The 112,601-nt window shown below is 65.9% G+C and carries 78 protein-coding genes, 1 tRNA gene, 2 rRNA genes, 1 pseudogene and 1 riboswitch (2 of these 83 only partly in view); of the genes and pseudogenes, 31 read left to right on the top strand and 51 right to left on the bottom strand.

The window, feature by feature from the left end; all coding sequences use genetic code 11:
- The 4 genes from AB8808_RS19835 to AB8808_RS19820 form a co-directional block, all read left to right on the top strand.
- Positions 1-2,345, top strand: a 23S ribosomal RNA gene (locus AB8808_RS19835) (it extends 540 nt beyond the left edge of the window).
- Positions 2,346-2,469: 124 nt separating this feature from the next.
- A 5S ribosomal RNA gene (rrf, locus tag AB8808_RS19830) occupies positions 2,470-2,584 on the top strand.
- 617 nt (positions 2,585-3,201) lie between these two features.
- Positions 3,202-4,800 (top strand): ExeA family protein, encoded by a 1,599-nt coding sequence (locus AB8808_RS19825; RefSeq protein WP_369931231.1) that lies wholly within the window; start codon positions 3,202-3,204, stop codon positions 4,798-4,800.
- Between the two features lie 2 nt (positions 4,801-4,802).
- On the top strand, positions 4,803-5,486 hold the full coding sequence (locus AB8808_RS19820; protein ID WP_369931229.1) for a rhomboid family intramembrane serine protease: 684 nt from the start codon (positions 4,803-4,805) through the stop codon (positions 5,484-5,486).
- Here AB8808_RS19820 and AB8808_RS19815 read toward each other — a convergent pair.
- Positions 5,475-6,221, bottom strand: coding sequence for a glutamine amidotransferase (locus AB8808_RS19815; protein ID WP_369931228.1), 747 nt, complete (start codon positions 6,219-6,221; stop codon positions 5,475-5,477). The genes AB8808_RS19820 and AB8808_RS19815 overlap by 12 nt on opposite strands.
- Entirely contained in the window at positions 6,218-8,035 is a 1,818-nt protein-coding gene (gene tfpB / locus AB8808_RS19810; protein ID WP_369931227.1) for a type IV pilus assembly ATPase TfpB, read from the bottom strand. The genes AB8808_RS19815 and tfpB overlap by 4 nt, the downstream gene beginning before the upstream one ends.
- Before the next feature lie 66 nt (positions 8,036-8,101).
- Here tfpB and glyQ point away from each other — a divergent pair, with 66 nt between their 5' ends.
- Together glyQ and glyS are read left to right on the top strand one after the other, a co-directional pair.
- Positions 8,102-9,019, top strand: coding sequence for a glycine--tRNA ligase subunit alpha (glyQ, locus tag AB8808_RS19805; RefSeq protein ID WP_036139073.1), 918 nt, complete (start codon positions 8,102-8,104; stop codon positions 9,017-9,019).
- Positions 9,009-11,153, top strand: coding sequence for a glycine--tRNA ligase subunit beta (gene glyS, locus AB8808_RS19800; protein ID WP_369931226.1), 2,145 nt, complete (start codon positions 9,009-9,011; stop codon positions 11,151-11,153). The genes glyQ and glyS overlap by 11 nt, the downstream gene beginning before the upstream one ends.
- Positions 11,154-11,220: 67 nt before the next feature.
- Here glyS and AB8808_RS19795 read toward each other — a convergent pair whose 3' ends face one another.
- Positions 11,221-11,829 carry a helix-turn-helix domain-containing protein gene (locus AB8808_RS19795; RefSeq protein ID WP_369931224.1) on the bottom strand — a complete coding sequence of 203 codons (609 nt, stop codon included), beginning with the start codon at positions 11,827-11,829 and terminating at the stop codon, positions 11,221-11,223.
- A gap of 724 nt (positions 11,830-12,553) precedes the next feature.
- Here AB8808_RS19795 and AB8808_RS19790 point away from each other — a divergent pair.
- The 4 genes from AB8808_RS19790 to AB8808_RS19775 all read left to right on the top strand — a co-directional run bounded on the left by AB8808_RS19790 (position 12,554) and on the right by AB8808_RS19775 (position 21,053).
- Positions 12,554-15,601: a TonB-dependent receptor gene (locus tag AB8808_RS19790; RefSeq protein WP_369931223.1), complete on the top strand. Its 3,048-nt coding sequence runs from the start codon at positions 12,554-12,556 to the stop codon at positions 15,599-15,601.
- Positions 15,602-16,092: 491 nt separating this feature from the next.
- A complete protein-coding gene (locus tag AB8808_RS19785; RefSeq protein WP_369931222.1) occupies positions 16,093-19,155 on the top strand; it encodes a TonB-dependent receptor in 3,063 nt (1,020 codons plus the stop codon).
- Positions 19,156-19,475: 320 nt separating this feature from the next.
- The gene (locus tag AB8808_RS19780; protein WP_369931220.1) at positions 19,476-20,324 is read left to right on the top strand and encodes a DUF1481 domain-containing protein; all 849 of its coding nucleotides are present in this window, start codon (positions 19,476-19,478) and stop codon (positions 20,322-20,324) included.
- A 345-nt stretch (positions 20,325-20,669) separates the two neighbouring features.
- A complete protein-coding gene (locus AB8808_RS19775) occupies positions 20,670-21,053 on the top strand; it encodes a hypothetical protein (RefSeq protein WP_369931219.1) in 384 nt (127 codons plus the stop codon).
- Positions 21,054-21,127: 74 nt separating this feature from the next.
- Here the strand turns inward: AB8808_RS19775 and AB8808_RS19770 are convergent, their stop codons facing one another.
- From AB8808_RS19770 to pepN, 5 genes are all read right to left on the bottom strand, one after another.
- Positions 21,128-22,945, bottom strand: coding sequence for an autotransporter domain-containing protein (locus AB8808_RS19770; RefSeq protein ID WP_369931218.1), 1,818 nt, complete (start codon positions 22,943-22,945; stop codon positions 21,128-21,130).
- A 144-nt stretch (positions 22,946-23,089) separates the two neighbouring features.
- Positions 23,090-25,429 (bottom strand): Tex family protein, encoded by a 2,340-nt coding sequence (locus AB8808_RS19765; protein WP_369931217.1) that lies wholly within the window; start codon positions 25,427-25,429, stop codon positions 23,090-23,092.
- 104 nt (positions 25,430-25,533) lie between these two features.
- Positions 25,534-26,289, bottom strand: coding sequence for an RDD family protein (locus AB8808_RS19760; RefSeq protein WP_369931216.1), 756 nt, complete (start codon positions 26,287-26,289; stop codon positions 25,534-25,536).
- Between the two features lie 59 nt (positions 26,290-26,348).
- Positions 26,349-28,223, bottom strand: a complete 1,875-nt coding sequence (gene mnmG, locus AB8808_RS19755; protein WP_369931215.1) for a tRNA uridine-5-carboxymethylaminomethyl(34) synthesis enzyme MnmG — start codon at positions 28,221-28,223, stop codon at positions 26,349-26,351.
- 496 nt (positions 28,224-28,719) lie between these two features.
- Positions 28,720-31,368 carry an aminopeptidase N gene (gene pepN, locus AB8808_RS19750; protein ID WP_369931214.1) on the bottom strand — a complete coding sequence of 883 codons (2,649 nt, stop codon included), beginning with the start codon at positions 31,366-31,368 and terminating at the stop codon, positions 28,720-28,722.
- A gap of 73 nt (positions 31,369-31,441) precedes the next feature.
- On the opposite strand from pepN, the gene AB8808_RS19745 reads away from it, so the two are divergent.
- From AB8808_RS19745 to AB8808_RS19735, 3 genes are all read left to right on the top strand, one after another.
- Positions 31,442-32,446, top strand: a complete 1,005-nt coding sequence (locus AB8808_RS19745) for an aldose 1-epimerase (protein WP_369931212.1) — start codon at positions 31,442-31,444, stop codon at positions 32,444-32,446.
- Positions 32,443-33,387 carry a threonine ammonia-lyase gene (locus AB8808_RS19740; RefSeq protein WP_369931211.1) on the top strand — a complete coding sequence of 315 codons (945 nt, stop codon included), beginning with the start codon at positions 32,443-32,445 and terminating at the stop codon, positions 33,385-33,387. The genes AB8808_RS19745 and AB8808_RS19740 overlap by 4 nt, the downstream gene beginning before the upstream one ends.
- Positions 33,388-33,565: 178 nt before the next feature.
- Entirely contained in the window at positions 33,566-34,114 is a 549-nt protein-coding gene (locus tag AB8808_RS19735) for a DNA-3-methyladenine glycosylase I (RefSeq protein WP_369931210.1), read from the top strand.
- Between the two features lie 37 nt (positions 34,115-34,151).
- On the opposite strand, the gene bioC is transcribed toward AB8808_RS19735, so the two are convergent.
- Genes bioC through bioB form a run of 5 tightly spaced genes read right to left on the bottom strand, consistent with a single transcriptional unit; the run spans position 34,152 to position 38,797 of the window.
- Positions 34,152-35,039 (bottom strand): malonyl-ACP O-methyltransferase BioC, encoded by an 888-nt coding sequence (gene bioC / locus AB8808_RS19730; protein ID WP_369931209.1) that lies wholly within the window; start codon positions 35,037-35,039, stop codon positions 34,152-34,154.
- The gene (gene bioH, locus AB8808_RS19725) at positions 35,036-35,758 is read right to left on the bottom strand and encodes a pimeloyl-ACP methyl ester esterase BioH (RefSeq protein ID WP_506193279.1); all 723 of its coding nucleotides are present in this window, start codon (positions 35,756-35,758) and stop codon (positions 35,036-35,038) included. The genes bioC and bioH overlap by 4 nt, the downstream gene beginning before the upstream one ends.
- A 47-nt stretch (positions 35,759-35,805) precedes the next feature.
- Positions 35,806-36,549, bottom strand: a complete 744-nt coding sequence (locus AB8808_RS19720; RefSeq protein WP_369931207.1) for a sulfurtransferase — start codon at positions 36,547-36,549, stop codon at positions 35,806-35,808.
- A 23-nt stretch (positions 36,550-36,572) separates the two neighbouring features.
- Positions 36,573-37,793 (bottom strand): aminotransferase class I/II-fold pyridoxal phosphate-dependent enzyme, encoded by a 1,221-nt coding sequence (locus AB8808_RS19715; protein ID WP_369931206.1) that lies wholly within the window; start codon positions 37,791-37,793, stop codon positions 36,573-36,575.
- Positions 37,790-38,797 (bottom strand): biotin synthase BioB, encoded by a 1,008-nt coding sequence (bioB, locus tag AB8808_RS19710; RefSeq protein ID WP_369931205.1) that lies wholly within the window; start codon positions 38,795-38,797, stop codon positions 37,790-37,792. The genes AB8808_RS19715 and bioB overlap by 4 nt, the downstream gene beginning before the upstream one ends.
- 183 nt (positions 38,798-38,980) lie before the next feature.
- On the opposite strand from bioB, the gene AB8808_RS19705 reads away from it, so the two are divergent.
- Together AB8808_RS19705 and AB8808_RS19700 are read left to right on the top strand one after the other, a co-directional pair.
- A complete protein-coding gene (locus AB8808_RS19705; RefSeq protein WP_369931204.1) occupies positions 38,981-39,187 on the top strand; it encodes a hypothetical protein in 207 nt (68 codons plus the stop codon).
- 14 nt (positions 39,188-39,201) lie between these two features.
- Positions 39,202-39,915: a ComF family protein gene (locus AB8808_RS19700; RefSeq protein WP_369931203.1), complete on the top strand. Its 714-nt coding sequence runs from the start codon at positions 39,202-39,204 to the stop codon at positions 39,913-39,915.
- Here AB8808_RS19700 and ubiA read toward each other — a convergent pair.
- From ubiA to AB8808_RS19660, 8 genes are all read right to left on the bottom strand, one after another.
- Positions 39,904-40,800 carry a 4-hydroxybenzoate octaprenyltransferase gene (ubiA, locus tag AB8808_RS19695; protein ID WP_369931297.1) on the bottom strand — a complete coding sequence of 299 codons (897 nt, stop codon included), beginning with the start codon at positions 40,798-40,800 and terminating at the stop codon, positions 39,904-39,906. The two genes, AB8808_RS19700 and ubiA, sit on opposite strands and share 12 nt — an antisense overlap.
- Positions 40,801-40,979: 179 nt before the next feature.
- Positions 40,980-41,138 carry a hypothetical protein gene (locus tag AB8808_RS19690; RefSeq protein ID WP_369931202.1) on the bottom strand — a complete coding sequence of 53 codons (159 nt, stop codon included), beginning with the start codon at positions 41,136-41,138 and terminating at the stop codon, positions 40,980-40,982.
- A gap of 81 nt (positions 41,139-41,219) precedes the next feature.
- The gene (locus AB8808_RS19685) at positions 41,220-42,704 is read right to left on the bottom strand and encodes a mannitol dehydrogenase family protein (protein WP_369931201.1); all 1,485 of its coding nucleotides are present in this window, start codon (positions 42,702-42,704) and stop codon (positions 41,220-41,222) included.
- Positions 42,705-42,706: 2 nt separating this feature from the next.
- On the bottom strand, positions 42,707-43,783 hold the full coding sequence (locus AB8808_RS19680; protein ID WP_369931200.1) for an ABC transporter ATP-binding protein: 1,077 nt from the start codon (positions 43,781-43,783) through the stop codon (positions 42,707-42,709).
- 9 nt (positions 43,784-43,792) lie between these two features.
- Positions 43,793-44,623 carry a carbohydrate ABC transporter permease gene (locus AB8808_RS19675; protein ID WP_506193235.1) on the bottom strand — a complete coding sequence of 277 codons (831 nt, stop codon included), beginning with the start codon at positions 44,621-44,623 and terminating at the stop codon, positions 43,793-43,795.
- Between the two features lie 10 nt (positions 44,624-44,633).
- Entirely contained in the window at positions 44,634-45,512 is an 879-nt protein-coding gene (locus AB8808_RS19670) for a carbohydrate ABC transporter permease (RefSeq protein ID WP_036139125.1), read from the bottom strand.
- On the bottom strand, positions 45,512-46,870 hold the full coding sequence (locus AB8808_RS19665; RefSeq protein WP_369931198.1) for an ABC transporter substrate-binding protein: 1,359 nt from the start codon (positions 46,868-46,870) through the stop codon (positions 45,512-45,514). Before AB8808_RS19665 ends, AB8808_RS19670 begins: the two co-directional genes overlap by 1 nt.
- A gap of 284 nt (positions 46,871-47,154) precedes the next feature.
- On the bottom strand, positions 47,155-48,081 hold the full coding sequence (locus AB8808_RS19660; protein WP_369931197.1) for a helix-turn-helix domain-containing protein: 927 nt from the start codon (positions 48,079-48,081) through the stop codon (positions 47,155-47,157).
- A gap of 47 nt (positions 48,082-48,128) precedes the next feature.
- On the opposite strand from AB8808_RS19660, the gene AB8808_RS19655 reads away from it, so the two are divergent.
- Positions 48,129-48,728, top strand: coding sequence for a short chain dehydrogenase (locus AB8808_RS19655; RefSeq protein WP_369931196.1), 600 nt, complete (start codon positions 48,129-48,131; stop codon positions 48,726-48,728).
- Between the two features lie 5 nt (positions 48,729-48,733).
- Here the strand turns inward: AB8808_RS19655 and AB8808_RS19650 are convergent, their stop codons facing one another.
- From AB8808_RS19650 to AB8808_RS19605, 10 genes and pseudogenes are all read right to left on the bottom strand, one after another.
- The gene (locus tag AB8808_RS19650; RefSeq protein ID WP_369931195.1) at positions 48,734-49,978 is read right to left on the bottom strand and encodes an immunoglobulin-like domain-containing protein; all 1,245 of its coding nucleotides are present in this window, start codon (positions 49,976-49,978) and stop codon (positions 48,734-48,736) included.
- Positions 49,979-50,082: 104 nt separating this feature from the next.
- Entirely contained in the window at positions 50,083-50,562 is a 480-nt protein-coding gene (gene ilvN / locus AB8808_RS19645) for an acetolactate synthase small subunit (protein ID WP_369931194.1), read from the bottom strand.
- A gap of 2 nt (positions 50,563-50,564) precedes the next feature.
- Positions 50,565-52,358: a biosynthetic-type acetolactate synthase large subunit gene (gene ilvB / locus AB8808_RS19640; protein ID WP_369931295.1), complete on the bottom strand. Its 1,794-nt coding sequence runs from the start codon at positions 52,356-52,358 to the stop codon at positions 50,565-50,567.
- 334 nt (positions 52,359-52,692) lie between these two features.
- Positions 52,693-53,703 carry a ketol-acid reductoisomerase gene (gene ilvC / locus AB8808_RS19635; protein ID WP_081916364.1) on the bottom strand — a complete coding sequence of 337 codons (1,011 nt, stop codon included), beginning with the start codon at positions 53,701-53,703 and terminating at the stop codon, positions 52,693-52,695.
- 45 nt (positions 53,704-53,748) lie between these two features.
- Positions 53,749-55,482: a dihydroxy-acid dehydratase gene (gene ilvD / locus AB8808_RS19630; protein ID WP_369931294.1), complete on the bottom strand. Its 1,734-nt coding sequence runs from the start codon at positions 55,480-55,482 to the stop codon at positions 53,749-53,751.
- A gap of 26 nt (positions 55,483-55,508) precedes the next feature.
- Positions 55,509-56,573, bottom strand: a complete 1,065-nt coding sequence (gene leuB / locus AB8808_RS19625) for a 3-isopropylmalate dehydrogenase (protein WP_369931193.1) — start codon at positions 56,571-56,573, stop codon at positions 55,509-55,511.
- On the bottom strand, positions 56,570-57,166 hold the full coding sequence (leuD, locus tag AB8808_RS19620; protein WP_369931192.1) for a 3-isopropylmalate dehydratase small subunit: 597 nt from the start codon (positions 57,164-57,166) through the stop codon (positions 56,570-56,572). Before leuD ends, leuB begins: the two co-directional genes overlap by 4 nt.
- Complete coding sequence (leuC, locus tag AB8808_RS19615) at positions 57,163-58,578, bottom strand: 3-isopropylmalate dehydratase large subunit (RefSeq protein WP_369931191.1); 1,416 nt, start codon at positions 58,576-58,578, stop codon at positions 57,163-57,165. The genes leuD and leuC overlap by 4 nt, the downstream gene beginning before the upstream one ends.
- Positions 58,575-59,522, bottom strand: coding sequence for a branched-chain amino acid transaminase (locus AB8808_RS19610; RefSeq protein WP_369931190.1), 948 nt, complete (start codon positions 59,520-59,522; stop codon positions 58,575-58,577). Before AB8808_RS19610 ends, leuC begins: the two co-directional genes overlap by 4 nt.
- A 69-nt stretch (positions 59,523-59,591) precedes the next feature.
- Positions 59,592-60,767: pseudogene (locus AB8808_RS19605) on the bottom strand (2-isopropylmalate synthase); the annotation flags it as partial.
- Positions 60,768-61,289: 522 nt separating this feature from the next.
- Between AB8808_RS19605 and AB8808_RS19600 the strand changes: the two are divergent.
- A complete protein-coding gene (locus AB8808_RS19600; RefSeq protein ID WP_369931189.1) occupies positions 61,290-62,162 on the top strand; it encodes a hypothetical protein in 873 nt (290 codons plus the stop codon).
- A gap of 318 nt (positions 62,163-62,480) precedes the next feature.
- On the opposite strand, the gene thrC is transcribed toward AB8808_RS19600, so the two are convergent.
- The 5 genes from thrC to AB8808_RS19575 all read right to left on the bottom strand — a co-directional run bounded on the left by thrC (position 62,481) and on the right by AB8808_RS19575 (position 70,186).
- Entirely contained in the window at positions 62,481-63,767 is a 1,287-nt protein-coding gene (gene thrC / locus AB8808_RS19595) for a threonine synthase (protein WP_369931188.1), read from the bottom strand.
- Positions 63,768-63,769: 2 nt separating this feature from the next.
- Positions 63,770-64,720: a homoserine kinase gene (locus tag AB8808_RS19590; protein WP_369931187.1), complete on the bottom strand. Its 951-nt coding sequence runs from the start codon at positions 64,718-64,720 to the stop codon at positions 63,770-63,772.
- Positions 64,714-65,862, bottom strand: a complete 1,149-nt coding sequence (locus tag AB8808_RS19585; protein ID WP_369931186.1) for a homoserine dehydrogenase family protein — start codon at positions 65,860-65,862, stop codon at positions 64,714-64,716. Before AB8808_RS19585 ends, AB8808_RS19590 begins: the two co-directional genes overlap by 7 nt.
- 342 nt (positions 65,863-66,204) lie before the next feature.
- Positions 66,205-68,202 (bottom strand): bifunctional 2',3'-cyclic-nucleotide 2'-phosphodiesterase/3'-nucleotidase, encoded by a 1,998-nt coding sequence (locus AB8808_RS19580; RefSeq protein WP_369931185.1) that lies wholly within the window; start codon positions 68,200-68,202, stop codon positions 66,205-66,207.
- Between the two features lie 58 nt (positions 68,203-68,260).
- Positions 68,261-70,186 carry an alkaline phosphatase family protein gene (locus AB8808_RS19575; RefSeq protein WP_369931184.1) on the bottom strand — a complete coding sequence of 642 codons (1,926 nt, stop codon included), beginning with the start codon at positions 70,184-70,186 and terminating at the stop codon, positions 68,261-68,263.
- Between the two features lie 177 nt (positions 70,187-70,363).
- Here AB8808_RS19575 and AB8808_RS19570 point away from each other — a divergent pair, with 177 nt between their 5' ends.
- From AB8808_RS19570 to AB8808_RS19560, 3 genes are all read left to right on the top strand, one after another.
- Positions 70,364-72,655: a TonB-dependent receptor gene (locus AB8808_RS19570; RefSeq protein ID WP_369931183.1), complete on the top strand. Its 2,292-nt coding sequence runs from the start codon at positions 70,364-70,366 to the stop codon at positions 72,653-72,655.
- Positions 72,655-73,770, top strand: a complete 1,116-nt coding sequence (locus AB8808_RS19565) for a glycerophosphodiester phosphodiesterase (protein ID WP_369931181.1) — start codon at positions 72,655-72,657, stop codon at positions 73,768-73,770. The genes AB8808_RS19570 and AB8808_RS19565 overlap by 1 nt, the downstream gene beginning before the upstream one ends.
- Before the next feature lie 74 nt (positions 73,771-73,844).
- The gene (locus AB8808_RS19560) at positions 73,845-75,350 is read left to right on the top strand and encodes an amino acid permease (protein ID WP_369931180.1); all 1,506 of its coding nucleotides are present in this window, start codon (positions 73,845-73,847) and stop codon (positions 75,348-75,350) included.
- A gap of 92 nt (positions 75,351-75,442) precedes the next feature.
- Here AB8808_RS19560 and AB8808_RS19555 read toward each other — a convergent pair whose 3' ends face one another.
- Positions 75,443-78,484, bottom strand: coding sequence for a TonB-dependent receptor (locus AB8808_RS19555; RefSeq protein ID WP_369931179.1), 3,042 nt, complete (start codon positions 78,482-78,484; stop codon positions 75,443-75,445).
- 351 nt (positions 78,485-78,835) lie between these two features.
- A complete protein-coding gene (locus AB8808_RS19550; protein ID WP_369931178.1) occupies positions 78,836-79,492 on the bottom strand; it encodes an outer membrane beta-barrel protein in 657 nt (218 codons plus the stop codon).
- Positions 79,493-79,905: 413 nt separating this feature from the next.
- On the opposite strand from AB8808_RS19550, the gene AB8808_RS19545 reads away from it, so the two are divergent.
- The 4 genes from AB8808_RS19545 to AB8808_RS19530 all read left to right on the top strand — a co-directional run bounded on the left by AB8808_RS19545 (position 79,906) and on the right by AB8808_RS19530 (position 87,192).
- A complete protein-coding gene (locus AB8808_RS19545) occupies positions 79,906-83,202 on the top strand; it encodes a TonB-dependent receptor (protein WP_369931177.1) in 3,297 nt (1,098 codons plus the stop codon).
- 82 nt (positions 83,203-83,284) lie between these two features.
- Positions 83,285-83,992, top strand: a complete 708-nt coding sequence (locus tag AB8808_RS19540) for a glutathione S-transferase N-terminal domain-containing protein (protein ID WP_369931176.1) — start codon at positions 83,285-83,287, stop codon at positions 83,990-83,992.
- Between the two features lie 124 nt (positions 83,993-84,116).
- A complete protein-coding gene (locus AB8808_RS19535; protein ID WP_369931175.1) occupies positions 84,117-86,012 on the top strand; it encodes a M61 family metallopeptidase in 1,896 nt (631 codons plus the stop codon).
- 223 nt (positions 86,013-86,235) lie between these two features.
- Complete coding sequence (locus AB8808_RS19530; RefSeq protein WP_369931174.1) at positions 86,236-87,192, top strand: hypothetical protein; 957 nt, start codon at positions 86,236-86,238, stop codon at positions 87,190-87,192.
- Here the strand turns inward: AB8808_RS19530 and AB8808_RS19525 are convergent.
- Positions 87,180-88,394 (bottom strand): acyltransferase family protein, encoded by a 1,215-nt coding sequence (locus AB8808_RS19525; RefSeq protein WP_369931173.1) that lies wholly within the window; start codon positions 88,392-88,394, stop codon positions 87,180-87,182. The two genes, AB8808_RS19530 and AB8808_RS19525, sit on opposite strands and share 13 nt — an antisense overlap.
- A 167-nt stretch (positions 88,395-88,561) precedes the next feature.
- On the opposite strand from AB8808_RS19525, the gene AB8808_RS19520 reads away from it, so the two are divergent.
- Positions 88,562-89,479 (top strand): LytTR family DNA-binding domain-containing protein, encoded by a 918-nt coding sequence (locus AB8808_RS19520; protein WP_369931172.1) that lies wholly within the window; start codon positions 88,562-88,564, stop codon positions 89,477-89,479.
- 43 nt (positions 89,480-89,522) lie between these two features.
- A tRNA-Arg gene (locus tag AB8808_RS19515) sits at positions 89,523-89,599 on the top strand.
- A 7-nt stretch (positions 89,600-89,606) separates the two neighbouring features.
- Here the strand turns inward: AB8808_RS19515 and AB8808_RS19510 are convergent.
- The 6 genes from AB8808_RS19510 to AB8808_RS19485 all read right to left on the bottom strand — a co-directional run bounded on the left by AB8808_RS19510 (position 89,607) and on the right by AB8808_RS19485 (position 93,650).
- Complete coding sequence (locus AB8808_RS19510) at positions 89,607-90,104, bottom strand: DUF4142 domain-containing protein (RefSeq protein WP_369931171.1); 498 nt, start codon at positions 90,102-90,104, stop codon at positions 89,607-89,609.
- A 106-nt stretch (positions 90,105-90,210) separates the two neighbouring features.
- A complete protein-coding gene (locus AB8808_RS19505; protein ID WP_036139180.1) occupies positions 90,211-90,384 on the bottom strand; it encodes a DUF1328 domain-containing protein in 174 nt (57 codons plus the stop codon).
- A 213-nt stretch (positions 90,385-90,597) separates the two neighbouring features.
- On the bottom strand, positions 90,598-91,188 hold the full coding sequence (locus AB8808_RS19500) for a hypothetical protein (protein WP_369931170.1): 591 nt from the start codon (positions 91,186-91,188) through the stop codon (positions 90,598-90,600).
- A gap of 131 nt (positions 91,189-91,319) precedes the next feature.
- Positions 91,320-92,150, bottom strand: coding sequence for an NADPH-dependent 7-cyano-7-deazaguanine reductase QueF (gene queF / locus AB8808_RS19495; RefSeq protein WP_369931169.1), 831 nt, complete (start codon positions 92,148-92,150; stop codon positions 91,320-91,322).
- Between the two features lie 85 nt (positions 92,151-92,235).
- A complete protein-coding gene (locus tag AB8808_RS19490) occupies positions 92,236-93,228 on the bottom strand; it encodes an aldo/keto reductase (protein WP_369931168.1) in 993 nt (330 codons plus the stop codon).
- Positions 93,225-93,650: a MerR family transcriptional regulator gene (locus AB8808_RS19485; protein WP_369931167.1), complete on the bottom strand. Its 426-nt coding sequence runs from the start codon at positions 93,648-93,650 to the stop codon at positions 93,225-93,227. The genes AB8808_RS19490 and AB8808_RS19485 overlap by 4 nt, the downstream gene beginning before the upstream one ends.
- A 228-nt stretch (positions 93,651-93,878) precedes the next feature.
- Between AB8808_RS19485 and AB8808_RS19480 the strand changes: the two genes are divergently transcribed.
- The gene (locus AB8808_RS19480) at positions 93,879-96,854 is read left to right on the top strand and encodes a TonB-dependent receptor plug domain-containing protein (protein WP_369931166.1); all 2,976 of its coding nucleotides are present in this window, start codon (positions 93,879-93,881) and stop codon (positions 96,852-96,854) included.
- A gap of 54 nt (positions 96,855-96,908) precedes the next feature.
- On the opposite strand, the gene AB8808_RS19475 is transcribed toward AB8808_RS19480, so the two are convergent.
- From AB8808_RS19475 to AB8808_RS19465, 3 genes are all read right to left on the bottom strand, one after another.
- Positions 96,909-97,313, bottom strand: a complete 405-nt coding sequence (locus AB8808_RS19475; RefSeq protein ID WP_369931165.1) for an acyl-CoA thioesterase — start codon at positions 97,311-97,313, stop codon at positions 96,909-96,911.
- Between the two features lie 333 nt (positions 97,314-97,646).
- Positions 97,647-98,675: a ribonucleotide-diphosphate reductase subunit beta gene (locus AB8808_RS19470; protein WP_369931164.1), complete on the bottom strand. Its 1,029-nt coding sequence runs from the start codon at positions 98,673-98,675 to the stop codon at positions 97,647-97,649.
- 177 nt (positions 98,676-98,852) lie between these two features.
- Positions 98,853-101,372 (bottom strand): ribonucleoside-diphosphate reductase subunit alpha, encoded by a 2,520-nt coding sequence (locus AB8808_RS19465; protein ID WP_369931163.1) that lies wholly within the window; start codon positions 101,370-101,372, stop codon positions 98,853-98,855.
- Positions 101,373-101,531: 159 nt separating this feature from the next.
- A riboswitch (cobalamin riboswitch) is annotated at positions 101,532-101,749 on the bottom strand.
- A 195-nt stretch (positions 101,750-101,944) separates the two neighbouring features.
- Between AB8808_RS19465 and AB8808_RS19460 the strand changes: the two genes are divergently transcribed.
- The gene (locus AB8808_RS19460; protein ID WP_369931162.1) at positions 101,945-104,779 is read left to right on the top strand and encodes a hybrid sensor histidine kinase/response regulator; all 2,835 of its coding nucleotides are present in this window, start codon (positions 101,945-101,947) and stop codon (positions 104,777-104,779) included.
- Positions 104,780-104,845: 66 nt separating this feature from the next.
- Here AB8808_RS19460 and AB8808_RS19455 read toward each other — a convergent pair whose 3' ends face one another.
- Positions 104,846-105,751, bottom strand: coding sequence for an SDR family oxidoreductase (locus AB8808_RS19455; RefSeq protein ID WP_369931160.1), 906 nt, complete (start codon positions 105,749-105,751; stop codon positions 104,846-104,848).
- A 202-nt stretch (positions 105,752-105,953) separates the two neighbouring features.
- Here AB8808_RS19455 and AB8808_RS19450 point away from each other — a divergent pair, with 202 nt between their 5' ends.
- Together AB8808_RS19450 and AB8808_RS19445 are read left to right on the top strand one after the other, a co-directional pair.
- Complete coding sequence (locus tag AB8808_RS19450) at positions 105,954-107,627, top strand: AMP-binding protein (protein ID WP_369931159.1); 1,674 nt, start codon at positions 105,954-105,956, stop codon at positions 107,625-107,627.
- A gap of 100 nt (positions 107,628-107,727) precedes the next feature.
- The gene (locus AB8808_RS19445) at positions 107,728-110,187 is read left to right on the top strand and encodes a membrane-bound PQQ-dependent dehydrogenase, glucose/quinate/shikimate family (protein WP_369931157.1); all 2,460 of its coding nucleotides are present in this window, start codon (positions 107,728-107,730) and stop codon (positions 110,185-110,187) included.
- Between the two features lie 53 nt (positions 110,188-110,240).
- Here the strand turns inward: AB8808_RS19445 and AB8808_RS19440 are convergent, their stop codons facing one another.
- Positions 110,241-111,461, bottom strand: a complete 1,221-nt coding sequence (locus AB8808_RS19440) for an MFS transporter (protein WP_369931156.1) — start codon at positions 111,459-111,461, stop codon at positions 110,241-110,243.
- A 70-nt stretch (positions 111,462-111,531) separates the two neighbouring features.
- Here AB8808_RS19440 and AB8808_RS19435 point away from each other — a divergent pair, with 70 nt between their 5' ends.
- The gene (locus AB8808_RS19435; RefSeq protein ID WP_369931155.1) at positions 111,532-112,320 is read left to right on the top strand and encodes an AraC family transcriptional regulator; all 789 of its coding nucleotides are present in this window, start codon (positions 111,532-111,534) and stop codon (positions 112,318-112,320) included.
- A gap of 13 nt (positions 112,321-112,333) precedes the next feature.
- Here AB8808_RS19435 and AB8808_RS19430 read toward each other — a convergent pair whose 3' ends face one another.
- On the bottom strand, positions 112,334-112,601 hold the 3' portion of the coding sequence (locus AB8808_RS19430; RefSeq protein WP_369931154.1) for a gluconokinase. The gene runs 248 nt beyond the window's last position; the window shows 268 of its 516 coding nt (coding positions 249-516); the start codon falls outside the window, past its right edge — the gene reads right to left on this strand; its stop codon occupies positions 112,334-112,336.

The raw sequence follows: 112,601 nt of genomic DNA, 5'->3' as shown, positions 1-112,601 counted from the left end.
GCGTACCTTTTGTATAATGGGTCAGCGACTTACTGTCAGTGGCAAGCTTAACCGTATAGGGGAGGCGAAGGGAAACCGAGTCTGAATAGGGCGAATAGTCTCTGGCAGTAGACCCGAAACCGAGTGATCTATCCTTGACCAGGTTGAAGGTGCGGTAACACGCACTGGAGGACCGAACCCACATCTGTTGCAATAGATGGGGATGAGTTGAGGATCGGAGTGAAAGGCTAAACAAACTCGGAGATAGCTGGTTCTCCTCGAAAGCTATTTAGGTAGCGCCTCGTGCGAACACTGTTGGGGGTAGAGCACTGTTATGGCTAGGGGGTCATTGAGACTTACCAAACCATGGCAAACTCCGAATACCAACACGTGATACACGGGAGACACACGGCGGGTGCTAACGTCCGTCGTGAAAAGGGAAACAACCCAGACCCGCAGCTAAGGTCCCAAAGTCATAGCTAAGTGGAAAACGATGTGGAAAGGCATAGACAGCCAGGAGGTTGGCTTAGAAGCAGCCATCCTTTAAAGAAAGCGTAATAGCTCACTGGTCGAGTCGGTCTGCGCGGAAGATTTAACGGGGCTAAGCTATGCACCGAAGCTCGGGGTGTACAGATTTTGATCTGTACGCGGTAGAGGAGCGTTCCGTAGGCCTGTGAAGGTGAGTCGTAAGGCTTGCTGGAGGTATCGGAAGTGCGAATGCTGACATGAGTAACGATAAGGGGGGTGAAAAGCCTCCCCGCCGAAAGCCCAAGGTTTCCTCGCGCAACGTTCATCGGCGCAGGGTGAGTCGGCCCCTAAGGCGAGGCAGAAATGCGTAGTCGATGGGAAGCAGGTTAATATTCCTGCACTTTTCTACAGTGCGATGTGGGGACGGAGAAGGTTAGGTCTACCAGGCGTTGGTTGTCCTGGGGAAAGGCGGTAGGCATGATTCTTAGGCAAATCCGGGAATCTTTATGCCGAGCACCGAGACGAGTCCTATGAGGACGAAGTGACTGACACCACGCTTCCAGGAAAAGCCACTAAGCTTCAGCTGTAGAAAAACCGTACCGCAAACCGACACAGGTAGGCAGGGTGAGAATCCCAAGGCGCTTGAGAGAACTCGGGTGAAGGAACTAGGCAAAATGGCACCGTAACTTCGGGAGAAGGTGCGCCCCTTGGTGTGGTCACGTGCGTGACTGAGCATCGAGGGGTCGCAGTAACCTGGCCGCTGCGACTGTTTATCAAAAACACAGCACTCTGCAAACACGAAAGTGGACGTATAGGGTGTGACGCCTGCCCGGTGCTGGAAGGTTAATTGATGGGGTCAGCCGCAAGGCGAAGCTCTTGATCGAAGCCCCAGTAAACGGCGGCCGTAACTATAACGGTCCTAAGGTAGCGAAATTCCTTGTCGGGTAAGTTCCGACCTGCACGAATGGCGTAACGACAGCGGCGCTGTCTCCACCCGAGACTCAGTGAAATTGAAATCGCTGTGAAGATGCAGCGTTCCCGCGGCAAGACGGAAAGACCCCGTGAACCTTTACTATAGCTTTACATTGAACGTTGAGTTCTTCTGTGTAGGATAGGTGGGAGGCTATGAAACCGAGACGCTAGTTTCGGTGGAGCCATCCTTGAAATACCACCCTGAAGTGCTTGACGTTCTAACCTAGGTCCGTAATCCGGATCGGGGACCATGTATGGTGGGTAGTTTGACTGGGGCGGTCTCCTCCCAAAGAGTAACGGAGGAGCACGAAGGTACGCTCAGCGCGGTCGGACATCGCGCACTGTGTGCAAAGGCATAAGCGTGCTTGACTGCGAGATCGACGGATCAAGCAGGTACGAAAGTAGGTCTTAGTGATCCGGTGGTTCTGTATGGAAGGGCCATCGCTCAACGGATAAAAGGTACTCCGGGGATAACAGGCTGATACCGCCCAAGAGTTCATATCGACGGCGGTGTTTGGCACCTCGATGTCGGCTCATCACATCCTGGGGCTGTAGCCGGTCCCAAGGGTATGGCTGTTCGCCATTTAAAGTGGTACGCGAGCTGGGTTCAGAACGTCGTGAGACAGTTCGGTCCCTATCTGTCGTGGGCGTTGGAGATTTGAGGGGGGCTGCTCCTAGTACGAGAGGACCGGAGTGGACGTTCCGCTGGTGTTCGGGTTGTCATGCCCATGGCATTGCCCGGTAGCTACGAACGGAAGTGATAACCGCTGAAAGCATCTAAGCGGGAAGCACGCCCCAAGATGAGATCTCCCGAGAGCTAGACTCTCCTTAAGGCACCATCAAGACTAGGTGGTTGATAGGCACGGTGTGGAAGTGCAGCAATGCATTGAGCTTACGTGTACTAATGAGCCGTGAGGCTTGACCATATAACCCCAAGACGCTTCACCGTCTTAATCTCTTAACTCGCTGTTCGATTACAACCCGGACGCTTGTCACTCGTTTACACCCTCTGTGGAGCCGGCGCTCGAAAAGCGCTGCTCCCACCCCTTCCCTGGCGGCCATAGCGGCGTGGTACCACCTGATCCCTTCCCGAACTCAGAAGTGAAACGCGCATGCGCCGATGGTAGTGTGGCTCAAGCCATGCAAGAGTAGGTCACCGCCAGGGGCTTTATCTAGAAGGCCTCCCCATTGGGGAGGCCTTCGTCTTTGTCGAACCGTTGCTGGTGTGCCCAAGGGGCACGACCCGCAACAGGTCACCGCCAGGGGCTTTATCTAGAAGGCCTCCCCATTGGGGAGGCCTTCGTCTTTGTCGAACCGTTGCTGGTGTGCCCAAGGGGCACGACCCGCAACAGGTCACCGCCAGGGGCTTTATCTAGAAGGCCTCCCCATTGGGGAGGCCTTCGTCTTTGTCGAACCGCTGCTGGTGTGCCCAAGGGGCACGACCCGCAACAGGTCACCGCCAGGGGCTTTATCTAGAAGGCCTCCCCATTGGGGAGGCCTTCGTCTTTGTCGAACCGCTGCTGGTGTGCCCAAGGGGCACGACCCGCAACAGGTCACCGCCAGGGGCTTTATCTAGAAGGCCTCCCCATTGGGGAGGCCTTCGTCTTTGTCGAACCGTTGCTGGTGTGCCCAAGGGGCACGACCCGCAACAGGTCACCGCCAGGGGCTTTATCCTAAAAACCCAGTCTCATTTGAGGCTGGGTTTTTTCTTGCTTAATTTCCTTTGAAATCATGTCTGATGACCCGATCACCCATGCCGGGCGATCGGCTACATTAGGCACCATGTATCTACAAACCTTCGGGCTGCGTGAGCCTCCGTTCGGCGATGCACCGGATGCGCGTTTTGCGTGTCTGTTTGCGCGCGAACGCGATGCCCTCGCGCATGTCGAATACCAGCTGGTTTCCACGGACACCAGCATTACCCTCATTACCGGGGACGCCGGCGTCGGCAAGAGCCTTCTTTGCGTGCTCATCGAAGCCGATGCGCCCAACCACGGCGTGAAGGCCGTTCGCCATGGTGCCGACGACTACGCGCTGGGCACGATCGCCTGGCTTCGCTCCATGTATGCGGGATTCGGGCTGCCGCTTCCGCTCAGCGCCGAGGCCAACACCGAAGCTCATCTGGTCGACGGACTGGCCGCTGGCCTGGGTCGCTTGCTGCAACATGTCAGCCGGCGCTTCCTGCTGATCCTGGACGACATCCATCGCATGCCGGACGGCATGCTCGCCGCGGTAGAGCACCTGCATGCCGCTTGCGAACAGGCTGGCACGCCCTTCCACCTGGTGTTGGTGGGACTGCCCGGCGCCGACGAACGGCGTGCCGGTCCGCAGGTTGCCGCCCTCATGGCCCGGGTGACCAGCCGCCTGACGCTGGTGCCGTTGACGGCCGAGGAAAGCGAGCGGTATGTACGTCATCGCCTGCACGTAGCGGGTGCTTCCAACATGCCGTTCAGCCGGCTGGGCCTGCGCAGCTTGCGCGACGACGGGAAAGGCAATCCCCGGCGGCTCAGTGCCCTGGCTCAGCGTGCTCTGGAGCGGGCTGCCGAGCGTGGCGAACGTTCGATCGGCGAGCGAGCGCTCGGTTTCGTCTCGCGAGAGGTCCTTCCACAGCACGCGCGTTACTGGCTGCGCCGTTACCGGAAAGCCATCCTCGTGGCCGGTGCGATCCTCGCCGTCGTGTTCGTGGGCGGTGTCGCTACCTGGTTCCTGTCAGGCCGCAGCCCGTCTCGTCCGAAGAACCTGGTAACCGCCACGCCGGAACAGGCGCTGGAGAAGTTCCGTGATGCCTTGCCTCCGGCGGACGTCGGAAAGCTGCGTGTATGGAGCGAGCTGCTTGCGCGTTGGCAGGTCACCTCGAAAGAAACGTCGGTCGCGACGGCCATGGCCTGCGATGCCGTGATCTTCCCTGGGTTCGCCTGTGTCAGCGGGCGTGGTTCGCTGGATCAACTTCGCCGTTTCGATCGCCCGCTACTGCTCGAGCTGGACGAAGCACACGGGCGGCAGGAAGTGCTTCTCGTCGGCGCCGGCGATGAGGACGTACGCCTGTATCTTGGAGGCAAATACGTCGAACTGACGCGAGACGTCTTCGAACGCGTGTGGAACGGTCGCTTCTACGCCGTGTTCCGCACGGATCCGTCCATGCCGGCAAAGCTTGCTCGGGGTGACACCGGGCCGGGCGTCGGCTGGCTGTTGAGCCACCTGCCCGCGGAGGGGGCGGGTGCGGTGGCGCCCACCACATTCGATCGCGGTGTCCAGGCACGGGTGCTTGGCGTGCAACAGCGCTTCGGCATCGCCGCCGATGGTGTCGTCGGTCCGGAGACCATGTTCGCCCTGTCGTCGCTCGAAGCCGAAGGTCCGCATCTCGCCCGCGGCATTCCTTGACCATGTTCGTCCACGTGGACACACGTCGGCGGTCGCGCCTGTGCTGGGCGACCATGCTGATCGTGGTGGTCTGCGTCGTCAGCTTCGTGGGCCTGGCACTGGCCGGTCGGGACGAGCGCACGCTGATCATGCGGCACTGGGGGACAGTGCCGGCGCACCTGTTCGGGACCGGTTTGCCGCTGTGGCAGCAGGTCAGCGATCCCGCGCTGCTGCGGTTGTTCACGGCCACATTCATCCACGGAGGCTGGCTGCACCTGGTCAGCAACCTGCTGTTCCTGGTGATCTTCAGCCTGCCGGCCGAGCGTAGCCTCGGTTCGCCGCGCTTCCTGCTGTTGTTCCTGCTCGGGGGCGTGGTCGCGAACCTGATCGGCGCCATCTCGCTCACCGGTGCACGCGTGGCGATCATCGGCTGCAGCGGTGCGGTGTCGGCCGTGGTTGGCGCCTACGTCACGCTGTTCCCTCGCGCCAAGCTCGGGCTGGTGCTGCCGCTGGGGCTGTTCCTGGAGTTCGTCCGGGTGCCCGCCTTCCTGCTGATCGGCATCTGGGCGCTGGTGCAGTTGCTTTTCAGCTATGCCGGCGCCAGCTACGGCGCCGTGGTCTGGTGGACCCACATCGGTGGGTTCCTCTTCGGCATCGTGTTCGCATTCGTCTCGCGCGGCGCCATCGTTCGTCGCCTACGTAACTGAGGGGGCCTCTTCCGGTCGCGATGCATGCAGGTGTTCGCGTACGAAGCCGCGCAGCAGTCGCGTCGCATGCGGCGTAGGTACCACGGCCGCCAGCATCTGCACCGGTGCCAGGCCTTCCCGGTCGAGCACGTCGTGGCGTCGCCGGATATAGGCGCGCATGACTTCGGCGGAAAACTCCGGGTGGAACTGCGTGCTGGTGGCGTGCCTGCCATAGCGGACGAGGTGGTGCGGATCGCGTTGCGATCCCGCCAGCGAGACGGCGCCGCGCGGCAGCTCCAGCACGCTCTGTTCGTGGGTTGCATGGGCCGCGAAGGTCTGGGGCAGCGCCGCGGCGAGCGGGTCGCCTTGCACCTCGCCCCGCAGGGTGACGGGGATCGTGCCCATCTCCCGCCCGCCGGGCAGGTAGTCGACGCGCCCACCCAGCGCATGCGACATCAGCTGGTGCCCGTAACAGACACCCAGCAGCGGCAATTCCACGTCCATGGCATTGCGAATCCAGCCGGCCGTGCGCTCACTCCACGGCAGCTTCTCCGTCACCATCGATGCGGAACCGGTCAGCACCGCACCGGCGATGTCGCGAGGGTCCGGCAAGGCATCGCCGTTTTCCGCATCGACGATGCGGATATGGGGAGAGCGCAGGCGCAGCCCCAACTGGAACCAGCGGGGGAAATCACCATGGCGCGCGCTGATGACGTCGGGCGCGCGGCCGGTGCGGACGATGATCAAGGGCTTCATGAGTTGGACGTATCTTCGATGTCGCTGGGGGGGAGGACGTTGAGCACTTCCCGCACGGTCGTGATGCCGGCGGCCACCTGTGCCGCGGCGGAGATGCGCAGTGGCTTCATGCCCTCGCGCAAGGCGGCCGCGCCGAACCGGCCCAGGTCGAGCTCCGCGGAAATCAGGCTGCGAAGGCGTCCCGTCATCGGCATCATCTCGTAGACGCCGGTGCGGCCCAGGAACCCCGTCTTGCGGCATTCCAGGCAACCCACGGGCGCGAACACGCGCTCCGGCAGCGGGATGTCCCAGCCACGCGTGACGACGCGCCATTCGTCCGGATCCTGGGCGGCCGGCTGCTTGCAATGCGGGCACAGGGTGCGGACCAGTCGCTGTGCCACTACGCCGCTGAGCGTGGACTGGATCAGGTAATGCGGCACGCCCAGGTCGAGCAGGCGGGTGACCGCGCTGGGTGAGTCGTTGGTGTGCAGCGTGGACAGCACCAGGTGGCCGGTCAGCGAGGCCTGGACGGCCATCTGCGCGGTTTCCAGGTCGCGGATTTCGCCCACCATGATGATGTCCGGATCCTGGCGCAGCAAGGTGCGCACGCCCGCCGCGAAATCCAGGTCGATCGAGGCCTGCACCTGCATCTGGTTGAGGTCGGGCGAGACCATTTCGATGGGGTCTTCCACCGTACAGACGTTGAGCTCCGGCTTGGCCAGGTGCTTCAGCGTGGAATACAGGGTGGTGGTCTTGCCCGAGCCCGTAGGGCCGGTGACCAGCACGATCCCGTGAGGGCGCTCCACCATGCCGCGCCACACCCGGTCTTCCTCCGCCGAAAAGCCGAGCTGCGAGAAATCCTTCATGACCAGGTCGGGATCGAAGATACGCATCACGACTTTTTCGCCGAAGGCCGTCGGCATGGTCGATATACGCAGTTCCACCTCACGGCCGCCGGCGGAACGCGTCTTGATGCGACCGTCCTGCGGGCGGCGCTTTTCGGCGACGTCCATGCGCGAGAGGATCTTGACGCGTGCGGTGACCGCCGTCATGACCGGTGGCGGCAACTCGAACACCTTCTGCATCACGCCGTCGATGCGGAAGCGCATCTGGCCGGCCTCGCGGCGTGGCTCGAGGTGGATGTCGGAGGCGCGTTGCTCGAAGGCGTATTGCAGCAGCCAGTCGACGATATGCACGACGTGGCGATCGTCCGCGCCCAGTTCGCCGCCCTTGCCCAGTTCCACCAACTGCTCGAAGTTGATGATCTTCGAGGTGGAGTCCTGGCCCTTCGCGTCGACCGCCAGCTGGATCGAGCGTTGCACGCCGTAGAACTCGAGCAGGTAGCGGTTGATGTCGATCGGGTTGGCGACCACGCGGCGGATGTCGCGCCGGAGCATCTGGCCGAGATCGTCGGCCCAGCTGGTATCGAAGGGCTCTGCGGTGGCGAAGGTCACTTCATTGGCGGTGGCCGCTACCGGCAGGATCCGGTGGCGCTGCGCGTAGGCGTTGCTGACCACCTGCGTGACCTGCGCCACGTTGACCTTCATCGGATCGATCTTCAGGTAGGGCAGGTCCGCCTTGCCGGCCAGCCACTCGACCAGGACCTCCAGGCTCAACGGACGACCGGGGTCGCGACCATTGTCCAGCTTCGCGCTGGAGACCACGACCAGGGGATGCAGTTCGATGGCCGACCGGCCGCTGCGGGAGCCGGTGCGCACGCGCTTGGCATCGTCGGCGCCGACATAGCCGTCCACCATGAGCGCGGCGAGCACCTCTTCGAGTTCCAGCCGGCCACGGCGACCCAGGAGGGCGGCGTGCTGCGGATTGACTGCCATCAGGTCCAACCCCGTGTTCAATACTACGCCGCTATACTAGCCCGCTTTCTCAAGGACTCGGGAACCATGTCCGCGCCCACTTTCCAAGACGTGATCCAGACCCTCAACCGCTATTGGGCGGACCAGGGCTGTGTGCTGGTGCAGCCGCTCGACACCGAAGTCGGCGCGGGCACCTTCCACCCGATGACCTTCCTTCGCTCGCTCGGACCGGAGCCCTGGGCCGCCGCCTACGTGCAGCCCTGCCGACGGCCCACGGACGGTCGCTACGGCGACAACCCGAATCGCTTGCAGCATTACTACCAGTACCAGGTAATGCTGAAGCCGAACCCCGACAACATCCTCGACCTGTACATCGGCTCGCTGAAGGCGCTGGGCATCGATCCGCTGGTGCACGACCTGCGCTTCGTCGAGGACAACTGGGAGTCGCCGACGCTGGGTGCCTGGGGTCTTGGCTGGGAGGTCTGGCTCAATGGCATGGAAGTCACCCAGTTCACCTATTTCCAGCAGGCCGGTGGCCTGGAATGCCGGCCCGTCACGGGCGAGATCACCTACGGGCTCGAGCGCCTGGTGATGTACCTGCAGAACGTCGACAGCATCTACGACATCGTCTGGGCGAATGCCCCGCACGGCGTGGTCACCTACGGCGATGTGTTCCACCAGAACGAGGTGGAGCAGAGCACCTACAACTTCGAGCACGCCAACGTGGCGGAACTGTTCCATTGGTTCGACGTGTGCGAGGGCGAAGCCGCCAAGCTGATCGAGGCGGGCCTGCCGTTGCCGGCCTACGAGCAGGTCTGCAAGGCCAGCCATGCCTTCAACCTCCTCGACGCGCGCCGTGCCATCAGCGTCACCGAACGCCAGCGCTACATCCTGCGCGTGCGTACGCTGGCCCGCAGTGTGGCCGAGGCCTACGTCGCCCAGCGCGAAAAACTCGGGTTTCCCGGCTTGAAGAAGAATGACAAGGAGGCCGTCCATGGCCGATAAGCGCCTGCCCCTCCTGATCGAACTGGGCACCGAAGAGCTGCCGCCCAAGGCCCTCGACGACCTTGCCGGCGCCTTTGCGCAGGGCATCGTCGAAGGCCTGCGCAAGCGCGGCGTAGCCGCCGGCTACGAGGCCGCGAAAACCTACGCTTCGCCGCGCCGCCTTGCCGTCTACCTTCCCGATGTGGCCGTGGCCCAGCCGGAGCAGACCGTGGAACGCCGTGGGCCGGCCGTGGCCGCCAGTCTCGCTGCGGACGGTACGCCGAGCAAGGCGCTGGTCGGTTTCGCGCAGTCCTGCGGTGTGGACGTGGCGGCACTGGAAAAGCTGGAAACGGACAAGGGCGCCTGGTTCGTCTTCCGCGCGGTGAAGCCGGGCCAGCCCACCGCCGCGTTGCTGCCGGAAGTGGTCGCCGAATCGCTCAAGGCGCTGCCGATTCCCAAGGCCATGCGCTGGGGTAACCGCGAGGACAGCTTCGTCCGCCCGGTCCACACGTTGCTGATGCTGCACGGCGCCGATGTGGTCGATGGCCAGGCCCTCGGGCTGTCCAGCGGGCGGCTGAGCAGCGGTCATCGCTTCCACCATCCCGAACCCGTGTCGGTGGCCGATGCCGACAGCTGGCTGGATACGTTGCGCCAGGCGCACGTGATCGCCGATCCGGCCGAGCGCCGCCAGCGCGTGGTCGACGAGGTGGCCCAGGTGGCCACCGGCGGCATGCCGCGACTGGGCGAGGGCCTGCTGGCCGAGATCGCCAACCTCACCGAATGGCCGGTAGCGATCGCCTGCACGTTCGAGCGTGAGTTCCTGGACGTGCCGCCCGAGGCGCTGGTCACCACCATGGAGACCAACCAGAAGTTCGTGCCGGTGTTTGCCGAGGACGGCCGCCTCACCGAGCATTTCATCGGTGTCGCCAATATCGAAAGCCGCGATCCCTCGGAGATCCGCAAGGGTTTCGAACGCGTCATCCGCCCGCGCTTCGCCGACGCCAAGTTCTTCTGGGACGCCGATCTTAAAACCCCGCTGGCCGACCACCAGGAAGGCCTCAAGTCGGTCACCTACCAGCAGTCGCTGGGTAGCCTGTGGGACAAGACGGTGCGCGTGGCCGAACTGGCCCGCGTGATCGCCAACCGCGTCGGCGTCGACGCGGGGCAGGCCACGCAGGCGGCCGCGCTGGCCAAGTGCGACCTGCTGACCCGCATGGTCGGCGAGTTCCCCGAATTGCAGGGCGTGATGGGCCGCTACTACGCCACGCGCCAGGGCCTGCCGGCGGATGTCGCCGACGCGCTGGACAGCTTCTACCAGCCGCGCTTCGGTGGCGATGCCATCGCCGCCGGCAAGGTCGGCCAGGTGCTGGCCGTGGCCGAACGCCTGGATACCCTGGCCGGTATCTTCGCCGTGGGTCTCAAGCCCAGCGGCAACAAGGACCCCTTCGCCCTGCGCCGCGCGGCGCTCGGGCTCGCACGCACGCTGATCGAGGCCGGCCTCGACATCGATCTGCGCGCCGCCCTCAGCGAAGCCTTCGAGCTGGTTCCCGAAGCGGCCCTGGTGGCCGGCGTGAAGCCCGGCAAGGACGGCAAGCCGCCCGCTGTCGACATCGGTGCCCGACGTCGCGAGCTGGGCGACGAGGTGCAGGCCTTCGTGCTGGAGCGCCTGCGTGGCTATTACGCCGACCAGGGCTTCTCGGCCGACCAGTTCGAAGCGGTGATCGCGGTGTCCCCGGCCACGTTGCCGGACTTCGATCGCCGCTTGCGCGCGGTGGGCGCGTTCGCGCGACGTCCCGAAGCGGCCAGCCTGGCAGCGGCCAACAAGCGCGTGGCCAACATCCTGCGCAAGCAGGCGGAAGAGGCCGGTGCCTCGCCTGTGCCCGCTACGGTGGATCCGGCGCATTTCGAGCTCGACGCCGAGCGCGCACTGCACGCCGCGCTGGACGCGGCGCGCGCCGAGACGAAGGGCATGCTGGCATCGGGCGATTACACGGGCACGCTGGCGCGCCTGGCGGCGTTGCAGGGTCCGGTGGATACCTTCTTCGACGACGTGCTGGTCAATGCCGACAACGCCGCGGTGCGCGGCAATCGTCTCGCGCTGCTGGCGCAGCTCAAGGCCACCTTCGGCGCCATCGCGGACATCTCGCGGCTGTAAGCCATACCAGCCCGCACAGGCCCCCGTCGCCGCTGGCGGCGGGGCCCTACTTATCGCTTATCGCCGATCAGGCGGCGGCCGTGGCCTGGTCGTCCGCCACGCGCGACATCAGCGTATGACGGAAGGCAATCATGCGATCCGCATAATCCGCTTCGCCCGACCGACCGAGGATGGAATACATCTCGGCCACCAGGTCGGCATGGCGCACGGGGGAGAACCGGCTGCCGGTCATCTCGATATCGGACTGCAGGAGCTTCATCGCCGCCGCGAGGCGGGAGGCATCCAGCGTGGCGGGCACCGGGCCCGACGCTTCGCGCCCGTCACGGCCGCGTATGGCTTCCGTGGTGTCGCTACGGACCAGCGCATCCTCGCCCGAGCCGTCCAGCATCATCGGGCCTTCGCCGGCGGCGAGCCAGACGAGGGAAAGGCCCAGTGTCTTGGCCATCGTGACGCAGCGCCCGCGCGATGGATCGGTGTTGCCGTCGCGCCAGCTGCGCACGACGCCTTCGGAAAAGCCGCAGCGTCGGGCGATTTCGCTGACGCTGCCGGACATCTTGATCACTGCCCGCACGCGGGTGGCGAACGACGACGCGACCGGCGTGACGTCGATACGTGCGGACTCTACGTTTTCACCGGCCGCATCGGCCATGACGGAGCCCCTTGAGTTGTAATTCATGCGCTTGGAACCTCGTGTCTGAGTGGATCGGCCCCCGGCCTTCCGCGATCCAACGCGCGGACCGTGTATTCGGTGTACAGCAACTTCCCTTCGAAAGCCTTTCTGCTGAGAAGTTTCTTAGGTAACACCATCCGCTGCCACTGGACTCGCCAGTGCGATCGCTGCGGCGCCTAACCGTCTGTTCCTTCTTGGGATGTTTGCCTGCCGGTACGAGGGCACGGGTGAGTGCGCGTCGATCCCCGGAACGTTGCAATCGGTATTTCATGCGTTATAGGGCGAATCGGCTCAGTCGGACTCGTCGCGGGGGGTGTCGAATGCGCAAAACCCTGCGTGGACACCCGTCAAATCCGGACTTTTCTCTAGGAATGATTCCTAGGAAAAAGGTGGGGTTTTCTTGCAAGGCCCAAAGGTCACACATGTAACTGATTGTAACGGCGCAGTTTTTTGCGTTGCCTATCACTTGCTATGGGAATAGCTGTCTAGCTACGTAAATTTTCCGTGAGATTTTCGTATTGCGTAGCGATGACAGCTTTGGATATACCTAATGCCAAGCCACGACAGTGGCGCTTCGGGGTGCAGGGTCCTTAGTAGGGGGCTCTGCTGTTGAAAGGGGATTTTTTCAGCCTCCGATCTCTCAGAAGCCTGGCGCAAGCCGGGCCGGGGTCGGCTTGCCGCTCGACGCGACCTATCGCGCTGACGGAATTTTTAATCGGGGAGATGCAAGATGAATTCGCGCCACAACCGCGCCGCCATGATGGGACGTCGCACCGCACTGGCCCTCGCCATCGGCCTGGGTACCGTGTCCGGTGCCGCTTTCGCACAGTCCACCACGGGTTCCATCTTCGGCCAGGTGCCGGCAGGTGCGGGCCAGACCGTGACCGCCACCAACGAGACGGGTGTCACCCGCACCGTCGCCGTGGATGCCGCCGGTCGCTACACCATCACGTCGCTGCCGCTGGGTAGCTACAAGGTGACGCTGAACAAGGACGGTGCCGCCGTCGATTCGCGTTCCAACGTCTCCCTGCGCGTCGGCGCCGGTACCGAAGTGGCCTTCGACGCCGCCGCCGCTTCCGGCACCTCGGCTTCGACCAGCCTGGAAGGCGTGACCGTCTCGGCCAACGCCCTGCCGTCGATCGACGTCAGCGCGGTCGACTCGCGCACCGTCATCACTTCCGAGCAGCTGAACAAGCTGCCGCTGGCGCGTACCGCCGAAGCCATCGCGCTGCTGGCGCCGGGCGCCGTGAGCGGCAGCTCGTTCTTCGTCGGCCCGACCGGTAACCCGCTGGTCTCGATCGCCGGCAGTGCCGTCACCGAGAACGCGTACTACATCAACGGTTTCAACACCACCGACCCGCTCAGCGGCTTCGGCGGTATCACCCTGCCGTACGGCGCCATCGACCAGCAGGAAATCCTCGCCGGCGGTTACGGCGCGGCGTATGGTCGTTCGTCCGGCGGCGTGATCAGCCAGGTCGGCAAGCGCGGCACCAACGAATGGCACTTCGGTGGCCAGGTGCTCTGGGAGCCGAAGGGCACCAAGGCCGACCAGATCAACTACTACCGCCAGGTCGGTGCGCAGGCCGGCGCGCTGTACGACGACAACCGCAACGACAAGAACTGGCGCACGACGTACTCCGCGTACGCCGGTGGCCCGCTGATCAAGGACAAGCTGTACATCTTCCTTGCCGCCGAGCAGGAGCGTCGCCAGGGCAGCCAGACCACGAGCATCGCTTCCCCGTTCGTGTACCAGCAGTCCTACCGTAACCCGAAGATCTACGGCAAGGTCGACTGGAACATCAACGACAGCAACATCCTCGAAGTGACCGGTGCGTCCAACAAGCAGGATTACGACGCGTCGATCTACAGCTACAGCTACGCGACCCAGCAGAAGGGTGCATACACCGGCAAGGACACCGCCGGCGCGCCGCTGAACAAGTCGGGTGCGAATCTGTACACGGCCAAGTTCACCAGCTACATCACCGACGACCTGACCCTGACCGCGCTGTACGGCAAGATGAAGGGCACGTACTACACCGCTGAGGGTGGCGATCAGTCCCTGCCGTCGATCATTACGGCGACCAACCAGGATCCGCTGATCACCGGCGGTGCCGCGATCAGCAACGCCAACCCGGCGGCGCAGACCAACAATCCGAACCATACCTCGACCAACACGAACTTCCGTGTCGACCTGAGCTATCACATCGGCGACCACACCATCGTGGCCGGTCTCGATAACCAGAAAGTGGCCGATAACGATGACGGCCAGAGCACGACGGGTCCGGGTTACGCCTGGGAGTACCTGAACACCGACGCGGGCACGCCCATCATCGGCACGCTGCCGACCGACGCCGCCTATGTCGCCCCCCCGGGTGGCCGTGGTTACTATGTCGCGCGTTATGTCTACAGCACCGCCGCGTCGGTTCGCACCACGCAGCGTGCGCAGTACATCGAGGACACCTGGCAGGTCAACGACCGCTGGATGCTGAAGCTGGGCCTGCGTAACGACCAGTTCACCAACTACAACCAGGACGGCCAGCCGTACCTGCGCCTGACCACGCCGCAGTGGGCCCCGCGTCTGGGCGCCACCTGGGACGTCAATGGCGATTCCAGCCTGAAGATCTACGCCAACGCGGGTCGCTACTACCTCGCGCTGCCGGCGACCGTCGCGCTGCGTTCCGCCGGTGCCTCGCTCTACACCCGCGAGTATTTCAACTACACCGCCATCGACGCCAACGGCATCCCGTCGGGCCTGACGCCGATCGCCAGCAGCACGGGCGGCCCGATCTCGGCCAACCGCGAGTACGGCATCCCGCGTGACCCGGCTACCGCCGCCGCGACCAACATCAAGTCGCAGTACCAGGACGAGTTCATCCTCGGCTTCGACGCCGCGCTGACGGACAAGTGGACCTACGGTGCCAAGGCCACCGTGCGCAAGCTGCGTAACTCGATCGACGATGTCGGCGACAGCGGCGCGATCGAGGCCAAGATGATCCGTTCGGGTATCGATCCGAACACCATCGGCGCCATCCAGGGCAGCTACCTGTTCAACCCGGGCCGTGCCAACACGTTCCTCGTGCCGAACACCAATGGCGGCTTCTACAGCGTCGACATGAACAACCAGGACTTCGGCTTCCCGCACAACAAGCGCAGCTACTACGGTCTCGAGATGTACCTGGACCACGCCTGGGACGGCAAGTACCAGGTCCGCTTCGACTACGTCTACTCCAAGAGCTACGGCAACTCGGAAGGCCAGGTCCGTTCGGACATCCGTCAGGACACGGTCTCGGCGACGGTCGATTGGGACTACGCCGAAGTCATGCAGTACGCCAACGGCGAACTGGCCAACAGCCGCAAGCACCAGTTCAAGGCCTACGGTTCGTACCAGCTGGCGCCGGAATGGCTGGTTGCCGCAAACATCAACATCGCCTCGGGCGCACCGAAGAGCTGCCTCGGCTTCTACGGCCCGAACCAGACGAACCCGAACCTCGGCTACGGCTCCTACTACCACTGGTGCGACGGTCAGCCGTCGCCCCCGGGTGAAGCGGGCCACAATCCCTGGACCTACATCGTCACGGGCAGCCTGGAATACCGTCCGGAATGGGCCGACAAGAAGCTGGCCTTCAACGTCACGGTGTTCAACCTGCTGAACCAGCGTAAGGAAACGCAGGTGTACCCGCTGCACGGCACCACGCAGCAGCTGAACCCGCGGTACGGCGTTCCCATCTACCAGACCACGCCGCGTTACGCTCGCTTCGGCATCAGCTACGACTTCTGATAACGCGCCGCGTATCGCACAACAAGAAAAAGACCGCGGGGGGCAAGGCTTTGCCCCCCGACGGTAAGGAAACGTGCTCCCCAGATCGCCTTCTTCCGCCTCCCGGACGAGGGCTTTTTTTTCGGAACTGTTTATTTCTCAAGCAAAAATGCCCTGATTTCCGCGAGTTGGCAGCCATACCTGAACGAGTTCCGCACTAGGAAAAACCCCTAGCCCGTGTAAATAATTTGTTGACACGGCAGTCGGGTCACGCCTATGTTCGGCATCGGCGATACCTGACTGACCCTTTCGTGAACCACGAAAGGCGAAGGGTGGGTTCCTCGTCAGGGCTTGTCAGAAGCTGGTCAGGGGTTGGCGTCCTCTCTGGGAGGAGTAGGGCGCTGGTATCACCCCTCGGATCCGAGCGACGGACAAGGCCATTTTTTTCCGGCCTTTGGTCGGTTTTGCTCGTTTTTTTGGGCCCTGTTAGGGTCGATCTGGGGAGATTTGCAATGAGTTCTCGCAGCATCCGGCAGGCTTCCGTCCTGCGTCGTTCGTCGCTGGCGCTTGCGCTGGCCATGGGCATGGGCCTCACGGGCAGCGCGTTCGCCCAGTCCACCACCGGTAGCCTCTTCGGTTCGGCCGAAGCCGGCGACACCGTTCAGATCACCAGCGGCTCCGGCGTGACCCGTACCACCACGGTCGGGCAGAACGGGCGTTACGGCTTCAGCAACCTTCCGCTGGGCACCTACAAGGTCAGCCTGATGAAGGGTGGCGCGACGGTCGATTCGCGCGACAACGTGGAACTCCGCGTCAACGCTGGCACCGATGTGTCCTTCAATGCCGGCGCAGCAGCCACTGCCGCGAATGCCTCGAACCTCGAAGGCGTCACTGTGGTTGGCACATCCACGCCGCCGATCGACGTCTCGTCGGTCGACTCGCGCACCGTCATCACCCAGACCCAGCTCAAGCAGCTGCCGCTCGGCCGTTCGGCCGAAGCGATCGCGCTGCTGGCTCCGGGCGTCTCGCCGGGTGCATCGGGTACCGGATTCGCCAGCCCCACCGGCCAGACGCTTGTCTCGTTCGGTGGCTCTGCCGTTACCGAGAACGCGTATTACATCAATGGTATGAATACCACCGACCCGGTGGCCGGCTACGGCGGCATGGCGCTGCCCTATGGCGCCATCGACCAGCAGGAAATCCTGACCGGCGGTTACGGTGCGCAATACGGTCGTTCCGATGGCGGTGTGATCAGCATCGTCGGCCGCCGCGGTACCAACGACTTCCATGCGGGCGGCCAGATCCTCTGGACTCCGGCGTTCGCCAAGGCCGATCCGATCAATGCCAAGTACCCGGGTAGCTCGGCCAACGATGGTCAGACCTATCGCTACCGTAACCTCAACAAGGATTGGGATGCGGTCTATTCGGCGTACGCCGGCGGTCCCCTGATCAAGGACACCCTGTTCGGTTTTATCGCGGTTGAGGGTGAAAAGCGCCAGGGCGACAACGTTGACCTCAGCTCGAAGAACCAGAACACGCAGTACACGTATAAAAGCCCGAAGCTGTATGCCAAGTTCGATTGGAACATCAATGACAACAACCTGCTCGAGCTGACGGGCGCCAGCTATCAGAACAATTACAGCGGCGACGTCTACGCTTTCGACAACGATACCCGTCGCACGGGCGCGTTCCAGTCGCAGGATACGACTCAGAATACCAAGCAGCGGATGTGGATCGCGAAGTACACGAGCTACATCACCGATGCCCTGACCCTTACCGCACAGTATGGCAAGCAGGACACCAAGCTCTACACGAAGCCGGGTAGCGCTGATCCGTCGCTCATCCACATCATCTCGCCGCAGCAGCAGAATCCGGCTTATACCGCTGGCTTCCCGCAGGGCATCACCAATGCCCAGAACCTGACGACGGTGCCCGATTCGAGGCACGAGAGCAAGGTGTCGAACTACCGCGTCGACCTGGCCTATGTGCTGGGAGATCACACCATTTCCGCCGGTATCGACAATCAGAACTCGCAGGACTTGAACGATGGCGCATCGGTGTATGCCGATGCCGGTTACATGTGGAGCTACGGTACGGTGGCAGCGGGTAGCGGCATCGCCAACGGCGCCGTCGACTCCCCGGTTGGCACGCCTTACTACGTGAGCCAGTACCGCCAGCAGACGGCCGCTTCGGTGCGTGTACGCCAGCGCGCGCAGTACGTCCAGGACGAATGGCAGGTCACGGATACCGTGAAGCTGTCGCTCGGCCTGCGCAACGACCAATTCACCAACTACAACGGTAGCAACGAGCCGTACATCACCCAGACGAAGCCGCAGTGGGCTCCGCGTCTTGGTGGTACGTGGGACGTGTTCGGCGATAGCACCTTCAAGGTCTACGGCAACGCGGGTCGTTACTACCTCGCCCTGCCGCTCGCACCGGCACTTCGTGGTGCGTCGGGCTCCACGCAGACCAATGTCTATTACTCCTACACCGGCATCGATCCGACCACCGGTTATCCGACGGGGCTCACGCCGCTCAATACAGTCAATGGCCCGGGCCAGCCGTATTCGTTGAACAACGAGTACGGTCAGGCGAAGGACCCCCGCATCGTCACAGCGAAGGGCCTTAAGTCCGAATACCAGGATGAATTCATCCTCGGTTTCGACAAGACCCTCGGCGACAACTGGGTCTACGGCGCCAAGGCGACCTACCGCAAGCTCGGCAACGCGATCGACGATTATTGCGACACGAATGACGATCCGGCGGGTCGCCTGCAGCAGCTGTTCACGGCAAGCGGTTCCGCGGTCGACCTCAAGCAGGCCGGCGTCAGCTGCTATCTGTTCAATCCGGGTCGTGCCAACACGTTCCTGGCGCCCAATGCCACCGGCGGCTTCGACAGCGTCGATGCGACCAACGCCGATCTCGGGTTCCCGCACCTGAAGCGTCATTACTACGCGCTCGAACTGCATCTGCAGCACGAGAAGGGTGATGGCAAGTGGTGGGGCAACGTGAGCTATGTCTACTCGAAGCTTTACGGCAACAGCGAAGGTCAGACCGATTCTGATGCCGGTACGCGCAGCGATCCGTCGGTCACCCAGGCATGGGACAACGCCCCGCTGATGGTGTATTCGAATGGCAAGCTCGCCAACGATCACACCCATGCGTTCAAGATATATGGCGCCTACGAGATCACGCCGGAATTGCAGCTCTCGGGCAACATCGCGATCATCTCCGGTGCGCCGCGTAACTGCTACGGCGGTTTCGGCCCCGGCCAGATCGACGCCGGTTACGGCACCGAGTCGTACCACTGGTGCGGTGGCCAGCCGTCGCCCCCGGGCGCGGTGGGTCGCAACCCGGTGACGCACACCGTCTCGGCGGCGCTTGCTTACCGTCCCTCGTTTGCCGAAGGCAAGCTGGCGTTCACGGCGGAAGTCTTCAACCTGCTCAACGAGCAGAAGAAGACCCAGTCCAATCCGTACTATGCAACCACGGATGCGCCGGAGCCGACCTACAACGTGCCGATCGCGTTCCAGATCCCGCGTTACTTCCGCTTCGGCGTCACGTACGATTATTGATCGTCGTGCCGTCGAACGTGGATAGCCGTTCCATGGCGGCTATCCACTCGAGAAACGCCACCCATCCGGGTGGCGTTTTTTTTGCATGGGAGCGGGTGACCAGGTCGCAATCGTGCTGGCGCCTGGCCGTTTCCGGCAAACCTGCCTTTCAACATGCCAACAGGGTCTCCTTTTACGAAAACTCAGGTAATTCCTCCCTTGACTTTTACAGGAGAGATTTTGCCGGTATGCTCCAAGGTTCCCCCGGGACGTGTTGCCGCGCCATGCGCGCGCGTATCGTCCGCGACCCAAATCCGTTTCGTTTCCTATGAGGTTCGACCATGCGCAGGATCTTCTTGTCGCTCGCTTCCGTGACTGCCCTGGCGCTTGCCGGCTGCGGTGGCGGCTCCGACAACAACGGCCAGCAGGCCGCCGCCGGTGGCAGCGACAATGCCGCTCCCGCCAATGCCGTCACGGGTAGCGTCACGCTGCGTGACGCGGGCGCGCAGCTGTCGCCGGATGCCAAGCTCGATCTGAAGCTGGTGGACGTCAGCGCCGAGGGCTCGCAGCCCCTGGCCACCAAGACTATCCAGCCGGTGACGCTGCCGCAGTCGTTCCAGCTCGATTTCAACGCGTCTGATCTCAACCCGAACGACATCTACATCGTCGAAGCGTCGCTTCAGGACGGTGAGCGTCACTATTCGTCGCCGTTGAAGACCCCGGTGCTGACCAAGGGTGCCAAGAACGTCGCCAACATCCAGATGGTGGGTGAAGCCACCCCGGGCGAGAAGGAGCTGAACGGCTTCAACAGCCTGAAGAAGAACATCGGCGGCCTGAAGATGACCCAGGGCACCGCGCTGAAGGAAGGCGAGTCGCGCGGCTGGCAGATCTTCAAGAAGGGCAGCGACGTGCAGTTCGTCATCGAACTGGTCGACTACGGCGACAAGGGCTTTACCTCGACCAACTATGCCTACAAGGATGGCAAGCCGTGGGTGATCGTCCAGGAGAAGAAGCCCAGCAAGGATGGCAAGCCGACCTCCACCGAGCGCGCGGGCTGGAACGATGCCGGCGAACTGGTGCTCAAGCAGAACGAGGCCGGCGGCAAGGTCGATGTGCTCAGCGACGACGCTGCTAACGACCTGAAGAAGCAGGCTGAAGCGATGTATTCGAAGGCTGGCGGCAAGAAGTAAGGCTTTCTTACGCCTCGAAGAGAACGCCGGCCGTGGGCCGGCGTTTTTCTTTGGACCTTCTTCATTTGCGCGTGATTGCATCCATAGCTGTCGCTATAGCAGCGATATGTGTACACGTCACCCCGCCACCACTTTCTCACGCGCAGAAAAATGTGCTGTGTAAGGTTTCCCTGACAGACATTAGGGCAATAAGGTAGGAAAGTTGAAAGTGCAGGGCAGGCAGCGGCATAGGTCAGTGGTAATGATCAATAGTCCGCTTTTGACGGCACTACTTGGTGCTGAATTGATTGCCAGGCCTGCGTCGCCTCTCTCCCCTATCAAATCTTTTGTCTATAGGAAGAACACATGATGTATACATGGTCAAAAATGGCTTTGACAGCTGCACTTTTGTTGGGCTTCGCAGGCTCGGCGAACGCACTTTCGCCTAACGCTACGTCCCGCAAATACTTCGACGAAAATGGCGCACTGGTAGGCCAGGACATCCGTCTTTGTAACGCCCTGACGTATCACGCGGGCAACACCCACACTGCTTATTTGATCACCGAAGAAGTAAATTGTGGGAGCAACCCAGGCCTGCGTTACATCGTTCCGGGGACCATCATCACCCACTATACATTGCCAGGATTTCTTTCCATAAGTGCAGCCTGTGGCATTGCAGAATGCAGTTCTGCGGGGGCTGCTGAGCCCGACATGCTTAACGACAAGGGCTGGACATGGGTCAATCCCTGAATAGCTTTTGGTAATTGACGCATTTATAAAAAAACGCCGGCTCGAATTAGCCGGCGTTTTTTATATGAGGCCGCTCAGAACGCCATCTTCAGCCCAAGGTTAAGGCTGTTGTAACGCTGCGTATCGTCGGCGAAGCGGCCGCTGTAGCTGGCCCAGCCGCTCCAGCGCTGGCTGAAGTCGGCGCTGACGCCCAGATCGGCGGTTGCCCAGGTCTTGTCCGGGGTGAAGCCCTGGACGTCGAACCGGCCGGCCATGCTGTTGAGTCCGGCCGACACGAAGCGAGCGTCGGCGCGGCCGTCGTGGTTGTAGGCCACTTCGGCGAACGGATGCAGCAGGGTGGCACCGGCCTGCCAGGAGCCCTGCAGGCGCCAGCCGGCGGTTTCGATGCGGGCGTTGCGGGTCTGGCGGCCGAAGGTCATCGCCGTGCTGCTGTCGCTGCGCTCGGTGTAACCGAACACGCGCAGCTGCTCCCATTCCACGCTCACGAACGGACCGGTCTTCAGCGTGTCGCTGCCGAACCACCAACCGCCCTGCAGGCCTGCGCCCACGTGGGAGCCGTCGGTCTTGCCGGTCTCGGTGCGACGAGCTGCGCCGAGGTCGATGCGACGATCGATATCGGTGAAGCTCAGCTGGCCGAAGCTGACGAACGCGCCGCCGTAGCCGCCGCCCTGGTGGTAGAACGCGTAGCCGGAACCGGCCACGTCCTGCATCTTGTAGCCGCCGCCACCCTGGAAGTCGGCGTTGTTCTGCGACAGGCCCAGCGCGACACCGACCGACACGTTGTCGTTGACGCGGGCATCCGCGCCCACGGTCAGGTTGACGTTGTCGCTGTCGGTCTTGGGCGAGGTGTCGGTCGACTTGAACTTCTGCTGGCCGTAATCCACCGCGGCGAACACGCGCGATTCCGCGCCGAAGTTGTCGGCCATCATCTGGCCACGCAGGGCGCGGACATGGGCCGCGTTGGACGCGAGACCGGCTTCACCGAGCAGCGAGATCTTCTGCGGCGCGCTGATGATCGACACGGCGTACTGGCCGAGGATCGCGTGGGCGGCCGTGGTCGGATGGATGCCGTCGGCGAACAGGTACGTGGACGCCGCATTCGGGTCGCGCAGCGTGGCGGGCGTGCAGGTCAGCGACGAGGCCGTGGTGCAGGCCGGCACGGTGACGTTGGTGAAGCCGTAGGCGCTGGGGTTGGCGATGACCTCGTTGAGGATCGCGTAGGCGTTGACCGGCACGATACCGCGACCGGCCTGGGTAAGGCCACCGGACAGGACGCCGTTGTAGACCTGGGCCAGCTGCGAGATCTGGCCGGCTGCCGTGGCACCCTGGGAGAGGGCGGCCGGGGTCTTGCCCACATCGGGCAGGTTGAAGACGACGATGGTCTTCGCGCCGGCGGCCTGCAGGGCCTTGATCTGGCCGACTTCGTTGGTGGCCGCGGTGGCGACGACGACCTGGGCCGTGGCCGGGTTGGCCGTGGCGGCGAGCAGGTCGTTCGCGCCGATCCACATCGTGTAGAGCGCGTTCGGGTCGGCCTTGCCACCGGTGGAGGCGAGGTAGGTCTGGATCTGCGTCGAGGTCGGCGGCACGGTCAGCGGCGTGCCCGTGACGGGGTTCACCGTGGCGGCGCGCGCATTGCCGTAGGCGTAGTCGGTGCCGCCCTTGAGCGACGGGGTGAGCGTCAGGCCGTAGTTGGCCGCGATGTTCTCCACGGCGACGGTGCCCGGGTTGGTGGTGAAGCGCAGCGCGACCGGCGAGCGAAGCAGCGTGGAGACGTTACCGCTGTCGCTGAGCGAGTCGCCGAAGGACACCACCTGCGTAAAACCGTCGGCGTGTGCCCCGGCACTGGCGAGGAGGGCAGCGCCGATGGCGCCGGCGAGATGACGAATACGCATGTGGAATCACTCCGTGTGTGGGGCGTTAGAGAAACGTTACGGTAATCGAAGCCATACGCGAGCGCATGCTGCGCCGCGGTAGGGGCTTGCGTATGGGTTGTCCCTGAGTCGCGCGCCTCCGAAGAGGCGCGCGCGTATGTTGCGTTATTTCTTAAGGGCGCGCGACAGCGCATCGGCAAAAATGCTGTTGGCGGGCGCGGCGGAGGGCTTGGGCGGTGCCGCGTTGCGGTTGCCGCCGCCCTGTCCGCCACGGCGGTTACCGCCGGTGCCGGCCGTGTCGTCACGTGCCCCCGGGCGGCCGCCGCGGGCTTCGCCCGGTACGTCGTCCAGGCGCATGCTCAGGGCGATACGTTTACGCGGCAGGTCCACTTCCATCACCTTCACCTTCACCACGTCGCCGGCTTTCACGGCATCGCGCGGGTCCTTGACGAAGGTGTGCGACAGGGCGGACACATGGACCAGGCCGTCCTGGTGCACGCCGATGTCCACGAACGCACCGAAGGCCGCCACGTTGGTGACGCGCCCCTCGAGCACCATGCCGACGGCCAGGTCTTTCAGGTCTTCGACGCCTTCGGCGAAGCTGGGCGCGACGAACTCGGGGCGCGGATCGCGGCCGGGTTTTTCCAGCTCTTTCAGGATGTCACGCACGGTCGGCACGCCGAACGTCGCATCCGTGAAATCTTCCGCCTTGAGGTTGCGCAGGAATGACGTGTCACCGATGACCTGCTTCACTTCGCGGCCGCACTGCTTGAGGATGCGCTCGACGACCGGGTAGGCCTCGGGATGCACCGAGCTGGCGTCCAGCGGGTTGCTGCCGCCACTGATACGCAGGAAGCCGGCACACTGCTCGAATGCCTTGTCGCCCAGGCGCGGCACCTTGAGCAGGTCCTTGCGGCTGGGGAACGGGCCGTTCGCGTCGCGGTGCTTCACCACGTTCTCGGCCACGCTGCCGGACAGGCCCGCCACGCGCGCCAGCAGCGGCGCGGAAGCCGTGTTCACGTCCACGCCCACGGCGTTCACGCAGTCCTCCACGCGCGCGTCCAGGGCACGGGCCAGCTTCACCTGGTTCACATCGTGCTGGTACTGGCCCACGCCGATGGCCTTGGGCTCGATCTTCACCAGCTCGGCCAGGGGATCCTGCAGGCGGCGGGCGATGGACACGGCGCCGCGGATGGAGACATCCACGTCCGGGAATTCCTTCGACGCGAGCTCGGATGCCGAATACACCGAGGCCCCCGCTTCGCTGACCACCACCTTGGACAGGTTGAGGTCGGCATGCTTGCGCATCACTTCGGCGGCCAGCTTGTCGGTCTCGCGTGAGGCGGTGCCGTTGCCGATGGCGATCAGGTTGACGCCGTGCTGCTTGCTCAGCTGCGCGATGCGGGCGATGGACTGGTCCCACTGGTTGCGCGGCTCGTGCGGGTAGATGGTGTCGTAGGCCACCAGCTTGCCCGTGGCGTCCACGATGGCCAACTTGCAGCCGGTGCGGATGCCCGGATCCAGGCCCATGACCGTCTTCGCGCCGGCCGGGGCCGCAAGCAGCAGGTCTTTCAGGTTGTCGCCGAACACGCGGATCGCTTCGTCCTCGGCGCCTTCGCGCACGCGGCCGAACAGGTCCAGCGTCAGGTGCAGGTGCAGCTTCACGCGCCAGGTGAGGCGCACGGTCTCGCGCAGCCAGGCATCGGCGGCGCGGCCCTTGTTGACGATGCCCGCGCGTGCCGCCACGCGGCCTTCGCCCTCGGCATGGCCCTGGTCGGCGTCCACTCCCGGCTGGAGGTCTATTTCCAGCACCCCTTCATTGCGTGCGCGCATCAGCGCGAGCAGGCGGTGCGACGGAATGCGCGAGACGGCTTCGGTATGGTCGAAGTAGTCGCGGAACTTGGCGCCCTCGTTTTCCTTGCCGGCCACCACGACGGCACGGATCTGGCCTTTTTCCCACAGCCAGTCGCGGAGTTCGCCGACCAGTGTGGCGTCCTCGGCGATGCTTTCCATCAGGATGGCCCGCGCGCCGTCGAGCGCGGCCTTGACGTCGGCGATGCCCTTGTCGGCATCGACGAAGCCGGCGGCGACGGTTTCGGGCTGCTGCGTGGGATCGTCGCGCAGGCCGAGCGCCAGCGGTTCCAGGCCGGCTTCGCGTGCGATCTGGGCCTTGGTGCGTCGCTTGGGCTTGTACGGAAGGTAGAGATCCTCCAGGCGCGCCTTGGTATCGGCGCCCAGGATGTCGGCCTTCAGGGCGTCGGTCATTTTGCCCTGCTCGACGATGCTGTCCAGGATCGCCGCGCGGCGGTCTTCCAGCTCACGCAGGTAGCGCAGGCGCTCTTCGAGGAGGCGCAGCTGGATGTCGTCGAGCCCGCCGGTGACTTCCTTGCGGTAGCGGGCGATGAACGGCACCGTGGCGCCGCCGTCGAGGAGCTCCACCGCCGCGCGCACCTGTTCGGGCTTCGCGGCGATGTCCTGGGCAATACGTTGTTCGATGCTCTGCATGGCTTTCCTGTGCTTTGCTCAGCCGGCCGGAACGTCGGACCGGGCCGCCGATGATAGCAAGCACGGGGAGCCACCCGGCCGTGGGGCCGGGCGGGGCAGCCGGGTCAGGCGTCGAAGCTGCCGCCGACACCGCCGCGCGGGGCCGGGCGCTGCTGCCTGCCCACGCGGCCCATGACCACGTAGGTGCTGGCGAGCAGGTCGTGCACACCCTGCTTGCGCTGGGTAAAGGCCACTGTGACGTAGAACACCATCGGCACCAGCAGGGTCACCGCGTTCAACAAACGCACGGCGTTGCGCGCGGCGGCGCGGCCCAGGGTCAGCCGTTGGCCGGTGGTATCGGTGACGTGGATGCCGCAGGCCAGCTTGCCGGGCGTGGCCTGCCATTTCGAGCTCTCGAACAGCACGTAGTAGGCGAAACCCACCACCAGCAGCACGTAGGAGATCGGCCGCATGGCTTCGACATAGGCGGTAATGGCCGCCGCCTGGTCGTGCTCCATCCGGGCGAACGTGCTGGTGATGACGTCGCTCATGCCCATCATGATGCTGATGAAGGTGAACGGCACCATCAGCACGATGTAGTCGATCACCCACGCGCCCAGCCGCAGCCAGAAACCGGTGTGCTCGGGCTCCACGGCGGCATCGTTGATGCCGAGGAAGGGCGGCGGCGGAGGCAGCACCGCGCCCGGCGCGACGGCGGGGCGCTCATCGGGGAAGAGCTCGCCGAGGGGGCGCCAGTCGGTCATGCCTTCGTGCCAGCCGAGTTCGTCAGGGCGGCAGGTGCCATCCCTCAGCCACTGACGGACTTCGTCGTCCGTGTAAGGTCCGAACCGCTCGCCGTTACGTCCGATCCACACTTGCATGCTGTGCTCATCCCGCCTTTGCTGTCGGGACGATGATGCCAGATGGATGCCCCGGCAGGTCAGGCCGCGCGGCGTTTGAGGTGAACCAGCAGCAGCGAAATGGCCGCGGGCGTCACGCCGCTGATGCGTGAGGCCTGGCCGATGGTGGCGGGAAGCGCACGCTTCAGCTTGAGCAGCACCTCGGCCGACAGGCCCCGGACGCGATCGTAGTCGAAGCTCTCGGGGATGCTCGTGGATTCCTGCCGGCGCTGGCGTTCGATGTCCTCGCGCTGGCGCTCCAGATAGCCGGCGTATTTCGCCTGCACCTCGACTTGCAGCGCCACTTCGGCATCGTCCACGGGCGGACCCAGTTCGGGCACGCCGGTCAGCAATGCGTAGTTCAGTTCGGGGCGGCGCAGCAGATCCAGGGCATGTGTCTCGCGGCTGACGGCAATGCCCAGCGAACGCTGCACGGCGGCACCGAGCGCGTTGGCGGGCGCCGCCCACAGGCCGCGCAGGCGAGCGGTCTCGCGCTCGGCCGCATCGCGTTTGGCCTCGAAGCGGCGGAACCGATCCTCCGGCACCACGCCCTTGGCGTAACCATGGGCGGTGAGGCGAAGGTCGGCGTTGTCCTCGCGCAGGTGCAGGCGGTACTCGGCCCGCGACGTGAACATGCGATAGGGCTCGATGGTGCCGTTGGTGGTCAGGTCGTCGATCAGCACGCCCATGTAGGCTTCGTCGCGACGCGGGTACCAGGGAGCCTCGCCGCGCACGATCAGCGCGGCGTTCATGCCGGCGATCAGGCCCTGGGCGCCCGCTTCCTCGTAACCGGTGGTGCCGTTGATCTGGCCGGCGAACCACAGGCCCGGAATGGCCTTGGTTTCCAGCCAGGGATGCAGGCCTCGCGGATCGAAATAGTCGTATTCGATGGCGTAGCCGGGGCGCGTGATATGCGCGTTGGCGAAGCCGGGGATCGAACGCACCAGGGCGTACTGCACGTCGAACGGCAGCGAGGTGGAAATGCCGTTGGGATAGATCTCGCAGGTATCCAGTCCTTCCGGCTCGACGAAGATCTGGTGGGAGGTCTTGTCGGCGAAGCGAACCACCTTGTCCTCGATCGAAGGGCAATAGCGTGGACCGACGCCTTCGATCTGCCCGCTGTACAGCGGCGAGCGATCCAGTGACCCGCGAATCAGTTCGTGTGTCGCTTCGGTGGTATGCGTGATCCAGCAGCTGACCTGCCGCGGATGCTCCGCGGCCGAGCCCATGTAGGAGAAGTGCGGCATGGGCTGGTCGCCCGGCTGCTCCGCCAGCAGCGAGAAATCGATGCTTCGGCTGTCGATGCGCGGCGGCGTGCCGGTCTTCAGGCGGTCGGCGGCGACGGGCAGTTCGCGTAGTTTCGCGGCCAGCGTGGAGGCCGGCGGATCGCCTGCGCGCCCGCCCGCGTACTGCGCGCTGCCGATGTGGATCTTGCCGGCGAGGAAGGTGCCTGCCGTGAGCACGACGGCGGGCGCATGGAAGTCCAGCCCCATCTGCGTGCGCACACCGGCCACGCGACCGTCGACGAGAATCAGGTCGTCCACCGCCTGCTGGAACAGCGACAGGTTGGGCTGCGTCTCCACCATCGAGCGGATCGCGGCGCGGTAAAGCGTGCGATCGGCCTGGCAGCGCGTGGCACGCACCGCCGGGCCTTTCGACGCGTTGAGGGTGCGCCACTGGATGCCGGCGCGATCCGCGGCGCGGCCCATGGCGCCACCCAGGGCGTCGATCTCCTTGACCAGATGGCCCTTGCCGATGCCGCCGATCGCCGGGTTGCAGCTCATCTGGCCGATGGTTTCGATCGAGTGGCTGAGCAGGAGCGTGCGAGCGCCGGCGCGCGCGGCGGCCAGCGCGGCTTCGGTACCGGCGTGTCCGCCACCGACCACGATGACGTCATAGGTTTCTGAATGCAGCATGGGAAGGTTTCGGGCGGGACGTGCCGTGATTTTACGCCGAGTGGAGCCGCCGCGCCGGCCGGCACGTCAGCTTCGCTCGGTGGGTTTGGCACGCCTCGTGCTTCCTCACTTTTGCACTTCAACCAGGCAGACGCTGCGCGATCAGACGCGCGCCGAGACCGAACGCAGGGGTTTGGTCGCGTGCTGGTAGAAGGAAGCGGGATGTGGGCAAGGATGCCTCATTCGGTTCGAATGAGATCTGGCGCCCGGCGGTCTCAGGAACAGGGGGAATCCAGGATGACCGTGCTGCCGGGCGCCAGAAACCTTATGACTGGCACGAAGGCCGTAGCTGACCGCTGCGGCTTTCTTCGTTGTAGGCGAATCTACACCGTTAACATGCCCCGGGTGTGATTTTTTTGTCAAAGTTGCGCTCTAATTCGGCAGTGAGTGACGCAGTGCGTCAGTCTTGTACCCTCACTGTCGCAGGTTGTGACGCAGATCACGCTTTCGCCGTCGCCTAGCCCATCGCAATGCGGGCGAGGATATCCGTCAGATCCCTGGACAGGTCCTTGCGCGCCGCCAGGTCGGCAATCACCGCATGGGCGGCCTCCCGCCGCACCGGCTCCAGTCGCTTCCAGCCGTTGAATGCCGTGGCCACCCGTGCTGCTACCTGCGGGTTCAGGGCATCGATCGCTACCAGCCGGTCACCCAGCCAACGGTAGGCCGCGCCGTCGGCACGATGGAAGCCCGAGGAGTTGGCCCGCGCAAACGTTCCGATCAGCGACTGCACCCGGTTCGGGTTCTTCAGCGTGAACGCCGCATCGTGCTCGACGGACTGCACGCGCGCGAATGCGCCGTCCCCCGGCAGCTGGGCCTGCGCCGCGAACCACTTGTCCAGTGCCAGCGCATTGCCCGCGTAGCGCTGACGGAAGTGGGCAAGGGCGGGCTCCGCCGCGACAGGGTCGAGCGTCGCCAGCGTGGTCAGTGCGGCCAGGCGATCGGTCATGCCCGGTGCCTCGTCGTATTGCGCGCGGGCCAGGCCGGTGGCGGTGGCTGGATCGACCAGCCCCAACAGATCGAGCATGCGACGCTTCAGCTGCCTGCCGGCCTGGGCGGGTGCATCCAGCGCCGCCGTGGTGGCGGCATGCAGCGATCGGTAGCGATCGTGCAGTGCGTCGCGTCCGATGCGGGTAGCCAGCGCGTGCAACATGGCCTGGCGCACCGCGCGGATACGGTCGGGATCGCGTTCGGGCTGGCGCTCCACCAGTTCGATCTCGCCCGGCGGCGTCAGCAGTTCGGCGAGCAGGGCGTCATCCACCGACGCGTCGTGGAACAGGTCGGCAAGCGCCGCCGTCCAGGCGTCGAGCGCCGCGGCGCCTGGCCGGCTGTCGCGGACGTCGTCATACGCCAGCCCTGCAAGCTGCTGGCCGGCTTCCCACCGATTGAAGCCGTCGGCATCGTGGCGCAGCAGCAGCGCCAGCTCGTCGGGCGCGTAGTCGCATTCCAGGATCACCGGCGCCGAGAAACCACGCAGCAGCGAGGGCACGGGAGGCGCGTCGATGTCCTCGAAGATGAACACCTGTTCCGGACCGGCCAGCACCATCGTGCGCTCGATGCCGGCCGCCGCCGGCTCGCCGTCGAGGCGCAACGGCAGCGCCGTGCCGTCCCGGGCGAACAGCGACAGCCGCACCGGTATGGGGAGCGGCTGCTTGGTCGGCTGGCCGGGGCCTGCCGGTGTGCGCTGGCGCAGGGTCAACTGGTAGCGCCGCCGTGCCGCGTCGTGCTGCCCTTCGGCGGTCAGGCGTGGCGTGCCCGCCTGGCCGTACCAGGCCAGGTAGGGCGAAAGGTCCGTGTGGTTGGCTTCGCCCAGCGCCGTGAGGAAATCCTCGATCGTGGCGGCCTGACCGTCGTGGCGGTCGAAGTAGAGGTCCATGCCGCGACGGAAGCCGTCGGCGCCGAGGTGGCCGGCCAGCATGCGGACCAGCTCCGAGCCTTTCTCGTACACCGTGGCGGTGTAGAAATTATTGATTTCGCTGTACTGCGAGGGCCGCACCGGGTGCGACAACGGGCCGGCATCTTCCGGGAACTGGGCCCGGCGCAGCAGCGACACGTCCTCGATGCGCTTGAGCGGCGCGGAGTTCATGTCGGCCGAGAAACCCTGCTCGCGGAAGACGGTCAGGCCTTCCTTGAGGCTGAGCTGGAACCAGTCGCGGCAGGTGACCCGGTTGCCGCTCCAGTTGTGGAAATACTCGTGGGCCACCACGGCCTCGACATGGCGATATTCGTCGTCCGTGCTCGAGTCGGCGTCGGCCAGCAGGTATTTCGCGTTGAAGATGTTGAGGCCCTTGTTCTCCATCGCACCCATGTTGAAATCGTGCGTGGCGACGACGTGGAAGACGTCAAGGTCGTAGTTGCGCCCGTAGGTGCGCTCGTCCCACTGCATGCAGCGGATCAAAGAATCCATGGCGTAGTCGCAGCGATCGATGACATCGGCCTCCGCCCAGATGTGCAGCGCCACCGCACGGCCTTCCGCCGTGGTGTAGTCGTGGCTGATGCGTTCCAGGTGGCCCGCGACCAGGGCGAACAGGTAGCTGGGCTTCGGGTGCGGATCGACGAAGCGCGCCCAGTGGCGGCCATCGGGCAGGTCGCCCGACCCGTCGGGATTGCCGCCGGCGAGCAGAACCGGGAAACGCGCCTTGTCGGCACGCAATTCCACCGTGAAGGTGGAAAGGACATCGGGACGATCGGGGAAGAAGGTGATATGCCGGAACCCTTCCGCCTCGCACTGGGTCAGCAGGAAGCCCTTCTCGCGGCTGCCCGAAAGGTACAACCCTTCGAACGCCGTGTTCTCCGCCGGGCGCACGGCCACGCGCGTGCCGATCGTGCAATGGTCTGCCTGGACGGGCACCTCCAGCACGCCGTGGGCCAGCGTGTACTCACCCTCGTGGAGTACACGGCCGTCCACCGACACTTCCAGGAGTTCCACGCCCTCGCCATCCAGCCGCACGGGCTCGGCGGCGCGGCGGCGCAGCACGAGCGTGGCCGTCACTTCGCTGCGGTCGATACCCAGGTCGAAACAAAGTGCGGTGTGTTCGACCGACCAGGCAGGGGGCCGGTAATCGGCGAGGCGGATGGGGGTGGTGGGGGCGTCCAGGCGATCGCTCATGGCAGGGCACACACATATTCTGGTCAGACAGGCAGGCTAACATGCGGCCAGATCCCCCAAAAGGAAGCCTGCCATGCCCCGTTTCACCGTGACGCGCTCCACCCTCGGCGCCCAGGAGCTGATCGTGCTGGTCGATGCCGACGCGGATCGCGAGATCCGCATCGCGCGTCGGGGCGCGACCGTGCTCTCGATCGACACGCGTGCCGGCAACGCGCATCGCAACATCGCCGACGGCTTCCGTGACGAAGCCGAACTGGTCGGACACAAGGGCTCGCGCTTCGCGATCATGACGCCGTTCGCCAACCGCATCGACGACTCGCGTTACACGTTCGAAGGCACCCCCTACGATCTGCAGCCGGGCGTGACGGGTGCGGACCGCGCTGCCCGCCACGGCTTCCTTCGCGGCGTACTGTTCGACGTGCAGCGGGAGGGTGGCGATGACGACCGCGCCTCGGTCACCCTGGGCACGCAGGTCATTCGCCCGGGCCTGCAACCCGGTTATCCGTTCTCGCTGGATTTCACCGTCACCTTCACGCTCGACGAGCATGGCCTCGGCGTCGAAGCGCACACGCGGAACGTCGGCGACGCCACCGCACCCACCTTCTTCGGCTGGCATCCGTACTTCCGGCTGTCGGATAACCCCATCGAGACCTGGGAGTTGCATGTCCCGGCCGAGCAGATCATCGCCACCGATGAGGGTTTCATCCCCCTTCCGGGGACACGAGCCTGGCAGGCGATGGACAAGGCCGATCGCAGCCTGGATTTCCGTCAGGCGCGCCCGATCGGCCACGCCGAGTTGAACCACACGTATGCCGACCTGCAACGGGATACCGATGGCCGTTCGCGCACACGCCTGCGCGACCCCGCGACGGGCGCGTGCATCGCGGTATGGCAGGAGCGTGGCGTCATGTTGGTCTTCACCGCCGATACGGCCGAACGCGATGCGCGCAAGTCCGTGGCGCTCGAGCCGATGGAGTGCATGCCCAACGCGTTCAACCGTGACGATTGCACGCCACTGATCACGCTGGCGCCGGGCGAAGAACGCCGCTTCGCCTGTGGCGTGGAGTTCGTGGCGTGAGACCGCCATCGTTCGCCGACGTGCGCGACGCGGCCGCACGCATCGCGCCGCATGCGCTGGTCACCCCCGTGCTGCGCAGCGACCGGCTGGACGCCTTGCTCGGTGCGTCGGTGGTCTTCAAGTGCGAGAACCTGCAACGCGGCGGTGCGTTCAAGTTTCGTGGTGCGACCAACGCCGTGTGGTCCCTGACCGACGAGGAAGCGGCGCGAGGCGTGGTGACGCACTCGTCGGGCAACCACGGCAACGCGTTGGCCATGGCGGCGCGCACGCGCGGCATCGCGGCCCACGTCGTGGTGCCCGAGGGCGCCGTGCGGGCAAAGGTCGAGGCCATCCGCATGGCCGGCGCCACCCTCCATCGATGCGCACCCGGCACCGCGGCGCGGGAACGGATGACGGCCGACCTGCAGGCGGAGACCGGCGCAACCCTCGTGCATCCCTATGCCGATACGCGCGTGATGGCGGGGCAGGGCACGCTCGTGCCCGAGCTGCTTCGCCAGGCGCCGGGTGTGGATACCGTGATCTTCCCTGTCGGTGGCGGTGGGCTTGCCGCCGGGTGTTCCGTCGCCGCGCATGCGATCGACCCACGCATCGTGCTCTTCGGTGCCGAGCCCGAAGGCGCGGACGACACGGCACGTTCGCTGGAAACAGGATGCCGGGCCGATCCGTTCACGGCGGACACCGTGTGTGATGGACTGCGCACGCTCGTCGGTGAGCCCAATCTGGAGGTGTTGCGCGCCCACGGGGTCAATGTGCTTCGCGTCAGCGATGCCGAGGCCGTGGCTGCGATGAAGCTGCTGTGGGCGGAGCTGCGCCTGGTGGTCGAAGTGTCCAGCGCGACGGTGTTCGCCGCGATGCTACGCCATCGGAAGCGTTTTGCCGGGCGCCACATCGGCGCGGTGCTCAGTGGCGGCAACGTCGATCTGGATGCGTTGCCCTGGTAAACCCGCGTATCCGCCCGTGACGCCGACACGCTGACGGAAACGCCCCGTGTCCTCCTAGGCAGCCGACGGAAGCTACGCCGCTGTCTTTCGCACAGCGGGTGACAGGCGGGGCGGACATCGGCCGGCCCGTTCGTCTTCGTATGCTGGCGCTTCGTCCGGAGAAGCGTGAGGTGGGGCCATGCGGTGCGACTGGGCCGAGCGAAGCGATGTCGAGCGGGAGTATCACGACACCGAGTGGGGCATCCCCTTGCATGACGACAGTCGCCTTTTCGAGCGGTTGACCCTGCATGGCGCGCAGGCAGGGTTGGGTCTTCGACTGGTACTGAGCAAGCGCGAACATTACCGGCGCGTGTTCCATGGCTTCGACATTGCCCGCGTCGCCGCGATGAACGACACCGAGATGGCTGCCGTCGTGGCGGACCGCGGTGTCATCCGGCACCGCCTCAAGCTGGCCTCGGTTCGCGGCAACGCACGGGCCAGCGTGCGGATCATCGAGGAAAGTGGTTCGCTGTGCGCCTACCTATGGGCCTTCGTCGGCGGCGTGCCCAGCGTCAATGCGTGGCATCGCTTTCACGACGTGCCGGTACGCAGCGAGGCCTCGGACCGGATGAGCGCCGCGTTGCGCGAACGCGGCTTCCGTTTTGCGGGCACGGCGATCTGCTACTCGCTCATGCAGTCCGCCGGACTGGTCAACGATCATCTGGTCCACTGCCCGCGCTATCGCTGATTCCGTCCCATGGCGCCGTGTTCGACGCCCTTTTCGTTCAGAACGGCGTCTTTCGGCGGGAGCCACGCAGGTTGTCGATGGGGAAGCTGGCGATCTCGCCACTGCCTTCGCGCCGCGACTGGCCGGCGGGTGGGCCCCACGCATGGGCGGTCACCACTTCCCAGGTGGACGGAATGACGCCGTCGCTGCGCATGCCCTCGTAGGCATCGATCATGCGCCGGTAATGCTGCTTGCCGGTGAGGCCGCGCACGCGATCGGCGTCGGCGTTGTTCGCGCCCAGGCCCTTGAGTTCGTCGAGGACCGCACGCGGCGTCGGATAGGTCAGCGTGTAGCGCTCGGCGAACAGCACCGGGTCTTTCAGGCCCTGCGCGAGCATCGCGTCGCCGACATCGTGCATGTCGAGGAAGCGGGCGACGTGGGCATGCTGGTCCGCCGCCGCCCAGGCGGCGCGCAGTTCGCTCAGGGTATCGGGCCCGAAGGTGGAGAACGTAAGCAGGCCGCCGGGCTTCAACACGCGCGCGCACTCGGCGAACAGCCGCGACAGGTCCTCGCACCACTGGAAACAGAGGTTGGAAAACAGGATGTCGACGCTGTGGTCCGGCACGGGCAGGGTATACGCATCGGCGACCACGCGGCCGAAGGGCTTCAACCAGCCCGTGTGCTGGCGCGCCTGTTTCAGCATCGGCAGCGCCAGGTCGATGGCAATCACCTGCGCCTTCGGATAGCGCTTCTTCAGGGCGGCGCTGCCGCGGCCGGTGCCCGCGCCGACATCGAGCACGATGTTCGGCGTTGCTTCGTACATCTCCAACCGGTCGACCAGGGTGGCCTGCACTTCGCGCTGCAGGGCATCGTGTTTTTCGTAGGTGCCGGCAGCACGGCCGAAGTTGCGGCGCACCTGGCGTCGATCGAAATGGAAGTCGCTCATGGATTCGCGTCGGTGAAGTGCGTGAGGGCATCCGCCACGGCGGCGGCATGACCGATGAAGGGGGCATGCCCCGCGTGGGCGATCTCGATGAACTGGCCACCGGCGACTTCCGCGCACCAGCGCATGGCCTCGGGGTGCACGATGCGGTCGCGGCGGCCGGCGATCCACAGGCTGGGCGGCACCATGTCGGGCAAGCGTGCTCGCAGGTCGGTGGCCTCGAGCACGCGCAGGCCTTCGCCAAGGACGCGTGGGTCGGGTTCCCCCCGCGAGAAGGCTTCGTCCTTGAGGCGCCGAGCTTCCGCCTTCGGGTCCGGACTACCCATGGCTTCCAGGGCGATGAAGCGTTCGACCGTCGCGCGGTAATCGGCATCCAGGTCCGTGGCGAGTTTCCGGACCATGCCGGCATCGTTGCCGTACGGCCAGTCGTCCGCGCGCACGAAACACGGTGCCGAGCACATCGGCACCACGGCGCTCACCTGTTCAGGCAACTCCAGGGCCGCGGTGACGGCGACCAGGCCGCCCAGCGACCAGCCCAGCCAGGTGGCCGGCGGCGTGGCCTCGGCGATGGCACGTGCGCACGCCAGCGGTTGCAGTGGGATGTCGGCGTCGCGGGAGTAGCCGTGGCCGGGAAGGTCCACGATATACATCGTGAAGCGATCTTCCAGTGCCTCGGCAAGGGGGGCCATGATGCCGCCGTGCATGGCCCAGCCGTGGATCATCACCAGGGGCGTGGGGCCGCTGCCGCGGGTCTCGATATGCAGGCCGGTCACGCCGGGGTGCTCGGTGCCAGGGTCGGGTCCACCGCGCCGCGGTCGTCGAACACGAAGCAGTCGCCACGCCAGTGGGCGCCACCGACCTTCTCGAAATAATTCAGGATGCCGCCTTCCAGCTGGTACACATGCTCGATGCCGATGCCGGCCATGTGGATCGCGGCTTTCTCGCAGCGGATGCCGCCGGTGCAGAAGGACACCACCGTCTTGCCTTCGAAGCGGGCGCGATCCGCGGCCACGGCCTCGGGGAAGGCGGTAAAGCTGGCGATACCGTAGTCGATCGTGTTCTCGAACGTGCCCGCCGCCACTTCGTAGTCGTTGCGCGTATCCAGCAGCAGCACGTCGCGTCCATCGTCGTCATGGCCCTGGTCGAGCCAGCGGCGCAGGTCGGCGGGCATGACGTGCGGCGCCCGCCCGGCTTCGGGACGGATGGCCGGCGTGCGCATGGTGATGATTTCCTTCTTCAGGCGCACGCGCATGCGGCTGAAAGGCAGGGCGTCGGAAAGGCTTTCCTTCGGCACGATGTCCGCGAAGCGGGTGTCTTCGCGCAACCACGCGAGGAAGCGGTCGATGGCGTCGCGCGGTGCGGCCAGGAACAGGTTGATACCTTCCGGCGCCAGCAGGATCGTTCCCTTCAGCGCGAGCGCGTCGCAGCGTTCGATGAAGCGCGCGCGCAACGCCGCCGTATCGTCGAGGGCGACGAACTTGTAGGCGGAGATATTGAGGATCGACATGGGCATGGCAGGGGACGTGCGGCCGTCCATTATACGGCCACGTCTTCCCGCGCGCGGGGCAGCGCCGCCAAGGCATCCAGCAGGGCGTCGATGCGGGAAGGCGCATGGGTTGCCGACAACGTGATGCGCAGGCGGGCGGCACCCGCGGCCACGGTCGGCGGGCGGATCGCCACGACCAGGAAGCCCGCGGCTTCCAGCGCGGCCGCGGCGGCCATGGCATCGCCGGCGCCGCCGATCAGCAGGGGTTGGATCGCGGTGCGGGACGGCATCACCGGCAAGCCCAGCTGCCGGACGCCCTCACGAAACCGTGCGACGTTGTCTTCCAGTCGTGCTCGCCGACCTTCGGGATCCTGCCGTACCAGGCGCAGGGCGGCGCGCGTGGACGCCGCCAACGCGGCCGGCATGGCCGTCGTATAGATGTAGGACCGGGCGAACTGCACGATGCCCTCGACGATCTCGGCCTTGCCGGCCACGAACGCTCCGGCGCTGCCCAGGGCCTTGCCCAGCGTGCCCATCAGCACCGGCACGTCGTTGGCGTCCAGGCCCGCAGCGGCGACGGAGCCGGCACCCTCGGGACCGAGTACGCCCAGGCCGTGCGCGTCGTCGACATACAGCGTGGCGCCACGCTCCCGGCAGGCCTGCGCCAGGTCGGCAAGGGGCGCCACGTCTCCGTCCATGCTGAAGACGCCATCGGTGGCCAGCAACGCCGGCAGCCCGGGACAGGCGTCGAGCTGACGTCCAGCGGAGGCGGCATCGCCGTGCGCGTATCGCCGCAGGTCCGCTCCGGCGAGGAGGGCGCCATCCAGGAGGCTGGCGTGGTTGAGCCGGTCCTGCACGCAGAGGGCGGTGGGCTTGCCGGGCGAAGGCATCGCTCCCGCGCCGAGCAGCGCCTGTAACGCGCCCAGGTTGGCCATGACCCCGGTGGAAAACAGGGCGGCACGCTCGCGGCCGGTCCAGTCGGCCAGCTCTTCCTCCAGCGCCGCGTGCTCACCCCGATGGCCCGAGACCAGATGCGCGGCCCCGGTGCCGACGCCCTCGGCGAGGGCGCTGCGGTGCATGGCGGTGACCAGGTCGCGGTGCCCGGCCAGGCCGAGGTAATCGTTGCCGCAGAAGTCGTCCAGCACGCGCCCGTCGACGAGCCGTCGCGAGCCGCCGCGCACCTCGCAGGCGCGCGTGCGTCGCAGCAGGCCCGCCTGCTCGCGCGCCGCGCGGGCGGCTTCCAGGCGAACGAGGAGCCGCGGCTGGCTCACGCCGCGTCGGCGCGTTCGACGATGTCCGCGTGTACCGTGCCGGGCTCGATGTCCACCTCCATCGGCTTCAGGCCGAGGCGCTCGAACAGGCGGCGGTCGTGTTCCACGTCCGGATTGCCCGTGGTCAGCAATTTTTCGCCGTAGAAGATCGAGTTGGCGCCGGCGGCGAAGCACAGGGCCTGCAGCGCGTCGTCCATCGACTCGCGGCCCGCGGACAGGCGCACCACCGAGGCGGGCATGAGGATGCGCGCCACGCCGATGCTGCGCACGAACTCGAACGGGTCCAGGGCTTCGGTGCCGGCCAGCGGCGTGCCGGGGACCTGGACCAGGCGGTTGATGGGCACCGATTCCGGGTGCTCGGGCAGGTTGGCCAGCGTCATCAGCAGGCCCGCCCGCTGCGCACGCGATTCGCCCATGCCCACGATGCCGCCGCAGCAGGTCTTCATGCCGGCATGGCGCACGTTTTCAAGGGTGTCCAGGCGATCCTGGTACTCGCGCGTATGGATGATCTCGCCGTAGTAATCCGGGGAGGTGTCCAGGTTGTGGTTGTAGAAATCCAGCCCGGCGGCCTTCAGTGTCTGCGCCTGCGGCTGGCTGAGCATGCCCAGCGTGGCGCAGGTCTGCAGTCCCAATGCCTTCACCGCGCCGACGATCTCGGCCACCTTGGCCACGTCGCGGTCTTTCGGTGAGCGCCAGGCGGCGCCCATGCAGAAGCGGCTGGCGCCGGCATCCTTGGCGGCCTGCGCCCGGGCAACCACGGCCTCGACGCTCATCAGCTTCTCCGCCTTCACGCCCGTGGCGTAGCGGGCCGCCTGCGGACAATAGGCGCAATCCTCGGGGCAGCCGCCGGTCTTGATCGACAGCAGGGTGGACACCTGCACCGCGTTGGGATCGTGGTACTGGCGGTGTACGCCCTGGGCCTGGAACAACAGGTCGTTGAAGGGCAGGGCGAAGAGGTGCTCGACCTCGTCGCGGGACCAGTTGTGGCGAAGGGCTGCGGTCATGGCGGGGCTTCCAGGGGCGAAGGCGCGCAGTGTGGAAAGGCCTGTCCCTACTGTCAACCATGGTGGCCTGTGTAAAGTTGACGGTGACCGGGGCCAAGCCGCAGCTTAACGGCGGGGCGGCGCCTTCAACCCATCCTCACGCAACCCGCCTACCATGGCGTCATTCCTACAGGAGGCCTTCCCATGAGCACCGGTCAAGGCAGTGGCGGCAACGTCCTTGCCGCTATCTGCAGTTTCTTCATTCCCGGCCTGGGCCAGCTCGTCCAGGGTCGCATCTTCAAGGCGCTGATCATGTTCGTGCTGGCCGCGGTCCTCTGGATCATCTGGCTCGGCTGGATCATCCACCTGTGGTCCATCGTCGACGCGGCCATGTTCCGCCGTCGCGACTGACACGCCCCCGACGCATGGACGCGTCCCGGTTCCGCCCCTGGCTGAGCGCGGCTGCCCGCTTCCTGCTGGCGCCGCGCTGCCTGGTCTGCGAGGCGCCCAGCGAGACCGGGCGCGCGCTCTGCCGGGCCTGTCATGCGGGCCTGGTGCGCAACGACAGCGGCTGTGGACGCTGTGCACAACCCCTCGCCATCTCCGTGCCGGCCTGCACTGCGTGCCTTCAGGGCGACCGCCCGTGGGCGGACCTGTGGGTGCCCTTCGTCTACACCTGGCCGTTGGACGAACTGGAGCGGCGCTTCAAGTTCGCAGGCAGCCTCGTCGCCGGACGTGTGCTGTCGGAATGCTGGCTCGACACAGGCTGCCCGCCCACGATGCCCGACCTGCTGCTGCCCATGCCGCTGCACCGTTCCCGCCTCCGCTCGCGCGGCTACAACCAGGCGATGGAGCTGGCCCGGCACCTGGGCCGCCGGCTCGCCATACCCGTAAGGCACGATGTCGTGCAGCGGGTGAAGCGCACCCGGCCGCAGACCGACCTCGATGCGGCCGCGCGCGCGGCGAACATACGCGGTGCGTTCCAGGTAAGGCGCGTGCCGTCCCAGCGCCATGTCGCGCTGGTCGACGACGTCATGACCACCGGCGCCACCCTCGGCGAATGCGCGCGCACGCTGACTGATGCCGGTGTGGCCCGGGTGGATGTCTGGGCGCTGGCGCGGACGCCCTTACCCGCGTAGGGCCAGCGCCAGCACGATGCCCACCCACAGCGCGAGGCCGACCCAGTTGTTCTGGCGGAACGCGGTAAGGCAGGCCTGCCGCTCGCGGTGGCGCATGGTCCACTGCTGCCAGGCGAACAGGCCGGCGGTCACCGCCAGACCCAGCCAGTACGGCCATCCCAGCCCCGAGCGCGTGCCGACCAGCAGCATGGCCAGCAGGAACGTGCCCATCAGGATGCCGATGATGACGAGGTCCGCGTCGGCGAACAGGATCGCCGTGGACTTGGCCCCCGCCTTGATGTCGTCCTCGCGGTCCACCATGGCGTACTCGGTGTCGTAGATCACAGACCAGAGGATGTTGCCGATGAACAGCAACCAGGCCACCGGCGGCACACTGTGCGTCACGGCGGCGAACGCCATCGGGATCGACCAGCCGAACGCCGCGCCGAGCACCACCTGCGGCAGGTTGGTGTAGCGCTTGGTGAACGGATAGAGCGCCGCGAGGGCGGCACCGCCGAATGACAGCAGGATCGTCAGCGTATTGGTGAACAGCACCAGCACGAACGAGAACACCAGCAGCCCGGCGAACACGTAAAGCGCCTCGCGAGGCGTCACGCGTCCGCTCGCGATGGGCCGCCCGGCGGTGCGAGCCACCTGCGGATCGAGCTTGCGATCCGCGTAGTCGTTGATGGCGCAGCCAGCGGAACGCATGGCGAACACGCCCAGCGTGAAGATCACCAGCGTGCCGATCGGCGGGAAGTCACGCGCCGCCAGCCACAGTGCCCACCAGGTCGGCCACAGCAGCAGCAACGCGCCGATGGGCCGATCCATGCGGGTAAGCACGAGATAGGCGTGCATTTTTTCGCGGCGTGCGGGGGGCAGGCCCTTGAGCAGGAACGCCAGCACGCGTTCGGCCGTGGTGGAGGCATCCGCGGGGCGCGCGGCGGGCGTGAGCGTGGGGCTGGCCGTGGGCCGCCCGCCAGGCGATGCCTTACGTCGCGCGTTGGGTTTCTTGGGGGAAGGGCTCATGCGGGAAGTCTAGCCACCGCGGACAAAAAAAGGCGCCTGGCGGCGCCTTTGTAACTTCAACGTTCCAGCGGTTCGATCGGATCGTCGTTCACCGGCGGCTCCGGGTCCGCATCGCGCTCGGGCTTGTAGCTGCCCGGCTGGCGGATCTCGTCCTCGGGACGGTTCTTGCCCGGCTCGGCGAATGGCGGCTGCGGGTTGGTCGGGGTGTAGGGCATGGTGGACTCCACTTCGCGACGGATAAGACTGGCCACCGTAGGTTCGGCGAAGTGAAGCCACCGAGAGTGCGCCATGAACCCTCAGTCGACGAGGGCGTCCAGCTGCTCCAGGGTGCGGCGTACCCCCTGCCGCTCCAGCGCGTCCACGTAGATGTCGTATTGGCGACGGAAACGCTCATCCCGCGCGGGTAGCGGCCCGACCAGTTCGACGCTCTCGATCAGGGTGTCCTTCGAGCCGCTGTCGATCATCGGCTGCACCAGGCGCATGGCGTTGGGCTCGCGCAGGGGATAGCCCTCGCCGTTATCGTCCTTGCCGACCCGGACATACCGATCGAACGCCGCCAGTGCGAAGGCCAGGCGGCGCGCGTCCTTGCCGTTCTCCAGGCAGGCCGTGATCGTGGGGCCGAGGAAGCCGGGAATCTTCGACCCGCCGTCCAGGCACAGACGGTCGAGCTGGTCGGCGATGGACGCGTTGCTGAAACGGTCCAGCAGTTTCTTCTTGTAGGGCCCCAGGTCCATGCCGGGCAGCGATGTCAGCCAGGTGCCGGCGTCCTCGTCGAGGAAATCGGTGAGATAGGCGTTGAACAGCGGGTCCCTGACGGCCATATCCACCTGTCGATGTCCCGAGAGGAAGGCCGGGTACGACAGCATCTGGTGCGAGCCATTGAGCAGGCGGATCTTCGCGTCTTCGTAAGGGGAAACGTCATCCACGATCTGCACACCGTGGTTTTCCCACGCCGGGCGTCCGTGGCGGAAGCGGTCTTCCAGCACCCACTGGATGAAATCCTCGCAGACCACCGGCGCGCGGTCGTCCAGGCCGGTAGCGGCGTTGAGTTCGTCACGCACCGACGGGGTGGTGGCGGGGGTGATGCGATCCACCATGCCGTTGGGGAAATCCACCTCGCGGTCGATCCATGCCGCCAGTTCCGGCGAGCGGGCACGCGCGAAGGCGAGCACGGCTTTCTTCGCCTGTGCGCCGTTGTGGCGAAGGTTGTCGCAGGACATGACGGTGAAGGCGGGCACGCCGGCCGCGCGGCGCTTTTCCAGGGAGCCGACAAGGAAGCCGAACACGCCGCGGGGCGTGTCGGGGTGGGCGAGATCGTGGGCCACCGTGTCGTCGTCGAGGCGGAACGTGCCGTGCTCGTCGATCAGGTAACCGCCTTCGGTAATGGTCAGGGAGACGATACGGATGGCCGGATCGGCCAGGCGTTCGAGTACGCGGGCGCCGTCGTCGGGCGCATAGAGGTACTCGACCATGGCGCCGACCACGTGGGTGCGGCGTTCGCCGCGCGGATCGAACTCACTGACGGAGTAGAGGCCCTGCTGCGCCTTGAATGCCTCGGCGAGCGGACGATCGTGTTCCAGCAGGTTGATGCCGAGGATGCCCCACGCATGCATGGCCGGATCGGACAGCGTGTGATGGGTATACATTGCCAGGTGCGCGCGGTGAAACGCGCCGACGCCGATGTGCGCGATGCCGGCGGTGATCCCCGCGCGATCGTAAGACGGTGCATCGACGCCCTGGGGAAGGCTGTCGAGCGAGGTGGCATGGAGGGAGACGGCCATGGTCAGTTTCTTGCCGGATGATGGATGGCGACGCCGGTGGCGTCGAACACATGCGCGTGGGTCGGGTCCAGCCGGATGCAGATCTCGCGTCCCGCACGGCGCTCGAAATCGCCCTCGGCGCGCACCGTGACCGAACCGACGTTCGGCACATCGACATAGGCGTAGGTCTCGCTGCCCAGCCGTTCGACCACCGACACGATGCCTTTCACGGTGTCGCCAGCGCCGTCGTCGTCGCACACGCGCAGGTGTTCCGGGCGAATGCCGAGGGTGACCTCGCCGGTCGCCTCGGCGCCGGGCACAGTCAGCGCGTTGCCGCCGGGCAGGCGGAACGTGCCGCCCTGCGCGGTGGCGCGGAAGAAGTTCATCTGCGGCATGCCGAGGAAGCCGGCGACGAAGAGATTCACGGGCTTGTGGTAGAGCGCCATCGGCTTGCCGATCTGTTCGATACGGCCTTCGTTGAAGATCGCGATGCGATCGGCCAGCGTCATCGCTTCCACCTGGTCGTGGGTGACGTAGACCATGGTCGCGTTGAGCTCGGTATGCAGGCGTGCGATTTCCAGGCGCGTCGCCGCGCGCAGGGCCGCATCGAGATTGGACAACGGCTCGTCGAACAGGAATACGCGGGGCTCACGGGTAATCGCCCGGCCGATGGCCACTCGCTGGCGCTGCCCGCCCGACAACGCGGAGGGTTTGCGATCGAGATAAGGCTCCAACGCAAGGATCTTCGTCGCCCTTGCCACTTTCTCGTCGATGGCGCGCTGGTCCATCTTCGCCAGCTTCAGCGCGAACGACATGTTCTCGCGCACACTCATGTGCGGATACAGCGCGTAACTCTGGAACACCATGGCGAGGTCGCGCTTGTCCACCGGCTTATCGGTGATGTCGTCGCTGTCGAGCAGGATCTGCCCGTCGTCGGCTTCTTCCAGTCCGGCGATGAGGCGCAACGTGGTGGACTTGCCGCAACCGGACGGCCCGAGGAACACGCAGAACTCGCGATCCTCCACCACCAGGTCGATACCCTTGATGACATCGACGCCTTCGAACGACTTGCGCAGCTGACGGATTTCCAGACGGGACATGGGCGACTCCTATTTGACTGCGCCGAAGGTGAGACCACGGACGAGCTGGCGCTGCGACAGCCAGCCCAGCACCAGGATGGGTGCGCAGGCCAGGGTGGACACGGCGGAAAGCTTCGCCCAGAACAGCCCCTCGGGACTGGAGAACGAGGCCACCAGCGCGGTCAGTGGCGCGGCGCTGGTGGTAGTGAGGTTGAGCGACCAGAACGCCTCGTTCCACGAGAGGATCAGGCACAGCAGCGCCGTGGAGGCCAGGCCGCCGCGGCTCACGGGAATCAGCACCCGGAACATCGTCTGCGTCGTGCTGGCGCCGTCCATGCGCGCGGCTTCCAGGATGTCGTAGGGAATGTCGCGGAAGTAGGTGTAGATCATCCAGACCATGATCGGCAGGTTGATCAGCGCGAAGATCACGATCAGCGCGGCCTTGGAATCGAGCATGTTCAGGTCGCGGCAGATCAGGTAGATCGGCACCAGTACGCCCACGCTCGGCAGCATCTTGGTCGAGAGCATCCACAGCAGCACGCTTTTGGTCTTCATGGTCGGGTGATAGGCGAACGCATAGGCGGCCGGGACGGCCACCAGCATGCCCAGGATCGTGGCACCACCGGCGGTGACGATGGAGTTCCACGCGTAGTGCAGGTAGTTGGCACGTGCGAGGATCTGCTCGTAGTTTTCCAGCGTGGGCGCGAACAGGAAATGCGGCGGCATGCTGAAAGCATCCAGCTCGGATTTGAAGCTGGTCAGCACCATCCACAGGATGGGAAAGAACACGACGAGGGCGACGATCCACGAGGCGACGATGCGCAGCGTGCGGGCGAGCGGGTTACGGTGGGTCTTGGCCATGGTTGTCTCCTCACGCCTTCTCGGTCAACGATTTGCCGATCAGGCGGATCAGCACCACCGCCATGATGTTGGCCAGCACCACCGCGACCAGGCCGCCGGCGGAAGCCGCGCCCACGTCGAACTCCAGCAACGCCTGCGTGTAGACCAGGTACGGGATGTTGGTGGTGGCGTCGCCCGGGCCACCGTTGGTGGTGACGAAGATCTCGGCGAAGATGTTGAGCAGGAAGATGGCCTCCACCATCACCACCACGGCGATGGGGCGGGCGAGATGGGGCAGGGTGAGGTAGCGGAAGATGGCCAGGCCGCGTGCGCCGTCCATCCGGGCCGCTTCCATCTGTTCACGGTCCAGCGATTGCAGCGCGGTGACGAAGATCAGGATGGCGAACGGCAGCCATTCCCACGACACCACGATGATGACCGACAGCAACGGCCAGTCCGCGAACCAGTTCACCGGCGTGGCACCGAACAGCTTCCACACCCAGGCGAGGAAGCCGGACACCGGGTTCATCATCAGGTTCTTCCAGACCAGCGCGGCCACGGTCGGCATGATGAAGAACGGCGAGATCAGCAGCATGCGCACGATGCCCTGGCCGGGGAACGTCTCGTCCACCAGTACGGATATCAGCACCCCGCCGACCACGGTGACCACCAGCACGCTGCCGACCAGCAGGATCGTGTTGAGGATCGACGTCCAGAAGCTGGGATAGGCGAAGAAGTAGGCGAAATTCTCCAGGCCCACGAAGGCTGACTTTCCCGGGTACAGCAGGTTGTAGTACTGCGTGGAGAAGTACAGCGTCATCGCCAGCGGCACGATCATCCAGGCCAGCAGCATGATGATGGCGGGCTGCGCGAGCAGCCGCTCCGGACGTTTGCGGATACGCGCGCTCATTACGGCGACTCCTTCTGGATGACGGGCTTGTTGTCGTAATAGCCGGCACGCTTCATGGTGCGGCTCACCGCGTCCTGCGCCGTGTGCAGCAGGTCGTCCACGTTCCCGCGGCCGGCCAGTGCACCGGCGATCTGCCGGCCGACCAGCGTGGCGACCGCCTGGAACTCGGGAATCGATACGATCTGGATGCCCTTGTAGGGCACGGGCTTGAGCGTCGGGTGCGCCGGGTCGACGGCCTTGAGCGAGTCGTAGGTCACTTTTGCGAAGGGCGCCGCCGCGATGTAGGCGGCGTTGGCGTAGGTCGATTCACGCGTGCCGGGTGGCGTGGCCTGCTCGCCGTACTTGTCGGCGACCATCTTCAGGTAGGGCCTGGACGTGGCCCAGAGGATGAAGTCACGCGCGGCGTCGGTCTGGCGCGAGCTGGCCGGGATGGCCAGCGACCACACCCACAACCACGACGAACCGCGATCGGTGAGCTGGTGCGGCGAGCGCGCGAAGCCGACCTTGCCGACCACCTTGCTTTCCTTCGGATCGGTAACGGTGCCGCCGCCGACGCTGGCATCGACCCACATGGCGCACTTGCCCGCAGCGAACAGGGCCAGGTTCTCGTTGAAGCCGTTGTCGGACGGGCCGGGCGGCCCGTAGTTCTTCAGCAGGTCCACGTAGAAGTTCACGGCCTGGTGCCATTCCGGCGTATCGATCTGCGGGTGCCACTGCTCGTCGAACCAGCGTCCGCCGTAGCTGTTGACGATGGTGCCCAGCAGCGCCATGTTCTCGCCCCAGCCGGCCTTGCCGCGCAGGCAGATGCCGTATACGCCGTTGGCCGGATCGTGCAGCTTCTGCGCAAAGCCCTTCACCTGCGCCCAGGTCGGCTCGGCCGGCATGGTCAGGTGGGCCTTGGCGAACAGGTCGGTGCGGAAGTAGGTGATGCTGGCCTCGGCGTAGAACGGCACGGCGTACAGGTGGTTGTCCACCGTCAGCTGTTCGCGCACGTTCTTCATAAGGTCGTTGCCGTCGTAATCGGCGGGCAGGTTGTCCAGCGGCTTCAGCCACTGCTGCTTGCCCCACAGCGGCGCCTCGTACGCGCCGATGGTGATCACGTCGAACTGGCCACCGTGGGTAGCGATGTCGGTGGTCAGCCGCTGGCGCAGGGTGTTCTCTTCCAGCACCACCCAGTTGAGATGCACGCCCGGATGCTGCCGCTCGTACTCGGGCGACAGCGCCTGCATGCGCACCATGTCGGCGTTGTTGACGGTGCCGATGGTCAGCGTGGTGTCCGCGAGGGCGACAGGTGCCGCCGTCGCCGCGAACATCGCCGAGACGGCGAGGGTGCCGAGCCGGTTCCGGTAATCGCTCATCGTGCCTCCCTGGGTGGCATGTCCGGGCGCAGCGTCGAAGGGCGGCGCGCTCGAAACGGATGTGCGTTTATAGGTTCTATGGCGTGCGGCTCACCAATACGTCAGGTGTCGGTTTGCGGTGAAAATACATACTTTCTTGCGTATATCGCTAGTCGTAGCGGGCGAAACTTCCGGCTAGACGCGGATTAATGATGCGTTGCAGCATGCGCCGTCATCGTCAATAAAGTACGCAAATGTAGGGTGTGGGCGCACGTGTCCGGGCCGGCTCATGATGCGCCGCCACATCACGCCTCCGCGCTCGCCTCACGATGTCGCATGCGATAGTCACGCGGCGTCATGCCGGTCAGGGCGAGGAAACGGCGATTGAAATTGGAGAGATTGCTGAAACCGACCTCGTAGCAGATGTCGGTGATCGACACTGCGGAGCCCGACAACTTCTCGCACGCGTGCTGCACGCGCGTCTGGTTCACGTAGTCGATGAAGCGGTACCCGGTGTGCTGGTGGAAGAATCGCGAGAACGCCGACTCCGACATGTCCAGCCGGCCGGCCACGGCCTTGAGCGATACATCGCCGGCGTAGTGACGGTCGATGAAGGCGACGGCGCGGTGCAGTTTCATCGACTGCCCCGGGTCCGCCGATGCCTGGAACGGGCGACTGCTCAGCGGGCAGCGCGTGGCATCCTCGGACAGCGCCTCCACCATCTCGAAGAAGCTGGCCACGCGGCGCAGGCCCGGATGATCGGAAACGCGGCGGAACAGCGGTTCCAGTTGCCGCCCCAGTTCAGGCGAGAAACGTATGCCATAGCGCGCTTCTTCCAGCAGCAACGACTTCACGTGACGTGCCGAGGGGAAGAAATCGGTGAACCGGCGCACGAACGCTTCTGAGAAAAGGATCACGCGGTCGCGCAGGGCCGTGGGTTCGCAGTGCGCGTCAGTCACCCAGTTGTGCGGCACGTTGGGGCCGGTGAGCATCAGGGTGTAGGGCGAGAAGCGGCCCTCGTAATCGCCGACATAGGCCGTGCCCTCCGTCGAGACGATGAGGTGCAGCTCGTACGCGGGGTGGTAATGCCAACGGATCAGCCGGCTGCGCGAACCGTGTTCCAGATAATGAATGGACGGCTCGTCGGACAGGCCGAGCAGGTCCTGCTCACGGCCGAGCGCCGACGTATCGGCCATGGGCGGCGGCAGCGAAAGAGCGGCGCGACGATTCATGGCGCCGAGAGTACCCTGCGCGGTCCGCAACCTCCAAGGAGCAAACCATGAAGATCCTCATCGTCGGTGCCGGCGGCACCCTGGGCCGGGCCGTCGCGGCGGAGCTGGGCGCCCGCCACGATATCGTGACGGCCGGCCGCACCAGCGGCGACCTGCGCGTGGACCTGCGCGACGGCGCGAGCGTGGAGGCGATGTACCGCGAGGCCGGTCCGCTCGACGCGGTGGTCTGCGCGGCCGGAAAGGTGCCTTTCGCTCCGCTCGAAGAACTGACCGAGGCGAAGTACCTCGAAGGTCTGCACGACAAGCTGCTCGGACAGGTGCGGCTGGTCCAGTCGGGCATCGCATCGCTCAACGACGGCGGCTCCTTCAGCCTGATCACCGGCATCCTCACCGAGCAGCCGATCGCTGCCGGCGCCTGCGCGAGCATGGTCAACGGCGCGGTCGAGGGTTACGTTCGCGGCGCCGCTATCGAACTGCCGCGCGGCATCCGCATCAACGTGGTCAGCCCGTCGTTGCTGACCGAGGCCATGAACGCCTACGGTACCTTCTTCCGCGGGTTCGAGCCGGTCAGTGCCGCGCGTGCGGCGTTGGCCTTTTCCCGATCGGTCGAAGGCCGCGAGACCGGCAAGGTATACAAGGTCTGGTGACCACGTCATCCCTTCACGAGGGCCATAAGAGCCTGAACTGAATCGTAACGTGCGCCGTCCTGCGCATCACTACCCAAGCCTCGCACCCAGTAATGGTTGTTGTTCGGGTGGAATTCGCTGGTCCAGTAATAGTTGTCCAACCAGCCGAGCAATTGTGCGGGGTTTCCCTCAGGAAGATAGACCTGCCGCAGCGCGGCAATTTCGGCACGGTCCGCTGGACACCGTACAAGGTCGCCCTCCTGAGCAAAGATTCCGGTTTGTGCGGCGTAAGTAATGAACCCCCAGGTACGACGATGCCTCCAGACCTTTGCGCCATACACGGTCAGTGAATGCGCTGCGGTGATGCCGCGGCTGTCTCGCGCTGTGATCGTGGACGTGCCATTCGCTGACGCAGTGACAGTTCCCGAACTATCCACGGATGCGACGGTGGGATTGCTCGACGAATAGGTATACGGAGGCGTCCCCCCAACGGGAACGCGGGTATACCTTGCCATGGCCGGAGGATTGCGTGGTGGCCGACCTTCGGCAACGACGTACCCAGTGCAATTCAGCGTATTTGGACCACCGAAGTCGATGGCCTCTCGTTCCACGATCACCGGGTATGAGCCTTTGCCCTGCCTCGCATCGCTAGCAGTGATACCCGCGGAGCCAGCTGCCACGGCAGTGACCTGTCCGATCGTATCCACGACCGCAACACCGGCATTCGTCGAGGCGTAAACGTAGGGTTGCGTGCCACCCGTGGCCCGTCGGGTCCGGCTATCGCCGACCTTCATCCTCACTTCGGATGGGTCTATCCAGAACGCCGGTCCAGCGGCGCGCAGGGTCAGCTTCGTTGTGGGGAACGCGACCCGCCTCCGTTCATCGGCCGAACCATTGAAGGCGACCGTTGCCCTCAAGGTGAGCGCCGTGCCATCGGAAAGCCGAAGAAGCTCCGACCGCGGCACACGGTAGCTCAAAGTCGCTCCGACCTCACTGGTAGTGACGGGATGTGCCTGGACTACCCGAAGCTCTCCGCCGTTCCAACTGAGGTCGATCCATAGAAGTTGCCCGGCCGCCATGAGCGGCCAGGCGACCAGGACGACGCCAGGACTGCCTTCGAAATCATCCAGCCGTAGCTCGTCGTTGGTGTTTGCTTCGGGCACGTACGGCCGAGGGAGCCTCGGGTCGTCGTCCGCCGGTAACGAAACGGAAAGGGATAATAGTTCGGAACGCGATGCGACCCGTGTGCCTGCCAGGTTCCTGGTGCTCATCATCCTCTCCTTGGACGGCTGAGGCGTGCGTGCCCCAGGGAAACGCTACGCTTGGCGGTGGCAGAGGTACATAGGTCTTAAGTCGTAGGCGCGGCTAACGACCGTCATGCGGGCGCCATCAGGCGCTCAAGCGCCGCAATGCCGCTGCGTGCATGGTCGCCTATATCGCCATGCAGCCGCAGCGCTTCAATGAATGCATCCACCTCGTCGGCGCTCCCCGTGAACTCCACGACGGACTGCGCACCGGTTCGCTGTATGAGGCGGCCGCCGAACTGCGTCAGGCAACTGTCGATCGCACCGAAATCGCCTTCGATGCGGGCGAGTAGCAGCTCTCGCTCAACGTGATCGCGACGCGTGAGCTCGGTGATCTCGATCACGTCGACCAGCTTGGCGGACTGCTTGATGATCTGCTCGACAACGAGGTCGTCCGCGAACAGCACGAGCGTGAGCCGTGATGCGTCGACATCGTGTGTCGCGGCAACGGTGAGCGATTCGATGTTGTAACCACGCGACGCGAACAGCCCGGCCACGCGCGCCAGGGCGCCGGCTTCGTTCTGCAGCAGCATGGAGATCAGGTGGCGCATGGTCAGAACATTCCTGTGGGTTCGGCGGTGGTGCTCGTCGGTGCCGTACGGCTGGCGATCCAGTCGCCGGTGATCATCTCGGCATAGGTGGCTCCTGGGCCGACCATCGGGTAGACACCCGCATCCGCATCGATCACCACCTCGAGGAAGGCTGGGCCGTCGAAAGCCAGGAAATCGGCAATCGTCGCCTCGATGGCGGCGGGATCGTCGAGGCGCTGCGCCCATTCGAAACCGTCGGCCTGGGCGGCGCGTACGAAATCCTTCTTGTGCAGGCTCTTGTCCGACGCGGAGAAGCGACCCTTGAAGAACAGTTTCTGCCACTGGCGCACCATGCCATCGCCGCTGTTGTTCAGCACCACCACCTTCACCGGCAGGCCATACGTGGTGACGGTTTCCATCTCGCCGATGTTCATGCGGATGCTGGCATCGCCGTCGATGTCGATCACGGTGAGATCGCGTCGTGCGAACTGGGCGCCGATGGCGGCGGGCAGGCCGAAGCCCATCGTGCCCATGGAGCCGGAGGTCAGCCAGCGGCGCGGCTCGCGGAAATCGAAATACTGCGCGGCCCACATCTGGTGTTGTCCCACGCCGGTGCTGATGATCGCGCGGCCATCGGTGATGCGGTTGATCGCCTGGATGACCGCACACGGCTGGATGCTGTCGCTGTCGCGGCAGAAGTCCATGGCGTGGGTGGTCTTCAGTGCCGCCACATGGGCGTGCCAGTCGGTGAGGTCCGGCGTGAAGCCAATGCGTTTGCCGTAATCCAACAAGCGTTGCAGTGATGCATCCAGCGTACCGACGTGGTGCCAGTCCACGGCTTTCACCTTGCCGATCTCGGCCGGGTCGATGTCGATCTGCGCGATGGTGCGTGCACTCGGCGCGAAGCGGGCCGGCACGCCGACCACGCGGTCGTCGAAGCGTGCGCCCAACGCGAAGACGAAGTCGCTGTCGTCCATCGCATAGTTGGCATAGGCCGTGCCGTGCATGCCCAGCATGTGCAGCGCCAGCGGATCGGTGGTGTCGAAACCGCCGATACCCATCAGCGTTGTCACGACGGGGATGCCGAAGGCGTGTGCGAACTCGCGGAGCACCGCCGAGGCGCCAGCGGCGACGACACCGCCACCGGCGTAGATCAAGGGACGCTTCGCACGGGCCAGGCGATCGAAGAAGGCGGCGCAGTGGGCGTCGTCGATGGTCGCGGATTCCACGGCGTGCAGGCGCGACCGGTAACCGCGCACAGCCAGTTCGCGGCTGCCCTCGAACGTCAATGGTGCGTTCTGGACATCCTTGGGGATATCGACCACCACGGGGCCGGGGCGGCCGCTGCGGGCGATGTGAAACGCCGTGCGCAGCGTCGCTTCCAGCGTGGAGGGGTCGGTCACGAGAAACACGTGTTTGGCGCAGGCACCCATGATGGTGCTGATGGGGGCTTCCTGGAAGGCATCGGTGCCGATGGCCGCGGTGGGTACCTGGCCGCAGACGACCACCACGGGAACGGAATCGGCCATGCAGTCACGCACGGGCGTCACCGCGTTGGTGGCGCCGGGACCGGAGGTCACCAGCGCAACACCGACACGGCCGGAGGCCCTTGCGTAGCCGGCGGCCATGAAGCACGCACCCTGCTCGTTGGCGGGAACGATCAGCGGCATCGGTTCGTTGCCGTCGTCGCGGGTATGCAGCGCGTTGTAGCGGAACACGGCGTCGTAAACGGGAAGGATGGCGCCGCCGGAGTAACCGAAGAGTACGTCGAGACCCTCGTCGGCAAGGACCTGCACGACGATATCGGCGCCGGTCATGGTCTGGCCGGCCAGCGGATGGTTCGAGGTGACGCGGCGCGGTGCGCCGACGGTGTCCAGTTGCGCGTTCACGGTGTCGGAGATTCCTTTGATGAAATGACTGTGTAGGAGCGCACGTCGTGCGCGAACCCTCAGGCTGGCCAGCAGCGAACGACGCCATGCACGGCATCGTCAGGAGCGGTTTTAGACTCCCTTGGAGCCAACCGCCGCTCCGTAAGGCCGGACGGCCGGCCCAGTGCAAGCGCCATGCATCCTTCGCCGAGTACCGTCTGAGGGTTCGCGCACATCGTGCGCTCCTACGTGTGGGGGACAGGGATCATGTGGGGGATGGGGATCATTCCGCGGCCTTGGCGGGCTGCGGCTGGTTGGCTTGCAGCCAGGGCATGCGGGCGCGCAGCTGGGCGCCGACCTTTTCGATCGGATGGTCGAGGTCGCGCTGCTTGAATGCCTTGTAGTTGGGCAGGCCGGCCTGGTATTCGGCCGTCCATTCGCGGGCGAACGTGCCGTCCTGGATATCCTTCAGCACAGCCTTCATGCGTTCCTTGGTGCTGTCGTCGATCACGCGCGGGCCACGCGTGTAGTCGCCGTACTGCGCGGTCTCGGAAACGAATTCGAGCATGCGGGCGATGCCACCCTCGTAGAAGAGGTCGACGATCAGCTTCAGCTCGTGCATCACCTCGTAGTAGGCGATCTCGGGGCGATAGCCCGCCTCGGTCAGCGTTTCGAAGCCCTTGAGCACCAGTTCGGAGGCGCCGCCGCACAGCACCGCCTGCTCGCCGAACAGGTCGGTTTCGGTCTCTTCCTTGAAGTCGGTTTCGATCAGCATGGCGCGTGCACCGCCGATACCGGCGGCGTAGGCCGTGGCACGCTCCGTGGCGTGGCCGGTGGCATCCTGGTGCACGGCGTACAGGCAGGGCACGCCGCGGCCGATCTCGTACTCGCGACGCACCAGCGCGCCGGGGCCCTTCGGCGCCACCAGCACCACGTCGATATCCTTGCGCGGCGTGATCTGGCCGAAGTGGATGTTGAAGCCGTGGGCGAACAGCAGCGCCGCGCCGGGTTTCATGTTGGCCTCGATCGCGTCCTTGTAGATCCCCGGCTGGGTCATGTCCGGGGTGAGCACGGCGACCAGGTCGGCGTCGCGCACGGCCTCGGCGGGTTCGGCGACGGCAAAGCCATCGGTATACGCGCGGTTCCACGACGGGCCACCCGGACGCAGGCCGACCACGACATCGAGGCCGGAGTCCTTCAGGTTGAGCGCGTGCGCACGGCCCTGGCTACCGTAGCCGAGCACGGCGATACGGGCGTTCTGCAGCGGGGCGGTGGTGGCTTGCTTGTCGGTCACGGGGTGTCTCCAGGTGGATGTTCGAAAGAAAGGGGAAAAGGTGGATCAGTTGCCGATCAGTTCCTGCGTGCAGTCCGCTTCGGCGAATTCGCGGCGCGTGGATTCGGCGGCGGTGGCGGGCGCATCGTCGAAGGCCTGCGTCACGGCGCCCTCGGCGGCGGAGCCGACCAGTCGCGCGTATTTGGCGAGCACCCCGCGCGCCACCTTCGGCGGTCCCGGTCGCCACGCGGCGCGGCGGGAGGCCAGGTCCGCGTCCGTACGCAGTTCGCGGCTGGCGGCATCGATGAAGATGGCGTCGCCCTCGCGGATCAGGCCGATGGGGCCGCCGCGTGCGGCTTCGGGCGCGATGTGACCGACCATGAAACCGTGGGTGGCGCCGCTGAAACGGCCGTCGGTGATCAGCGCCACGTCGTTGCCCAGACCGCGACCGATCAGCGCGGCGGTGACCGCCAGCATCTCGCGCATGCCCGGTCCGCCGGCCGGGCCTTCGTTGCGGATGACCAGGACATCGCCGGCACGGATACGGCCGCCCTTGACCGCGGCGAAGGCGTCTTCCTCGCTTTCGAACACGCGCGCCGGCCCGGCATGGCTGGTGCGGCCGTGGCCGGCCAGCTTGAGGATGCAGCCCTCCGGCGACAGGTTGCCGTAGAGGATGCTGTAGCCGCCGCGCGGCTTGAACGGCGCGTCGACGGGGCGCACTACCTGCTGTCCTTCCGTCGCCGCAGGTGCGGCATCCAGTTCGGCGAACAGGCTGCGTCCGGTGACAGTGGGCGTATCGACCAGCATGCCGCCCTTGCGCAACTCGCGGGCGACGATGGTGGTGCCGCCGGCTGCGGTCAGTTCCACGGCGCTGAACCGGCCGCCGGGCATGAGGTCGGCGATCACCGGGGTGTGCACCGATGCCGGCTCGAAGTCCTCGATGGACAGCGGCACGCGCGCTTCGTTGGCCATGGCCAGCAGGTGCAGCACGGCATTGGTGGAGCCCGCCGTGCCGGCGACCATGCGTGCGGCGTTGTCGAAGGCGGCGCGGGTCATGATGTCGCGCGGCTTGCGGTCGGCTTCCAGGCAGGCCATGGCCAATTCGCCGCAACGGAAAGCGGCGTCGCGCTTGGCCGGGTGTGTCGCCGGAATGTCGTTCAGTCCCACCGGGGACAGCCCGAGCGTGGTCAGCACCATCGCCATCGTGTTGGCGGTGTACTGGCCACCGCACGCACCGGCACCGGGGCAGGCGTGGCGTTCCACCTCATCCAGTTCCGCGTCGTCGATCTTGCCCGCGCCGTGCGCGCCCACCGCCTCGAACACCTGCTGCACGGTGATCGGGCAGCCGTTGTGCGTGCCGTGGTCGATGCTGCCGCCGTACAGCGCCACGCCGGGTATGTTCAGCCGTGCCAGGGCCATGGCCGCGGCGGGGATCGTCTTGTCGCAGCCGCACAGCACCACCATGGCATCCAGGCAATGGCCGTCCACTGCAAGCTCGATGGAGTCGGTGATGATCTCGCGGCTGACCAGCGACGAGCGCATGCCGCTCGTGCCCATGGCGATGCCGTCGGTGACCGCGATGGTGTTGAACTCCACCGGCGTGCCGCCAGCGGCGCGTACGCCGTCCGCGGCCGCCTCGGCCAGGTCGCGCAGGTTGAGGTTGCACGGGGAGACGTTGGACCAGCTGTGCACGATGGCCACCATCGGCCGTGCGATGGCCTCGTCGTCCAGGCCGGTGGCGCGCAGCATGGCGCGTGCCGGGGCCCGGTCCGGACCGGTCTTGATCGCGTCGCTGCGCAGCGTGCGGATGGGGATCTTCTTGGTGTTCACAGGGCCTCCGCTTCGGTATGACAGGCTTCCAGGACAGCGCGGGTCACGTCATGCGTGCTTGCGCTGCCGCCCAGGTCGCGGGTGAGGTTGGCGTGTTCGAGCACGTGGTCCACCGCGGCTTCCACCACGGCGGCCTCGGCGGCCAGGCCGAGCGAGTGACGCAACAGCATCGCGGTGGAGAGGATGGTGCCCAGGGGATTGGCCAGCGACTGCCCGGCGATGTCGGGCGCGGAACCGTGGATCGGCTCATAGACGCCGGCGCCCGGGCCACCCAGCGACGCCGACGGCGACAGGCCCAGCGAGCCGGCCAGCACCGAGGCTTCGTCGGTCAGGATGTCGCCGAACATGTTCTCGGTCACGATCACGTCGTAGTCGGCGGGTCGGGTCAGCAGGTGCATGGCCATCGAATCCACCAGCTGGTGTTCCAGCGCCACGTCGGGATACTCGGCGGCCACACGGGTGGTCACCGAACGCCACAGGCGCGAGGTTTCCAGCACGTTGGCCTTGTCCACCGAGGTGACCTTGCGCCGCCGCGTGCGGGCCAGCTCGAACGCATGGCGCACCACGCGCTCGATCTCCACCACGCTGTAGCGGCATTCGTCCGTGGCGTCCGTCTCGCTGCGCGTCTTCGCACCGAAATAGATGCCGCCGGTGAGTTCGCGGATGAACACCAGGTCTACGCCCTTGGTGCGCTCGGGTTTCAGCGGCGACAGCGCGGCGGTGCGCGGATGCAGTTTCAGCGGACGCACGTTGGCGAACACACCCAGCAGCTTGCGCATGGCCAGCAGGCCCTGTTCCGGGCGCACGGCCGCGTTCGGGTCCGACCACTTCGGGCCGCCCACGGCGCCCAGCAGGATGGCGTCGGCGGCGAGCAGTGCCTCGCGCGTGGCGGGCGGCAGCGGATCGCCGAAGCGATCGATCGCATCGCCGCCGATGGCATGCTCGGTAAAGGTGAATGCATGGCCGAAACGATCGGCGATGGCGGTCAGCACGGCCACGCCGGCGGCGGCCACTTCCGGGCCGATGCCGTCGCCCGGCAATACGACGATGGACGCCTTCATGCCGCTTTCTCCCGGTGGGTTTCGAAGGTGGCGATATCCGCCTCGTGCTGCAGCAGGAAGCCCATCTGGTCAACGCCGTTGAGCAGGCAGTGACGCGAGAAGGCATCCAGGTCGAAACGGGTGATGTCGCCGTCGGGCAGCGCGATGGTGCCCTCGGCGATATCGATCCGCAGTTCGACGCCGGGGTTGTCCAGCAGCCAGCGGTGCTCGGCGGTGCCGACGACGATGGCCAGCAGGCCGTTCTTCAGCGAGTTGCCACGGAAGATGTCCGCGATCTCGCTGGAGATCACCGCCTGGATGCCGTAGTCCAGCAGTGCCCAGGGGGCGTGCTCACGCGACGAGCCGCAGCCGAAATTGTGGCCGGCGACCAGGATGGCGCAGCCGCGTGCTTCCGGCTGGTTCAGGGGGAACGCCGGGTCGTCGCTGCCGTCGGCGGCGTAACGCCAGTCCTGGAAGCAGTGCTTGCCCAGGCCGGTGCGTTCGGTGGTGGTGAGGAAGCGCGCCGGAATGATCCGGTCCGTATCGATGTTTTCGTTGCGCAACACCGCCGTGCGCGAATGCACGTAAGCGAGCGGTCGGCTGGTCTGGCTCATGCGGCAACTTCCTGGGTCATGTAATCGCGGGGATCGGCCACATGGCCGGCGATGGCGGAGGCGGCCGCGACCAGGGGGCTGGCGAGGACAGTGCGGGCGCCCTTGCCCTGGCGTCCCTCGAAGTTACGGTTGCTGGTGGCGACGACGAGCTGGCCCGGCTGGGCGAGGTCGCCGTTCATGGCGATGCACATCGAGCAGCCAGATTCGCGCCACTCGGCGCCGGCGGCACGGAACACCTCGTCCAGGCCCTCGCGCTCGGCATCCCGACGTACCTGCTCGGAACCGGGCACCACCAGCATGCGCACGCCTTCCGCGACCTTGCGACCGCGCAGCAGTCCCGCTGCCGCGCGCAGGTCGGACAGGCGACCGTTGGTGCAGCTGCCCACGAACACCACGTCGACCTTCTCGCCCCACATCGGCTTGCCGGCGGTGACCTGCATGTAGTCGAGCGCGCGCTGTTCCATCGCATCCGCGGCGGCGGGAACATTGCCGTGGATCGGCACCACCATGCCCGGGTGCGTACCGTAAGTGACCGACGGCTGGATCGCCGAGGCGTCGATACGCACTTCGCGATCGTAGGTGGCGCCTTCGTCGGTGGGCAGGTCACGCCATGCGGCGACGGCGCGGTCCCAGGCGTCGCCCTTCGGCACGCGCTCGCGGCCCTTCAGCCAGGCGAACGTGGTCTCGTCAGGGGCGATCAGGCCGGCGCGGGCGCCTGCCTCGATCGACATGTTGCACACCGTCATGCGCTCTTCCATCGACAGGGCGCGGATCGCCTCGCCGGTGTACTCCAGCACGTAGCCGGTGCCGCCGCCGATGCCGATCGTGCCGATCACGTGCAGGATCAGGTCCTTCGCGGTGACGCCGCGCTGCAGGGCGCCGTCCACACGGATGGCGAACGACTTCGGCTTGCGCTGCAGCAGGCACTGGGTGGCCAGCACATGGCCCACCTCGGTGGTACCGATGCCGAAGGCCAGCGCGCCGAAGGCACCGTGCGTGGCGGTGTGGCTGTCGCCGCAGACGATGGTCATGCCCGGCTGGGTCGCTCCCACCTCTGGCCCAGCTACGTGGACGATACCGCGCTGGGGACTGTCCCAACCCATCAGGTCGATACCGAACTCGCGTACGTTGGACTCCAGCTTGACGACCTGCGCTTCGGCTTCCTTGGTGTAGTAAGGACGTTTGCCATCGGCATCGGCCGGCAGCGTCGGCGTGGAATGATCCAGCGTGGCCAGCGTGCGATCCGGGCGGCGTACCTTCAGGCCGCGGGAGCGCAGTTCGTCGAAGGCCTGTGGCGAGGTCACCTCGTGCACCAGGTGCAGGTCGATGTAGAGCACGCCGGGTGTGCTGGCCGTCTCGGCCTTTACCTGATGGCTGTCCCACAATTTGTCGAACAGGGTGCGGGCGCTCATGCGGCGACCCTCCCGTGCTCGGCTTCGGCCACGGCTGACAACCAACCCCAGCGATCGTCGGTGCGGCCGTCGAACAGGCCGAAGAAATCGGCCTGCAACTGGCGGGTGACCGGACCGGGATGGCCGCTGCCGACCGGTTTGCGATCGACGGATCGCACGGCGGTGATTTCCGCGGCGGTGCCGGTCATGAACACTTCGTCGGCGAAGTACAGCATCTCGCGTGGCAGCGGCTGCTCGACCACGTCGAATCCGCGCTCGCGGGCCAGCGTCAGGACGGAATCGCGCGTGATCCCGCACAGGATGGAGGACGCAGCCGGCGGGGTATAGATCGTGCCCTTGCGCACGATGAACAGGTTTTCCCCGGCGCCTTCGCTCAGCAAGCCGTCCGTGCCCAGGGCGATGCCTTCGGCGAAGCCGCCGTTGATGGCCTCGCGCGCGATCAGCTGGCTGTTGAGGTAATTGCCACCGGCCTTGGCGCCGCTGGGGTAGGTGTTCGGCGCCGCGCGGTTCCACGAGGAAACGCAGACATCCACCCCTTTTTCCAGGGCATCGGTGCCATGGTAGGCGCCCCATGGCAGCGCGATGATCGAGACGTCCACCTTGGTATCCAGCGACGGTGCCAGGCTGAAGGTGAATCCGCTACGGAACACGATGGGGCGCACATAGGCCGATTCCAGCCCGTTGGCGGTAATCACCTCGCGACAGGCCTGATTGATGGTGGCGGCGTCATAAGGAATGATCAGGTCGTACACGCGTGCCGAGTGGAACAGGCGCTCGGTGTGTTCTTCCAGACGGAAGTAGCGTGGACCCTCTGGCGTGGCATACACACGGATACCTTCGAACACGGAGGAGCCGTAATGCAGTGCGTGGGCACCGACGTGCACCGTGGCGTCCTGCCAGGATGCGATACGGCCGTTGTGCCAGAGATGTTTCGGGGCTTCCATGGTTCCTCCTCAGGACTCGACCGCGACGCACGCGGCCTGGGTGGGGGTGGGGTTGGGGGGAGTGGTCATCAGGGTGGTCAGGTCGTCGTTGGTGACGGAGCGCTGGCGATCCGCCAGCACCTTGAACCGGTCGAAGACGGCATCGAGCGTCGCTTCGTCCAGGTCGTAATCCAGTTCTTCCAGGCGCTGGCGCAGCGCATGGCGGCCGGAATGCTTGCCCAGCACCAGCGAGGTCTTCGCGCCCACATCCTGCGGCCGCATGATTTCGTAGGTGCCGCGATGCCGGATCATGCCGTGCTGGTGGATGCCGGACTCATGCGCGAAGGCGTTGTCGCCGACGATGGCCTTGTTGCGCGGCACGGTCTGCCCGGTGACTTCTGCCAACAGGCGCGAGGTGGGATAGAAATGGCGGGTGACGATGCCCGTGTCGACCTGGAACAGCGGCCGGCGCGTGTGCAACGCCATGACGATCTCTTCCATGGCCGCATTGCCCGCACGCTCGCCGATGCCGTTGATGGTGCATTCCACCTGCCGGGCACCCGCGGCGACGGCGGCCAGCGAGTTGGCGACGGCCAGGCCGAGGTCGTCGTGGCAGTGCGTCGAGAACACCACTCTGTCTGCGTTTCTCACGTTCTGGCGCAGGTAGGTGAACATGCGCGTGATCTCGTCCGGCGTAACATAGCCCACGGTGTCCGGTGCGTTGAGGATGGTGGCACCTGCCTCGGCAGCCACCGAAAAGATCTCGGCCAGGTACTCCGGCTCGGTGCGCAGGGCGTCTTCGGCGGAAAACTCCACCTCGTGGGCGAGTGCCTTTGCCCTATGGATCGCCGCGGCGGCGATATCGATCACTTCCTGCTTGCTCTTGCCCAGCTTGTATTCGCGGTGCAACGGGCTGGTCGACAGGAACAGGTGGATGCGGGCATGGTTCGCGCCTTCCAGCGCGCGGCCCGCGCTGTCGATGTCACCTGCCTGGCACCGCGCCAGCGCGGCCACCGTGGGTGCCTTCAAGGCGCGGGCGATCTCGGCCACAGCGGCAAAATCGTCGGGCGAGGCCTGGGGGAAGCCGGCCTCGATGATGTCCACGCCAAGCTCTTCCAGGGCATGCGCCATGCGCAGTTTCGCGCGCCGATCCATCGAGAAGCCGGGGGCTTGCTCGCCGTCGCGCAAGGTGGTGTCGAAGATACGCACGCGGTCGCCTACGTCGCTCTCGATGGTGTCGTTGCTGCCCTGGGTTGCTGGATTCATGTCTGGCTCCGCTCGTGGAAGAGGCGGGTCGGGGGCAATAAAAAACCCCGCATCCGTTGCCGGGTGCGGGGTTCTTCAGGAGTCTTCAGGTTTTGCTTATTTCACCTGGACACTTGCCCTCAGCCCGCACCTCCGCAGGTAATAAGTACAAGGCTAAGGAGAAGGAGGCCGCCACCGAGACGCAGCTTGCCGTCTACCGCCGGGAGGCGGGACAGGTCAAAGCGGCCATGGGTGGTGCGCTGCGTCATGCGATCGAACGTATGCCAGTTCGGATCGTCGTGTCAACACTTTCGGATGAAACATTCTTGCGCGGATGTTTGGACGGCTAGACGCCCGTGGCTGTGGTCCGTTGCGTCCAGGCCCGTGGGAATGCGGCCTGCGACGAAGTGGTATGCCCTCGAAAATGAGAAAAACGGACAACTTTTCGGAGTGTGACGGGCATCGCACGGGCCGCATTGACCGTGCGGATTTCCGCCTACCAGAATGGCCACGTTCCTACGATGTCTCCCAAAGGATGATTCCATGACCAAGCAACGGACGGTCGGAGCGCGCAGCATGGCGCGGCTCACGGCATGCACCTTCCTCGCCATGTCTCCGCTGGCCCAGGCGGACGACGCACCGCCACCTTTCGCCGAGTACCGCGCCGCCGGACAGTATTATCGCGATCCAGCCGAGGCCTCGATGCGCGCCATGTGGCAGGACTGCGACAACAACGGCTACCTGCAATGCCAGTTGCTGGTGGTTCGTACCACCGACTCGGGCTACGACTACATCTACCAGTACCTGCACGATCGCCCCGGGGGTGACGCCGAGTGGATGCGCTTCGAAGACGGCGGCCCCGGCGTGTATTCCTGCCCGGTGGGCTTTTCCCTCTATCAGATCGCTTTCGGCATGCCGCTGGGGCCCTATGCCAACCGCAGTATCGATCTGGGCGGCCCGTTTCCGGTGTATTGCCAGGCGGACGGGCATCCGTCCGCGCGCGCGCCCCGGATGGCCATCGTCGATACCTTCGACAAGGGCGAACTGACCGTCCGCGAGGTGACCGAGGGCGAGCGGACGGTGCGCTGGACGGTCACCCCGGACACCGATGGCCGGCGTGTACAGGCGATGTCCACCTTCGGTACGTCCAGTTTCCTGGTCAGCGACGACCGGGTCGTCGTCGTCGACGATGCGGTGACGCTGGTCTACGCCGCGGACGGCACGCTCGAGGCGGCGCGTGGTGCGGATGGCACCTCGATCGACCGCCAGGGTCGCTACGACCCCGAGGGGCGGCTGGATTCGCTTCTTCGTCGCGCGATCCTTACCCTGCCGGCGTCGTCGTCCACCGGCGCCCTGGGCGCCGTGAACCGCGCCAGCGAAGCGATCAGGGCGCTGCTGGACAACCCCGCGCCCTGACACGTACGGGTGGGCGGATATCGACGGTGCGGATCCGTACGGGTGACGGATCCGCACAATAAGGGCGTAGGAGCGCACGCCCGTGCGCGAACCCTCACCGTAGCAAAGGCGATCGATGCCCTCCCCCACAGCCATGCGAGCGTTTCCGTGCGCCCGAAAAGCGAATACCGGATGCACGGAAGCGCTCGCCCGTTCGAGCGGGTGGCTTCATTCGCCTCGGTTTAAGGCTGAGGGTTCGCGCACGGGCGTGCGCTCCTACCCACCCCACCCCCCCGGCAGCGGGTATTCGCGGTGCCCGGGTTGCGGGTGTGCCCTGCGTTAGCCATGCGCCCACTGGCGTAGCCAGTCGGCGAACAGGCGGCTGTCGGCGGCCAGCGGTTCGGCGTGGGCTTCGCGCGCGAGCATCGCGTCCAGTGCTTCGGGCACGGCGACGAGACGACCGATCAGGGGTTCGACCACGCTCTCGAATTTGGTGGGGTGCGCCGTGGCCGCCAGGGTCCACGCGCGACGATCGCCCGCCAGGCGCAGGCGCTCGAACACGCGCATGGCGGTGGCCGTGTGCGGGCAGAACACCTCGCCGTCGTTGGCGGCATGCCGGCGGATCACGTCGCGGATCTGGGCATCGTCGACGCCCTCGGCATGGCCGTGGACCCGCGCCGCGTCTTCGCTACCGAACAGGTGGACCAGGCGCTCGAAGTTGCTCGGCGCGCCCACGTCCATGGCATTGGCGATGGTGGGTACCGCATCGCGAGGGTGATACGGCTGGCCGCCGAAGAAGGCCGGCAGGGTGTCGTTGGCATTGCAGGCGAAAACCACCTCGCCCAGGGGCAGCCCGATCTGCCGAGCCCACAACGCGGCCACGGCGTTGCCGAGGTTGCCGGTGGGCACGATGGTGTTCATCGGTTCGTCCGCATGGATGGCCGCATGGCCGAAGTACGCCATCTGCGGCAGCAGGCGGCCCAGGCTGATGCTGTTGGCGGAGGACATCGGCACGTCCGCCTGCAGGGCGGGATCGCCCAGCGCGGCTTTCACCAGTCGCTGGCAATCGTCGAAACTGCCCTCGACGCGCAGCGCGCGCACGTTGCCGCCGAAGCTGCCCAGCTGGTGGGCCTGGCGCGGCGAGACACGGTTGTCCGGATAGAGGATGGCGACGCGCACGCCCGGCAGGTTGTGGAATGCCGCGCCCACGGCCGCGCCGGTATCGCCCGAGGTGGCGACCAGGATGGTCAGCGGGCGGTCGCCTTCGCGACGCAGGCGGCTGAGGCAGGCGGCGAGAAACCGCGCGCCGAAATCCTTGAAGGCGGCCGTCGGCCCGTGGAACAGCTCCAGCACGTGCGCGCCGTCGATCGGCAAGGCCCGGCGTGGCGCCGGAGACGCGAAGGCATCGGCGCAAATGGCCGGTAGCGCCGCTTCCAGCGGATCGCCCGCGAAAAAGGGCCGCAGCATCCACGACGCGGTATCGGCCAGCGTGCCATCGCGCGGTGGCGGCGACACCGAGGGCATGGCGTCCGGGACATACAGACCGCCGTCGGGTGCGATGCCTGCAGCGATCGCATCGCTCAGGCGAACGGGCGCGGCACCGTCGCGCGTGCTGACGTAGCGCATGGTCACAACACCCTCGCCGCGGGGCCATCCACCGGTGCCACCAGCACGTCGCTGTCGTGGCCGGTGGCGGCGAACGCCGCGCGCATGGACTGTGCCGCGGCCTGTGCGGAGGCGCGATCCTCGAACCAGCCGAACACGCTGGGTCCCGCGCCGGAGATGCTGGCCCCGAGGGCGCCGTGGTCCAGGGCGGCCTGCTTGACCTGCGCAAAGCCGGGGATCAGCGGAGCGCGGCGCGGCTCGACCAGCACATCGGACAGGCCTTCACGAACGAGGGCGGCATCGCCGCGATAGCAGCCTGCCAGCACCAGGGCCAGATGGGCGCTCTGCGCGACGAATTCGCCCAGGGCGTAGTGCCCGGCCAGTGCGGCGCGCGCCCGGCGCGTTTCCAGCACCACATGCGGATGCACCAGCGCGCAGTGCCATGCCGCCGGCACGGGAATGCGCACCAGGCGTGTGTGGGTGGACAGCACCAGACCGCCCAACAGCATCGGCCCCAGGTTGTCGCCGTGTCGGCTGCCGCTGGCCACCACCTCGCCGTCCAGCGCGAACGGATAGAGCGCCTCGTGGGGCAGCGGCTCGTCCAGCAGGGCGTTCGCGGCCACCAGCGCGGCGACACACGACGCGGCCGAGCCGCCCATGCCCGAGCCGAGTGCGATGCCCTTGTGCAGCGTGAGCTCGAAACCGAAGGGCAGGCACAGGGCATGCATCATCGACAGCAGCGCGGCGCCGGCGGTGTTGTCCGCGGCGGCCAACGGCAGGTCGGTGACCACGCCATGGATGGCGGCGATGCGCACCTCACGCTCGGCGATGCGGCGCACCTCGGCGCGATCGCCCGCGCCGGCCACGCTGTGGCCCAGGATATCGAAGCCGATGCCGACATTGCCGACACTGGCATAGGCCTCCGCCACCGCGACATCCGCGCGGGCCAGAGGCGAGGAATCTTCGTTCAGCATGCGCACCGTTTTACTCCCATGGCGCCGGCCACGCGCAGCAGGTCCGTGAACACCGCGGCGGCCGTGACTTCGGGGCCGGCACCCGGCCCCTGGACGACCAGCGCATTGTCGCAGTAACGGCGCGTGGCGAAACGCAGCACGTTGTCGGTCAGTTTCGAATGGGCGAAGGCGTGGTCCGCCTCGACCACCTGCACGCCGACGGTGGCGCGACCGCCGTCCAGCCGGGCGACATGGCGCAGCACACCGCCTGCCGACCGGGCATCGGCCAGCAGCGTGGCCATCGGGGCATCCATCAGCGCGAGCTGGTCCATGAAGGCCTCGCGGGAGGCCTCGGCCAGCTCCGCGGGAATCAGGCTGCGCACGGCCACATCCTCCAGCGACAGCGCCAGGCCGGCCTCGCGGGCGAGGATGACCACCTTGCGTGCCACGTCCATGCCGGACAGGTCGTCGCGCGGATCGGGCTCCGTATAGCCCATGGCGTGCGCCTCGCGCACCAGCGCCGAGAACGGCACGGAGCCGTCGAACCGGTTGAACAGCCAGGCCAGGGTGCCGGATAGCATGCCCTCGACGGCGGTCAGCTCGTCGCCCGTGTCGATCATGTCGCGTAGCGTCTGCACCACCGGCAGGCCGGCGCCCACCGTGCCCTCGTAATACAGGTGGGCGCCACTGGCCTCGGCCGCGGCGCCGATCCGTCGCCAGCGTTCCAGCGGGCCACTGGCCGCGCGCTTGTTGGGCGTGACCACATGGATGCCGGCGCCCAGCCAGCCGGCGTAGTGATCCGCTACCCGGTCGCTGGCACTACAGTCCGCCAGGATGGCCACATGGCTGCCGTCGCCGGCGACATAGGCCGCGAATTCGTCCAGTTCCACCGGGCGCCAGGTCTGGGCGCCGTGCTGCCGCGCGTTGAGGGCGTCATCGTCGCAGTCCAGCCACATGTGGCGGCTGTCGCTGACGCCGCGCAGGCTGAGTTCCAGGTTGAAGTCGCGACGCAGGCGCGGTGCGGCGGCGCGTAGCTGGTTCAGCAGTGCGCTGCCGACCTTGCCGGGTCCGACGACGCCCACATGCACGACGAGGGGCTGGACGGCGGCGCGTACGGGCGCGGCACGTAAGGGCGAGCGGGGTAAAGCGACAGCGATGGACACGATCGAAGCCTCCGGTAAGAGGCCCTTGGTCACATCAGGAGGGAGGGTGTCGGCTGGAAGTTCCGGCGCCGGTCCCGTCCTGCGGGAGGTCGGGGCCGGCAGCGACAAGAACTAGGCGCGCGCGAACTCCGATCCTCCGACCATGGTAATGGTCGTCGTCGTTGTAGTCGCGGTGGTAGTCACGGACGCACGCGTGCCGGCCGTGGAGGCCGTAAGGAAACGCAGCGCGGGCGCGAGGGAAGACATGAGCCCGACGTTATGCCCGCGTGATAGCGGCTGTCAAGCGGTTTGAATCGGGTTTCCACCCGCCATCGTGGCGGGTGGAAACCGGGGCACGCACCTTCAGCGCTTCGACAGATCCAGCGCGTACACCGCCGTGCCGTCGCCGTTGTCGTGCACCTGCGTGATCGCCAGGCCCTGGGCTGTCGCCACGTCCTGCTTGCCGGATGCGGCGGTAAAGGTCACCGGGCCCTTCGTCTTGACGCGCACGAAGTGCCACGAGCGCGGGTCGACTTCCTTGCCGGTGATCATCTTCTTCGCCTGGATCCAGCGGATCACCACCTCGCGGTTGCCGTCGGGTGCGTTCAGTACCACGGACTCGCCATTCATGCCCGGGAACTCGCCGCCACCGTTGGCGCGATAGCTGTTGGTCACCACGATGAAGGACTGGTCGGCGCGGATCGGCTTGCCCTTGTAACGCAGGTCGCCGATGCGTTGCCCTTCCGGCTGGGTGACGTCGATGGTGTAGGTGATGCCACCCTGCATCTGGTCGAAGTTGTACGGCACCAGCTTGCCCGTGAGCGTCTGCTCCTCCTCCTTCGTCGGATCGATGCGGTTGAAACGCGTGGCCGATTTTTCGAGCCACGCCTTCACCGCCGCACCGTCGATCTTCACCGCCGCCAGCGTGTTCGGATAGAAGTACAGATCGGCCGCGTTGCGGATCGTCATGGGGCCCTTCGGCACGTCCGTGTAGTCGTCGGGGCCGCCGAAGCCGGTACGGAAGGCGGAGGCCGCCGAGATCACAGGTATGTCCTTCAGTTCCGGATGCGCGCGGGCGATCTCGTCGCGTGCGTAGTCGGCCTGGGCGGCGTTGACCACCGCCAGTGCGCTCATGTTGCCTTCGTCGGCGAAGTAGCTGGTCAGGTCGTGGTCGGTGGCGCCGATCGGCGTGTTGACGTAAGCCACCGCGGCCTCGTGGGCCGGCATCACGATGGGTGCGATGGTGGGATCGACGGGCACGCACTCGTTCTTCTTCGGGCAGATCGGCCGGACCTGGCTGTGGCTCTTGTCCTTCTGCACCACCCAGCGGCCGTTCTCGCGTGTCAGCGTCATGTTGATGACGCCCAGGTCCTTGCCGAAGAAGCCGCCCATGACGGCGGGCACACCGCGCACGATGCCGCGCTTCGCGTCCACGTCCTTCATGCCCATGTAACGCGGCCCCGGGAATTCGGTATGCGAATGGCCGAGCAGCAATGCGTCGATGCCGGGAACGCCGGCGAGGTACCAGCCGCCGTTCTCCATCTGCGGCGTGTACGGCGCGGTGTTGAGGCCGCCATGCAGGATGGCGACGACCAGGTCGGGCTTCTGCGCCAGCACCTCCGGCATGTAGCGCTGCGCGGCTTCCACCACGCCGTCGACGGTGACCTTGCCCTGCAGGTTGCGCTTGTCCCAGTCGAGGATGGGCGGCGGGGTGAAACCGATGATGCCGATGCGCAACGTGGTTGGCACGGTCTTGCCGTCGGCGGTTTTCACCTCGACCGTCTTGCTCACGATCGTCCACGGCTTGAAGATCGGCTGCTTGTCGCGAGCGCTGTAGACGTTGGACAGCACCAGCGGAAACTTCGGACCGGCGCACGCCGCGGGCTTCACCCCGTCCACGTTCATCGGCGTGTTGGTCACCTGCGCGAGGAAGGGCAGGCCGTAGTTGAATTCGTGGTTGCCAGCGGTGCCGCCGTCGTAGCCGATCGCGTCCATGGCCGCGTAGATGCCCAGTTCCGTGTCGCAGCCCACCGGCTTGACCATCGCCTGGTAGTCGGCCAGCACCGAACCCTGGATGGTATCGCCGCTGTCGAACAACACGGTGTTGGGAAACTCCTTGCGTGCCTGCCGGATCAACGTGGCCAGGCGCTCGTAGCCGAAGCTGGGGTCGTTTTTCTGCTTGTAGTAGTCGTACGAAAGGATGTTCGAATGGATATCGGTGGTTTCGAGGATCGCCAGATCCAGCGTCGAACCGTTCGCGACGCTGCCGGAACGGGGCGTGACGGTATCGGCTTTCTGCGCCGTGGTGCAGCCGGCGAGCAGGGCGGCCGAGAGCGTGGCCAGTGCGAGGGACTTGAGCATCGGAAAGGTCCGTGTGGAATCGGGAGTGCGGTCGGCACGCTAGCAGAAACGCGGGCGGTCAGGGCAGGTGCTCGGCCCTGGCCTGGTCGAAATACGTGTAGACCTTGCCGTTATCGTCCAGCTGCTTGGTCTTCAGCACGAAGCGATAGGCCGAGCGCTGCATCGCGCTGCCGTCCACGCGGCGCACGTCCAGCCCGTGCGCGGTGTCGGTGGTGACATCCACCGGGCGGACACTCAGCCGGCCGGCCTCATGCCCTTCGAGTGCCTCGCGCAGGACGCGCCCGTCCGGACTGCCCAGTTTCACGCCCAGCACGGCGGCCAGCGTGGGTGCGAGGTCGACGTTGCCGCTGGGCAGTTCGCTGCGCAGGCCCTTGTGGAAATCCGGCCCGCTGGCCAGCAGCAGGTTGTGCACGTCGATGGGGCTGAAGCTGCCGTGCATGCCGCGCTCGTTGGACATGCTGGTGTATTCGGTGCCCTTGAAGCCCTGCACCGTCGCTTCCGGATCGAAGTCGTAGCTGACCACGATGTCGGGCGAGCGGGTGTTTTCCAGGTGCACGGTAGCCAGCGGCAGCGTGCCGGGAATCTTCCCGTAGCGCGCGTCGACGAAGATGGCACCGAACATCTCGTGGCCCTGCAGGAAGCGCACGGCGTCCACGATGCGGTTGCGATCGTGCGAGGGCAGGTAGAGGTATTCGCTGCCGCCGTTGGGTGCGAGGACGAACGCCTTCCCCGCGCCGTCGGCGGGCAGCTTGTACGACGGCGTGGTGTACGGGCCCGGCTTGCCGCAGACGCGACCGTCGTCGTCGAAGCGGGTGGGTCGCAGCTGCGTGCCGTCGGCCTTCACACCGGCCATCACCGGCGCATAGATGCAGCCCATGCCGTCGAAGGCGGGCAGCCCGGCACGAGTCATTTCGTCAGCCAGGCGAATCGCGCCCGCGCTGGAGAAACCCCATTCCGGATCGATGCGTCCGACCCGCCCATCGGCGATCTGCCGCAGCGGGAAAAGATCCGCCGGGCCGGCGACGTTGCTGTGGGCGTGATCGGAGACGATCACCAGGTCGGTGTCGGCCGCCATGCCGAGGGTTTGCAGCCGATCCTGCAGCTGCCCCAGCAGCTCGTCCTGCGCTCGCAGCGCCAGGTGGAAGTTCGGTGAGCCGACGCCGTAGGCATGCTGCGTGGCATCCGGGTTGCGTAGCCACACGAAGCTCACGTCGGGCTTCTCGACCGGCAGCACGTAGTCAAGGAAGGCCTTCATCAGGAACGCGTTGGAGGGCGTCGGCGGCGCACCGGCACCATCGGACGCATCCGAGGTGAAGCCGTCCTTCAGCGTTACCAACGGCAGCTGCGCGGTGGGCGTGCCGTTGTCCGGCTCCAGGTGGAAGTGGTCGGGATCGTACGCATGCACCGTGTTGGCCGGCAACGCGAACCCGGCGCGCTGCAGCTTCTGCGCGAAGGCCAGCGGCAGTGCCACGTTCTCGTCGAGGATCAGGCCGCCCTCGTGGATGTCCTGGAGGAAGGCCGGGCCCGATTTGCCGACCACGGCCGTTTTCAGCCCGGCCTTGCGCGCCCGTTCCAGCAGGGTCGGTGCCTGCAGCAGGTCGTGATGCCAGTGGTCGTCCAGGTCGCGCAGGATCGCGTAGTCCTCGGTGAAGACCGGCGCCGCGAAGTCCACCGGCACCCCCTTGGCATCGGCGCCGCTGGCGCCGGACGCCCAGAAGCGGTTGCCGAAGAAGCCGATGGTGCCGGGGAACGAGCCGGTCGCGAAGCTGGACGCGTTGACCATGGTGAAGGTCGGGTACGTGGAGTGGTTGTCCGCGAAGAACGTGCCTTGCCTCGCCAGTGCCGCAAGGTGCGGCGTGTCGTCCTCGCTGATGGCATCCGGCCGCATGCCGTCCCAGACGAACACGATGACGCGATGCGCCGCGTGGGCCTGCATGGCCAGCACGGCCAGGGGAAGGGCGACGAGTCGGGCGAGTGGATGCATGGATCGGTTCCGCGTGAGGGTAAAACGGGCCATGGTGAGGCGTGCGTGTTGCAATATCGGTACCGCGCCGCGGCGTGACGATCGTCACCGTGCGCGGCACCGTCTTGGTTTCGTAAGAAAATGTACACAGTGCGCGGTCACGCTTGGCGGCTTCCTCCGTTCGACGAGCCACCATCGATGAAGCCCTGCCGCAGCGCCCTGTTCCTCGCCCTTGCTTCCGCCTTTGCCATGCAGGCCCATGCGGACGACACGCCGCCGCCGAAAACCCAGGACCTGGACGCGGTATCCGTGATCGGCCAGGGCGAGACGCGTCAGGTGCAGCGCATCGTGCCCGACGACCAGAAAGTGCTGCCGCCCGGCACCAGCCCGCAGAAGATCCTCAATCGCCTCCCCGGTGTGTCCGTGCAGTCCAACGACGCGTTCGGTGCCAACGAGGAGTCGCAGACGATCACCCTGCGCGGTTTCAACGCCACGCGCCTGGGCTACACGCTGGACGGCCTGCCCTTGGGCGACAACGCCTACGGCAACTACAACGGCCTGAACATCGCGCGCGCCCTGATCGCCGAGAACATGGCCACGGTGGAATTGTCCGAGGGCATCGGCGCGCTGGGCACCGCGTCCACTAGCAACCTGGGCGGCGCCATCCAGTATTTCTCGGCCGACCCGTCGAAGACCTTTGGCGGCAAGGTGGCGCAGACCTTCGGCAGCGACCATAACCGCCGCACGTATGTCCGCCTGGATTCCGGTGACTACAAGGGTTTCTCCATGTACCTGTCCGGCGCGAGGGCCGATGCGGACATGTGGGCGCAGCCCGGTTCGAAGACGGACACCAAGCAGTTCAACGGCAAGGCCGTGTACGAGTTCGGCGACGGCAATCGCATCACCGGCTTCGCCGATACCTCGCGCACCTCGCAGGCCGATTACGCCTACCTGTCCAAGAGCGGGTTGCAGCGTGGCCTGGGCTGGGACTGGAACCTGTACGCGCCGGACTGGAACCGCGCGCTGGCCGCGGCGTACTGCGCACCGGTCTACACCAAAGGCGGCGTGAAGGATCCGCGCTGCGGTTTTTCCGGTGGCGTGGACAACATCGACGATGCCTACTACCAGAGCCGCGCCCTGCGCCGTGACGACCTGTACTACCTGGCCGGCGATTTCGCCGTGGCCGACGGTGCCACGCTGCACACGCAGGTGTATCACCACGAGAATGCCGGCCAGGGCCACTGGTGGTCGCCGGGCCAGCGCTCCAACCCCGGCACGGCCGAGGAACTGCCGATCTCCATCCGCAGCACCAACTACACGATCAACCGCAACGGCGCCATTGCGTCGCTGGCGTGGGACCTGGGTGGCCACCATGTCGAAGGCGGCGTGTGGTACGAGAAGAACGACCACCATGTCGAGCGCAATTTCTATTACATCGACGGGCCGGTCAGCGACAACTATTACCTGTCGGGCCCGGATCGCCGCCTGTTCTCCCAGGACTATACGATCACCACCCGGCAGGCCTACCTGCAGGACAGCTTCAAGGCCATGGACGATCGGCTCACCGTCGACTTCGGCGTCAAGAGCCCGCACACCACGATGAAGGCGGTGGAAGGCCCGGGCGTGGAAAGTCCCTATGCCAATGGCACCCTGAAGGCGGACAAGGCGCTGCTGCCGCAGGCGGGCCTGGCCTTCCAGCTGGCGCCGGGCCAGGAGCTGTTCCTGTCGTACGCGAAGAACATCGCCGCGTTCCAGGGCGGCGGTGCCGGTGGTCCGCTGGCGGTGGGGCAGGCCGCGTTCGACGGCTCGAAGTCCGACCTCAAGCCCGAGCAGTCGCGCTCGATCGACGGCGGCTTCCGCAGTGTCGGCCAGGCGTACGAGGCGTCCGTGGCGCTGTACGACGTGAAGTTCGACAACCGCCTGCTGTCGCTCAACCCGTGCTCGAGCATCGAGCAGGGCACGCGGCCGGGCTGCAACACCGCGTTCGTCAACGTGGGTTCGGTGTCCAGCCGCGGCGCGGAGTTCACGTTCATCTGGAAGCCGATCCGCGGTTTCGAGTGGTACAACTCGGCCTCGTTCAACACCTCGAAATACGACGACAACTACGTAGCCAACGGCGTGGTCGTGCCGGTGAAGGACAAGACCACGGTGGATACGCCCAAGCGCATGTTCGCCAGCGAAGTCAGCTACACCTATGGCCCGTGGTCGGCCAGCCTGCGTGGCAAGTACACCGGCAAGCGCTACTACACGTATACCAACGACCAGAGCGTGGCCGGCGCCACGGCGTTCGACTTCGGCGCGGCCTATGCGTTCGGCGCGATGGGCAGCCTGAAGGCGCTGACCCTGGCGCTCAACGTCACCAACCTCACCGACCATCGCTACGCCAGCAACCTTTCCGCGTTCGGGGCGACCGACGCGCAGGGCCGCTCGCTCGCCTTCCACGCCAGTGCACCGCGGCAGACCTTCGTCACCCTCTCGGCGGATTTCTGATGAAGGCGCTTGTTCTATCCTCGTGCGCCCTGGTCCTGTTGCTTGGAGCGCTGCCGATGTCCACGCCCGCCGCCCCGGTCCCTGCCGTCGCCCCGGCCGCGCCGATCGCCGCCAGGGTGCTCGTCATCGGCCATCGTGGAGCCAGCGCGCTGCGCCCCGAGCACACGCTGGCCTCCTATGCCGTGGCCATCGCGGATGGCGCCGACTTCGTCGAGCCCGACCTGGTCTCCACGAAGGACGGTGTGCTGGTGGTCCGGCACGAGAACGAGATCGGCGGCACCACCGACGTGGCGTCCCATCCGGAGTTCGCGGCGCGCCGCACCACCAAGGTGGTGGACGGCGAGACGATCACCGGCTGGTTCACGGAGGACTTCACCCTTGCCGAGCTGAAGACGCTGCGGGCACGCGAACGCCTGGCGGAGATCCGCAAGGCGAATACGGCCTACGACGGCCAGTTCACCGTGCCCACCTTCGAGGAGATGATCGAGTTCGTCGCTGCCGAAGCCTCGGCCCGGCACCGCGTGATCGGCCTGATTCCCGAGATCAAGCACGCCACCTATTTCCACGGCATCGGCCTGCCGATGGAGGACAAGCTGCTGGCGATGCTGGCCGCCCATGCCTATACACGCACGGCGCCCGTGGAAATCCAGTCGTTCGAGGTGGGCAACCTCCGCTACCTGCGCGGCAAGCTGGGCAAGCGCCATCCGAACATCCGCCTCCTCCAACTCATGGACGCGCCGGACAAGCACCCGGCCGACGATGCCTCGCTGACCTACGGCGCCATGATGACGCCGGCGGGGCTGAAGACGGTGGCCGGGTACGCGGATGCCATCGGGCCGTCCACGCGCAGCATCATTCCGCTGACGAAGGACGGCCGACTGGCGCCGGTGGCGCCGCTGGTGCACGACGCCCACGCGGCCGGACTGGAAGTGCACCCGTACACCTTCCGGCCGGAAAACCACTTCCTGGCGGCCGATTTCCGCGACGCTGGCGCCGACGCGGCGCGCAACGAGGCTGGCTCGGTGGCGGAAATCCGCGCCTACCTGGCCACCGGCATCGATGCGTTCTTCACCGACGATCCGGCGCTGGGGCGCAAGGCAGTGGACGCTCACTGAGGCCGTTTGCCTGACAGACATCGGTGGATTGCCCCGCTATGATCCCGGCTCAGCCAGTCATAAGGGATTATCCGATGTCATTAGCCAGGTTCCTCCGGCACAAGTCCGTTGAGCAATTGCAGGCCGAAGTGGGCCAGCGCAAGGACTTCAGGCGCGTGCTGGGGTTGTGGCAGCTCACCGCCATCGGTATCGGCGGCATCATCGGCGTGGGCATTTTCGTACTGGCCGGCCAGCAGGCGGCGCTCAACGCGGGCCCGGCCGTGGCCCTGAGCTTCATCATCGCGGGCTTCGGCAGCGCGTGCGCGGCGCTGTGCTACGCGGAGTTCGCCGGCCTGATACCGGTCACCGGCAGCGCCTATACCTATGGCTACGCCGTGCTCGGCGAGGGCGCGGCCTGGATCATCGGCTGGGACCTGCTGCTGGAATACGCCCTGGTGGTGGCGGTGGTCGCCATCGGCTGGTCCGGCTACGTGCAGGTGTTGCTGGCCTCGGCCGGCGTGCACCTGCCGGAGTGGGCGCAGAAGAGCATGAGCGCCGACACCATGGCCTACTACTGGCAGCAGGCCAAGCTGGGCATGGGCCTGTCCGTCAGCCAGCCCCTGCCGGGTCCGACGGACGGGCATCGCTTCAACCTCATCGCCGCCGGCATCTCGTTGTTCGTCGCCGTCCTGCTCTCGGTCAAGACCGAGTGGGGTGCGCGCCTGAACACGTTCATCGTCGGCATCAAGGTGATCGGCGTGGCGCTGGTCATCGGCGTGGGTGCGTTCTTCATCAACACGGCGAACTGGCAGCCGTTCATCCCCGAGCGCATCGTCGATGCCAAGGGCATCGGCCACTTCGGCTGGCAGGGCGTGCTCACCGGTGCCAGCGTGGTGTTCTTCGCCGTGTTCGGCTACGACACCCTGACCACCGCGGCCGAGGAAGCGCGCGACCCGCAGCGCGACCTGCCGCGCGCGGTGTTGTTGTCGCTCGCCGTGGCCATGGTGCTGTATATCGCGGTATCGCTGGTGCTCACCGGCATCGTGCCCTACGGCACGCTCGACGGCGAGGCCTCGGTGTCGGACGCGTTCAACGCCATCGGCCTGCCCTGGCTCAGCAACGTCATCGCCGTGGCGGCCGTCATCGGCGTGATCAGCGTGCTGTTCGCCTTCATGCTCGGTGCCGCGCGCATCTGGTTCGCGCTGGCACGCGATGGCCTGCTGCCGGCCTGGTTCGCCCGCGTGCACCCGCGCTACGGCACGCCGGCCCGCCCGACCATGATCCTGGGCATCTTCACCGCCGTGGTCGCCGGCTTGCTGCCCATCGGCGAGGTGGCCGAGCTGGTCAACATCGGCACGCTCAGCGCCTTCATCCTGATCTGCGCATCGGTGCTGGTGCTGCGCGTGCGCAAGCCGGATCTGGAGCGCAAGTTCCGTACGCCGGCGGTGTGGTTCGTCGCGCCGCTGGGCATCCTGTTCTCGCTCGCGCTGATCTGGGGCCTGCCGGCTATCACGTTCGAGCGCTTCGCGATCTGGATGGCGCTGGGCCTGATCGTCTACTTCACCTATGGCATGAAGCACAGCAAGCTCAATCGCGACTGAGCCTCTGGGGCATCCTTTCCCCGTCAGGAGTGAGGCGCATCGACACCATCGTTACGCTGGTCGAGCGCCCTCCTGACGGAGTCGGGGTAGCGTCAATAGTCGTAATTGACGCTGAGCCGCACATACCGCGGCTGCTGCACCGAGGTCGGCGTGCCGTACAGCGGATTGCCCAGGTTCGGGCTCTGCTCCGAGTTGGGGAAGATGCCGATCGTGTGCTGCTCGTTCAGCGCGTTGAACACGTTGGCGTTGAACGCCAGCTTCGCATCGGCGAAGGCCGGCCGGTAAGTCACGCCCAGGTCCACCTGGCGCACCCACGGCAGGCGCCCGTGGCTTCCCGGAGGCGACGGCAGCCCGTTGCAGAAGTGGTAGCTGTTGCCGTAGCCGGCCGGGTCGGTACGATCCGGGCCGAAGTAGCCCAGGCAGGGTTTTGGCGCGCCGGAGATCATGCTCAGGTTGCCGCTGACCAGCCACTCGGGACTGAACTGGTAATACCCGAACAGCTTCAGCTGGTGCTTGTGGTCGTTGTTCTGCACGCCGTTGGTGTTGACCATGATGTACGCGTTGTCCCAGTCCTGGGTGGTCGACACCGCGGTCTGCCCGGTGCCGCGCGATTCCCGGTAGAGATCGGAACGCAGCTGGCCCTCGGTGTTGCCGTAGCTGCGTGAGAACGTATAGCTGAGCTTGCCGTACCAGCCATCGGCGAACGGATGCTCCAGGAAGGTTTCCAGTGCGTAATAGCGCCGCTTGAGGCGATCGAAACCGAACTCCGCGTTGGAGAGCGGCACCTGCACGTAGTTGCCGCCGGTGTCCACCAGGTTGAACGTGTTGGCCTTGCCGGGGTTGAACAACCAGCAGCTGACCGGGTTGCTCTGGTCGGTCACGTCGTAGCCCAGCGAGGTGGCCTTGGCCAATACCACGTCGATGTCGCAGTAGTCGTCGATCGCGTTGCGCAGGATACGCTGCGTGGCCTTGGCGCCGTAGACCCAGTTCGTGCCCAGCGTCTTGGTGAAGCCGAGGATGAATTCGTCCTGGTATTCCGATTTCAGTCCCTGCGTGCTCACCGTTTTCGGATCGGGCAACTGGCCGAAGGTGTTGTTGGCCGATACGGGGGGCGAAAGCGCGGTGAGGCCGGTCGGTGTGCCGTCCGCGGCGATGCCGCCGTAGGTGAAGTACTGCGATGTGCCCAGCGCTCCGCCGGCCGCATTCAACGCCGGGTTCAGCGGCAGGCCGAGGTAGTAGCGCCCCGCGTTCGCGTAGACCTTGAACGTCGCGTCGCCGAATACATCCCAGCTGGCACCCAGGCGCGGCGCCCATTGCGGCTTGTGCTGGGTGATGAAGGCATCGCCGTTGGCGTTGAAATTCTGGAACTGGTCGTTACGGATACCCGCGGACAGCAGCCACTGGTCGTTGACCTGCCATTTGTCCTCGATGTATTGCGCGCGCTGCGTGGAGCGCACGGTGGCCAGGCTGCTGCTGATGTTCCGGATCACGTAGTAGCCGCCGGCGCCATTGGGAAAGCCGGCGGTGGCAGGCACGCCCAGGCCGGTGGAGATGGGGGTGTTCGGATCGGCCACACCGTATTCCCAGGAGTAGCCGGGCCCGGAGGTGACGCTGCCCTGGTCGATCGCCGTGCCGGTCTGGTTGTCGATGCCGGCGGTGATCGTGTGGTCGCCGATCTTGTAGGTGATGTCGAAACGCGTATTGGTGGTGCGACCGCCGCGGCCGGAGGGTGTCAGGCTGGCCACGGTCTGGCTGTTGCCGCGTGCGGCGCCGCCGTTGAGGGCGGGATTCTGGTTCACCTGGTTGTTGACGTACGTCAGGGTCGGATCGTAGCCGCCCGGTGCGTCGTAGGCCGTGGTGTGCTGCTTGCCGTACAGGGCGCTGATGGTCAGGTTGTCGGTGATGTAGCCGGTGTACTTGGCCGACCAGAGGTCGCCGCCGGTCTTGATGTCGTCATCCTGGCCGATGCGCGCCTGACGGGTGCGGCTCACGTAGTCGTAGTTGTAGATGCTGCCCGATGTCTCGTATTTGTCGGAGGCGCCGGTCAGCTCGATGATGTTGGAGTCGGTGATGTTCCAGTCCACCTTGCCGTACCAGCGCGGCGAGTTGTACGTGTAATCCACATAAGGTTTGGTGCTGGTGTAGCCGCTTACCGGATTGACCGTGTTGCCTTGCTGTCGCTGGTACTCACCGGCGATGAAGATGAACAGCTTGTCCTTGATCAGCGGGCCGCCGGCATACGCGCTGACCGTGGTGCTGTCGGTGCCGTTCTGCCCGTCCGGCGCGTAGAGGTTGCCGGCACGCGGCGACGACGGCAGGCCGTTCTCGTAGTAACGGTTGCGCTGGTTGGCCCGCGCGAATGCCGGCTCCCACAGCACCTGCGTGCCGAAGTGCCATTCGTTGGTACCGCGCTTGCCCACGACGTTGATGACGCCGCCGTCGGAGCGGCCGTATTGCGCGCTGTAACCGCCGGTATAGACCTCCTGCTGGTCGATCGCGCCGTAAGGTAGCGACAGGCCGCCGAAGCCGAGCAAGGCGTCCGTGGTGGAGAATCCGTTGACGTAGTAGGCATTCTCGCTGGCCGCCGAGCCGCCGAAGCTCACCAGCGATTTACCGGTGGGCCCCTTGAAGCTGCCGCCGTTGCTCACCACGCCGGGGGCCAGCAGCGCGATGGCTTCGGCGTTGCGGCCCAGGGGCAAGCGGGCCAGTTGTTCGGAGGTGACCACGGTTCGCGAGTCGATGGTGGAGACGTCGATCTTCGGCAGCGCCGATGCGGAAACGGACACGCCACTCATGTCCTGCGCGGCCGTTGCCGCCGCCGCGAACGACACTTCGGTGCCGGCGCCCACCTTCAGCACGACGTTTCGACGGGTATCCACGGCCTGCCCATTGGCCTTCAGGGTCACCGTATAGATGCCCAGGGGCAGCTGCCCGGCGGCATAACGACCGCGATCGTCTACCGGTACCTCGCGGCTGAGGCCGGTGTCGCTGGTGATCGCCACGGTCTGACCGGGTGCGGCCGGCGCCTGGCCGAAGACGCCGCCGGTGGTCGACTGGGCAAACGCTGCGGGACACACGGCGAGGGCGAGGGCGAGCGCAAGGGCGGTACGGATCAACGGCGTATTGCTGGGCATGTTGGAGCGTCTCCTCGGCCGTGGTTCGAGCCACAGGCATGCACGGGCTTCGCGAAGGCGAAACCGGGATTCGGTGATGAAGGCAAAACCCCTGGATAACGCCGTGCCGGCCGACATCTGCAGGTGCCGGGGGACATGACGATCCGCTATGGACCGCGCGCGGGCGCGGTGCTTCCGTTCTGTCGAAACAGGGTGCTGCGGCGCAGCACTTGCTATCGGTTATACGGAAAAAACAAGCCGATGTATAGAGGTTTAGACGTCCGCTTCGCCATTTATTTACGAGGAGAATTCCTAGGAATCGCCGTGCATTCCCAGGAATTCTCTGGCATCTCGGGTCGGTCGGGGCGCCGGTCATAAGCTCAGGGAAGCGGCGGTTCCGTAGGTGTTGACGCCGATGTCGCTAGTCCGAGGCGCCAGGCCCAGTCCGGTCAGCGCGTAGTGCGTGACGTTCACCGATACGTTGATATGCGGGCTGATGGCGTAGCCGACGCCCACCCCGAGGTAGAGCGAGCCACGCGAGGTATGGCTCCAGTACCGGCTGCTACCCTGACTGGCGAGGATCTGCGATCGATACACCGTATCGGTGCGCGCCAGGCCCGCGCGGCCGGTAAGCGACCACTCCGGCGTCCATTGCCATCGGATAGTGCCGCCCAGTGTCCACGCATGGCCTTCGAGAGAGCTGCGGTGGGTGTAGGCCTGTGGTTTGCCGGGAGCGTAGACGAACGTGCCGCGCTTGCGATGGCGTACGGTGCCGAGGTCCACGTAGCCGAATTCCACGCCCGCCGCGGTGTTGTCGCTGATCGGCCAGCGATAGCCCCCCGTGAGTGAATACGACATGGCCGACTTGCCGTCGTATGCGCGCGCTGATAAGCCATAAACGGCCTTGCCTGCGCCGAGTTCGAGGAAGGGGCCGGAGGACGTCGATGGGGAGGGTGCGACGGCCACGGCGGCCGTCGAGGCGAAAAGAAACGAAGCGGCCGTGGCCGCCTTGAGCAAGGCCTTTTGCATGGAACATCCTTTTTTGACTGCGGGTTAAGCGCCGGAGCGGTCGTCTCCGGCGGTAGAAAGTCTAGGCAATCGCGTGTGCCTTGCACGGCTTGCGGCGTGGCGGGGCGGGCCTGCCGTGCGACTGCACGGCAAGGGAAATCATGTGGTGGCGGGCACTTGCAAGGCGCGAACGATCTGTCGCGGGAGAACGCCTGCATGACGCCTTGGCGTCCACCTGATCCGTTGCAGGAGATGACTTACGCCGCGGGTCGGTCTGGCTCCCACGAAACGCTCGCGATCGACGCATCGCAGCGGTCCGGACTGCTCGCCAGCGCACAGTTCCCCTGTCGTTTTTCCGTCATGCTCGCTCGCTAAGGTGCGCAGTCCGTTCCGGGACCGGAACACGGCATTGATGCCAGATCAAGGGGAAAGACATGCAGGGACCTATCGCACGGCGCTGGCTGTGCGTCGCCATCGCTTCGCTGCTCGCGGCCAGCACGGCGCACGCGCAGAACACGTCGTCGTCCATGAGTGGCAGGGTACTGACCGCCGACGGCGCACCCGCCGCGGGCGTCACGGTGCAGATCGTGCACGTGCCCTCGGGCACCACGCGCGTGGTCACCACCGATGCGGACGGCCGTTACAAGGCGCAGGGCCTGCGCGTCGGTGGTCCGTTCGATGTCACCGCTACCACTGCGGCGGGCTCGGCAGAACGTGACGGGGTGTTCCTGCAGCTGGCGCAGGACACCAGCCTGGACCTGGCGGTGGCCGCATCGACCGGTGCCGCCGCCACGCAGATGGAAGGCGTGCAGGTGCATGCCAACGCCTCCGACGTGGCCATGGCGCAGATCTTCCAGCCGGACAACAAGGGCATGGGCACGCAGGTGTCGCAGCAGCAGCTGAAGATGCTGCCGGTGCCGAACCGGTCCATCCAGGACATCGCCCGCCTCAATCCCGCGATCACCATCACCAACAAGAGCAAGGGCGAGATCTCGGCGCTGGGCCAGAACAGCCGCTACAACAACATCACGATCGACTCCGTGCCCACCAACGACTCGTTCGGGCTGGAAGACAACGGCCTGCCCGCGCTGAACCAGCCGGTGTCGCTGGATGCCATCGAGGCGTACAACATCTCGACCGCCAACTACGATGTGGCCAACAAGCGCGCGGTCGGCGCCAATATCAACATCGTTACCAAGAGCGGCACCAACGACTTCCACGGTTCCACGTACTACGTCTATCGCAACGCCTCCGACATGGTGGGCGATGATCGCGCAGGCAACGCGTTCAAGGGTTACACCCGCCAGTGGACGGGCGGCGCGACCTTCAGCGGCCCGATCGTCAAGGACAAGCTGTTCTTCTTCGTCAGCCTGGAAAAATCGAAGACCGTGGCGCCGGCCCCCGACTTCGGTGCCATCGGCTCGGGCAAGGGCAACATCATCCCGATCAGCCAGGCCGACCTGGATCGCATCACCAGCATCGCGTCGGGCCTGGGCATGACCCCCGGCAGCACCACCGCCGCCGGCGCGGACCAGCAGGAGAAGCGCGGCCTGTTCAAGCTGGACTGGAACATCGCCGACGGCCACCGCGTCAGCCTGCGCTACGACAAGACCAAGAGCGAACAGCCCAACCTCAACGGCTACAGCACGTCGTCCACCTCGCCCAGCCTCAGTCTGTCGAGCTACTGGTTCGACAAGCACCGCGAGAACTCGCAGTGGGTGCTCAACGGGTACGACGACTGGACCGACTCGTTCTCCACCGAGGCGTCGTTCTCGTATTCCAAGTACGACGCCACGCCCTCGGTGCAGACGCAGCAACCGCAGGTGAAGGTGTACACCAACGGTGTGGTCACCGGCAGCACGATCACGGGCCCGTTCGTCAACCTGGGCGAAGAGGAATTCCGCCACTACAACATCCTCGGTATCCGCTCGTACAACGGCTTCTTCGCCGGCACGTGGAACGTCGGCGATCATTCGGTGAAGGCCGGCGTGGATTACCAGCGCGACGAGTTCTACAACCTGTTCGGTCGTACCGAGTTCGGTGCTTACGTGTTCCCCAGCATCGACGCGTTCGCCAACCGCAACTACTTCAGCTACTCGGTCTACCGTCCCACCGACGGCAACCTCGACAGTATCGCCGCGAAGTGGGATCTCACGCAGTGGGGTTTCTTCGCCCAGGACACCTGGCAGCTCGGTAACCTGTCGCTGCAGTACGGCCTGCGCTACGACCTGCCCAAGGTCAGCAGCGCGCCGCTGGCCAACCCCACGTTCAACGCGGCGTATCCGGGCTATCCCAACAACGCGACCATCGACGGCAATGGCGTGCTCGAGCCGCGCGCGTCGTTCAACTACGCCTTCGATACCGAGCGGGCCACGCAGCTTCGCGGCGGCATCGGCCTCTCGGAAGGCGCACCGCCGGGCGTGTGGCTGTCCAATCCGTACACCAACAACGGCCGCTCGCTGACCAGTTACTCGGCGTCCAACGGTACGGGCTTCACCGCCGACCCCAACAACCCGCTGATTCCCGCTGGTGCGCGCCGTGGCGGCTCACCGGAGGTGGATGTCACCGATGGCGGCTTCAGGATGCCCACGGTGTGGAAGGCCAGCCTGGGCTTCGACCACCAGTTGCCCTGGTCCAACCTGGTGTTGACGGCTGAGGTCGAGCACCTGGAAACCAAGGATGCGGTGCGCTTCCAGGACCTGAACCTCGGTGCCGTGACCGGCCAGCTTCCGGATGGGCGCGCCAGCTACTGGACCACCACCGACCCGCGTGCGTTCCGCAGCGTCGGCAAGACGGCGAGCGGCCAGAACATCTGTGCCACCGCCAACGGCGTGTGTGCGGCGCCGCGCGCCAACCGCGATCCGCGCTTCGGCAACGTCATCTACCTCAGCAACACCAGCAAGGGCCAGGCCAGCTACGGCACACTGCAGTTGTCCAAGCCGTTCACCGCCGACTCCGACTGGTCGGGTTCGGTGGGCTTCGTCTTCGGCAGTTCGAAGGACGTCAGTTCGGGTAACGAGAAAGTGGCGGCCAGCACCTGGGCCAACGACGCCGTGTTCAACCCCAACGCCGACGCCACGGGCCACAGTAACTTCGAGGTCAGCCGCCGCATCATCGCGTCGCTGAGCTGGCAGCATCGCTTCTTCGGCGATTACACCACCTCCGTCTCGGCGTTCTATGACGGACACACCGGGCAGCCGTACAGCTGGGTGTTCGGCAACGACGTCAGCGGCATCGCCGCCACGGGCACGTCGGCGCCGCTGGGCCTGGCCTACATTCCCAAGCCCGGCGACGTGCTGTTCCAGGCCGGCACCCGCCAGGCCACGATCGACCAGTTCTATGCGTACATGGGCAACAACAGCTACCTGAAGGGACGCGAGGGCAGCGTGGCCGAGCGCAACGGCGCGCATTCGCCGTGGGTCAACGAGGTGGACCTGGCCATCCGGCAGGAGATCCCGGGCCTGTTCAAGGGCAACAAGGGCGAGCTGCGGCTGGACGTGTTCAATCTCACCAACATGATCAACAAGCGTTGGGGCCAGGTGCGTGACATCGCCTACCCGTACAACCGCAGCCTGGCCAATTTCGCGGGTGTCGATCCGGTGAGCGGCAAGTACGTCTACGCGCTGCCGGTCGATGCCAGGGGTAATTACAACCCCGGCGCCTTCGTCCGCGAGGACGATCGCGCGCAGTCGCGCTGGTCGCTGCAACTGACGGCCCGCTACACGTTCTGATCGACAGGGGGTGGCGCGGCCGGCATTGAAATCGGCTGTCGCCACCCCCTACCTTCAGGGCATCCCGCCTGGAGGAAGCCCCATGTCCGATCTGTCCGCGTTTCCGATCACCACCCGTTGGCCGGCGCAGCATCCCGACCGCATCCAGCTGTATTCGCTGCCCACGCCCAACGGCGTCAAGGTGTCGATCATGCTGGAGGAGCTGGGCCTGCCGTACGAAGTGCATCTCGTCGACATCATGAAGAACGAGAGCAAGCTGCCCGAGTTCGAGTCGCTCAACCCGAACGGCAAGATCCCCGCCATGATCGACCCGGACGGCCCCGGCGGCAGGCCGCTGGCCCTGTCCGAGTCCGGCGCCATGCTGCTTTACCTCGCGGAGAAGACCGGCCGCTTCCTGCCGCAGGATCCTGCGAAGCGCTGGGAGACGATCCAGTGGTTGTTCTTCCAGATGGGCGGCATCGGCCCGATGTTCGGCCAGGTGGGCTTCTTCCATAAGTTCGCCGGCCGCGAGTACGAGGACAAGCGCCCGCTGGAGCGCTATGTCGCCGAAGCGAAGCGCCTGCTCGGCGTGCTCGATCGCCAGCTCGACGGCAAGGCATGGATCGTCGGCGACGAATACACCATCGCCGATATCGCCACGCTCGGCTGGGTGAACACGCTGCTGACCTTCTACGGCGCCCGTGAGCTGGTCGGTTTCGACGACTTCGCCAACGTCGCCGACTGGCTGGAACGGGGCATGTCCCGTCCCGGCGTGGAGCGTGGGCTGAAGATTCCCGCCCGGCAACCGTGACCTCTGGCATAGGGCGCTCCCGGGGATGCCGTTTAGCATCGAGGGCTTGCGCGGACCCCAGGGGACCGCGCCGACCCGCTCGCAGGGATGGCAGGGCGACCCACACGCTCCACGGGAGAATGCATTGAAATCCACGATCCTCGCCTCCGCGCTGCTGGCCGCCCTGGCCAGCGTCGGCGCCACCGCCGTCCGCGCAGACGATGTGCCGCCGCCGGCCGACGTTGCGTTCGACGGCACGCTCAAGCTTGTCGTCGACGCCACCGACACCGACCACCGTATCTTCCGGGTCAAGGAATCGATTCCGGCCAAGGCCGGTCCGCTGACCCTGCTGTTCCCCGAGTGGATCCCGGGCCATCACTCGCCCACGGGCCCGATCGACCAGTTCGCCGGTCTCGTCGTCACCGCCGGCGGCAAGCGCCTGGCGTGGAAGCGCGACGAATTCAACGTCTACGCGTTCCGCGTGGATGTGCCGGCCGGTGCGTCGTCGGTGGATGTCGAGTTCCAGACGCTCACCCCGCAGGACACGCGCCAGGGTCGGATCGTCATGACCCCCGACATCGTCAACGTGCAGTGGAACCAGGTGTCGCTGTATCCGGCGGGCTATCGCGCGGATCGCATCCCGGTCGATGCCTCGGTGAAGCTCCCCGCCGGCTTCCAGTACGGTTCCGCACTGGAGCAGGCGAGCAAGAGCGGCGACACGGTCACCTTCAAGACGATCGACTACGACGACCTGGTCGATTCGCCGGTGTTCGCGGGCCGCTACTTCAAGCGCGTGGACCTGGATCCCAACGGTCGCTCGCCGGTGCACCTGAACATCGTGGCCGACAGCGCCAAGGCGCTGGAAATCACGCCCCAGGGGCTCGAGGCGCACCGCAAGCTCGTCCAGCAGATGGACAAGCTGTACGGCGCGCGCCACTACAACCACTACGACTTCCTTCTGGCGCTGAGCGACAAGCTGGGCGGCATCGGCCTGGAACATCACCGCTCCTCCGAGAACAGCGCCGATCCCAACTACTTCACCGAGTGGGACAAGAGCTGGCTTGGCCGCGACCTGCTTTCGCACGAGTACAACCACTCGTGGGACGGCAAGTACCGTCGCGGTGCCGATCTGTCCACCGCCAGCTTCAACGTGCCCATGGGCGACAGCCTGCTGTGGGTCTATGAAGGCCAGACCCAGTTCTGGGGCAATGTCGTGGCCGCCCGTTCCGGCCTGGTCTCGCAGGACCAGGCGCGCGACCTGCTCGCCATGGTCGCGGCCACCTACGACAAGAACCGTCCGGGCCTGTCCTGGCGCAGCATCGGCGACACCACCAACGATCCGACCATCGCCCAGCGTCGTCCGCTCTCGTACCGCAACTACCAGATGAGCGAAGACTATTACTCGGGTGGCCAGATGGTGTGGCTGGACGTGGACACCAAGCTGCGTGAGCTGACCAAGAACAAGCGCAACCTCGACGATTTCGCCAAGGCGTTCTTCGGCATGAAGGACGGCGACTGGAAGGTCAACCCGTACACCTTCGAGGATGTGGTCTCCACCCTCAACGGCATCGCGCCGATGGACTGGGCCAGCTACCTGCACGAGCGCATCGACGGCAACCGCAACGACCTGGAAGGCATCGAGCGCGGCGGCTGGAAGCTGGTCTACAACGACAAGCCCTCCGAAGCGGTCAAGGCGTACGAGTCGCGTCGCCATTTCACCGACATGACCTACTCGGCCGGCTTCGCCGTGTCGTCCAAGGGCGATATCTCCGACGTGCGCTGGGACGGTCCCGCGTTCAATGCCGGCCTGTCGCCGGGCATGCACATCGTGGCCGTCAACGACAAGGAATTCGACGGCGATGCGCTGAAGGATGCCGTTACCGCCGCCAAGGGTACGTCCGCCCCGATCGAGCTGCTGGTGAAGAACTTCGACACATACAAGACGATCAAGATCGACTACCACGGTGGCCTGATGTATCCGCACCTGGAGCGCGACAAGAGCAAGCCCGACTGGCTGGGCGAACTCTACAAGACCAAGTGAACCACCGAAGGGCCCCGCAAGGGGCCCTTCTCCTTCGCGGCCCATGAATCCGCACCCCTTCGGCGACCACCCACGATTCCTCACCCCTTTGGCCGTCACACACGATTACGAACCCCTTAGGCGTAGGAGCGCACGATGTGCGCGACATTCTTTTGCCTAAGGCGGGACAAGGAGTCTATTTCTTCGATGATCAGTGCTTTAGGGAGGCGCATGCCGCAACGGCTTGTGGAAAATCCAGATTCGTCCGAGCTTTCGTTGGCTGGCGGTGCTATATCTTTCTTCAAGGGAAGAAAATGAGATCACGGATATGTCGAATAAGGATCTAGCAGATCAGCTCGCCAAGCTGTCGAAGGCTTACGACGAGCTGCGTGCCGAATGCCTTGAGGCGGCGCGATACTACAGTGAATTGATGGGTTTCGACGAGGAGCCAGAAGTTATCGCTGCATGCGCGAGCATTCCTGCTCGTGCCGAAGAATCGCCGGAAGCACTGAGCATTATGTTTGACAGTGCTTTCGATACGTTCTTCGCATTGGCAAGTCAAATCGACCGCGATAGAAATGAATGGTGCTCCGACGATCCGAGAGGTATCGAGCTTCCCGTTTATAAACCGGAAGAGGAGACGCTTAAATTCGTTTCCGAGCGTGTCGAAGCCTATCGGCCGCTGTATCGTTGGCAGGTTCACTTTGCGCGAACGCGCGCCCAGGATCGGTCCGAGGCCATGGGCTGGGCGAGTCATCCGCTATTCCGCGCGAATGCGAGGAACACCTCGATGGGTGTTGTCACTTCTGCCATGGACGATGCGCTACGCGACGGCAAGCGGCATTTCGGCGAATTCGCCACATTTGAATGGCAGCAGTTATGGCGCTTCGATACCTTTGCAGGTGATCCTTCACCGGCATGGTACAAAATCCTGGGCGTTGAGTGGGACGCCTGGGCACGTGCGGGGTCCGAGACGCATACGCGGTCCATCGACGGCCTGTTCGAGCGCACGTATGTTGACGGCGAAGGCATCGTGCAGAATGGAGCCTGCTGGGTCCGCGTCGAATTCAAAGCGTCTACGATGAAGACGGTGATGACGCTGCTCGGTCCCACACAACAGCAGGGATTCAGTCTTCAGGAAACCGACCAGTACAACGAGAAAGCCGGTAAGGAAATGCAACCCGTGCGCTATCGAAAATGATGCCGCACGACGTTCCAGGATAACGTCGGCCGGGGCGGCTTCTTCAATCCAAACAACGGTCGGATGAACGCTGCACGACGGATCACCAACTCGTGCAGCAGCGCGCAGCCCACCACCGTGCCGCCGATCACCAGTATCGGTTCTAGCCAGGCGCCCAGATCCATCGGCTTCAGCACGAACACCAGCAAGACGATGAAGCTCTGGTGCAGCATGTACCACGGGTACACCGCTTCGGTGGCGTAGGGCAGCCAGCGGAACGGGCGGTCCAGCAGCACTTTGCCCCACCCCATGATCGCCAGCAGCGCCGTCCACAGGTACAGGCTTTGCGAGCCCTCCGACACCAGGTGCCAGCACAGGTCGGGTACGCGGTAGACCCACGAATCGGCGCTGGCGACTTGCCCGGCGAGGCGCATGGCCATGTAGATCCCGATGGAGGTCAGCGCCACGACGGTCGTCGTCCGGCGCATCGACACCACGCGGGTCCAGAAGGTCGGCTCGCGGCCGAGCAGGTAGCCGGCCAGGAACACCGAGCCGTACTTGGCGTGCTGGTACCAGTCGCCGAAGAAGGCATTGGTATCCGGGAAGTGCGGCGACAACCAGAGCAGGAAGGCGAGCAGCACCGCTGCCGGTGCGCCCAGTACGACCACCGGGCGGGCTGCACAGTACGCGGCCACTGAGCGGCGGACGCCGGGATGACCGAGGAGGGGCATGGCCACCGTCAGCAGCAGCGTGTAGGCCCACAGGTAGGGCAGGTACCACAGGTGGTTCCAGGTAATGCCGTACTGCCAGCCGGTGAAGCTGTCGCGCGGCCAGGGATGCACATGCCAGTAGCTGAGCAGGAAGCTGCCGAAGCCCGGGGTCAGGTGGCCGCTGGCCACGCCCTCGCAATACGGCTGGATGGGCACGACGACGAACATGCCAAACAGAAGCGGCAGCATCAGCCGCCAGCTGCGGTCGCGGGCGAAGCGCCACAGGCGGCCGTCCGGTGCGGCCAGCGCAATGGCCATGCCCGAGATCATGAACAGCAGGCACATCCGCCAGCGATTCATGAAGATCATCGGCCACTGCAGCCACTCGGCGGTGTGGGCGCTCTTGATGTGGAAACCCCAGTCGGCCACGTAGGCCATGCCGGTGTGATAGAGGATCAGGAGCCCGAAGGCGATGACGCGCAGGGCGTCGATGTCGTGGCGGCGGGTGGTCATGGCATGGCGTCCGTGGCGATGTGCAGCCAGATTGGGGCGCGGGGCACCGCGGGGCCAGCATGATGGGTCGTAGCAGGGGCGATGAGGGACGAACGGTGGGCCCCGGGGGACGAACGGACCGTCCCTGGCGAGCTCCTTCGGCCTTCGCGGACGCTATCATCCGTCCGATGGATACAGGCCCCTCACCGCCCGGCCAGGCACTCGACCTCGCTCACCGCCGCCGTCGCGCCTTCATGACCGCCTTCTGGCTGCTGGCGTTCGGCAGCGGCGCTGTTGGCAATCTCCTGACCGGCCGGATCGACGCGGAACGCTACGGCGTCCCCGTTGTCACCTGGCAGATCGCGGTCAACGAGTTCAGCAGCATGCTCGTCTCGCTGGCCATGCTGCCCCTGCTGCTGCGTGCTTGCGATCGCTGGCCCCTGCACGCCGACACCTGGCGCCGCTACCTGCCGCTGTATGTGGCGGGGAGCTTCGTGTGGTGTGCGGGGCACATCACCGGCATGGACCTGCTGCGCTGGCTCGGGTATGCCCTGGGCGGGGCGGACTACAGCCCGGGCTCCTTGTGGACACAGGCGATCTACGAATACCTCAAGGATGTGCGCACGTTCTTCCTGATCGTGGCGGTATGTCACCTGGTGGAGTGGTTCGGCCGGCACCTCAAGGGCGAGGCCAGCCTGCTGGATGCCCCCGACGAAGGGCCGGCGGTGGAGCCGGTGGACCGGCCGGAGCGTTTCCTGGTCCGCAAGCTGGGCCGCGACTTCCTGGTTGCCACGGCGGATATCGAGTGGGCGCAGGCATCGGGCAATTACGTCAACCTGCGCGTGCGCGGTCGCGACTACCCGCTGCGGTCCACGCTGGCTGCGCTGGAGGCGAAGCTGGATCCGGCCGTGTTCATCCGCGCGCACCGCAGCTATGTCGTGCAGTTGGGGCAGGTGACCTCGATCGAACCGCTGGAGGCCGGCGAAGCCCGGTTGCACATGGCCGACGGCACCGTGTTGCCGTGCAGCCGTCGGTATCGGGAAGGCGTGCGGGCTGCTGCCGGCGGCAGCGAACCGCTGGCAGCGCGGGCCGCATCGCCAGGCTAGGCCACTCCGGCGATTCCCGCTACAATGCCCGACCGCAGCATCAGCGCCTGTAGCTCAGCCGGATAGAGTAGTGGCTTCCGAAGCCATTGGTCGGGGGTTCGAATCCCTCCAGGCGCACCATCTTCGCTCAGAACGGCGGCAAGCTTCCCGCTGACTTCTCGTGTTCCTTCAGCAGCGGAAGCTGCGCGCGCGCATAGTCGCGGATCTCCACGTCATCGCCCTTTTCGGCTTCCAGCTGGTAAAGCCCGGTGGTCTGTTTGTGGTCGCGTACCACCGCATCGGAGTAGGCACGGTCGAACGCGGCACCGTCCAGCGCCTTGATCCGGTCGATCTCCTGCTGCTGCGCTGGTTCCGGGGCGACGGCGATCTGCACGCCCTTGCTGCCGGCCAGCCTGGCCAGTGCCTCGTTGGCCCGGGTGTGGTCGGCAACCATGCTCGCCGCATAGGTTTTCACGTCCTTGGAAGACGCCTGCTCCGCCGCCAACTTGCCGAGCGCGATCTGCGTGAGGCTGGCGCTGCTGGCGCGCCGCACGAAATCGGTGTCCGCGGTCGTTGTCTTTACCGCCTGGGCGGCGGCGGTACCCGCGAGGACCAGCGTCAGCAGTGCCGTGAGGATTCGGGTCATGAGCGGTTGCCTCTGAAGGAAAGACCGATGCTTTGTCGACCTTACAAAGAACGACGCCCCGGTTTGGGGCCGGGGCGTCGTTCCTCTTGCCTGGATGTGTCGCGGCTTATATGCGCGGCCCGCGACGCAGGCCGCCGAACAGCAGCGACAGGATGAACAGGATCAGGAACACCACGAACAGGATCTTCGCGATGCTGGCAGCGCCCGCGGCGATACCGGTGAAACCGAAGATCGCGGCGATGATCGCGACGACGAAGAAGATGACGGCCCAATGCAGCATGATGGTTCTCCTGGGATGCGGGTTTCGATAAGGCGCCCCGCCGGGCGTCCATCGCCGCGTCGAGTCGGGGGCCATTCGACCACCGCGTTCCTGAAACCGATGTCTGCGACAGGTGAGTCGGGGGCTCACCGCGTCTATGCGCGGCGTACACGCAAGAAAAAAGAGAGCCGCTTGCGCGGCTCTCTTTTTCGAAGGTGCTCGGGAAAGGAAGAATTACTTCTTCTTGACCTCGAACGCCTCGTTGCCCACGGCCTGGCCGTTGAGCGAGATGGTGACCTTGTACTTGCCTTCCGGCCACTCGTTCGGATTCTGGATCTTGAACGTGGTGACGGCCGGACCATCGGTGCTGATCGACTGGCTGATGTCGCTCACCGTGGTGGCGGTCTCGCCGTCCTGGAAGGTCCACTTGGCGTTCAGCGTGGCGCCGGCGGTGGTGCCTTCGGTGGCGACCGAGGCGTAGATCGTCTTGTCGTTCGGCGCGAAGGCCGTCTTCGCCTTGGCGACCTTCTTGTCGGCGCCGACGGCGCTACCCAGGGTGACCGTGCCGACCTTCAGCGATTCGCTGGCGGCGGCGGGAGCGGCCGGGGCGGCGGCCGGCTGGGAGGCGGGCGCGGCGGCCGGAGCGGCAGCGGCGGTGGTCGACGCGGCCGGAGCCGTTGCCGGCGCGGTGGCGGCCGGGGCCGGTGCGGTGGCGGCAGCGGCCGGAGCGTTCTGCTGGTCTTCCTTCTTGCCGCAGGCGGTGAGGATCAGCAGGCCGGCAACGGTAGCCGTGCAGAGGGCGGACGAACGGAAGGAAAGCTTCATGTATGGATTCCGAGAATGACGAGTCAGGTTCGAACGGAGGCGGCGTCGGGGCCGATCCCCATGGCCGCCGCAGAGTACAGGCTACACAACTAAAGGCAAGACCAATGAAGAATGCATGAATGATGCATTCATTATTGCCGCGCGCCGCGCGGGTTGCCGGGCACGGCGTTTCGATCGGTGCTGCGGAAGGGGTTGATGTCCAGGCCGCCGCGGCGGGTGTACCGCGCGTACACGGACAAGGCGTGCGGGCCGCAACGCGCCGTCATGTCCATGAAGATGCGCTCGACGCATTGTTCGTGGAATTCCGTGTGATTGCGGAACGACACGAGGTAGCGCAGCAGGCCGGCCTGGTCGATGCGAGGGCCGCGGTAGGCGATCTGCACGCTGCCCCAGTCCGGCTGGCCCGTGACCGGGCAATTGGAACGCAGCAGGTGGGAGACGAGCACCTCGTCCACGTCGCCCTCGCCGGTGGTGGCGAGGAAATCCGCGCGCGGCGGGCCATAGCAGTCGATGTCGATGTCCAGGCTATCCAGCAGGGTGCCCTCGGGCTCGGCCAGCGCGGTGCCGTCCAGGTCGCCGGGGGCGCGCAGGATCACCTCGGCCACGCCACCGGACGCCGTCGACAGGTCGCGCTGCAGGATGCCCTGTACGGCGTGCGCGTCGGCCATGCGCTCCTGGGCGAAGCTGTTGAGGTACAGCTTGAACGACTTGGACTCGACGATGTGGGGCGTGCTTGCCGGGAAGCGAAATTCCGCAACGGCCACCACCGGCTTGCCCCGCGTATCCAGCCAGGACAGCTCGTAGCCGTTCCATACATCCACCCCGTGGAAGGGCAACGCGCCGGCGGCGATGCCGATCTCGTCGCGCTTGCCCTGGCGGGGAATGGGAAAGAGCAGGCCGGCGTCGTAGCGGTCGGCGTAGACGGTGGACTTGCCCAGGGGCGAGTGTTCGGGGGACGACATGGCGACCACGGCAGGAAACAGGCCGCCATTATAAAGGACAGCCGCCCCTGGCCCGTGCCGGCCCGCGGAGCGGCTGTCCCGCCATTCAGGCGTTGACGAACGCCATCATGCTGGTCTGGTAGCGGTCGCCCACCGCTGCGTCGGCCGGGAACACCGCATCGATCTCGGCCACCTCGTCCGCGGACAGGACCACCGCGTCGGCGGCGGCGTTTTCCTCGAGGTACTTCACGCGCTTGGTGCCGGGGATCGGCACGATGTCCTCGCCCTTGGCCAGCACCCACGCCAGGGCCAGCTGGCCTGGCGTGCAGCCCTTGTCGGCGGCGAAACGGCGCACTTTCTCGACGATGGCGAGGTTCCTGTCGAAGTTCTCGCCCATGAACCGCGGACTCTGGCGCCGGTAGTCGTCCTGGGCGAAGTCGTCGGGGCGGGTGATCGCACCGGTGAGGAAGCCCCGGCCCAGCGGGCTATAGGCCACCAGTGCGATGCCGTGCTCACGGCAGGCGGCCAGGGTGCCGGTGGTTTCCGGGTCACGCGTCCACAGCGAGTATTCGCTCTGCAACGCGGCGATCGGGTGCACGGCGGCAGCCTTGCGGATCGACTCGGCCGAGGCCTCCGACAGGCCCAGGTAACGCACCTTGCCGTCCTCGACCAGCCGCGCCATGGCGCCAACCGTCTCCTCGATGGGGACGCTGGCGTCCACGCGGTGCTGGTAGTAGAGGTCGATGTGATCGGTGTTCAGGCGGCGCAGGCTGCCTTCCACCGAGTCGCGCACGTACTCAGGCCGGCCGCTGATGCCGCGCTTGGCGGGGTCGTTCGGGTCGCGCACGATGCCGAACTTGGTCGCCAGGAACACGTCATCGCGGCGCCCCGTGAGGAAGCGGCCGATCAGTTCCTCGTTGGTGTGCGGGCCATAGGCGTCGGAGGTATCCCAGAAGGTGATGCCCAGGTCCAGCGCACGCCCCAGGGTGGCCACGGATTCCTTCTCGTCGCCCTGGCCGTAGAACTCGCTCATGCCCATGCAGCCCAGGCCCTGGGCCGAAACGTCGGGACCGTGTTTGCCAAGCTTGCGTGTCTTCATGCGTGTTTCCTTGCGGAGGGGGAGGGAATGTCTTCGGGGAACGCGGCGCCGGATTCGCCATAGGCCGAGCGATACATGGCGATCTTGATGTCCAGCCGCGCGATCGTCTCGGTCAGGGTGACCAGTTCGCCGCGCAGGAACGCGGCGTGGCGGGCGAGCAGGTCGCCGCGGCGGCGGATGCTTTCCGGGGTCTCGCCTTCGCGGCGCAGTTCGGAATACTCCTGCAGCGTCCGCATCGACATGCCGGTGGCGCGCATGTGGACGACGAAACGCAGCATGGCCAGTTCGTTCTCGCCGTAGATCCGCTGGCCGCTGCGCCGCGGTACGGGATCGATCAGGCCAATCTGCTCGTAGTAGCGGAGCGTGTGCACGGTCAGGCCGGTGGCGAGGGCTGCCTCGGCGATGGTCAGGGGAGTGGTCATGCCGAAAGCCTACGCCTTCGAGTGCACTCGAGGTCAAGCGTTCTGGCGACCACGACGAAGCCCGTGGTCCGTCTTGCTGCGCCGCAACTTGCATCGAGGGAATTTCGGCTTATAAGGCTATTCGGGCATATATGAATCACCAATCCGTATATAAACCGTCTCGCGCCCATGGGGGTTGGCGCCGGTCGGTATCCACCTGACCAAACGCTCGCACGGGGAAAACAAGGAATGAACACAGTCGGTTTGCGGCGCAGAATCGTCGCCAGTTCCATCGCGCTCGCGCTTTGGGCGCCAGCCGTTTTTGCGCAGTCGGCTACGCCGCCACCCGGCACCACCGATACGTCCGACAAGGCCGTCGAACTGAAGGCCGTCACGGTGACCGGCTCGATGATTCCCCGCGTGGAGGTGGAAGGGCCCGCGCCGGTGGTCACCATCACCGGCGAGCAGATCAAGCAGCAGGGCTACACCACGCTGTGGGAATTCCTCGACTCGTTGCCGCAGGTCGGCCAGCAGATATCCGACTCCGCGGCCTGGGGTTCCAGCTCGGTGAATGCGCGCTCGGTGAATCTTCGCGGCCTCGGCCCGGGCTTCAGCCTGCTGTTGATCGACGGCCACCGTATCGTCGATTACCCGCAGCCGTTGAACAAGCAAAGCAACTTCCAGAACTACAACAACCTCCCCACCGGCATGATCGACCATGTTGAGGTGCTCGCCTCGGGTGCCTCGTCGATCTACGGCTCGGACGCGGTGGCGGGGGTGGTCAACGTGATCCTGAAGAAAAACTACAAGGGCGACGAACTGCAGGTGACCGGCGGTGGCGCCACGCGGGGCGGACGCGCCTACGGCGACATCAATTTCTTCGGCGGCCGTTCGGGCGAAAACTGGCGCGTCGTCTACAACCTGGAGAAGTCGAACCGCACGGCCCTGTGGGGCATGGATCGGCCGTACCAGGATTCCGTCGCCGATGCGGGCTACGGCTCATGGAGCCCGGCGTCGCGCATGTTCGGCTACCAGTACGACGCTGCCGGGTCCGTCGCCCTGTCCGTCATGAACGGCAACGGCCAGTACATCGCGCCGCCCGCGGGCACGTGCGAGAAGTTCACCAACTCGCGCCTGGCCCAGTCGCATACCGTGTCCACGAACGGCACGCAGATCACCGGCGTGACGGACAACGGTTCGTACTGCGCGCAGCCGGCGCTGTTCCAGAACTGGGTACTGACGCCGGGTAGCCGCAGCAACAACGGCTACGTGTCGGGCGAATACGATTTCAGCAACGGCATGCAGCTGTACGGCTCCGCGGCCCTGTACCGAACCGTCGGCATCTCCAATACGCAGTTGAACGTGTTCGGCTCCGGACCGTTCTACGACCAGACGACAGGGCAGGTGATCAACCAGGCCATCCGCCAGTTGACCGCGCAGGAAATCGGCACCTCGGCGAACACGCACGACCGCGAGCAGAACTGGAACCTGCAGACCGGCGTGCGCGGCACCGTGTTCGACGGCAGGTTCAACTGGGACCTGAATCTCAATAGCCAGAAGTACATCGTGCGCGAAGACTTCACCGGCTATAACGCGCAGGCCATGAGCCGCTTCTTCCTCGGCCAGCAGCAAGGCACCACGGCCGACGGGCTGCCCATCTACGCGATGAACTGGCAGCAGTTCTGGAATCCCATCACGCCGCAGCAGTACAGCCAGTTCGCGGTGAACGGCGAGAACACCTCGTCGTCGTCGCTCGACCAGGCGCAGTTGCGCCTCAACGGCGACCTGTTCAAGTTTCCGTGGGTGGACGAGGCGGTGGGCTGGGCGGCGGTGCTGGAAGCGGCGCACAACACCTTCAAGCTCTCGCCCGATGCGCGTGCCCAGGACCCGGCCACGTTCCAGAACCCGTTCGGCGCCTACCTCACCGGTGGCGGCACCCGCCAGCGGTATTCGCTGGGCACGGAGTTCCGCGTGCCGTTGCTGGATTCGGTGACCTGGACGCTCTCCGGCCGCCTGGACAAGTACAACGACGCCAGCAGCGCCGATGTCGCCCGCACCTGGGGCTCAGGTATCGAATGGCGCCCGTACGACGGGCTCCTGCTGCGCGGCAGCTACGGCACCAATTTCAAGGCGCCGGACATGCAGGCCATCTACCTGACCGGCTCCACCTCGCCGGTGGGTGACTACATCGATCCGCTGCAGTGCGTAAACGCCATCAAGGCGGGACAGAACAACAGCACGTGGTGCAACCAGGTCCAGCGGCCCACCTCGCAGTACTACACGTTGTTCACCAACGGCAGCCGCCTGCTGCTGCCGCAAACCGGCCACTCGTGGACCTACGGTTTCGTGTGGCAGGTGCCGGGCGTTCAGGGCCTGTCCGTGTCGGCGGACTACTGGCACATGGGCGTGGACAACGCCATCCAGTACCTCGACCAGGGCACCGTGCTCAACGACGAGGCCGGCTGCCTGACCGGCACCAAGCCCAACGGCACGTCGGGGCTCTCACCGTATACGGCGCACGTGGCGGGTTCGGCGTATTGCCAGATGGTCACGCAGATGGTGAAGCGCGATGCCACCGGGCAGATCCTCACCGTGCAGTCCGGCCCGATCAACGAGGCCTCGCTCTACGTCGGCGGCATCGACGCGTCGATGGATTACAAGTTCCATACGGACGGCTACGGCGACTTCCGCGCGGGCATCAATTACACCGACAACCTGTCGTACAAACAGCGCGTGCTGGCCTCCGACGAGTTGCAGAACACCCGTTACCAGAACGTCGCCAGCCGGGTCACGTGGATCGGTGAATGGAACAGGGGCGCATGGAACGTGTCGATCTCCGGCACGCGTGCCGGCAGCATGCGCGCGCCGAACTACGACGGGTGCGACACGCTGCCCAACGGCATCCAGCCGGGCATGGTCACCGTGCCCAACGGGGGGCAGCAGCTGGCCACCGGCGTGTGCCAGGTCACCCAGGACGGCAACCAGGTCACCGTGGCCGACACGACCTACAAGGGCAGGACGCCCGTGTGGATCACCTGGAACGGCTCGGCCGCCGTGCAGATCAATCCCGACACGCGCCTGAAGCTGACGGTCTCGAATATCTTCAACAAGGTCGGCGCGATTCCCTACTACGCCGGCGGCTTCGAGTTCGTCACCACGGGGCAGACGGCGTCCGAGTACAACGGGCGCGAAGTGTTCCTGACGTTCGATTACAAGCTGGACTGAAAACTGCACGTCTGCCCAGGAAGCCGCCAGCGGTGCTGGCGGCTTTCCGTGTCTTCAGGGATCGGCGGTGGCGATCGGCAGCGGCGCCACCGGGGTCGGCTTGTGATCGGCATCCAGCGCGATCATGGTGAACGTGCCGCGGGTGCACAGTTCGCGCGCGCCCGTGATCAGGTCCTCGGTGTACATGGTCACGTCGATCTTCATCGAGGTGCGCCCGACCGAAACGACGGTGGCGATCAACTCCACCATCTGGCCCTTGCGCACCGGCACGTGGAAATCCACCTGTTCCGAGCGGGCGGTGACCACGATCTGCCGGGAATAGCGCGAGGCGGCGAGGAAGGCCGCCTTGTCCATCCAGGCCAGCGCCTGCCCGCCGAACAGCGTGCCCAGGTGGTTGGTATGGTCGGGGAAGACGATTTCGAGGACGCGGGCCTCGATGGGACGGTCGATCTCGGTCATGGGGGGACGGCTCCTGTTGCAATGCAACATGCATCTTACAGGACGCCCGCACGTACACGACCCGGGTGCCGCACTTACCGGATCGTTGAGGGGGCGCAGGAGCGCACGCACGTGTGCGAACCCTCAGCCTCTAACTGAGGCGAAAGAAGCCGACCGCCTGAACCAGCGAGCGTTTCCGTGCATCCGGTATTCGCTTACCAGGCTCACGGAAACGCTCGCTCGCCTGGTGCGGTATGGCATCGGTCGCCCTTGCCGTGGAGAGGGTTCGCGCACGTGCGTGCGCTCCTACACGCGCACCCGTGTCGTTGCTTTAGAGCCGCCCCGGTCGTTGGTTCAGAACGACTGGTCGAAGGCGACCTCGCCCTGCACGCCTACCTGGTACGACGACACGCGGCGCTCGAAGAAGTTGGTCAGTTCCTGGACGTCCTGCAGGTCCATGAAGTCGAACGGGTTCTTCGCGCCGTATTTCTTCGGCATGTCGAGCTGGACCAGGCGCTGGTCGGCGCAATACTCGAGGTACTGGCGCATGTCGGTGACGGACAGGCCGGCCACGCCGCCGGAGAGCACATCCGCCGCGAACTGTGTCTCGCAGGCAATGGCGTCTTCCAGCATGGCTTCCACTTCCTGGCGCATCTGGTCGTCGAAGAGGTCGGGCTCCTGCTCGCGCACGGTGCGCACCACCTCGAACGCGAAGGCCATGTGGCCCGACTCGTCGCGGAACACCCAGTTGGTACCCGAGGCCAGGCCGTGCAGCAGGCCACGCGAGCGCAGGTAGTACACGTAGGCGAAGGCGGCGAAGAAGAACAGTCCCTCGATGCAGGCCGCGAAGCAGATCAGGTTGAGCAGGAACTGGCGGCGATGCTCGCGCGTTTCCAGGCGGTTCAAGTTCTGGATCGAGTCGATCCACTTGAAGCAGAACTCGCCCTTCTGGCGGATCGAGGGAATGCTCTGGATCGCGTCGAAGGCCTTGTTGCGCTCGTTCGGCTCCGGAATGTACGTGTCCAGCAGCGTGAGGTAGAACTGCACGTGCAGCGCTTCCTCGTACAGCTGGCGTGAGAGGTACATGCGCGCCTCGGGCGAATTCACGTGCTGGTACAGGTTCAGCACCAGGTTGTTCGACACGATGGTGTCGCCCGTGGCGAAGAAGGCCACCAGGCGATGGATCAGGTGCCGATCGGCGTCCGACATCTTCGACTTCAGGTCGCTGGTATCGAGCGAGAAGTCGACTTCTTCCACCGTCCACGTGTTGCGGATGGCCGAGCGGTACATCTCGTAGAACTGCGGGTACTTCATCGGCCGCAGGGTGAGCTCGAAACCGGGATCGAGGATGTGGGTGTCGCGAGCGACGGGCAAAGCGGACATCGGGTGTACCTCAGAAGATGATCGCCCCCGGCACGCTCGTGCCAGGGCGGGTAGGAGCGCACGCTGTGCGCGAAAAGCCAACAAGGCGGTGTTGCCGCCTGATCCAGAGCAGCGTTACCGCTTTATCGCTTTGTTGGTTTTTCGCGCACAGCGTGCGCTCCTACATGGGTTGTCTGGTTACTGGCAGGCTTCGCAGTATTCAGGGTTCTCGAGCGAGCAGAACACCGCGGCTTCGGCCTGTTCCTGCGCATCGGCTACCGCCGGCGCACCGGCCGTGGGCAGCGCGGCCGACGACGAGCTGACCGTGGTCTTGGTGATGCGGGTGGCGGGACGCGAACGCAGGTAGTACGTCGTCTTGATGCCGGACTTCCAGGCGTACATGTACATGGACGACAGCTGGCCGATGTTCGGGTTTTCCATGAACAGGTTCAGCGACTGGCTCTGGTCGATGTAGGCGCCGCGGGAGGCGGCCAGGTCGATCAGGGCCTTCTGCGGCAGTTCCCACGTGGTGCGATACACCTCGCGCAGCGCGGCCGGGATGGACGTGATGCCCTGGACGGAGCCTTCGGCGAGCTTGATCTGGTCGCGCACTTCGGCGGTCCACAGGCCCAGCGTCTTCAGCTCGTCCACCAGGTAACGGTTCACCACCAGGAAATCGCCCGAGAGCGTCTCGCGCTTGAACAGGTTGGACACCTGCGGCTCGATGCACTCGTAGCAGCCGGCGATCGAGGCGATGGTGGCGGTCGGCGCGATGGCGATGACCAGCGAATTGCGCAGGCCCTTCGCCTTGATCTTCTCGCGCAGTTCGGCCCAGCGGCCGTCGACGTCGGTCGGCGTGGCGGCAGGCCAGTAGTCGAACTGCAGCTCGCCGTTGGCGGCGCGGGTTTCCTCGAAGCCCGGGTGGGCACCGTCGCGCTCGGCGATCTCGTTGGACATCGACAGCGCGTGGAAGTAGATCTCTTCCTGGATGCGCGACGACAGCTTCAGCGCTTCCACGGAGTCGAAGGGCAGGCGGAGCTTGAAGAAGACGTCCTGCAGGCCCATGACGCCAAGCCCAACCGGACGCCACTTCATGTTCGCCGTCTTCGCCGTGGCGATCGGATAGAAGTTGAGGTCGATCACGCGGTTCAGCTGGCGAACGGCGGTACGCACCGTGGTGGCGAGCTTGTCGTAATCGAACTGGCCGTCCACCACGTGGCGTGCCAGGTTCACCGAACCCAGGTTGCACACGGCGGTTTCGCCCTCGGAGGTGACTTCGAGGATCTCGGTGCACAGGTTGGACAGGTGGATGACGTTTTCCGGACGCGCGGTCTGGTTGCTGGTGGCGTTGGAACGATCCTTGAACGTCATCCAGCCGTTGCCGGTCTGCGCCAGCGAACGCAGCATGCGGGCATACAGCTCGCGCGCCTTGATCGACTTGACGGCCAGGCCCTCGGCCTCGGCCTTCTCGTAGGCGGCGTCGAAGGTGGCGCCCCAGGTGTCGACGAAGTGCGGCACGATCTTCGGGTCGAACAGCGACCAGTCGCCGTCGGTCTCGACGCGGCGCATGAACAGATCCGGCACCCAGTTGGCCAGGTTGAGGTTGTGCGTGCGGCGCGCGTCGTCGCCGGTGTTCTCACGCAGCTCGAGGAATTCCTCGATATCCGCATGCCAGCTTTCCAGGTACACGCAGGCGGCGCCCTTGCGCTTGCCGCCCTGGTTCACCGCGGCCACCGACGCATCCAGGGTCTTCAGCCACGGCACCAGGCCGTTGGAATGACCGTTGGTGCCCTTGATCAGCGAGCCGCGCGAGCGGATACGCGAATAGGCCAGGCCGATGCCGCCGGCGAACTTGGACAGCTGGGCCACGTCGCCGTACTTGGCGTAGATCGACTCCAGCGCATCCTGCGGCGAGTCCAGCAGGAAGCACGATGACAGCTGCTCGTGCGCCGTGCCGGCGTTGAACAGGGTGGGCGAGCTGGCCAGGTATTCCAGCGACGACAGCATGCGATACAGCTCGAGCGTCTCGGCCACGTCGTTGCCGCCGAGCGCGCAAGCGATGCGCATGAAGAAGTACTGCGGCGTCTCGATGACGAAGCGCCGGGTCGGGTGGCGCAGCAGGTAGCGGTCGTAGACCGTGCGCAGGCCGAAGTATTCGAAGCGGCGCGAGCCGGTGGTGTCGATGGCATCGTTGAGCTTGCGTGCGTTGACCAGCACGAAGTCGCGCAGGCGCTCGTTGAGGATGCCCAGCTCGAAGCCGGTGCTGATCGACTGCGAGAACGACTGGATGTCCTGGCCGGACACTTCCTTGTCGACGAAGGCGGCCAGCAGGCGCGCGGCCAGCTGGCCGTACTCCGGTTCCTCGGCGGTGAGCGCCGCGGAGGTGCGGATCGACAGCTGGTCCAGCTCCTGGGTGGTGGCGCCGTCGTACAGGCCGCCGATGGTCTTCAGCGCCACGCGCATCGGGTCTACCGCGAACAGGCCATCGGCGCTGCGGGTCACCGCGCGCACGATCTTGTTCACGTCGACGGCTTCCTGGCCGCCGTTGCGCTTGGTGACGCGCATCTGGCCGGGGTTGTGCGGCGGGGTCAGGGCGAACGCCGGCGGCGGCTCGTTGCGGTAGCCGGCAGCGGGTGCCTTGTCCGCCGGGGCGGAGGAGGTGACGGCCGTATCGGCTGCTTCGGTGCGCTCGCGCGCGGCGGATTCCATCGTGGTCATGTAAGGCGTGCCCCAGGGCTCGGTTCAAACTCCCGTTCCCTCGGACGGGGCTCGAAGCGGTGGGCCGGCGGAAAAGGGTCGCGTCGGAGCACGCCATCAGGGGCTCCGGACCGCGACGCGCCTCCCCGCGGAAGCCGTCACCACAAAAACCGACGCCTGGCGGGGCGACAGCTGTTGGCAGGTCTTCGGACTTCGTGGACGGGGACACCTTTCGGGTCCGGCCTAGCCGTCGCTTCCCAATCCCACGGGGGGACCAGTGCGTGTGACGGGTTCGTTTCCACTTACCGCTGCGGGGCAGTCCCGGATTTACACCGGATTCCCTATTAAGTCCGACGGGCAGTCGCGCCTCTTCGGACACCAACGGGACACACCATATAGCTGGTTCCCGGTACCGTCAACACAAGATATAGGGTAAGCGAGCTATGTGCTTGATCCGCCGGGAGTCATTTTTTTGCAACCCCCCACAGGCCGATTTCCCGATGACGGCATGACCGTTCCGTGAAGACGGCCTACACAAAGTGCATGGCTCCGAACCTTTAACATCTGCGATCCGCCCTATGACCGCTCGCTCGATGCCATCTACGTTCGCGTTGCAGGAACACGCCCTGGTCACCCATGCGTTCGACGCACTGCCGTTCGGCTTCACGGCTGTTTCGGCGACAGGGGAGCTCCTGTACGCCAATGCCTGGATGACCGCGCGGCTTCGCGACGGCATGGGCCAGGGTTTCCTGGACTGGTGGGCGGAAAACAGCCGGGCACGCCTGACCTCCCTGCTGGCCGCTGGCCGCATCGAGGGCGTTCGCGACATCGCACTGACCGCGGTCGACGGCGCCGCGTGGCGGGTGTCGGTCGAGCCCTGGCGACGCCCCCTGGAGGGCGAGCCGGTGTTCATGGTCGGTGTCTACCCGACCGGCGATATGCCCGGTGACGCTGGCGGCGCCGAAGAACGCCGACTGGCCCTGATCGAGGTCGGTAACCTGCTTCGCGACCTGGAAGACCCGGCCGACATCGCCTATCGGGTGGCCGAGGTGTTGGGTCGCACGCTTCGGGTCAGCCGCGCCGGTTACGGCACGGTGGACACGGTGGCGGAAACCATCACGGTCGATCGCGACTGGAACGCCCCGGGAATCCGCACGCTCGCCGGCATCCTGAACTTCCGCGATTACGGCTCGTACATCGACGATATCAAGGCCGGTCGCACCGCCGTGGTCACCGACGCCTACCAGGACCCGCGCACCCTGCGCACGGCGGATGCCCTGGCCGCCATCAGCGCGGTGTCCTTCATCAACATGCCGGTGACCGAGCGCGGCGGCGTGGTGGCCTTGCTTTATCTCAACCATGAAGGCCCGCGCGAGTGGCCGGAGGAAGAGATTGCCTTCGTCCGCGAGGTGGGCAACCGCACCCGCGTCGCCGTCGAGCGGCGTCGGGCCGAGGCGGAGCTGCAACAACTGGCCCAGAGCCTGGAGCGGCAGGTGACGGAACGCACCTTCGAGCGCGACCGTATCTGGCGCCTGTCCAGCGACATCCTGCTCGTCGCCGATGCGGACACGCGCCTGCTGTCGGTCAACCCGGCATGGACCGCGATCCTCGGCTGGAGCGAGCGCGAGACCCTGGGGCGCTCGTACCTGGATTTCGTGCATCCGGAGGACACCGACCGCACGGGCGAGGAAACCGGGCAATTGGCCGACGGCGTGGCCACGCTGCGCTTCGAGAACCGCTATCGCACGGCCGACGGCGGTTTTCGCCAGTTGTCATGGCGGGCGGTTCCCAGCGACGGCATGATCTTCGCCGTGGCCCGAGACGTCACGACCGAGCGTGCGCGCGACGCGGAACTGGATGCCGCCCAGGAGCAACTACGCCAGGCGCAGAAGATGGATGCGATCGGCAACCTCACCGGGGGTGTGGCCCACGATTTCAACAACCTGCTACAGGTGATCAGCGGTAACCTGCAGTTGCTCGGCACCGACGTGTCCGGCAACGAGCGTGCGGAGCGTCGCGTGGCCAACGCCATGGCGGGCGTCACCCGTGGCTCCAAGCTGGCCGCCCAGCTGCTCGCCTTCGGTCGTCGCCAGCCGCTGGCGCCCAAGGTGGTCAACATCGGCCGCTTCGTGCGCGATATGGACGAACTGCTGCGCCGGGCGCTGGGCGAGGCGATCGAGGTGGAGACCGTGATTGCCGGCGGCCTGTGGAACACGCTGATCGATCCGTCCAACGTCGAGAACGCGCTGCTCAACCTGGCGATCAACGCGCGCGACGCGATGAGTGGCCAGGGCAAGCTCACGGTCGAGGCCGGCAACGCGTTGCTGGACGACAGTTATGCCAAGACCCACGGCGACCTGCGTCCGGGGCAATACGTGATGCTTGCCGTGACCGATACCGGCAGTGGCATTCCCGCCGACATCCTCGACAAGGTGTTCGACCCCTTCTTCACCACCAAGCCGGAAGGTCGCGGCACGGGACTGGGACTGTCGATGGTCTACGGCTTCGTCAAGCAATCCGGTGGCCATATCAAGGTGTACAGCGAACCGGGCGAGGGCACCACGGTGAAAATCTACCTGCCCCGGTCGACGCAGAGCGAGGATCGTATCGTGGCGATTGAAGAAGAAGCCATCCGTGGCGGTGACGAGACCATCCTCGTGGCCGAGGACGATGAAGCCGTGCGCGAAACGGTGGTGGGCATGCTCGCCGAACTCGGCTATCGCGTGCTCAAGGCACGCGACGCTGAAAGCGCGCTGTCGATCATCGAAAGCGGTATCGCCATCGACCTGCTGTTCACCGACGTGGTGATGCCGGGCCCGTTGCGCAGTCCCGCACTGGCACGCAAGGCGGTCGAGCGCCAGCCCGGCATCGCCGTGCTGTTCACCTCCGGATATACGGAAAACGCCATCGTGCATGGCGGTCGCCTGGACGAAGGCGTCGAACTGCTCAGCAAGCCGTACACGCGCGAGCAACTGGCCCGTCGCGTCCGGCAGGTGCTGGGCACACGCATGCCGCGCACCCTCGCCGAGGTGGTCACGGCCCCGCTGGCGCCGGCCCCGGTCGCCAGCGCGCCGGAACCGCTGCGTGTACTGGTGCTGGAAGACGATGCCCTTATTCGCATGTCCATCAGCGAGATGCTGGAAAGCCGTGGGCACACCGCCTTCGAGGCGGGCGACGGCAACGAAGCCCTGCGCGTGCATGGGGCCGAAGCCATCGACGTGCTGCTGGCCGATGTGGGCCTGCCCGGCATGAGCGGCGTGGACGTGGCCGAGCGCCTGCGCGAGACGCAGCCCGACCTTCCCGTGATCTACGCCACCGGCGACCACATGGCCAACGGCGTCACGCGTGACGATCGCACCACGATCATCATCAAGCCGTATGGCGTGGCCGACCTGATGGACGCGCTGGGGCGCATCGTGCGCACGTGAGTCCTGTCCCGCCGACAGGAGCGCGTTGCACGCCCCTGTCGGCGGTGGTCACGCGCGCCTCCGGCCTCAGGGCAGCATGTTGCCGCCGGTAACGCCGTAGGTTTCCCCGGTGATGAAGCTGGCTTCCTGGCTGGCGAGCAGCACGTACAACGGCGCGCATTCCACCGGTTGGCCCGGGCGGCCCAACGGAACGCTCTTGCCGAACTCCACCACCTTCTCCTGCGGCTGGCCGCCACTGGGTTGCAGCGGCGTCCAGACCGGGCCGGGCGCCACCGCGTTCACGCGGATGCCCTTCTCGGCCAGCTGCTTCGCCAGGGCCTTGGTGAAGGCGACGATGGCCGCCTTGGTGGAGGCATAGTCGAGCAGGATGTCGGAGGGCTGGTAGGCCTGGATCGAGGCCGTGTTGACGATGGCGGCGCCCGGCGGCATGTGCGGCACCGCGGCCTTGGTCAGCCAGAACAAGGCGAACACGTTGGTACGGAAGGTGGCTTCGAACGAGGCGCTGTCCAGTTCGTCGATGGAGGGGCTGAACTGCTGGCGTCCCGCGACGTTGGCCAGGATATCCAGGCCACCCAGTTCCTTCACGCTTCGCTGCACCAGCTCCTTGCAGAACGCTTCGTCGGCGAGGTCGCCCGGTACCGCGATCACCGTGTGGCCCTCGCCCGTGAGCAGGGCGACCACTTCATCCGCATCCTTCTGCTCGGACGGCAGGTAGTTGATGACCACGCTGGCGCCTTCGCGCGCGAAGGCGATGGCGGCGGCGCGGCCGATCCCCGAGTCGCCGCCGGTCACCAGCGCCTTGCGGCCCTTCAGGCGACCGTTGCCGCGGTAGCTGGTTTCGCCGTGGTCCGGCTTCGGTGACATCTCGGCGGCCAGGCCCGGTGCCGGCTGCGGCTGCCGGGCGAATTCCGGCTGTGGATACTGCGTACGCGGGTCGCGCATGGCATACGGGTCATTCACGGCATCGGCCATGGTGGTGTCCTCGTGGGGTGCAGGGAGATCACGAGGTTTACGAACCAAACGTCCATGTGCCGTCCACGGGGTGTCAGTTCGCGTTTCCGTTTCCGCGATACGCCCGTTCGTTGCGACAGAGGCCGTGGTGGCCTTGCCGATCGTCCCGACGTGCGATGGTGTCGCTTATGCTGGTGGCCGACGTATCGACCCGGAGACTTCCATGGCATCCATCCCCAGCTACGTCCACGGTGCCAGCGCTACGCCCCTGCTGGGCGAAACGGTCGGCGCGCTGCTCGACCGCGTGGCCACGCGCTGGCCGGAGCGACCCGCGCTGGTGGTCCGCCAGCAAGGCGTGCGCTGGAGCTACCGCGAGTTCCATGACGAGGTAACCCGTGTGGCCGCCGGCCTGTTGGCGCTGGGCCTGGAGCCGGGCGAGCGCGTCGGTATCTGGGCGCCCAACCGCGCGGAGTGGGTGGTCGCCCAGTTCGCCGCGCCCAAGGCGGGCCTGGTGCTGGTCAACATCAACCCCGCCTACCGTTCGCACGAACTGGCCTATTCCCTCAACAAGGTGGGCTGCCGCGCGCTGATCCTACCCCGGGCGTTCCGTAGTTCGCATTACCTGGAGATCCTTTCCGGGCTGGCGCCGGAGATGGCCACGGCGATACCCGGCGGGCTGCGTGCCGCGGCACTGCCCGACCTGCGCCACGTGATCCTGCTGGACGACGAAGCCGCGCCCGGTGCCCTGTGCTGGGCGGACCTGCGCGCCGACAACGCGGCGCGCGCACGGCTGGCGGCGATCGAGCCGGCACTCGGCTTCGACGATCCGGTGAACATCCAGTTCACCTCGGGCACCACGGGTGCGCCCAAGGGCGCCACGCTGACCCACCACAACATCGTCAACAACGGCTTCTTCATCGGTGAGGCCATGCGTCTTACCGAAGAGGACCGCCTGTGTATCCCGGTGCCCTTCTACCACTGCTTCGGCATGGTGCTGGGCAACCTGGCCTGCGTGACCCACGGTGCCTGCATGGTCATACCGGGGGAGGGCTTCGATGCGCTGGCCACCTTGCAGACGGTGTCCGAGGAACGCTGCACGGGCCTGCACGGCGTGCCCACGATGTTCATCGCCGAACTGGAACACCCGCGTTTCCACGAGTTCGACCTGGGCACGCTGCGCACCGGCATCATGGCCGGTTCGCCGTGTCCCATCGAGGTGATGCGCCGCGTGGTGCGCGAGATGCACATGAACGAGGTGACCATCGCTTATGGCATGACCGAGACCAGCCCGGTCAGCTTCCAGACCACACCCGACGACCCGCTGGACGTGCGTGTGGCAACCGTGGGCCGTGTGCATCCGCATGTGGAAGTGAAGATCGTCGACGAGCAGGGCGGGGTGGTGCCCCGTGGCACCACCGGCGAGCTGCTGACGCGCGGCTATTCGGTGATGCGGGGCTACTGGGGCGACGACGGCGCCAGCCGGGCGGCCCTCGACGACGCGCGCTGGATGCATACCGGTGATCTGGCGATGCTGGACGAGGAGGGCTACTGCACCATCGTCGGCCGTTTGAAGGACATGATCATCCGCGGTGGCGAGAACATCTATCCGCGCGAGATCGAGGAATTCCTCTACGGCCACCCCGACATCCAGGACGTGCAGGTGTTCGGCGTGCCCGACGCGCGGCTGGGCGAACAGGTGTGCGCCTGGATTCGCCTGCGCGACGGCTCGCCGGCCACGGCGGCCTCGGTGCAGGACTTCTGCCGCAAGCACCTGGCGTACTTCAAGGTGCCGCACCACGTGCGCTTCGTCGATGCCTTCCCCATGACGGTCACCGGCAAGGTTCAGAAATACCTCATGCGTGAAGCCATGATCGCCGAACTGGCGGCGGGCACCTAGGCCGGGCAGCCGGTGGCCTGGCTCACCTGCACCTTGGATTCACGGCCGCTGCACGACCCTAGCGATTGGGGGAGGACCCACGCCAATTGAGTGAGTTCGGATGAATCGAGTCAGGAGATACCACCCGGCGACGCTGTTCAGCGCGCTGGTTTTTGCCCTCTGGGGCACCGTCATGCTGTTGGGCGGCATCCGACTCTTCGGTGAGGGCGGCTCTGTCTATTACCTGGCATCCGGTGCGGTCACTCTGCTCGTGGCGGCCCTGCTGCTGTTCCGCGTGCGCCTCGCCGTGCCGATCTACGCGCTGTTGCTGATCGCGACCACGGGCTGGGCCGTGTGGGAAGTGCGCTGGGACTTCTGGCAGCTGCTGCCCCGCCTGGATGTCTGGTTCGCGCTCGGCCTTTGGCTGCTGCTGCCCTGGCCCCGTCGTGGGCTGGGCCGTGAGCGCTTCGACGGCCGTTCGCGCGGCACCGGCGGCGGCTTCCTCTTCGTATCCCTGCTCATCGCGACCGTCGTCGGTATCGTCGGCGCGGTGCATGTATCGAACGACATGCCGGGCGAACTGCCCATGGCCGATGTGTCCGGACCGCAGGGCGACCGTGCCGCGCGACCGGATGGCGACTGGACCGATTACGGCGGCTCGCCCTACGGCCAGCGCTACTCGCCACTGACCCAGATCACCCCGGACAACGTCGGCCAGCTGCAGGTCGCCTGGAAGATCCAGACCGGCGATCGCCCGGGTCCGGACGATCCGACCGAGACGACCTCCGAGAACACCCCGCTGAAGATCGGCGACACCGTGTACCTGTGCACGCCGCACAGCAAGGTGATCGCGGTGAACGCCGCCACCGGTGAAAAACGCTGGGAATTCGACCCGAAGATACAGAGCCCGGTCGGCTTCAAGCATTGGGAACACATGACCTGCCGTGGCGTGTCGTATCACGACGACGCCCGCTATGCGGCGGCCGTGATTCCGGCACCCGCCACCACCGCGGCCGGCGTCCCGGCGGTCGCCTCGACGGCGCCGCTGCCCCCGTCGGCCATCGCCACCGCGGCGTGCCCCCGCCGGCTGTTCCTGCCCACCGCCGACGCCCGCCTTATCGCGCTGAACGCGGACAATGGCCAGCCCTGCGGCGATTTCGGCCAGGACGGTACGGTGAACCTGCGCGCCAACGTCGGCCCGTTCACCCCGGGTGGCTATTACTCCACGTCGCCGCCGGCGGTCACGAAGGACCTGGTCATCATCGGCGGCCATGTCACCGACAACGAGTCGACCAACGAGCCGTCCGGCGTGATTCGCGCGTTCGATGTGCACGACGGCCACCTGGTCTGGAACTGGGACCCGGGCAAGCCGGACGACACCGCACCGATCGGTCCGGATGGTGTCTACACGCGCAACTCGCCCAACGTCTGGTCGCTCTTCAGCGTCGATGAAGCCCTGGGCATCGTGTACCTGCCGATGGGCAACCAGACGCCGGACCAGTTCGGTGGTGGTCGTACGCCCACGTCGGAAAAGTACGGTGCGGGGCTTGTCGCCCTCGATGTCGCCACCGGCAAGGTGAAGTGGAACTACCAGTTCACCCACCACGACCTCTGGGACATGGACGTCGGCGGCCAGCCGACCCTGGTCGACCTGCAGACCGCCGATGGCATGAAGCCGGCCGTGGTCGCCTCGACCAAGCAGGGCAGCATCTACGTGCTCGACCGCCGCGACGGCACGCCGATCGTGCCGATCCAGGAAGTACCGCGTCCGCAGGGTGCGGTGCCGGGCGATCACACCGCGCCGACCCAGCCGCTGTCCGACCTCAACTTCGCCCCGCCGCAGGTGCGCGAGCAGGACATGTGGGGCACTACGCCCCTGGACCAGCTCTGGTGCCGCGTGCGCTTCCGCTCGCTGCGCTACGACGGCATGTTCACCCCGCCGTCGTTGCAGGGCTCGCTGGTGTTCCCGGGTAACTTCGGCGTGTTCGACTGGGGCGGCGTGTCCGTCGACCCGACCCGACAGCTGATGCTGATCAATCCCAGCTACATGGCGTTCCAGTCCAAGCTGATCCCCAAGGAAGAACTGGCCAAGATGGAAGTCGGGCCGGCCAAGAGCGAGACCGAGGGCGTCAAGCAGGCCAAGGGCATTCCTTACGGCATCGAACTGTCGCCGTTCCTCTCGCCGCTGGGCATCCCCTGCCAGGCACCGCCGTGGGGCTATGTCGCGGGTGTGGACCTGCGCAGCGGCAAGATGATGTGGCGACACAAGAACGGCACCATCGTCGACAGCGCGCCGCTGCCGATCCCCATGCCGCTGGGCGTGCCCAGCCTGGGCGGCATGGTGACCACCGCCGGTGGCGTCACCTTCCTCAGCGGCACGCTGGATTACTACGTGCGCGGCTACGACGTGCGCACCGGCAAGAAGCTGTGGGAGTCGCGCCTGCCCGCCGGTGGTCAGGCCACACCCATGACCTATGCCGACAGCAGCGGTCGCCAGTACCTGCTGGTGGTCGCCGGCGGTCACGGCTCGCTCGGTACGAAACAGGGCGATTGGGTCATCGCCTACGCGTTGCCCAAGTAAGCTCGCCTGGATGCATGGGCCGCCATCGTGCAGGTGGCGGCCCATGCATCGATTCACGCCCTGGCGGCGCTCGCTTTCCGCGGGTCCGGCAGGAAGGCCGCCAGCAGGCCGATCAGCGGCAGGAAAGCGCAGATCCGGTAGACCGCCTCGATGCCGACATGGTCGGCCAGTTCGCCCAGCCCGGCCGCGCCGAGGCCACCCATCCCGAACGAAAAACCGAAGAACAGGCCGGAGATCATGCCGACCTTGCCCGGTACCAGTTCCTGCGCGAACACCACGATCGCCGGAAACGCCGACGCCAGGATCAGCCCGATCGCCACGGTGAGCGGCGCGGTCCAGAACAGGCTGGCGTGCGGCAGCAGCAGCGTGAACGGCAGTGTGCCCAGGATGGAGAACCAGATGACCCGCTTGCGCCCGAAGCGATCGCCCAGCGGTCCGCCCAGCAACGTGCCCGCCGCCACCGCGGCCAGGAACACGAACAGGTGCAGCTGCGCGTTCTGCACCGACACGTTGAAACGGTGGATCAGGTAGAAGGTGAAGTAGCTGGTCAGGCTGGCCAGGTAAACGTATTTGGAAAAGATCAGCGCCAGCAGCACGGCGATACCCCGCCGTGCATCCGCGCTGCTCGAGGCGATCGATGTGGGCTTGCTCCCGCCGGCCGTCAGACGCGACAGTCCGTGGTGCCGGTACCACTGCCCGACATTCCACAATACGACACCGGAAAGCAGCGCCAGCAACGCGAAGAAGGCTAGGCTCGACTGACCCCAGCGCACCACGACGATCGCGGCCGCCAGAGGCCCGAGCGCCTGTCCCGCGTTGCCGCCCACCTGAAACAGCGATTGCGCCAGCCCGTGGCGTCCGCCCGAGGCCATCCGGGCCACCCGCGACGACTCCGGATGGAACACCGACGAGCCCATGCCGAGCAACCCGGCACCGACGAGCAGCATCGGGTACGTGTGCGCCGCGGACAACACCAGCAGCCCGGCGAGGGAGAACAGCGTGCCGCCGGGCAGTGCCATGGGTGTCGGCCTGCGGTCGGCATAGAGGCCCACCAGCGGCTGCAGGATCGAGGCGGTGATCTGGTAGGTGAGGGTGATCAGGCCGATCTGGCCGAAGTCCAGGTGGAAGCCGGCCTTCAGGCCCGGATAGATGGCGGGCAGCAGCGACTGCATCATGTCGTTGAGCAGGTGGCAGAAGCTTATGGCGAAGATCACGCCGTAGACGGTCGGATCGGTGCGCGGCAAGGTCGACGCGGCACGGGCAGGCGCTTGCATGGGCGGTCCTGGGAACGGGGAAGCGCCATGAGAACACGCCATCCCGGTGGCCCGCGCTAGGATATGGGTCATGGATAGTGGAGATCGGGACAATCCGCACATTCCCTATCGGGACTTCCACGACGAGGCATCGCGCCCCGTCCTGTCCCGGGGCCACGACTACCCGTCGTCGTACGAGCTGCAGGCGCATCGCCATCGGCGCGGCCAGATGCTGTATGCCTCCACGGGCACGCTGGCTGTCACCACGCCGCAGGGGTCGTGGCTGGCCCCCTCGGAGCGTGCCGTGTGGATTCCGGCGACCACGCCCCATGCCGTCCGGATGATCGGTACGGTCAGCACGCGCAGCGTGTATGTCGACCGCGTGGTCGCCGAGCCGCTGGGTGATACGTGCCGCGTGATTGCCGTATCGCCGTTGTTGCGCGCGCTGCTGGTCGCCGCGGTGGACGTTCCCCCGGCGTACGACTTCGACGGTCGGGATGGCATGCTGATGGCACTGCTGGTGGCCGAAGTGGCGCGCGCCGCTACCATCCCGCTGGCGCTGCCCTTGCCGACCGATCGGCGACTCGCCGCACGTTGCGCGCACTTCCTGGAGCAGCCGCGCATGACGGAGAGCATCGACCACTGGGCCGCCGGGCTCGGCATGCATCGGCGCAGCTTCACCCGGCTGTTCCGTCGCGAGACGGGGATGAGTTTCGCGCAGTGGCGACAGCAGGCGTGCCTGCTGGCCGCGCTGCCCCGGCTCGGCGCAGGCGAGGCCGTTACCGCGGTGGCGCTGGACCTGGGCTACGAAAGTCCGGCGAGTTTCTCGACGATGTTCCGCCGTGCGCTCGGCAGGCCGCCGACCTTCTACCGCGCCTGAAGGCCGGGCCGGCTCATCGGCCGATGACGCCCGCGCCGCTGTCGCATCCCGACCGGATCACGCCTTCGATGGCTTCGGCGGGCGGCAGGCCCACGTCGACCCACAGGGCTTCTTCCTGCGATGGTTCTTCCAGCGTCGCCAGCTGGCTGTCCAGCAGGGTCGGATCGAAGAAGTGGCCACTGCGGTGGCCGAGGCGCTCGGCCAGCAGGGCGCGCGATGCATGCAGATACACGAAGCGCACATCGCCATGCTCACCGCGAAGGACGTCCCGATAGCGATGC

It is taken from the genome of Xanthomonas sp. NCPPB 2632 (assembly GCF_041228075.2).
GTDB lineage: Bacteria > Pseudomonadota > Gammaproteobacteria > Xanthomonadales > Rhodanobacteraceae > Luteibacter.
The sequence above is the reverse complement of the archived record's forward strand: the minus strand, read 5'-3'. Positions and strand labels throughout refer to the sequence as shown.

What these genes read in the sequence shown, in the direction of transcription:
- AB8808_RS19600 (WP_369931189.1), top strand. Translation starts at nt 61,290, where the DNA reads ATGACCAAGCAACGGACGGTCGGAGCGCGCAGCATGGCGCGGCTCACG.
- AB8808_RS19735 (WP_369931210.1), top strand. Translation starts at nt 33,566, where the DNA reads ATGCGGTGCGACTGGGCCGAGCGAAGCGATGTCGAGCGGGAGTATCAC.
- AB8808_RS19660 (WP_369931197.1), bottom strand. Translation starts at nt 48,081, where the DNA reads ATGAATCGTCGCGCCGCTCTTTCGCTGCCGCCGCCCATGGCCGATACG.
- AB8808_RS19780 (WP_369931220.1), top strand. Translation starts at nt 19,476, where the DNA reads ATGCGCAGGATCTTCTTGTCGCTCGCTTCCGTGACTGCCCTGGCGCTT.
- AB8808_RS19470 (WP_369931164.1), bottom strand. Translation starts at nt 98,675, where the DNA reads ATGTCCGCTTTGCCCGTCGCTCGCGACACCCACATCCTCGATCCCGGT.
- AB8808_RS19545 (WP_369931177.1), top strand. Translation starts at nt 79,906, where the DNA reads ATGCAGGGACCTATCGCACGGCGCTGGCTGTGCGTCGCCATCGCTTCG.
- AB8808_RS19650 (WP_369931195.1), bottom strand. Translation starts at nt 49,978, where the DNA reads ATGAGCACCAGGAACCTGGCAGGCACACGGGTCGCATCGCGTTCCGAA.
- tfpB (WP_369931227.1), bottom strand. Translation starts at nt 8,035, where the DNA reads ATGGCAGTCAATCCGCAGCACGCCGCCCTCCTGGGTCGCCGTGGCCGG.
- AB8808_RS19700 (WP_369931203.1), top strand. Translation starts at nt 39,202, where the DNA reads ATGGACGCGTCCCGGTTCCGCCCCTGGCTGAGCGCGGCTGCCCGCTTC.
- AB8808_RS19785 (WP_369931222.1), top strand. Translation starts at nt 16,093, where the DNA reads ATGAGTTCTCGCAGCATCCGGCAGGCTTCCGTCCTGCGTCGTTCGTCG.
- AB8808_RS19550 (WP_369931178.1), bottom strand. Translation starts at nt 79,492, where the DNA reads ATGCAAAAGGCCTTGCTCAAGGCGGCCACGGCCGCTTCGTTTCTTTTC.
- AB8808_RS19775 (WP_369931219.1), top strand. Translation starts at nt 20,670, where the DNA reads ATGATGTATACATGGTCAAAAATGGCTTTGACAGCTGCACTTTTGTTG.
- AB8808_RS19460 (WP_369931162.1), top strand. Translation starts at nt 101,945, where the DNA reads ATGCCATCTACGTTCGCGTTGCAGGAACACGCCCTGGTCACCCATGCG.
- AB8808_RS19795 (WP_369931224.1), bottom strand. Translation starts at nt 11,829, where the DNA reads ATGAATTACAACTCAAGGGGCTCCGTCATGGCCGATGCGGCCGGTGAA.
- glyS (WP_369931226.1), top strand. Translation starts at nt 9,009, where the DNA reads ATGGCCGATAAGCGCCTGCCCCTCCTGATCGAACTGGGCACCGAAGAG.
- AB8808_RS19445 (WP_369931157.1), top strand. Translation starts at nt 107,728, where the DNA reads ATGAATCGAGTCAGGAGATACCACCCGGCGACGCTGTTCAGCGCGCTG.
- AB8808_RS19685 (WP_369931201.1), bottom strand. Translation starts at nt 42,704, where the DNA reads ATGGCCGTCTCCCTCCATGCCACCTCGCTCGACAGCCTTCCCCAGGGC.
- AB8808_RS19505 (WP_036139180.1), bottom strand. Translation starts at nt 90,384, where the DNA reads ATGCTGCATTGGGCCGTCATCTTCTTCGTCGTCGCGATCATCGCCGCG.
- ilvN (WP_369931194.1), bottom strand. Translation starts at nt 50,562, where the DNA reads ATGCGCCACCTGATCTCCATGCTGCTGCAGAACGAAGCCGGCGCCCTG.
- AB8808_RS19680 (WP_369931200.1), bottom strand. Translation starts at nt 43,783, where the DNA reads ATGTCCCGTCTGGAAATCCGTCAGCTGCGCAAGTCGTTCGAAGGCGTC.
- AB8808_RS19825 (WP_369931231.1), top strand. Translation starts at nt 3,202, where the DNA reads ATGTATCTACAAACCTTCGGGCTGCGTGAGCCTCCGTTCGGCGATGCA.
- thrC (WP_369931188.1), bottom strand. Translation starts at nt 63,767, where the DNA reads ATGCGCTACGTCAGCACGCGCGACGGTGCCGCGCCCGTTCGCCTGAGC.
- AB8808_RS19570 (WP_369931183.1), top strand. Translation starts at nt 70,364, where the DNA reads ATGAAGCCCTGCCGCAGCGCCCTGTTCCTCGCCCTTGCTTCCGCCTTT.
- AB8808_RS19525 (WP_369931173.1), bottom strand. Translation starts at nt 88,394, where the DNA reads ATGACCACCCGCCGCCACGACATCGACGCCCTGCGCGTCATCGCCTTC.
- AB8808_RS19490 (WP_369931168.1), bottom strand. Translation starts at nt 93,228, where the DNA reads ATGAAGACACGCAAGCTTGGCAAACACGGTCCCGACGTTTCGGCCCAG.
- AB8808_RS19475 (WP_369931165.1), bottom strand. Translation starts at nt 97,313, where the DNA reads ATGACCGAGATCGACCGTCCCATCGAGGCCCGCGTCCTCGAAATCGTC.
- bioB (WP_369931205.1), bottom strand. Translation starts at nt 38,797, where the DNA reads ATGACCGCAGCCCTTCGCCACAACTGGTCCCGCGACGAGGTCGAGCAC.
- bioC (WP_369931209.1), bottom strand. Translation starts at nt 35,039, where the DNA reads ATGAGCGACTTCCATTTCGATCGACGCCAGGTGCGCCGCAACTTCGGC.
- AB8808_RS19435 (WP_369931155.1), top strand. Translation starts at nt 111,532, where the DNA reads ATGGATAGTGGAGATCGGGACAATCCGCACATTCCCTATCGGGACTTC.
- AB8808_RS19770 (WP_369931218.1), bottom strand. Translation starts at nt 22,945, where the DNA reads ATGCGTATTCGTCATCTCGCCGGCGCCATCGGCGCTGCCCTCCTCGCC.
- AB8808_RS19440 (WP_369931156.1), bottom strand. Translation starts at nt 111,461, where the DNA reads ATGCAAGCGCCTGCCCGTGCCGCGTCGACCTTGCCGCGCACCGATCCG.
- queF (WP_369931169.1), bottom strand. Translation starts at nt 92,150, where the DNA reads ATGTCGTCCCCCGAACACTCGCCCCTGGGCAAGTCCACCGTCTACGCC.
- AB8808_RS19760 (WP_369931216.1), bottom strand. Translation starts at nt 26,289, where the DNA reads ATGCAAGTGTGGATCGGACGTAACGGCGAGCGGTTCGGACCTTACACG.
- AB8808_RS19745 (WP_369931212.1), top strand. Translation starts at nt 31,442, where the DNA reads ATGCCCCGTTTCACCGTGACGCGCTCCACCCTCGGCGCCCAGGAGCTG.
- leuD (WP_369931192.1), bottom strand. Translation starts at nt 57,166, where the DNA reads ATGAGCCAGACCAGCCGACCGCTCGCTTACGTGCATTCGCGCACGGCG.
- ilvB (WP_369931295.1), bottom strand. Translation starts at nt 52,358, where the DNA reads ATGACCGGCGCCGATATCGTCGTGCAGGTCCTTGCCGACGAGGGTCTC.
- AB8808_RS19510 (WP_369931171.1), bottom strand. Translation starts at nt 90,104, where the DNA reads ATGACCCGAATCCTCACGGCACTGCTGACGCTGGTCCTCGCGGGTACC.
- AB8808_RS19560 (WP_369931180.1), top strand. Translation starts at nt 73,845, where the DNA reads ATGTCATTAGCCAGGTTCCTCCGGCACAAGTCCGTTGAGCAATTGCAG.
- AB8808_RS19590 (WP_369931187.1), bottom strand. Translation starts at nt 64,720, where the DNA reads ATGCTGAACGAAGATTCCTCGCCTCTGGCCCGCGCGGATGTCGCGGTG.
- AB8808_RS19565 (WP_369931181.1), top strand. Translation starts at nt 72,655, where the DNA reads ATGAAGGCGCTTGTTCTATCCTCGTGCGCCCTGGTCCTGTTGCTTGGA.
- AB8808_RS19575 (WP_369931184.1), bottom strand. Translation starts at nt 70,186, where the DNA reads ATGCATCCACTCGCCCGACTCGTCGCCCTTCCCCTGGCCGTGCTGGCC.
- AB8808_RS19705 (WP_369931204.1), top strand. Translation starts at nt 38,981, where the DNA reads ATGAGCACCGGTCAAGGCAGTGGCGGCAACGTCCTTGCCGCTATCTGC.
- AB8808_RS19665 (WP_369931198.1), bottom strand. Translation starts at nt 46,870, where the DNA reads ATGAGCGATTACCGGAACCGGCTCGGCACCCTCGCCGTCTCGGCGATG.
- AB8808_RS19480 (WP_369931166.1), top strand. Translation starts at nt 93,879, where the DNA reads ATGAACACAGTCGGTTTGCGGCGCAGAATCGTCGCCAGTTCCATCGCG.
- AB8808_RS19540 (WP_369931176.1), top strand. Translation starts at nt 83,285, where the DNA reads ATGTCCGATCTGTCCGCGTTTCCGATCACCACCCGTTGGCCGGCGCAG.
- AB8808_RS19815 (WP_369931228.1), bottom strand. Translation starts at nt 6,221, where the DNA reads ATGAAGCCCTTGATCATCGTCCGCACCGGCCGCGCGCCCGACGTCATC.
- AB8808_RS19455 (WP_369931160.1), bottom strand. Translation starts at nt 105,751, where the DNA reads ATGGCCGATGCCGTGAATGACCCGTATGCCATGCGCGACCCGCGTACG.
- AB8808_RS19485 (WP_369931167.1), bottom strand. Translation starts at nt 93,650, where the DNA reads ATGACCACTCCCCTGACCATCGCCGAGGCAGCCCTCGCCACCGGCCTG.
- pepN (WP_369931214.1), bottom strand. Translation starts at nt 31,368, where the DNA reads ATGAGCGATCGCCTGGACGCCCCCACCACCCCCATCCGCCTCGCCGAT.
- AB8808_RS19465 (WP_369931163.1), bottom strand. Translation starts at nt 101,372, where the DNA reads ATGACCACGATGGAATCCGCCGCGCGCGAGCGCACCGAAGCAGCCGAT.
- mnmG (WP_369931215.1), bottom strand. Translation starts at nt 28,223, where the DNA reads ATGCTGCATTCAGAAACCTATGACGTCATCGTGGTCGGTGGCGGACAC.
- AB8808_RS19610 (WP_369931190.1), bottom strand. Translation starts at nt 59,522, where the DNA reads ATGGAAGCCCCGAAACATCTCTGGCACAACGGCCGTATCGCATCCTGG.
- AB8808_RS19655 (WP_369931196.1), top strand. Translation starts at nt 48,129, where the DNA reads ATGAAGATCCTCATCGTCGGTGCCGGCGGCACCCTGGGCCGGGCCGTC.
- AB8808_RS19450 (WP_369931159.1), top strand. Translation starts at nt 105,954, where the DNA reads ATGGCATCCATCCCCAGCTACGTCCACGGTGCCAGCGCTACGCCCCTG.
- AB8808_RS19500 (WP_369931170.1), bottom strand. Translation starts at nt 91,188, where the DNA reads ATGAAGCTTTCCTTCCGTTCGTCCGCCCTCTGCACGGCTACCGTTGCC.
- AB8808_RS19720 (WP_369931207.1), bottom strand. Translation starts at nt 36,549, where the DNA reads ATGCCCATGTCGATCCTCAATATCTCCGCCTACAAGTTCGTCGCCCTC.
- AB8808_RS19670 (WP_036139125.1), bottom strand. Translation starts at nt 45,512, where the DNA reads ATGAGCGCGCGTATCCGCAAACGTCCGGAGCGGCTGCTCGCGCAGCCC.
- leuC (WP_369931191.1), bottom strand. Translation starts at nt 58,578, where the DNA reads ATGAGCGCCCGCACCCTGTTCGACAAATTGTGGGACAGCCATCAGGTA.
- AB8808_RS19820 (WP_369931229.1), top strand. Translation starts at nt 4,803, where the DNA reads ATGTTCGTCCACGTGGACACACGTCGGCGGTCGCGCCTGTGCTGGGCG.
- bioH (WP_506193279.1), bottom strand. Translation starts at nt 35,758, where the DNA reads ATGATCCACGGCTGGGCCATGCACGGCGGCATCATGGCCCCCCTTGCC.
- AB8808_RS19675 (WP_506193235.1), bottom strand. Translation starts at nt 44,623, where the DNA reads ATGGCCAAGACCCACCGTAACCCGCTCGCCCGCACGCTGCGCATCGTC.
- AB8808_RS19690 (WP_369931202.1), bottom strand. Translation starts at nt 41,138, where the DNA reads ATGCCCTACACCCCGACCAACCCGCAGCCGCCATTCGCCGAGCCGGGC.
- glyQ (WP_036139073.1), top strand. Translation starts at nt 8,102, where the DNA reads ATGTCCGCGCCCACTTTCCAAGACGTGATCCAGACCCTCAACCGCTAT.
- AB8808_RS19520 (WP_369931172.1), top strand. Translation starts at nt 88,562, where the DNA reads ATGGATACAGGCCCCTCACCGCCCGGCCAGGCACTCGACCTCGCTCAC.
- AB8808_RS19580 (WP_369931185.1), bottom strand. Translation starts at nt 68,202, where the DNA reads ATGCTCAAGTCCCTCGCACTGGCCACGCTCTCGGCCGCCCTGCTCGCC.
- AB8808_RS19555 (WP_369931179.1), bottom strand. Translation starts at nt 78,484, where the DNA reads ATGCCCAGCAATACGCCGTTGATCCGTACCGCCCTTGCGCTCGCCCTC.
- AB8808_RS19765 (WP_369931217.1), bottom strand. Translation starts at nt 25,429, where the DNA reads ATGCAGAGCATCGAACAACGTATTGCCCAGGACATCGCCGCGAAGCCC.
- leuB (WP_369931193.1), bottom strand. Translation starts at nt 56,573, where the DNA reads ATGAAGGCGTCCATCGTCGTATTGCCGGGCGACGGCATCGGCCCGGAA.
- AB8808_RS19790 (WP_369931223.1), top strand. Translation starts at nt 12,554, where the DNA reads ATGAATTCGCGCCACAACCGCGCCGCCATGATGGGACGTCGCACCGCA.